The sequence below is a fragment of the Neptunicoccus cionae genome, assembly GCF_002860325.1.
GTDB classification, from domain to species: Bacteria; Pseudomonadota; Alphaproteobacteria; order Rhodobacterales; family Rhodobacteraceae; genus Amylibacter; species Amylibacter lutimaris.
In genome coordinates this window covers 57,217-155,196 of sequence record NZ_PKOJ01000009.1, presented here as the reverse complement: position 1 = coordinate 155,196, position 97,980 = coordinate 57,217, and the positions used below count along the sequence as shown (strand labels likewise).

Sequence of the window (97,980 nt, the reverse complement as noted above, 5' to 3'; positions counted from 1 at the left end):
CCAGATCGGCGGCGGAAATCCGGTAGATGACCAGAAAGTCGGGCCCGCAGCGTTCACGTACTGCGCGCACGATCTCGACCGGGAATCGATGGCGCTTCTCGGCGCTTCCGCCCCAGTCGTCTTCGCGCTTGTTGGTGTGGGTAACGGTGAATTCGTTAATCAGGTATCCCTCGGACCCCATGATTTCGACGCCATCGAATCCTGCGGCCTGCGCGTTGGCGGCTGCCGCGGCAAAATCCTCGATGGTTCGGAAAATATCGGCTTCGGTCATTTCACGCGGCACGAAACGGTTGATCGGTGCCCGGATTGGCGACGGGGCAACACATCCTTCGATCTTTGCATAGCGCCCGGCGTGAAGGAGTTGCGCGCAGATCAGGCTGCCTTCGGCCTGCACCGCCTCGCAGATCGGGCGCAGGCTGCGCGCCTCTTCCGGGTCGTCGATTCGTGGACCTTCGGGATCAAATATACCCTCGGCATTGGGGGAAAACCCGCCGGTGACCAGAATCGCCGCCTCCCCCCGCGCACGCTCGGCGTAAAACGCGATCTGTTTGGCTATGCCGTCAGGCTCGGTTTCCAACCGCGTGTGCATCGACCCCATGATGACACGGTTTCGCAATGTATGCTGGCCTGCGCGGATCGGCGAGAGCATGGTCCCGAAGCTCTCCGTTGGCTTATTTTCCATTGTGGGCATCCTCCTCAAAACTATGCTTGATCTGTATTCTAACAAATGTTAGATTTTTGGAAAGATAAATTTCGGTCATTGGGAGGAGCACCGATGCAATTCCAGCCAACAGACGATCAGAAGGCTTTTCGCGAAACCGCGAAGCGCTTCGCAACTGAAAAACTTGCGCCCACATATCAGGAGCGCGCAAGCGGCCATACCTTTGATCGTGCGCTGATCAAGGAGATGGGCGCACTCGGTCTGATCGGGGCCGATCTGCCGGAAGAATTCGGCGGACTGGGTGAAAGCTCTGTCGCGTCAGGGCTGATCGTCGAAGAGATCGCCTATGCTGATTTCAACGCAAGTTACGTGCAGCTTCTCGGCTCTCTCATGGGCGGAATGGTTGCCAAGCATGCCTCCCGCGACATCGCGTCGAAATGGGTGCCCAAGGTTGTTTCGGGTGATGCCGTCATTGGTCTGGGTCTGACAGAGCCGCGCGGCGGATCGGACGCGGCGAACCTGATTCTGAAGGCCGAGAAATCCGGAAACGGTTGGCGGCTGAACGGTGAAAAGACATCCATGAGTTTTGCCAGTCAGGCCGATGCGGCGGTCGTCTTTGCCCGCACCGGCGATCCTAACGGTGGCTCACGCGGGGTCAGCGCCTTTTTTGTCGATCTGAACCAGGACGGCATCAAGCGCACGCATTTTGACGACATCGGCACCAAGCCCGTCGGGCGTGGGTCGGTGTTCTTTGACGACGTCTTCGTGCCGGCCCAAAACATGATGGCCGAACAGGATCGCGCCTTCGGAACGATCATGGCCGGGTTTGATTATTCGCGCGCACTGATCGGGCTGGAGTGCCTGGGTGCCGCGCAAGCGTCGGTGGATGAAACCTGGGCCTATGTCCAGGAACGCGAAGCCTTTGGTGCGCCGATTGTGCAGTATCAGGGCGTCAGTTTCCCGCTGGCCGAAGCCGAAACTCAACTGACCATGATGCGCCAGCTTTGCTATTACACGCTGGACCTGCGCGACCGTGGTCTGCCGCATACGTCCGAGGCGGCCATGTGCAAATGGTACCTGCCCAAAACCGCCTGCGAGATCCTGCACCAGTGCCTGATCCTGCACGGACATTACGGCTATACCACCGACCTGCCTCACCACCAGCGCTATAACGATGTGCTTGGTCTGCAGATCGGTGACGGCACCGCGCAGATCCAGAAGCTGGTGATTGCCCGCGAGAAGGTCGGACGGATGGCGCTGCAATATGACAAGAAGGCGACGGGAGCTCAGAAATGAACGATCCCATCATCGTCACGACCGAGGGCAACACCGGCATTATCGAGCTGGCCCGCCCCGAGAAATTCAATTGCCTGTCACTTGACGTGCATGAGCGCATATCTGCCGCGCGTGCGGAATTCGAGGCGAACCCGGCTATCCGGGCGATCCTCATCCGGGCGCAGGGCAAGCACTTTTGCACCGGCGCCGATCTGGTGGAAGTGAAAGGTAAATTGAACGATCCCGCCGCGCTGAACCACTTCATCGCCTTTGGCATGAACACCCTGCGTGCGCTCGAAACCTCCTCCCTCCCTGTCGTCGTGGCGGTGCAGGGGTTGTGTCTGGCCGGCGGGATCGAACTGATGTTGGCTTGCGATGTGTGTTTCGCCGCCGAAACCGCTCAGTTCGGCGATCAGCATGCACAATTCGGACTGATTCCCGGTTGGGGCGGCTCGCAGCGGCTAACGCGGTTGATGGGGCAGCGCCGGGCGCTCGACCTGATGTTCTCAGCCCGCTGGCTTGAGGCGGGCGAGGCCAAAGAGGCCGGTCTGGTCAACTATATCGTGCCGGATGCGGATCTGCATCCGGCCGCGTTGGAATACTGCCAGAAAATCGCCACCCGCTCGCGTCCGGGTATCGCCGAGATGAAGCGGCTGGCGCGGGAAGGCGCGGACCTGGGCATCGACCAGCAAATGCGGCTGGAGCGTGACGCCGCCGTGCGCGCGCTGCCCAGTGATGACGTCGCCGAAGGGCTCGACGCGTTCGAGAACCGACGCCCCCCTGAATTCAAGGCTTGAGGACGAAACATGGAATTCACTTTGAACGACGAACAGCGCCAGATTTACGAATACGGCGGTCAGTTGGCGCAGAAATACGACAATGCTTATTGGCTGGACCACGCGCGCAGGCATGAATTCCCGCAGGAGATGTTCAAACAGATTGCTGATGACGGCTTTCTGGGCATCATGGTGCCCGAGGAATACGGCGGCGCCGGCCTTGGCATGACCGAAATGGCCCTGTTCATGGAAGGCACCGCCAATCACGGCATTCCGCTTCTGATGATGGTGGTCGGGCCGACCATGTCGCTGGCCCATATCGCCAGCCACGGGAGCGAATTCCACAAGAAGGAACTGCTGCCGGCCGCCTGCCGTGGTGATATCCAGTTCTGTTTCGCGATCACCGAACCGGGGGCCGGATCCAACACGATGAAGGCCACCACGCTGGCCAAGCGCCGGGGCAACCGGTTCAGCCTGTCGGGCGAAAAGACCTTTATCACCGGCGCCGAGGTATCGGACTATTGTCTGGTGGTAGCACGCACCAAGCCCCACACCGAAGTCAGCCGCAAGACCGACGGCTTCACGCTCTTTGCGGTGGACCTGAAGAAAAAGGGTGTCGACAAGCAGCGGGTGAAGATCTCGATCCCCCTGCCCGAAGAACAGTGGACCCTGTTCTTTGACGAGGTCGATCTGGGCCCCGAGGACGTTGTCGGCGAGGTTGACGAAGGGTTCTCGATCCTGTTCGACAGTCTCAACCCCGAACGCATCATCCTGGCCGCTTTGTGCTGCGGCATCGGCCGCTTCGCGCTGAACAAGGGGGTGGCCTATGCCTCCGAGCGCAATGTCTTCGATCAGCCCATCGGCGCGCATCAGGGCGTGCAGCACCCGATGGCCAAGGCGCACACAGCGGTCGAGATGGCCAGCCTGATGACCCGACGCGCGGCCTGGGAATTCGACAACAAGCTGCCCGCGGGGGCCTCGTCGAATATGGCCAAGTATGCCGCCGCCGAAGCTGGGATCGAAGCGGTGGACGCCGCGCTGCAGGCGCATGGCGGATCGGGTTTCACAGAGGATACGGGACTTTACGAGATGTATCCGCTGGTGCGCCTGTTGCGTACGGCACCCGTGAACCGCGAGCTGTGCCTCAGCTTCATCGGCGAAAAGGTCATGGGTCTGCCGCGGTCCTATTGATCGCCCGGTCCGGAACGGAGGACAATATGCAATTTGGAATGCGCTTCCGGCGGGAGGATGCCGCCGATAAGGTAAACGATCGTTTCTGGCACGAAATCGAGGGCACGCCGCTTGACGAAGTGCGCCGCATTCAGGAAGAGCGACTGCGTGCGCAGATGGCCTATCTCAAGACGAACTCGACCTTCTATCAGGAAAAGTTAGCCGAAGCGGGCGTGGAGTTCGACGATATTCGCACCATCGAAGACCTGCAAAAGCTGCCCTATACTTACAAGACCGAGATCCGCGAAAGCCTGGCCGCCGAGCCGCCGTTTGGCAAACACCGCGCCGCGCCGATGGCCGACATCATTCAGATGCAGGCCTCGTCGGGCACCACCGGCAGCCCCTCATATGTTGCCCTTACCGAATCCGACGCCGAAATGTGGCACGAGATGACAGCGCGCTGCTTCTTTGCCAATGGCGTGCGCCCCGGCGACATGGTGTTGCACGCGTTTTCGCTGGCCAAGGGCTTTGTCGGCGGCATCCCCGTGATGCAGGGATTGCAGTACATGGGCACAATCGATGTGCCGGTGGGGGCGGATGGCGGCGCGGAGCGGCTGCTGCGCGCTTGCGCCGACACGCGTCCGCGCTGCATCGTCGGCGCGCCGAACTTCGTGCTGCACCTGGCGGAAAAAGCGCCAGAGGTGCTGGGATGCAAGGCCAGTGAGCTGGGCGTGGAACAGGTGGTTGTCGGCGGAGAACCCGGCGGTGGCATCCCGGCAATTCGCGCCAAGATCGAAGCGGCCTGGGGTGCGAAATGCACCGAAATGCTGGGTGGCACCGATCTGGGTGTGACCTACTGGGCCGAATGCGACGCCCAGTCGGGGATGCACATGGTCAACATGGACTATATCATCACTGAATTGCTCGACCCCGAGAGCGGCGACATCATCCCTTGGAAAAAAGGCGCCGAGGGCGAGATGATCTATACCGCGATTGGCCGTCAGGCGAGCCCGGTGGTGCGTTTCCGGTCCGGCGACTATATCGAGGTGATCGACACCGAATGTTCCTGCGGGCGTACCGGACCCAAGATCCGCTGCACCGGCCGGACCGACGACATGCTGATCGTGCGCGGGGCCAATGTGTTCCCGTCGGCCATCAACAGCGTGATCACCGAGATGGTGCCGGACACTAACGGCGTCATGCGCATCGTGGCCGATTTCGAAGGTCATACCACGCAGGGCGCGCTGAAAGTGATCGTCGAACGCGGACCCGACCGCGATACCGCGGACGATGCTGCCCTCAAGAAGAAAATCGAACAGCGGCTGCGCGACGCGCTCGTCTTCAAGGCCGACGTCCATCTGGTGGCGGCTGACACTTTTGAAAAACCCGGCGCCGCCAAGGTTGCCTTTGTTCTGAGAGAATACCCCGAGCTGCCATGACAAAAATGAAATCCCTACTCGATACCGGGTCCGATGACTTCCGGCAAAACGATACACAGTATCGCGACAAAGTCGGCGAGCTGCGTGCCCTTCGCTTGCAACAACGTGTCGGTGGCCCTGAAAAGGCCCGCGAACGGCACGTGTCGAAAGGCAAGATCCTGCCGCGCGAACGCGTCGAACGGTTGATCGATCCGGGCACCCCCTTTCTGGAAGTCGGGGAGCTTGCCGGGCTGAACAAATATGATGGTGTACCGCCGGGGGCGGGCATCATCACTGGCATCGGCGTGATCGAGGGCCGTCAGTGCATGATCATCGCCAATGATGCCACCGTGAAGGGCGGCACCTATTTCGGCATGACCTGCCGCAAGCACGTGCGCGCCCAGAAGATCGCGTGGAAGAACCGCCTTCCGGTGATCACGCTGGTCGATTCCGGCGGCGCGTTTCTGCCGGATCAGGAGAACATTTTCCCCGACGAAGGCCAGTTCGGCTCAATCTTTCACCAGCAGATCGGCATGTCCGGTGACGGGGTGCCGCAGATCGCTGTCGTCATGGGGCCTTGCACTGCGGGTGGTGCCTATATTCCCGCGCTCTGCGATGAGGTGGTGATCGTGCGTGGCCAGGGCTTCATGTATCTTGGCGGGCCGGAACTGACCTTTGCTGCCACCGGCGAAAAGGTGGATGCCGAAGAACTGGGCGGCGGCAAGATGCACTCGTCCGTGTCGGGTGTGACCGACCATCTTGCCGAGGATGACGCCCACGCGCTGGCCGTCACCCGCGAGATCGTCAGCCATCTGGGCGAAAAACCCCTGCCCCGCAAGACGCCCAAGACGCCGCTCGCGCCCGCCTATCCGGTCGAGGAAATCTACGGCATCGTCAGCCGCGACCCCAAGGTGCCAACCGACAACCGCGAGATTGTCGCACGGCTGGTGGATGACAGCAATTTCCACGAGTTCAAGCCGCTTTATGGTGACACGATCATGACCGGCTGGGGCCGGATCCACGGCCACGAAGTGGGCATTCTCGCCAATACCGGCGTGCTGTTCGTCGAGGCCGCGTTGAAGGCGACGCATTTCATCAACCTCTGCGTCCAGCGCGATATTCCGCTGCTGTTTCTGGCGGATGTGAACGGCTTCATGGTTGGCCGCGAGGTCGAACAGATGGGCATCGCCAAGGCGGGTGCCAAGATGATCACGGCCATGTCTTCGGCCCGGGTGCCAAAGTTTACCATCATCACCGGCGGATCTTACGGGGCGGGATACCTGGCAATGCTGGGCCGCCCGTTCCAGCCGGACGCAATGTTCGCCTGGCCAACAGGACGGTCCGCAATCATGGGGCCGGAACAGGCCGCCAGCGTGCTGGCGCAAGTCCGCGGACAGATCAACGAACGCGAAGGCAAAAGCTGGACCCCCGAAGAGGAAGAAGCCTTCAAGGCGCCCATCCGCAAGGAATACGAGGATTTTCAAGGTGCTTACAATTTTGCCTCTAACCTCTGGATCGACAGCGTGATCGAGCCTTGTGAAACCCGCGATGTCATGGCGCTCATGCTGGATGTGACCTCACGCAGACCCAAGGCCGAAACCAATTTCGGCGTGTTCAGGATGTGAGGAGCGAGTCATGAAAATCAAAACGCTTCTAATCGCCAATCGCGGCGAAATTGCCTGCCGGATCGCGCGTACCGCGCGGGCCAGCGGCATCACTCCTGTCGGCGTACATTCGCAAGCCGACGCCAATGCCCTGCATGTCCGCGAGATCGGGCAATCAGTCTGCATCGGTGCCGGACCGGCGTCCGAGAGCTATCTGAAGATCGACGCGGTGATTGCCGCCGCGAAATCGGTCGGTGCGGATGCGATCCATCCCGGTTACGGCTTTCTGGCCGAGAACTCTGATTTTGCCCGTTCGGTCGAGGCCGCCGGCATGATCTTCATGGGGCCAACGCCGGACACGCTTGACCGTTTCGGCGACAAGGCCAGCGCCAAAGAGGCCGCCGTGGCGGCCAGCGTCCCGGTTATTTCGGGTGCCGAAGGCGCGTGGTCCGATCCGCAAGAGATTGCCGATGAAGTCCGCGCAATGGGCCTGCCCGTTCTGCTCAAGGCCGTCGGCGGCGGTGGCGGGCGCGGCCAGCGGCTTGTCACCGATGAGGCCACGCTTGTGGAAGACATCGAAGGCGCCCTTCGCGAGGCGAAATCCACTTTTGGCTCCGAAGGGCTTTTGCTGGAACGCTTCCTGCCTGAAGCGCGCCATGTCGAAGTGCAGATCGCGGGTGATGGCAAGGGGCACGTGGTGCACCTGTTCGAACGTGACTGCACGCTTCAGCGCCGTCACCAGAAGGTCATCGAAGAGGCTCCGGCTTGGGGCTTGCCCCGCGCGCTGCTGGACGAGATCGCGCATGACGCGGTGCGCCTGGGCGAAACGCTTGACTACCGCGGCCTAGGCACAGTGGAGTTTTTGGTCGCGGGCGAAGAGTACTTCTTTCTTGAGGTAAACCCCCGCATTCAGGTGGAACATCCCGTCACCGAAGCGATCACCGGGCTGGACCTTGTTGCGCTTCACCTGCGCATTGCCGAAGGCGCGGGCCTTGGCCTGATGCAGGATGACCTCAAGATCAACGGCCACGCGGTCGAGGCGCGGCTTTATGCCGAAGATCCGGCGATGCAGTTCGCCCCGTCGACCGGCACCTTGACCACGCTCAGCTTGCCGGAAGGTTTGCGCATTGACAGCGGTGTCGAAGAAGGCGACGCAGTGACGCCCTTCTATGATCCGATGATCGCCAAACTGATTGTGCATGCGCCGGACCGGGAAACCGCCTTGGCGCGGCTGGCGACAGCCTTGGATCACGTCGCAGTTGAGGGTGTGCAAACCAACCGCGCCTTTTTGAAAGCACTGGCGCGCAATCCCGAATTCGAACAGATGCAGGTTCATACACGCTGGATCGACGGCAGGCTTGACGCACTGACGTCCCCCCCCGCCCTTGCGCGCCCCGAGTTGTGGAAAGCCGCCGCTGCCGTTCTCTTCGTGGCGTCCGACCGGCGTGACCCATGCGCGGACCCTTGGACCAATCTTTCCACGTTCACTGGCTGGCGGCTTGGCCTGGGCGGTGACCCGCTTGAAGCGGGACAGCGCGTAACATTGACCGACACGACCGGTGCATCCGAAGAACTGCGCGTCGGCCCTGTCAAATCCGGGGACCGATACGCCGTGATCGCAGAAGACGGCACCAGGATCATCCTCGCCGTGCGTGAAATTTCGCCCGGTAGCTGGCGCGTCGCGGAAGGTGAGTCCATCTTTGTGCTCGCCGCGCGCCGCCACGCTGGCGTGATCGAAATGGACACGCCCGAAGGCCGCCTTGTTTTCCGTCCAGCAGCCCCGCTTGACTTTGCGGGCGGCGATGCGGCGGCGGATCGGGCTGTGGCCTCACCGCTGACCGGCATGATTGTCGAGGTCAAGGTTGCAGACGGGCAGACCGTGGCCGAAGGCGATGTGCTCGCGGTCATGGAATCCATGAAACTTGAAATCTCGATCCGCGCCACCGCAGCGGGGATCGCCAGCAACATTTCCGTCTCGAATGGGGACATGGTCGATCGCGGCCAGGTCATCGCCGAGATACTACCATCCGAGGAGTGATGAGATGAGCGACTTTCCCAAATTCGTCGAGTTTCGTGAAGAAGGCCCGCGTGAGGGGTTTCAGATCGAAAAGAAGATCTATCCGATCGAAGAGCGCATCGAACTGATCGACATGCTCAGCGAAACCGGCCTGAAACGCATTCAGGTCGGCAGCTTTGTCAGTCCGCAATACGTGCCTCAAATGGCCGATACCGGTGAACTGTTCAAGCGTATCAAACGCAAGCCGGGCGTGAATTACACGTCGCTCTGGCTGAACGACAAGGGGTTTCGCAAGGCCCTGACGGCGCATGAGGTCGATATCGACCCGCGTCTGCTGTTCTATCCATCCGAGGCATTTGCCCAATCGAACAACAATTGTTCGTCCGAGGAAATGCGCGAAAGACAACGCGACTGGGTCCGGCTTTATAAGGAAGAGGGATACACGGTCGACGCCGCCTATGTGATGACGGCCTTCGGCTGCAATTTCGAAGGACCCATCCCGCAAGAACGCATCCTCGACGATTTCCGCTTCATACTTCAGCTGTGCGAAGAAGAGGATATCCCGGTGCCGATCCTTGTGGTCGCCGACACCATGGGCTGGGGCAACCCCGAGGCGGTCAAACGTATGATCGGCGCACTGCGCGAACTGGCGCCCGAGGCGCGCATCGGCATGCACATCCACGACACGCGGGGGCTTGGGATCGCCAATCTCCATGCCGCCCTGTCGATGGGCGTGGACATGTTCGAAAGCTCGGTCGCCGGTCTTGGCGGCTGTCCTTTCGCGGGCCACGGCCACGCCCGCGCCGCAGGCAATGTCTGCACCGAGGATGCGGTGTTCCTGTGTCACGAGCTCGGCATCGAAACCGGCATCGATTTGGACAAGCTTATCGCAGCGGCGATCAAGGCGGAAGAGATCATCGGCGTGCCGCTCATGGGCCGGGTCATGCATACCGGCGGCCTGGACAAATATCGCAAGGCAAGCTGAGGGAGAATGAAGATGACAAAGGCACTTGATGGAAAGGTGGTTCTGGTCACCGGGGCCGGCGGTGGGATCGGGCGTGATATCGCCTTGATGGCAGCCTCGGAAGGCGCTGCCGTGGTGGTCAATGATCTGGGCGCGTCCCTGAAAGGCACCGGCCAGACCGAAACTGCGGCGCAGAAAGTCGTCGAAGAGATCAAGGCCGCAGGGGGCGACGCCATTGCCGATGGCGGCAACGTCACCGACCCCGACGCCGCCCGCGCGATGATCGAGGCCGGTGTCAAGAAATTCGGCCGCATCGACGCGGTGGTGAACAACGCCGGCATTCTGCGCGACGGGTTCTTCCACAAGATGACCTACGAGGATTTCGACGCGGTGGTGAAGGTCCATCTTTACGGCGCTTTCAACACCAGCCGCGCGGCGGCCGATTATTTCCGCGAACAGGAGAGCGGTGCTTTGGTGCACATGACCTCGACCTCGGGGCTGATCGGCAATCTGGCGCAGGCGAACTATTCAGCCGCAAAACTGGGCATCGCGGCCTTCTCGAAATCGGTGGCCCTCGACCTCAAGCGGTGGAACGTCCGTTCGAACTGCATCGCGCCCTTCGCCTGGAGCCGGATGATCTCGTCTATCAAGACAGACACCCCGGAACAGGTGGCGCGTGTCGAGAAGATCAAGGAAATGACACCGGCCAAGGTCGCGCCAATGGCCTGTTTTCTGATGAGCGACCGCGCGGCTGACGTGTCCGGTCAAATCTTTGCGGTTCGCAAAAACGAGATCTTCCTGTTCAATCAGCCCCGCCCCGTGCGGTCGGTCCATTCCGGTGATGGCTGGACCGCCGATGAAATCGCCGAGCGCGCCATTCCCGCGCTCAAATCACAGTTCACGCCGCTCGAAGTTTCGGCGGATGTCTTTTCATGGGATCCGGCCTAATGGGAAAACGCAAAGAAAAAATCAGCTCCGATATTGCCTGGAGCACCTCTGACAAGATCAGCGTGCGTGGCCTCGACCTGCCGAACGAGATCCTCGGGCACATGAACCTCGGCGATCTGGCGTTCCTGCAGTTGACGGGACGCAAAGCCACGCCCGAGGAAAGCCGGGTGTTCAACGCCATCGTCATTACTCTTGTCGAACATGGCATCACGCCTTCGGCTCTGGCGGCGCGGATGACTTACATGGGTGCGCCGGAATCGCTTCAGGCGGCCGTTGCGGCCGGGCTGTGTGGGCTTGGCACCGTCTTTGTCGGTTCGATGGAGGGTGCCTCGAAATTGCTTTACGAGGCGCTGCCGCAGGAAAAACTCGGCACCGGCGTCGATCTGGATGCGCTTGCCGTCGAAACAGTTGAAAAATTCCGCGCCCGCAAGGCCATCGTGCCGGGGCTTGGCCATCCGGTGCACAAGCCTGTCGATCCGCGCACGCCGCGCCTGTTCCAGATCGCCGCCGAAAACGGAAAATCCGGTGAATACATCGCGTTGATCCAGAAAATTCAGGCCGTCGCCGAAGAAAAATCGGGCAAGATGCTGCCGATCAACGCCACCGGGGCGATCGGTGCAATCTGCTGTGAATTCGGCTTCCCCTGGAAGATCGTGCGCGGCTTTGGCGTCATGGCGCGTGCCATCGGTCTGGTCGGTCATATCCTCGAAGAGAGCGAAAACCCGATTTCCTATGAGCTGTGGCAGCGCGCCGAACAGGAAATTCTTGAAACGTCGGGACCGGGAGCGAAGTAACCAATGCAGACGTCAGCCCCAGACACTCACACCGATCTGCGCGACGCCTTGCGCGCACTTTGCGCGCAGTTTCCGCCAGAATATCATCGCAAGTTCGGCGAAAACGAAACCTACCCCGAGGAATTCGTCGATGCGCTGACCCGCGAGGGCTGGCTCGCGGCGATGATCCCCGAGGAATACGGTGGCTCGGGACTGGGGTTGACGGAAGCCTCGATCATCATGGAAGAGGTGAACCGCTGCGGTGGCAACGCGGGTCATTGCCACGGGCAGATGTATAATATGGGCACGCTGCTGCGGCACGGTTCGGACGCGCAAAAGCAGAAATACCTGCCCAGTATTGCCAGCGGCGAGTTGCGCCTACAATCCATGGCCGTGACCGAACCGACAACCGGAACTGATACCACCAAACTGAAGACCACCGCGGTCAAGAAGGGTGACCGGTATGAGATCAATGGCCAGAAGGTCTGGATCAGCCGCATCCAGCATTCTGACCTGATGATCCTTCTGGCACGCACCACGCCTCTGAACGAGGTCAAGAAAAAGTCGCAGGGTCTGTCGATCTTTATGGTCGATCTGAAAGAGGCAATCGGCAACGGCATGGAGGTCCGCCCCATCGCCAATATGCCCGGCCACGAAACCAATGAATTGTTTTTCGACAACCTGGAAATCCCCGCTGAAAACCTGATCGGGACCGAAGGGCGCGGGTTTTACCATATTCTTGACGGGCTGAACGCCGAACGGACCCTGATTGCAGCGGAATGTATCGGTGATGGATACTGGTTCGTTGACAAGGCCCGCGCCTATGCCGGCGACCGCGTGGTTTTCGACCGTCCCATCGGCCAGAACCAGGGCGTGCAATTCCCTATCGCAAGGGCCTATGTGAACGTCGAGGCCGCCAATCTGATGCGCTTTGAGGCCTGCAGACGTTTCGATGCCGGGCTGGATTGCGGGGCGCAGGCGAACATGGCCAAGCTGTTGGCCGCTGATGCCAGCTGGGAAGCGGCCAATGCCTGTATCCAGACCCATGGCGGCTTCGGTTTCGCGCGGGAATACGATGTCGAGCGCAAGTTCCGCGAGGCCCGACTGTATCAGGTGGCCCCGATCTCGACCAACCTGATCCTGTCCTATGTCGGCGAGCATATCCTCGGCATGCCGCGATCCTTCTGAGGCCGCAACCATGAGTGAGATCGACCTAGACGCGCTGGCGCCCTGGCTGGGACGCACCGAAACCAGTGAAGATGTTCTGACGCAGGGACTGATCGAAAAATTCCGTGCCACGTTCGGCCCGCACCTTTGGGGCGGAGCGGGTGATGTTCCGCTGGGAATTCATTGGTGTATTGCCCTTGATACCGTGCCAGCTGCCGCCCTGTCAGAAGATGGCCATGCCGCAAGGGGTGGATTTCTGCCCCCGGTACCGCTGCCCGCCCGCATGTGGGCCGGCGGCGATGTTACACATATCGCGCCGCTGACGATCGGCGAAACCTTCACCAGACGCTCGTCGATCGGGGATATAACGGCCAAGCAGGGCCGCAGCGGAGCGTTGGTCTTTGTGACCATCGAACACGAGTATTTTAGCGGCAACCGGCTTTGTATCCGGGAACAGCAGTCGATTGTCTTTCGTAAGATCACCGCGCCCCGCCCGGTGAAGAGCGCACCCGGCGCGGGCGACCCCGCCTCGCTCAGATCGAGCCTGACTCCGGATCCTGTGCTGCTGTTTCGCTATTCGGCGCTGACGTTCAATGCCCATCGCATCCACTATGACCATGTCTACGCCACCGAAGCCGAAGCCTATTCCGGGCTTGTTGTGCATGGCCCATTGCAGGCGACGCTGCTTCTGAACCTGGCGGCGAATGCGTTGAAGACGTCGCCCCACCGGTTTTCTTTCCGCGGACTCGCACCGCTGACCCTGCCCTGCGAATTGCAATTGCACAATGAAGGGACCGGTGCCTCCGGGACAGTCTGGTGTCAGGATCAAAAAGGTCTTCGAAGCTTTTCCGCAGAGTACGCGGCTGTCTGATCGGTTTTCTTCGGTAGCGAATTCAGTTGTTGACTAAATTTTCTAACATCTGTTAGATTGTGCGGGGAAACTTGGTAAACAGCCCAGGCAAACCTCTGAACAAAGAGGTGGGAGGAGAAACGATGCGAGGAAAACTCGTTCTCAACGGACAACCCTACGGTAGGGCTGTGCGCGACTCCATGACGTGTCGGGAAAAGGCACGGGCTGCATCATGACTACGAATGGCGGGATCGTCTCATCGCCGCTTGCGGTGCGTGGTGCAACTTTGAAATTTGGCGGTGTGACGGCGCTCGACGATGTGAGCATCTCTGTAAACGACGATGAATTGCTTGCGATCATCGGCCCGAACGGTGCCGGAAAAACATCACTTCTGAACGTTACTGCGGGCTTCTACCGTCCGCAGAAAGGCCGTGTCGAATTGTCTGGTCAGGACGTGACCGGCCTGCGCGTTGACCAGATCGCCCGGCGCGGTTTGGCGCGGACGTTTCAGGGCACCCATCTTTTTGCCGGGCAGACCGTGGTGGAAAACATCATGATCGGACGTCACATGCTGATGAAATCGAATGTGATCCAGGCTTTTTTCCAATTCGGTCCCGTGATGCGCGAGGAATCGGAACATCGCGAAGCCGCCGAAGAGATCATCGACTTTCTGGAGATCGAGGCAATCCGCAACCGGCCCGTGGGCACGTTGGGGTACGGGCTGCGCAAACGTGTCGATTTGGGCCGTGCATTGGCGCAGGAACCGTCGATCCTGCTGATGGATGAACCGATGGCCGGCATGAACTCGGAAGAGAAAGAAGACCTCGCGCGCTTCATTCTCGATGTGCGCGAAGCGCGCAAGATTCCGGTGGTTCTGGTCGAGCACGACATGGGCGTGGTTATGGACCTTGCCGACCGGATTGTGGTGTTGGATTTCGGGCGGGTGATCGCCGAAGGCACCCCGGAAGATATCCAGAAGGACCCGGCTGTGATCAAGGCATATCTGGGGTAGCGGTATGGTCAAACAAAGAACAGCAATGGTCTATTCAGACCCGGCAGTGACACATAGCGAAACCCTGCCACAGGTGTTGCTCGCGCGTGCAACCTCCTCGCCGAACGACCTCGCCGAACGCCACAAGCGCCTTGGTATCTGGCGTGAATTCACCTGGGCCGATGTGCTTGACAGGTTTCGTGCCCTGGCGCTTGGGCTGGAGAACCTGGGCCTGTCAGCGGGCGATTCCGTCATGATGATCGGCGAAAACGAACCCGAACATTTCTGGGCTGAATACGCCGTACAGTCATTGGGCGGCAAAGTCCTGTCCGTCTATCCGGATCAGAACGCCGAAGAGATTCTGTATCTGGCCGAAGACTCGCAAACGCGGATTTTTCTGGCGCAGGATCAGGAGCAAGTCGATAAATGCATCGAGATCGCGGGCAAATACCCGGGTGCCCTGGCGATCGTTTACTGGGATGATTCCGGCCTCTGGGGCTATGATCATCCCCTGTTGCATTCCTTTGAAAGTGTGAGCGCGGCAGGACGTCAGATCCACGCCAAAGAGCCTGCCAGATTTGAAGAACACGTCAAACGCGGGCGGGCGGACGATACCGCCTTGCTGTCCTATACCTCCGGGACCACGGGAAAACCCAAGGGCGTTGTCATTAGCCATCGTTACCTGTTCGACAACTGCTCGCGGGTGATGGGGGCAATCGAAATCGCGCCAGGCACGGAATACCTGACCTACATTTCCCCCGCCTGGGTCACGGAACAGATTTTCGGCCTGTCGATCGGTTTGATCGCGCCCATGGTCGTCAATTTCCCCGAAGGCCCCGAAGACGTGCTGACCAACATTCGCGAACTGGCGGTTGACGCGCTGGTGTTCAGCCCGCGCCAGTGGGAGAACCTCGCTTCTATCGTCCAGGCCCGGATGCTGGGTGCGGGCAAGTTCCGCAATGCGATGTACAATTGGGGTATGAAAGTCGGCCGCAACGTTTATGTCGAGCGGCTGGAGGGGCGCAGCCCCAGCCTTGCCGCACGTCTGCAGCTTCCCTTTGCCGAGGCGCTGGTGCTGCATCACCTGCGCGACAATCTTGGCCTTGGTAGGGCCAAAAACGCAATGAGCGGCGGCGCCCTGATGGCACCTGACGTCTTTCGCATGTTCCACGCGATGGGGGTCAAGCTGCGCAACGTCTATGGCGCGACCGAAATCGGCCTTCTGACTGCGCATGTCGGCGAAAGCTATCAGCTGGAAACCAGCGGCAGCTGGATGCAAAGCAACACGAACTACGGCGACCCGCTGGACTACAGAGTCTCGGACGAAAGCGAGCTTCAGGTGCGGGGCGGATCGGGCTTCGGCGGCTATCACGGCAAGCCCGAAAAGACCGCAGAGGAGCTGACCGAAGACGGTTGGTACAAGACCGGTGACGCGGTGTCGATGACCGACGACGGCGAGCTTTTGTTCTTTGACCGTGTCAAGGACATGCGCCGCCTGGCAAACGGGCACAGCTATCCGCCGCAGTTCATCGAAACGCGGTTGCGCTATAGCCCCTTCATCAAGGATCTCATGACCCTGGGCGACGAAAGCCGTGACTTCGTCAGCGCGCTTATCAATATCGATATGGAAGTTCTGGGTCGTTGGGCGGAAGAGAACAAGATCAGCTTCTCGACATACACCGATCTGTCGCAGAAACCCGAAATTCTGGAGCTTATCAAAGGCGAAGTGGCGCGCATCAATGGCCTTCTACCCGAAGGCTCGCGCATCGCGCGGTTTGCGAATTTCCCTAAAGAGCTCGACCCGGATGAAGGCGAGTTGACCCGCAGCCGGAAACTCCGGCGGGCCTTTCTGGAGGAACGATATGCAAACCTTGTCGAAGCAATCTATGGCGGCGATGACAAGACCGATCTTGAAATCGCCGTGACCTATCAGGATGGCCGTCAAGGCGTTCTCAAGGCCACGGTTCGCGTATCAGATGTCGAAAACGCATCGAAGGCTGCCAAGCGGCAGTCCAAAACCTAAAGGAGGTCAGCGAAAATGGTTTATTTCATCAATGACATTATAACCGGGGCTTTGATCGGCCTACTATATTCGCTGGTGGCCATGGGCTTTGTCGTGATTTACCGCGCCAGCAAGGTATTCAACTTCGCGCAGGGCGAACTTGTGATCATCGGCGGGTTCATCGTCTGGTTCACAACGATGCAAGCGGGGCTTAGCCTTTGGTTGTCGATACCGATTTCGCTGGTTCTGGCTGGCTTGGTCGGCTACGCAATCGAACGGATTTTTCTGACAAAGCTGATCGGTGAATCGGTTTTTTCGATGGTCATGGTCACTGTCGGCCTGCTGATCCTGTTGCGCGGGCTGGTGCTACTTGTGTTCGGTCCCGCCGTGCGGCCCTTCCCGATCATTTTCCCGCTGAAACCGTTGTTCCTCGGTGATATGTTGATCCCGATGAACCTCCTTATGGGTGGGATCATCACCATTGTCGCCGCCGTCGGGCTGTCGTGGTTCTTCAACCGGACCCGGTCGGGCCTGCGGATGACCGCAGTGGCAGAAGATCACGTCGTGGCATCTTCGATGGGGATTTCAGTGAAGGGCTCGATTGCCTTTGCCTGGGTGCTTGGGGCAATCCTGTCCACGATCGGTGCAATGATCTTTCTCAGCGGCAAATCGCTGACCTTCCTGGCCTCGGATATCGGGTTCGCGGCCCTGCCGGTGGCGCTGTTTGCCGGGTTGGAATCCATCGGCGGGCTTATTCTGGCAGGAATAATCATCGGAATCGCCCAGAGCCTGACCACCAACTATCTTGACCCGCTGATTGGCGGCTCACTTGGCAGTGTCGTGCCATACATCATCATGCTTGCCATTCTGCTGATCCGGCCGACCGGCCTGTTCGGCTGGCGCACAATCGAGCGGGTGTAATCCATGGATCCCTCCGGTATTTTCCCGACAAGCTATCGCAGTGACAGACGTATTATCCGAACGCGCTGGCAGGTGCTTGCCCTCGTCTTGTTCATGGCTCTGCTGTTGTTAGCGCCTTATCTGGTAAGCGGGCGTATCATCGCTATCCTGAACATGATGATGATCAGCGCCGTCATTGCCGTAGGGCTTCAGATCTGCACCGGCTATGCGGGCCAGATTAACCTGGGTCAGGCGGCTTTCATGGGGGTCGGGGCCTATACGGCCTCGATACTTGCCTCGAAGACCGGCCTTACATTCTTATTGACGATTCCTCTGGCCGGCCTCTCGGCTGCGCTATTCGGCTTTCTCTTTGGTTTGACCGCGGCGCGGATCAAGGGGTTTTATCTGGCTCTGACCACGATTGCGGCACAGTTCCTGTTCCACTTTGCCGTATTAAACCTGCCGTCAACCTGGATGGGTGGATCAAACGGTATCACCGTGCCGCCCGCAGAACTTTTTGGGCTGCGCTTCGTTGGCGAAACTGCGCAGTTCTACATGAATTTTGCGGTCACCGCGATCATGGTCGCGGGCGCATTCGGGATCGTGCGGTCACGCTTTGGCCGTGCTTTCGTGGCGGTCAGGGATGATGACGTGGCCGCAGGTATCATGGGGATCAATGTCGCGGCCACCAAGGCGAATGCCTTCCTGATCGGCGCTTTCTATGCGGGTGTCGGCGGGGCGCTGTGGGCCTATCTGATCCGCTTCGTGGGGGTGGACCAGTTCACCCTGTTTCACTCGATCTTCTTTGTCGCGATGATCATCGTCGGCGGGATGGGATCAATCGTGGGAGCCCTGGTCGGTGTCTTCATTATCCGCATCATCCAGGAAATCATCGCGACGGTCGGCCCCAATATTGCCGACTCGGTATCATTCCTTGGCGGAGACATCGTGTTCGCCGGCATGAATGTCGTTCTTGGCGGCGTGATCGCATTGTTCATGATCCTCGAACCCAAGGGGCTGATGCACCGCTGGAACATAATGAAATCATCTTATCGTATCTGGCCGTTTCCCTACTGAAAAAATAGAGCGGCTCTTAACCTGGGAGGAAAAATATGACTTACCAAACGAAACAAGGCCTCCGCGGCCTACTGGCAGCGTGTGCCATAGCTGTTGCGGCAACTATGCCTTTGAAAGCGCAGGCGGAGGCAACCTATAATCTCGCCCTGCTGTCGGACTTTTCCGGCCCCTATGCTGACATCATGCCCATTCTGGCGGGCGGACGCGAGGCTGTGTTCATCTGGTGGAATGAAACCCGGGGCAAGGAACTTGGCGTTACGCTGAACTATAAGAACTACGAAACCCGCTATGACGCGGCACAGGTGGCGAGCCTCTGGCCCGGGATCAAATCGGAACTGGATCCGATTGCGGTCGTCGGCCTTGGCGGGCCTGACGTTGCCGCCCTTTCCGAACGCCTGCCGGAAGACAAGATTCCGATGTTCATGGCCACGGCCAGCTACGGTTTTGCCTGGAAACCGAATTCTTGGATTTTCAACCCGCGTCCGACCTATTCGCACGAAAGCGCCGGCTTTCTGAACTGGATGCGTGAACAGCGAGGTGGAGACGGTCCGCTTAAGGTTGCGATCCTGGCTTCCGAGGCCTCGCCTGCCTATGTCGATATGGCAAAGGGCCTCGAACTCTATGCCGAAGAGCACCCCGAGGAGATTGACCTCGTCGAGGTCATCTATACCGAAGTGCAACCGACCGATCTGACGGGGCAAATGCGCCGCGTCGTGCGGGCCGGGGCCGAGGCGCTGATCATCCAGACGAACACTTCTATCGTAGTTGCGGCGAAACGTGGACTGCAGGCCAACGGTTCGAACATCCCGATCATGATGAGTTCGCATAACGGGCTTCCGGCCTCGGGCGGCGCGCTTGGCGGGCTTGATCAACTGGAGGGCGATTTTGAAGCTTACGGCATGGCGATCGCGGCCGATGAGGGCACTCCCGCGCGGCAATTCTATGAAACACTGGTTGCCGATTATGGGCTCAAGGCGCCCTGGAACGTCGTGACCGCAATGGGCGTGTCTCAGGGCCTCTTTGTCGCGACCGTGATCGATCACGCGATTGCGGCGAACGGTGCCGAGGGCCTGACCGGAGAGATGGTACGCGAGGCGCTCTTTGCCAAAACGATCACGACCGAAGAAACCCACGGCTTTCTTCCATCCCTCACGTTCACTCCCGAAGCGCCTTTCCCTTTGGAAGGTCTCAAGGTGAATGTGGGCACTGTCAAAGATGGCAAGATCACCATCGAAGCGATCGGCGTCGACGTTCCTGACGTTCATAAGTGGTGAATTAATCCGGGCGCCGCAGTCGCGGCGCCCGTCCTGATCCTTGGCCCCGGGCAATATGACCATGCTGGAACTCAATAATGTAGAAGTGACCTATTCCGACGTCATCCTGGCGCTCAAAGGCGTGTCCATGACAGTCAGTGAAGGTCAATGTATTGCTCTGCTCGGTGGCAATGGCGCGGGCAAAAGCACGACGCTCAAGGCCATCTCGGGAACGCTCAAATCCGAGGATGGAACCGTTTCGGCAGGGTCCATCGTTCTGGACGGAACCCCCGTTCAGAACATGGAAGCCTCGGAAGTCGTGAAGAATGGCCTGATCCACGTGATGGAAGGCCGGCGCGTGTTGCGCCATCTGACGTCAGAGCAGAACCTGATCGTCGGCGGACACATGGTGCCCAATTCCGCCGAGCTTAAAAACCGCCTGGACCATGTTTACACCTTGATGCCTCGGCTTGCCGACCTCCGAAATCGAACCTCTGGCTTCATGTCTGGTGGCGAACAGCAACTGCTGCTGATTGGTCGGGCCATGATGGCCAAGCCCAAGATCATCGCGATTGACGAGCCGTCCCTGGGTCTGGCCCCGATGATGATCCGGGATGTTTATGAAGTGCTCAAGCAACTCAAATCAGAAGGCACTACCTTTTTCCTGGTCGAACAGAACAGCGCTGCTGCACTGTCGATCGCCGACTACGCCTATGTGATGGAAAATGGCCGTATCGTGATGGATGGCCCGGCAGACAAGCTCGCTGACAACGAGGACATCAAGGAGTTTTATCTTGGTGTCACCGCGTCCGGCGAACGCAAAAGTTATCGTGCAATCAAACATTATCGCCGCCGCAAGAGGTGGCTGGGATAGGAAAGGAACGAAGATGAGTGAACTGCTATCCATCAAGGGTCGTACCGCAGTAGTAACCGGAGCGGGTCAGGGCGTGGGCCGACAAGTCGCGCTTTATCTGGCTGAACACGGGGCCGGTGCCGTCATCGTCAACGATTTTCACGCCGAACGGGCCGAAAGCGTTGCCGCGGAAGTGGAGGCAGCCGGTGCAAAGGCGATGCCGCTCGCGTTCGATGTGTCGGATTTCGACGCGGTCGGCGCGGCGTTTGCCGAGGCTCAGAACGCCTTCGGCGGCGTGGATATTCTGGTCAACAATGCAGGCAACGCCGGGCCGACATCGCGTCTTGACGATCTTGTCCCGTTTTGGGAGTCGGATCCCACCGAATGGCGCCGCTGGATGGCGACCAATTTCGATGGGGTTCTGAACTGCACCCGTCACGCCATGCCCTTGATGGTCAAAGGTGACTATGGGCGCATCGTGACCGTCATTTCCGACGCCGGTCGCGTCGGCGAGCCGCATCTGGCGGTTTATTCCGGTGCCAAGGCCGGTGCGGCAGGCTTCATGCGGGCCATCGCCAAGGCGGGTGGCCGGTTCGGGATCACCGCGAATTGCGTCGCCCTGGGGGGAACGAGAACGCCGGCTGTTGCCGACCTGATCCCGGATGCAGAGACCGAGAAGCGGGCATTGTCGCAATATGTGATCCGCCGTCTGGGCGAGCCGGAAGATCCCGCCGGAATGATCCTGTTTCTCTGCTCGGATGCCGCCAGCTGGATCACCGGACAGACCTATCCGGTGAATGGCGGGTATTCTTTTGCCTGCTAGAGCCGAAAGCGGACGGAAGCCGCCTCTAGCTGGCGCTGTCCGAAAGAACGCTGTCATTGTCTGCGCCAAGCTCTGGTGGCAGGTCAGGGGCTGCGGTCTCGAAACCATCGAACTTCAGAGGCTGGACAAGGAACGTCTCGGTCCTGCCGCTGTCATGCGCGATCGTGCGCAGCAACTGTCGCGCACGCACATGGGGGTCGTCCAGCGTTTCGACCAAGGAATTGACCGGACCCCAAGGCACCCCCGCCTTGTCCAGAAGATCGCCCCATTCGGCGCGCGTCTTGCCGACCAGAACCGCCGCGATCTCTTCGCGGAGCGCGTCCTTGCGGGCGACACGGTCGCGGCCTGTCAACGGCGCAAGATCCGCTCTGTCGATCACATCGCAGAACGGTTGCCAGAACCAGTCCTCATGCGCGATGGACAAGGTCATGAGCTTGCCGTCCTTGCAGGTGAACACGCCGTAGCCCGGCTCGGCGATGAACTCGCCCAGCGGTGTGCCGTTGGCCGCCGGAACAAGGAATGCCGTCAACATCGAAACCACAGCGTCCGACATGGACACGTCCACGAAACGCCCCTGTCCCCTCCGCTGGCACGATACGACCGCCGACAGGATTGCGATCGCCGCGAACAACGCCGCGCCCACATCCGCGAGGGGGATCGCCGGAACAGGGCCCGGTTGCCCTGCATCGGCCTGATCGGCCAGCAGGCCGCCAACGCCTTCGTAGCTCAGGTCGTGGCCGGCACGGTCACGATAGGGGCCGTCCTGCCCGTAGCCCGAAATCGACACGTAGACCAGCCGCGGGTTGACGCCACGCATGTCCTCGAACCCGGCGCCCAAGGCCGCGAGCTTTCCAGGGCGGAACCCTTCGACGATAACATCCGAAACCTTGGCCAGTTCGCGAAACCGTGCCAGCCCCTCGGCCGATTTCAGATCCAACGCGACGCTGCGCTTGCCCCGGTTCAGAGCCCGGAACAACGGCGGAAACTGCCGGGCCGGATCACCGATGCCCGGACGTTCGATCATGATCACCTCGGCCCCCATGTCGGACAACAGCATTGTCGCGTAGGGGCCGGGAAATTGTTCAGCAAGGCTGAGAATCCTCAGGCCGGCCAGGGGTGCATTACTCATATCAGTCTCCAGCTCTTGTTTTGTCCGCGTGCGGGTCCGACCCAGTGCAGCGCAGATCGCCGGGAAAGACAAGGCAAAAAACCAAACTTCCATTATTTTTCAGGATCTTAGCATGAATGAAGCAAAGCAGACGCTATTTGTTGAGCGGGTGGCAAAAACTGAATGGATTACCTTCCAGCGCACCGAACAGCTCAACGCGATGTCAACGCAGATGTTGCGAGAGATCGCGGCCGCGCTGGAATCGGCGCTGGCCGACGATGCGGTTCGCACAATTGTCCTGACCGGTTCTGGCCGGGCATTCTGCGCCGGTGCCGATCTGAAAGAAGTTGCTGGCACCAAACATGCACCGGGCGAGCCGGATCTGATTGATCTTGTCGATCACACGTTTGGACTGATGCGACATGGGCCCAAACCCGTGATCGCCGCCGTGAACGGGCTGGCCATGGCGGGCGGTCTGGAAATGGTGATGGCCTGCGACCTGGTCTTTGCCGCCGAAAGCGCGCAACTGGGCGACGCACATTCCAATTTCGGGGTCTTTCCCGGAGCAGGCGGTGCGGCGATCCTGCCGCGCAGGATTGGACTGAACCGCGCGAAATACCTGCTGTTCTCGGGCGAGAACGTTTCGGCGCGGGACATGATGGACTGGGGGCTGGTCAACAAGGTCGTCACGGACGAAAACCTGCGCAACGCGGTGCAGACCTTTACCGACAGGCTGGCAGACAAAAGCCCGGCGGTCTTGCGCCGTATGAAGGCGGTTGCTAACCGGTCGCTGGATGTGGACGAAACCGCCGCCCTGTCCGAAGAGATGCTGAACCTGCGCGCGCACATGCGGTCCTGGGACATGCACGAGGGCCTGTCGGCGTTCAATGAAAAGCGAAAACCGCAGTTTCGCGGATACTAGATCAGGAGGACAAACGATGCAGGACATTTACGTCGTTGGCGTCGGGATGACGCAGTTCGGAAAATTCCGGGACAAAACCATCAAGGCCATAACCGGCGAGGCCGTCGCCGCCGCCCTTTCAGACGCCGGAGTGACGGCTGATCGCATCGACGGCGCGTTCTTCTCGAACGCGGTGCAGGGCCACATGGAAGGCCAGCACATGATACGGGGCGAGATCGCGCTACGCGAGATGGGCATTCAGGGCATTCCGGTGGTGAATGTCGAAAACGCCTGTGCCAGCGCCTCGACCGGGTTCAAACTGGCGGTGGATTTTCTCAAGGCGGGCAATGGCGATTGCTGCCTCGCCATAGGCGCCGAAAAGATGTATTCCGACGACCGCGCGTTGATGTTTTCGGCCTTCGACAGCGGCTGGGACGTCAGCAACGGCGACGAGGTCGCGCAACGGCTGGCCGATCTGGGTACCGGAGTCGAGGAACCCGAAGGATCGAAATCGCCCAAGCCCTACAGCGTGTTCATGGATGTCTACGCAGGCTTCGCGCGGTTGCACATGAAGACCTTTGGCACCACGCAGGAACAGTTCGCCGCCGTCGCCGCCAAGAACCATGCACATTCCGCGCATAATCCGCTGGCGCAGTATCGCGATGCCATGAGTGTCGATCAGGTTCTGGCCGCGCCGCCCATCACCTATCCGCTGACCCTGCCGATGTGCGCCCCGATCTCGGACGGTGCCGCGGCGGCCGTGCTGTGCACGGGCGAAGGGCTCAAGCGGCTGGGGCTCGATCCCGCCCGCGCGATCAAGGTCAAAGCCGCGATCCTGCGCTCGGGCACCGACCGTCCGCCGGAAGATTACAAGAACCACCTGACCCGGCTGGCCGCGCTTCAGGCCTATGAACAGGCCGGGCTCGGCCCCGAGGATATGTCAGTTGCCGAAGTGCATGACGCCACGGCCGTCGGTGAAGTGATCCAGATCGAGAACCTCGGGTTTGTCGAATTCGGTGAGGGCGGCCCGGCCAGCCTGCGCGGCGACACAAAGATCGGCGGACGCATTCCGGTGAACCCTTCGGGCGGATTGGAATCCAAGGGCCACCCGGTCGGGGCCACCGGTATCGGGCAGGTCTTTGAACTGGTCACGCAGCTGCGCGGCGAAGCCGGCGCGCGTCAGGTCGAAGGGGCACAGAACGCCATTGCCGAAAACGGTGGGGGCTTGCACGGGGTAGAAGAAGCTGCCGCCTGCGTCACCATTCTCGGCCGCTGAAACAAGGAAAAAACTATGGAAAACGTGATCGCCGCCGCTCAGGCAATCTATACAAACGAGCAACGCATGTTGCTGGAGCACTTCCGCAAGATGGCCGAGGCAGAGTTCGCTCCGCTGGCCGAGAAATACGAAGACCTCGGACACCCGCCCGATGCGAAAACGCTGAAGTCCCTGTTCGCCAAGGTCGAGGAATTCGGGCTGATCAGCGGCCTGATACCCGAGGAAGACGGCGGTGCCGGAATCGACCGCATGACCTATGGCATCCTTTACGAGGAACTGGCCCGGATATGGGCCGATCTGGCAATTGCGGTCCTGATCCAGGGTCATGCCGTGTTCGCCGTCAACCTTTTGGGAAATGCGGCGCAGAAAGAGGCCTATCTGAAGCCGCTCCTGCGCAGTGAACGGATCTGTGCCACGTGTATTTCCGAACCAGAGGTCGGCTCGAACGTGCGCGAGGTCAAGACCCGTGCAGACCGCGAGGGCGACAAGATTTTCGTCACCGGCCAGAAGCTCTGGATTTCCAATGGGGCCCAGTCGGATTTCGCCATCGTTGTCTGCAATCTGGACGACGGTATTTCCATGGTCATCGTCGACCGTGACACCGGCGGATACGAAAGCCGCGAATTGCGCAAGATGGGGCTTGTCGGTGCTTCGACCTGCGAATTGTTTTTCGACCGGGCGGAAACCACCGCCGAGCATGTTCTGGGTAATGCGGGCGGAGGCCTGTTCCAGACTTTGAAGCTGTTTGAAAGCGCTCGCGTGTTTGTCGGCCTGACGAGCATTGGCATTGCCCAGGCAGCACTGGAATGTGCCGTCAAATATGCGCAGGATCGCGAACAGCATGGCAAGCCGATCGGCGCGCACCAGTTGATCCAGGGCTACCTGGCCGACATGGCCACGCACCTGGATGCAGCGCGCCTGTTGTGTCAGCGCGGGCTGCAACTTTTGGACCTGGGCGTGCGCTGCGACACCCAGACCTCGATGGCGAAATGGTATGCGACAGAGATGGCGGTAGAGATCGCCGGAAAAGCGGTGCAAATCCACGGCGGCAACGGCATCACCAAAGAGTTTCCAGTCGAACGGCACTTTCGCAATGCCAAGGTTATGCCGATCCCGGACGGGACCACCGAGATTCAGAAGCTGGTCATCGGCCGGAACTTGACCGGGTTGAACGCGTTCTGACTCTTGGGAGCGGCCAGGATGTCCTGGCCGCTCCCAAGTCTGTTGGAACGCTTTCCGGTTTCAGCCGATCTCAGCCGTCTTTTTGGTTGACGATCAGTTCTGCATTCTCGGGTAGTTCCGCAACAATGCTCACCTCGTCGGCGCGAATTCGTGCATGCAGTTTGAAGGTTTCGATGGCGGCTGTTTCCGCAGCAGAAGCGTCGGCACCGTCTTCCAGCACAAGCGAGAGGCGGATCATGTCGCGATCGTTCTCGCGCGTTACCACGGCCTGCGCGGCCGTTGCGCCGGGCGTACCGATGACAACTTCTTCGATCACGCGCGGATAAACGAATATCTCGCGCACTTTGACCGCTGCGCCGACCCGGCCCTGCAGTGCGGAAATCCGGCTGACGGTGCCATCCGCGTTGCTTTCCAGCGCAAAGGCGCTGTCGCCGGTACCGAACCGGATCATCGGCCAAGTTGCATCGCGCGCGGTCACAACAACCTCGCCCGGTTCCCCGTGAGCGACCTGTTCTCCACTGTCCGGATCGCAGATTTGCACCACGCGGTCGGGATGAACTCCATAGCCTTCGCCGCCATCCTCATAGGCGACAAGGCCCAGATCCGCAGTGGCATAGGCAGCCCAGGTGGAGACGCCATAGTCGGCCTCAATCCGGCGGCGCTTGGCCATCCAATCGCCCATCTCTCCGCCGAGGAAGGCCGTCTTTACCTTCCATGCGTCGCGGCCATAGGTTTCGATCACTTTGTCCGCCAGCGTCAGGAAAAACGCGGTCGAGGCGCAGATCGAGGTCACGCCGGTTTCGACGATGATCTGTGCCTGAAGCTCGGTATTGCCAACGCCTCCGGGGATAACCGTGGCGCCGGCGGACTGTGCCGCTTCGTCGAACAGCAAGCCTGCCGGCACGAGGTGGTACATCCAGGTGTTCAGGATGATATCCCCGGGCCCCACGCCGGCCGCCTTGAACAGCAGGTCCAGACCGTGGCCGCCACCGCCCGATAGGGCCGGTTCGAAAATCGGGCCGGGGGATACGTAGATCCGCCCGATATCCTTGAGATCCGATGCGAGGAACCCGCCGAAGGGTGGATTGTCACGCTGGATCTTCAGAAGCTCCTCCTTCTTCATCACTGGAAGACGCGAGAGGTCCGCCACCGATGTGACGGCTGCCGGATCAAATCCGGCAGCCGTAAATCGCGATTTCAGGCCAGGAGCCTTTTCGGCCGCAGCGGCATAGGCTTGCGCTATATCTTGGTAGATATCTTCAGACATTTCCATGCCTCCTCGTCCAATCAGGCGTTAAAGCGGGCAGTCCTTGCGGAAGTTCGGCGCGCGCTTCTCCCGATGTGACAGAACGCCTTCCCTGACGTCTTCACCCATGAAACCGAGCATCTCCAGCGCGGTCGACGCATCGAAGATCGGGCCAGCCTGGCGCAGCCAGTTGTTCAGCGAATACTTGGTCCAGCGGATTGCGCTTTGCGAGCCGTTGGCCAGCTCGACGGCCGTGTCCAAAGCGATTTGTTGCAACTCGTCATCTTCGACGCACATTGAGACAAGGCCGATGCGCTCGGCCTCTTCGCCCGAAACCGGCTTACAAGTCATCAGATAGTATTTCGCCTTGGCCATCGAAGTCAGCAGCGGCCAGATGATCGCCGCGACATCGCCAGCGGCAACACCCAGGCGCGGGTGACCATCGACAATCTTGGCCTTCTTCCCGGCAATCGAGATGTCGGCGAGGATGGCAACCACAAGACCGGCACCGGCCGCAGGTCCGTTGATCGCGGAAATGATGGGTTTGTTGCAGTTGATGATGTTGTAGACAAGGTCCTTGGCCTCTTTCCAAGTCTTCATGATCTCGTGCGAGTCGCCGATCATTTTTTCAATCAAGCTAAAATCACCGCCGGCGGAAAACGCCTTTCCCGCGCCGGTTACAATGACCGCGTTGATGTCGGGATCACGGTCGATATCGATCCACATGTCCGTCATCTGGGTATGGGTTTCCGCGTCCACGGAATTAAAGGACTCAGGGCGGTCAAAAGTGATGCGCAGGACGCGATCCGCCGGGTAGTCAAATTTCAGTTTGTCGTACTTTGCATAGCGCTCCGACATAGTTCTTTTCCTCCGTAGGGTGTGGGTATGAGTATGGGTTCAGCCAGGCAGTCCGAGGACGGCCTTGGACAGAATGTTTCGTTGGATTTCGTTCGACCCACCGTAGATCGTGGTCGGCCTGGCCTTATAAAAGCTCGCAAGGACATCGACACTTACGTTGCCGACCTGAAGTGGCCCGATGGTACCGCCGTCGGGGCCGGCAGCTTCGATCATAAGCTCGGTAATGCGCTGAAAGCACTCAGTCACCCAGATTTTGAGCATCGAGACATCCGCGCCGAGCGTTTCACCTCGCTTGAGCTGATCGGCAAAACGGGCGTATAGCGCGGCGTGATCTTCAACATCGAGTGCGGCTTGGGCAAAGCGGTCGCGGAACACCGGATCATCGAAAGCGCCACGGCCCCGGGCAAAGCTTTCCAGTTGCCCCAGTGCGTTCTGGGCCAGGCTTGGTGAGCCGATGAAGATGCGCTCGAAACTCAGAAGCGCCTTGGCCATCGTCCAGCCCTTGTTCAACTCGCCCACGAGGTTTTCACTGGGCGTACGGGCATTGTCGAAGAAGACCTCGCAAAACTCGGTCTCGCCCGACAGGGTAGTGATCGTGCGCACCTCGACTCCGGGTTGATCCATCGGAGCGAGCAGGAAACTGATGCCCTGTTGTTTCTTGGGCGCATCCGGATCAGTGCGCACCAGCATGAAGATGTGCGTGGCATCATGCGCCATCGTGGTCCAGATCTTCTGTCCGTTGATGACAAATTCGCCGCCATCAATCTCTGCGCGTGTGCGCAGGTTGGCCAGATCGGATCCGGCGCCGGGTTCCGAATAGCCCTGACACCAGATGTCTTCACAACTCAGGATACGCGGCAGCCAATAGTCTTTCTGTTCCTGGGTGCCAAACTTAATAATCAGTGGGCCGACCATCTGCACGCCCATGTCGCGGCCACGATTGACGCCCCAGCGTTGCTGCTCCTCGTAGAAAATCAGAAGCTTGGCGGCGTTCAGCCCCATGCCGCCGTATTCCGCAGGCCAGGCCGGCGCGACCCAGCCCTTGGCGTGCAGCTTGCGGTGCCAATGTTCGATCTCGGCGAACTTGGGACGATGCGGCAGGTGGCGCAGTTCCTCGGGATATTCCGCCTCGAAGAACTGGCGCACTTCTTTGCGGAAGTCCGCATCGCTCGTTGCGTTCCAGTCGGTCATTGTGCTGCCCCCTCTGCTTCGCGTGCATCGAACCAAATCCGTCTGTGATAGGCGTCGTCGCCCAACCAGGCCGACAGCACCAGCGCCCGGTTCAGGTAGAGCCCGATATCGAACTCATCGGTGTAACCGACCGCCCCGTGCAACTGGACCGCGTCGCGGGTAATCCTTTTGGCGGTCGTAACCGCACGCGCCTTGGCACGGCTGGCAAGCTGTGCCCGAACCTTCTGATCGGTTTCACGGTCCATCAGCGCCAGAACTTCGCGGACGCCCGCCTGTGCAACCTCGCACATCACGTTAAGGTCGACGGCTCGATGCTGGATGACCTGGAATGACCCGATCGGCTTGTCGAACTGCTCGCGCGTCTTGATGTAGTCGAGCGTAATCTCGAAGGCGCACTCGCTCAGGCCGACAAGCTCTGCCGCGGCTAGCGCCGTTGCATCGGCGACAGCCTCGGCAAGCGCAGCCTGAACCGCGTCGCCGCTGGCCAGTTCCGCGGCCGGTATTCCTGAAAACGAAAGCTCGCCCAGGGAACTGCCGTCGGCCTGCGCCCGCCTGGTCGTAACAAGCCCGTCCGCGTCTGCCTCCGCCAGAACCAGAACCGGACCATCATCTCCTTTGGCCACAACAAGGAAGCCGTGCGATCCGGTCGCGCCGACCACCCAAGCCTTGCTGCCGGTCAGCCGTCCGTCTGCGTATCGGCAGGTCGCATTGGCGGGCGCTCCGCCCGGGCCACGTTCCTGCCAGGCAACCGCCAGTGAAATTTCGCCGCCGATGAGCTGCGCCATCTTCGGATGTTCCGGGCAAAGGCGGCGCAGAAGGCCGAGGCTCAGACCGATCGTCAGCACGACCGGTTCCGGTGCAATCACGCGACCGGCCTCTTCTGCGATGACGCCCCCGGCGGCCAAGCCCATGCCAAGACCCCCCTGATCTTCGGGCACCGCCACGCCGAATACGCCGGCCTCGGCCAATTCCCGGACCATTTTCGGGTCGAAACCGCCGTCGGCATCACGTAGTTTTCTGGCTCTTCCACTTCCGCCCGCGCGCTCGAACAGGGTGCGCGCGCTCTCTCGCAACAGGCGAAGGTCTTCTTGTTCGCTGGAAACTGTATCAGTCTGTGTCATTTTGTTTTCGCTGAATCATCACAGGGGTGTCGGTCGAAAAAACGATCTCGCCTTTGGGGTTTTTGGCGCTGAGCGTATAGTGCAAAATACCTCTGTCGGGCTTGCTTTTGGACGGCGTGACCGAATTGACCGTCATATCAACATCAAGGGGTTCGTTCGGGCGCACTGGCCGCAGCCAGCGCAATTTGTCAAAGCCCATGCCACCGATATTGGCAACATCGACCATCATCTCGGTCATGACAGGCTTGAACACCTCCAGCATCGTCTGAAAGCCCGAGGCGATCAGGCTGCCATGTATGGTGGCCGCATAGTCTTCGTCGGTGTGCAGCCGCTGCGGATCCCATTCCTTGGCAAATGCCTTTATTGAGGCTGCGCTCATCGGGGCGCTGCGAAAGTGATAGACTTGGCCCGGCGCGAAATCCTCCAAATACCTCAAGAAGCATCCTCCTTTGCGAAACCGGAATCGTATCCGCTTGCATCCCTGGAAATCCGTACGCGGTTGAATTCTTCCAGCTTCGGATAGGTTTCCTTGAACGCCACCAGGAATTCGTCCATGGGCGCGTCGAAATAGAGCCCTCGATCGTTCACATATTCCATGTGCCGGTGGTCCTGTTCATCGAACTCGTGGAACAGCGCATCGTGATACCCGTCGAAGACCAGAGGCTTGACCCCGAATCTTTCACACAGCTCCATGTTGAATGCAGGTGTTACCTTGTAGGGCTCACCATCCAGCCACAGTTGAACGTAGCCGTGATAGATGAATAGGTCAGTCCCCATCAACTCCTGCAGCTTAGGGGTGTTCAGGTGGTTGCGCACATCGGCAAACCCAAGTGCGGCGGGGATACCCACAGCACGCAAACAGGCCGCAAGCAGGATCGCCTTGGGAACGCAAAATGCCGCTTCTGCCCCTGCGATCCGGCTGGCACGGTAAGAATCTTCATCCAGCGCAAAACAATATGGGTCGTAACGAATGTCGTCGCGAACCGCTTCAAACAGACGGATCGCCTTGTCCCGCTTGGTTGCATCCAGCGAAAGATCGCGCAAAGCCGCTGTCGCAAACCCCTGCACTTCGAGGCTGTCGCTTTCGACATAGTGCGACGGCATGACAAAGCGCTCGGCTTCTGCAGGCAGGTGGTCATCGGACTCGGCCATTAGATCTCTCCATTTTTCTAACAATTGTTAGAATAGTGATTCACCACCAGCACGTCAACGGGATTTAATCTGTGTCCGGCGCGTCCAGCCCGTAACGCGCATTGTCTTCTCCCAAGGCGGCCGCAACTCCGACCGAGTTGGCCGGAGACCGGAACTCCGGCGCAATTGGTAGCGGCAATGCGGGCGCATTCTGGCCGGATATGCTCAGGGTTCGCCCAAAAACGTCACGCGCTTTGAAATGCGGGTCACGCGACGCCTCGGCGTGCGTTTTTACGACCGAACAGCAACAATCTGCCGCCGCCAGCAAAGGCTCCCAATGGGTCGAGGGCTGTTTCCCCAGACGACGCGCAACTTCCGCAGCACAGGAATCAGGCTCGGACCAGTCATCGCGAAGCGCCGACGGCAAACCGATGACATCGCAGAACGACTGCCAGAACTTTTCTTCCAACGCGCCAACGGCGATCTGACGCCCGTCCGCAGCCGTATAAAGCCGATACCGGGCCAGGCCGCCCGTCAGGCGGCGGCTGCCGCTTTCGATGTTTTGCCCGGCGATCACAACTTCGGCATGGGCCCAATAGGCAAAGGCGAACGCCCCCTCGGACATGGCGATATCCAGATGCGTCCCCTGCCCGCTTGCCTGCCGCGCGATCAGGGCCAGCAGGATATTCATCACCGCCGGATAGGTTCCGCCTCCGATATCGGCGACCAGCCCGAACGGCATTGTCGGTTGGTCATCGGGTCCGCGACTCAGCGATAGGATACCCGCATCGCCGATGTAGTTAAGGTCGTGGCCAGCGGCGCTGGCCTTTGGTCCGGTCTGGCCATAGCCGGTGATCGAACAATAGATCAGACCGGGATTGATCTCGCGCACAGCCTCATATCCCAGCCCGAGCCGGTCCATCACGCCGGGACGGAACTGCTCTACCAGAACAGCGGCCTTTTCAAGTAAAGGCCGCAGAGCATCTACCGCGCCCTTTGACTTGAGGTCGATGGCCACCGACCGCTTGCCTTGGTTCAACACAGCAAAGCCGATGCTCTCCCCGTCGATCATGGGTTCCGTGTGGCGTGCGTCCTCACCGACCCCGGGCCGTTCGAACTTGATAACCTCTGCCCCGGCCTCGGCAAGCATGAGCGTCGCCATCGGACCGGGAAGAAGGGTGCTGAAATCCAACACCAGAATATCCTTGAGCGGTTGAGTCATCTTCTGCTCCTCACGCGAAGCGCGCGGCGCCATTGTTCAGAACAACGACGTCGCGTGCCGGGACCGACGCGCGAAACCGGGCCTCGCCGTCCTCTTCCCAAATTTCGAACCGCACGGTTTCGCCGGGATAGACCGGTGCCGAGAACCGAACATCCAGACCGACAAGCCGGGCGGCGTCGTAATCCAGCACCGACTTGAGGATCGCTCGGGCGGCCAGACCATAGGTCGCCAGACCGTGCAGGATCGGGCGGTCGAACCCGACAGAACGGGCGACCTCCGGGTCAGCGTGAAGCGGATTGAAATCGCCGCTGAGGCGATAAATGAGCGCTTGGCGCGGCAGGGTTTCGATTTCACAGACGTGATCGGGCGCGCGGTCAGGCAGCGCTGCCGGTGCCGGGCCCGCCTTATTTTCACCGTCAAAGCCGCCATCGCCGCGACAGAAGGCCGACATCGCCACGCGCGCCAGCTTTTCACCGCTGTCCGCGTCGATGATATCGCGGCTTTGGTAGATGACGGCTCCCTTGCCCTCGCCCTTGTCGGAGATGAAGTCGATCTTGCTGCGGCCGACAATCCGGCCATGGGTCGGCAGCGGCTTGTAGATATCCAGCCACTGTTCACCATGTAACACTTGCTGCCAGTTCACACCGGTCTTGGGATCGCGCAGCCAGAAGCCGGGGTACCCCATAGTGACCGCCATCGATGGAACCGTCTTCAGCCCGTCCTCATAGACGTAGGCCAGTTCCTTTTTGTCGGTCGGATCCTCGCCGAACCCTAGGCCGAGCGCATACAGGATGGTATCCCGCTCGGTCAGCGTCTGTTCGATTTCCTCAAAGTCCCAGTTCGACAGTGCCTCGAAATCCAATGGCATTATCTTTCCTCCCTTAATTGCCGTCAGAGCGTGTTTTGCGATCCAAGTATTGCCGTGACCTGACTGGACAGCACACCGCCGTTGCCATGCGCCAGCGCCAGGTCGATATCCTTCAACTGAATGCCCGGCGCGTCGCCACGGATCTGACGCGCAGCCTCGATCACGGTGAAGATTCCGTACATCCCGGGGTGCACGCAGGACAGGCCCCCGCCATTCGTGTTAACAGGCAAGATGCCGCCAGGCGCGATGCGCCCGCCTTCGACGAAGGCCCCGCCCTCGCCCTTGGCGCAGAACCCCAGATCTTCAAGAAACAGGATGGTATTGATGGTGAAGGCATCATAAAGCTCGACCGCCTGGATGTCCGCAGCGGTCACTCCGGCCGCAGCAAAGGCGCGCGCGCCCGAGTCGCGGGCAGCGGTCACGGTGAAATCTTTCATCTGCGAAATCTGCCGGTGCGAGCTTTCCGCAGCACTGCCCAGCACATAGACAGGCGCCTTTGGGAAATCCCGGGCGCGGTCCGCGCGGACCATTACGATCGCGCCGCCGCCGTCGGTGACAAGACAACAATCGCGCACGGTCAACGGATCGCCCACCATGCGCGCGCCCAACACGTCCTCGCGGGTCAGCGGGCCGCGCTCGAACGCTTCGGGATTGTGGTGCGCCCAGGCCCGCGCGGCAACGGCCACGTCGGCCAGTTGTTCGCGGGTGGTGCCGTATTCATGCATGTGCCGCGCCGCGGCCATCGCATATGCCGAGATCGGATAGCGCGGATTGTACGGCGCCTCATAGGCCGGCGGGCGCGAGGCGGTCACCAGTCTGCCCGACGCGGTGCGCTGGTTGGAGCCATAAACAATCAGGGCGACATCACACAGGCCGGCATCAAGCGCCATGGTCGCTGACGTCAGATAATTCACGAAGGATGATCCACCCGACATCGTGCCATCAATGAAACGCGGCTGAATGCCCAGATACTCAGCCGCCATAAGCGCCGGCATGCTGTCTTCCATCATGGTGCAGAACAGCCCATCGACGTCGAACAGATTCAGCCCGGCATCGCCAAGCGCTGCAAGTGCGGACTGCGCCATGACATCATATGCCGTCAGACCATGGGCCTCTCCAAAACCGGCATGACCGGTTCCCACGATGGCGGATTTTCCCCGAAGTTCAGCGGTCATATCTTATCCCTCCGATGGCTTGAAAAGCACGGCCGGAGCGCCCTCGGCCTCGCTCACGAAAGCGGTTACAGCCATGTCGATGGCGACCTCACCTGGAGCAATGCCCTCGACCCGGCTCATCATCCGAACGCCCTCGTCCAGCTCGACAACGCACACATTGTAGTCACCTCCCCGTTCGGGCTTTCGGCGCACGACGGTTGTGGTGTGGACCCGTCCCTTGCCGGTGGCCTGCTTCCATGAAATCGCGGCGCCATGACAATGGGGACACAGGACGCGCGGGAAAAAATGATAGGCCTCGCAGTCTTCGCACTTTGGCAGCAGGATCTCTCCCTTTGTCAGTGCGCCCTGGAAAATCTGGTCTGGTCCTTTGGCGTCCGGCACCGGCGTTCTCCTTCAAGTAATCAATTCTCTGGTTAAGCGTATTGATAATAAATCTAACAAATGTTAGATTTAGTCAACCTCTTTGGAACATTTTCGGGAAACTCATGTCAGGTTCAGATTTAGCCCCCCTTTCTGGCAAACTCATAGTTGCGCTGGAACAGGCAGTCGCCGCGCCTTTTTGCTCCTCGCGACTGGCCGATGCCGGCGCGCGCGTGATCAAGATCGAACGCAAGGGCACAGGCGATTTCGCCCGCGCCTACGATACCGCCGCCAATGGTGAAAGCGCCTATTTCACATGGCTGAACCGAGGGAAAGAATCGGTCGCCCTGGATATTAAAGCCGGCGAGGACCGGGAAATCCTGCTCAGGATGCTGGAAAACGCGGATGTGTTTATTCAAAACCTGCTGCCGGGCGCGCTGGTCAAGCTTGGGCTCGATTCCGCCACGCTGCGAGAGAGGTTCCCGCGTCTCGTGACCTGCGACATCACCGGATACGGTGAGGACGGTCCGATGCGCAATGCCAAGGCCTATGATCTTCTGGTGCAATGCGAAAGCGGTCTGGCATCGGTGACCGGCACGGCGGACGGACCGGGGCGGGTTGGCGTTTCCGTCTGCGATATTGCCACCGGTATGACAGCCCATGCCGGAATTTGCGAAGCACTTGTCGGGCGTGATCGCACCGGCAAGGGCAGCGGTGTTTCGGTGGCAATGTTTGACGTGATGGCCGACTGGATGTCGGTTCCGCTGCTATATCACGATTACCTTGGCAAGCCGACACCCCGTGTCGGACTGAACCACACGGTCATCTGCCCGTACGGGGCCTATGCGTGCAAGGACGGTCAGCTTGTCGTCATTACCGTGCAGCACAGCGGCGAATGGCAACGGTTCTGTGAACACATACTGGGCGACGCGCCTCTGGCAACCGACCCCCGGTTTCACGACAACACGGCGCGAATTGAAAACAAGCCCGCGCTCGAAGCGCTCATCAAGGCCGTGTTCTCCTCTCATGACCGCGCCGAGATGCTGAAGCGGCTTGACGCTGCGGGCATTGCCTCCGGGGCCGTGAACGACGTGGCGACCCTGTCCGATCACCCTCAGCTTGACCGGTCCGTGATTGGCACACCCTCCGGCGAGATCAAGGTCCCGACACCCCCGATCCGGCGCAGCGTCGGCGAAACGACACTGGGCCCCTGCCCGGCCTTCGATGCGGAAGGCAAAGCCCTTCGCGCCGAGTTCTACCCTCGTTCAAAAAAAGGTTGGGCAACTAAATGACCGCTGAGAAAAAACCCGCGATCCTTCAAGGCGTGAAGATCGTGGATCTGACTTCGGTCGTTTTCGGACCTTTGGCGACGCAAATGCTGGGCGATCTGGGGGCCGATGTGATCAAGGTGGAAGGCCCAGAGGGCGATCTTCTTCGCCAGGTCCAGCCATCACGCAACAAACTGATGGGCGCCGCTTTTCTGGGTACCAACCGTAACAAGCGCAGTGTCGTACTCGATCTGAAGACGCAGACCGGTCGGGATCGATTGCGCAAGCTGCTTATCGATGCCGACGTGATGATTTCAAGCATACGGCCTGCGGCGCTAGCCAGATTGTCTCTCGATCCCGAAACCCTACGCCAGGAAAATCCGAACCTGATCACGGTATCTGCCACTGGATTCGGGCAGGACGGACCCTATGCCGCCCGACCCGCGTTCGACGATGCCGTCCAGTCGGTTTCCGGGTTAGCTAGCCTGGCAACATTGCGCGATCCCGAAGCGCCGCCCGCATATGCCCCTACGATTCTAGCCGACAAGCTTGGCGGCGTGACGGCCGCCTATGCCGTGATGGGAGCCCTGTTCCACCGCGAGCGTACGGGAGAAGCCCAGCATGTCGAGGTGCCGATGTTTGAGACGCTGGCCGCCTTCCTGCTGGCCGAACATCTGGATGGTGCCACCTTCGAAGAGACCCCGCAGGATTTCGGCTATGCCCGGATGCTGGTTCCGCATAGGCGTCCGGTTAAGACGGCAGATGGATATATCACAATTCTGCCCTACACCAACGTACAATGGGCGCGGTTCTTCAAGGCGGTCGGGCGCGATGACATGATCGACCACGTCTGGGTCACTGACATGGACACCCGTAGCCGCAACATCGGCGCTGTATACGATATGGTGGCGCAGATTGCCCTAACTCGGACAACAGATGACTGGCTTGCCCTGATGGAGAATGCCGACATACCCGCCATGCCGGTGCGCAACCTGTCGGATTTGCCGAACGATCCCCATCTTGCCGCGACCGGGTTCTTTCAACAGATTGATCACCCAACCGAAGGTGCGATCTGGACGACACGCCCGCCGATACGATTCTCGGCAACGCCGGCGCGGCATGATCACCGCCCTGCCCCTCGACTGGGGGAGCACAGCGAAGATATCCTCGGGCCGGGAGAAGAATAACCCCCCCCGGCACCGAACGGATCAAACATCCATCGAACGTGCGATCAGTTCCTTCATGATCTCGTTGGTGCCGCCATAGATCATCTGGACCCGGCTGTCGGCATAAAGGCGCGCGATCGGGTATTCCATCATGAAACCATAACCGCCGTGCAGTTGCAGGCATTCATGCATGACCTCGTTTTGCGTCTGGCTGCCCCACCATTTCGCCATCGAGGCCGTGGCCGCATCAAGTTCGCCCTTTTCGAGGCGCACGAGCCCGTCATTGACGAAGGTGCGCAGCAATTCGGCCTTGGTCTTGCATTCCGCCAATTTGAAGCGTGTGTTCTGGAAATCCATGATGCGGTTACCAAATGCCTTGCGGTCCTGTACATATTTCACAGTTTCATCGATGGCAAAGTCAATGAAGCCTAGCGCGGTAACGCCAATCATCAGCCGTTCCCAAGGGAGCTGCTTCATCAACTGGTAGAAACCTTGCCCTTCTTCCGGGCCAAGCAGGTTCGCCGTAGGCACGCGCACATCCTCGAAGAACAACTCAGCCGTATCCGATCCCTTCATGCCCAACTTCTTCAGGTTCCGTCCCCTACGAAAGCCTTCGGCGTCCTCGGTTTCCAGAACGATCAGCGAAACGCCCTTGGCGCCAGCGTTACGGTCGGTCTTTGCCACGACGACAACCAGATCGGCTGTATGTCCGTTGGTGATGAAGATCTTCGAGCCGTTGATCTTGTAATGGTTGCCATCCTTTTCCGCATGGGTCTGGACGTTCTGGAGGTCAGAGCCCGTTCCTGGCTCGGTCATCGCGATCGCCGCGACACTGTCGCCGCTGACCAGCTTCGGCAACCACTTTTTCTTCTGTTCTTCGCTGCCATAGGCGTTGATATAATGGATTACGATGGACTGGATGCCATAGCCCCAACCCGTGTCACCGGTGCGCCCTTGCTCGTAAACGGTAATCGCATCGAACCCGATGCCGCCACCGAACCCGCTATATTCTTCGGCAATCGAGCCACCCATGACACCCTGTTGACCGACTGTTTTCCAGAAGTCGCGGTCAACAATGCCCTGCTCCGCCCATTTTTCGATGTTTGGAGCCATTTCGGCATCAAAAAGCTTGCGTGTGCTATCCGCGAACATCTTGTGTTCATCTGCGGCCCAGGCCGAACTATTCGTAATCAGAGACATTTTGGAATCCATTCCTAAGGTTGGTATTGCCAAAAATCTAACATCTGTTATTTTTTCGGCAATGGCCCAGTCTCAAGGCAAACGCCGCGTTATTTTGCTCGAGACGGCTTTCCTGAACTGGCGCGGTATCACCTTCCTACTCCCAGGCAAGTTCCACCAAGGCACCGAACGCGCAGGTCAGGGTAACGGGCTGACACTGGGCAGTACACGGCCTGCGTGACGCAAAAAATGAAGAACCGGAGTGAAAATGAAAGATATCGTAGTATTGGATGGTGTGCGAACAGCCATCGGAACCTTTGGCGGCTCTCTTTCGGGCACGTCTCCGATCGAACTGGGTAGCATAGTGGCGAAAGAGGCGCTTGCGCGTTCAGGTGTCGAAGGCAAGCAGGTTGGAAACGTTGTTTTTGGCCATGTTATTAACACAGAGCCGCGCGACATGTATCTTAGCCGCGCGGCGTCTATTGCCGCTGGCGTGCCAGAAAAGGCGCCCGCAATGAACGTCAATCGGCTCTGCGGTTCTGGGCTACAGGCTATTGTGTCAGCGGCGCAGTCGCTGATGCTGGGTGATGCAACAATGGCTCTTGCCGGTGGCAGCGAAAGCATGAGCCGCTCGCCCTATATCGTGCCAGCCATTCGCTGGGGGCAGAAAATGGGTGACATGGGTGCAACTGACATGATGCTCGGCGCGTTGAACTGTCCGTTTGGCACCGGGCATATGGGCGTAACAGCGGAAAACGTCGCCGCCGAATACGACATCACGCGCGAAGCTCAGGATGCGTTTGCCCTTCAAAGCCAGGAGCGCGCTCTGAACGCGCTCAAAGAGGGGTATTTCAAATCCCAGATCGTTCCCGTCGAGGTCAAGGTCAAACGCAACACTGCTTCTTTTGACACCGATGAACACCCCAAGGCGAGCACAGTTGAAATGCTCGGCAAACTGCGTCCGGCCTTCCAGAAGGATGGCACCGTGACGGCGGGGAATGCTTCGGGTCTCAATGATGGGGCCGCCGCAGTTGTGTTGGCCACGGCAGATGCTGCATCAGATGCAGGGTTGAAACCGCGCGCACGCCTGCTTGGATATCATGTTGCAGGAGTACGCCCGGACATCATGGGAATCGGGCCAATTCCGGCTGTCGAAGGACTTTTGAAACGTACAGGCCTGACAATTTCTGATTTCGACGTCATCGAGTCAAACGAAGCCTTCGCGGCTCAGGCTTTGGCCGTGAGTAAAACTCTTGGTCTGGATGGCAACAAGGTGAACCCCAACGGCGGCGCAATTGCTCTTGGACATCCTATCGGGGCGTCGGGGGCCATAATCTTTGTCAAGGCGCTCTACGAGCTGGAGCGTACCGGCGCAAAACGCGCGCTGATTACCATGTGTATCGGTGGTGGGCAGGGGATTGCCCTAGCCATAGAAGCCATGTGAATTAGAGTCTATGGACATCTCAAAAAAGCGGTTCCCTTTCAATTAGGAACAAGATGAGTATACAAAAGAAGGCCCGCCGGATGGCGGGCCTTCTCGCATTTGATGTGACGCGATTTACAGCGCGTCAGTCAGGGCCGGGACGGCCTCGAACAGGTCGGCGACCAGGCCGAAGTCAGCAACCTGGAAGATCGGTGCTTCTTCGTCCTTGTTGATCGCGACGATGATCTTCGAGTCCTTCATGCCAGCCAGGTGTTGGATGGCGCCCGAGATGCCAACGGCGACATACAGTTCGGGGGCAACAACCTTGCCGGTCTGACCCACCTGCCAGTCGTTGGGAGCATAGCCCGAGTCGACAGCAGCGCGCGAGGCCCCAACGGCGGCGCCCAATTTGTCGGCCAGCTTCTCGATCAGGGCAAAGTCCTCTTCGGAGCCAACGCCACGACCACCGGACACAACCACGCCAGCCGAGGTCAGCTCGGGGCGGTCGCTTGCGGCAACCTTGTCTTCGACCCAGGACGACAGGCCTGGATCGGCAGCGGCCGACACGGTTTCGACGGCGGCCGAGCCACCTTCGCCAGCGGCATCAAAGGTCGAGGTGCGGAAGGTGATGACCTTGGTCGTATCCAAAGATTTGACGGTTTGCACGGCGTTGCCGGCATAGATAGGGCGTTCGAACGTGTCTGCATCGACAACGCCAGAGGCGTCCGAAATCACCATCACGTCCAGCAGCGCGGCGACGCGCGGCATGACGTTTTTCGCGTCGGTCGTGGCGGGTGCCACGATGTGCGAATAGTCACCGGCCAGCGACACGATCAGCGCGGCGGTGGGTTCCGCCATGCGGTGACCCAGCGACGCATCTTCAGCGACCAACACCTTGGCGACACCGTCGATCTTGGCGGCGGCTTCGCCAGCTGCGGCGGCGGAAGCACCCGCGGCCAGAACGGTCACGTCGCCCATTGCCCGGGCGGCGGTGACGGCTTTGGCGGTGGCGTCCAGCGCCAGTTCACCATTGTTGACTTCGGCGAGTAGAAGAACAGCCATTACACAGCCCCCGCTTCTTTTAGTTTCGAAACCAGCTCGTCAACCGAGCCGACGATGATGCCGGCGGCACGTGTTGCCGGCTCGGTCGTTTTGACCACTTCAAGACGCGGCGAAGTGTCGACGCCGTAATCGGCGGCGGTTTTTTCGTCCAGCGGCTTCTTCTTGGCCTTCATGATGTTGGGCAGCGAAGCGTAACGCGGCTCGTTCAAGCGCAGGTCCACTGTGACGACTGCAGGCAAGTTGACCTTGATAGTCTGCAAACCGCCGTCGACCTCGCGGGTCACCACGGCCTTGTCGCCGTCGATGTCCAGTTCCGAGGCGAAGGTGCCTTGCGACCAGCCCAACAGCGCCGACAGCATCTGGCCGGTGGCGTTCATGTCGTTGTCGATGGCCTGCTTGCCGGCTAGGACCAGACCGGGGTCCTCTTCCTCGATGACTTTCGCCAGGATCTTGGCGACGGCCAGCGGCTCGATGTCGGTGTGGACGTCATCGGCGGCGTTAACCAGAATGGCACGGTCGGCGCCCATGGCCAAAGCGGTGCGCAGGGTCTCTTGCGCTTGCTTCACACCGATGCTGACAACGACGATTTCGTCTGCCTTGCCGGCTTCTTTCAGGCGGATGGCCTCTTCGACGGCGATCTCGTCAAAGGGGTTCACCGACATTTTCACGTTGGCAAGATCGACACCGCTTCCGTCCGCTTTGACGCGCACTTTCACGTTGTAGTCGATCACGCGTTTGACAGGCACAAGCACCTTCATCTACGGTCTCCTTGGGTTGTTAGATATGGTTTCTACCGACCTATCGGTCGTTGAATTCGGGTTTTCTTTTCTCGGAGAACGCTTTCATGGCCTCTGGAAAATCATGCGCACACAGCAAAACGCTTTGGGCATCGCGCTCGATGTCCAGCGCCTCCAGATAGCTGCACTCTGCTGCGGCGCGCATCAGGCGCTTGGCGGTCTGAATGCCGAACATCGGGTGTGGGGCGATCTCGTGGGCAATTTCCAGAGCGCGTTGCTCGACCTGGTCGGCGGGTACGCATTCTTCGACAACGCGCAGTTCCCTGGCGGTGCGCCCGTCTATTTCACGACCTGTGAGAACAAGCATCCGCGCCACGCCCGCACCGGCACGCTGCTGAAGCAGCCAGCTCGAGCCGGTGTCGGGACAGCCGCCGACGCGCGCAAAAACTTCGCACAACCGGGCATCTTCGGCGGCTACGACGATATCCGCAGACAGCGCCAGGCTGAGACCCGCACCAAATGCCACCCCGCATACAGCAGAAATCAGAGGCTTGCGAAACAGATAGGCCGCGCGTCCGCCATCGTGAACCCGGTCGACCATTTCCGATGTCGCCCTTGCGCCTTTCGCGATTTCAGCCTGAAATCCAACGAGATCGCCGCCGCTGCTGAAATGATCGCCACCGGTCATGACAACGGCACGGATCGTATCGTCCCGTTCGGCTTCGCGCAGGAGTGTCACTAATTCCTCGACGAATGCAATGCTGTAAGGGTTGCGTTTAGTTGGCTGAAGAAAACGCAATATTCCGACATGGCCATCCCTGTCCAGACGAATAAGTTCAGTCATTCCAGTCTCCATCAGGTTCCAGTCCAGACCGGTGCGCGTTTTTCAGCAAAAGCCTTGGGGCCTTCAATCGCGTCGTTGCTGGCGTACACGACCTCGTGCAGGCGCTTACCTTCTTTCAGACCACCCGCGCAGCCCAGGTCCATGGTTGCGCGAACGCCGCCTTTGGCGGCGATCACCGAAAGCGGGGCCCCGCTGGCTATGCGTTTGGCAAGGTCAAATGCCCGTGCGCGAACGGCATCGGGGGTGTCCTCGATATAGTTGGTGAACCCGTATTCGTGCAGACGCTCGATCGGCATCAAATCGCCGGTCAGAACGATTTCCATAAGGATGGGCTGCGGCAGCATGGACAGCGCCGGCGACGCCCAAGGCGATCCACGACCGATCTTTACCTCGGTAATGCCAACCTTGGTCCCCTTGAGACCGACCCGCAGATCGCAATTCAGCGTCAGCATCATGCCGCCCGCCATCAGCGACCCCGTCATCGCCGCGATGATCGGCTTCTTGCAGGCGCGCATGGTCTCGTGAAATGGATCGCGCATCTTTGACAGGATATCGACGCCTTCGTCGCGCGCGATTTGCGTGGCTTCCTTGAGGTCCAGCCCGGCGCTGAAAACACCGCAATCGGCCGTGGTCAGTATGGCCACACGAACGCTGTCGTCCGCCTCGATCTTTTCCCAGGCATCCGTCAGCCCGTTCGTCGCGGCCACGGAAAGCGCGTTCTTGCGTTCGGGCCGATTGATACAGACGGTCGCAATGCCGTCTTCGATTTTTACATCAATTGGGCTCATGATACCTGCTCCGTTTTAACTGGTGACATTCTAGTGCGAAGCTTCCCCGCGACATGTTTGCCGCGGGGAAGTTCCTGCTTATTCGACAGAGAACGACTTGGAACTGTGCTTGATGACTTCCCACACAACGTCGAGATAGTCGGCGCTCCAGTCGGTCAGCGGAACCCAGGTTTCGCCATTCCACTGTTCGACCCGGGTCTTGCCGCCGCCGCCGTGGTCTTCACCGGTTACGGTCACCGGGGCCATGACGCCGTCGCCATCGAAGTTCTCGATCGATTCATAGGCAGCCTTCATGCTTTCTGGCGTGAGCGGCCAACCGTTTTCGGCAATCGCGATACGTGCGGCTTCAAAACCGGCCGAGTAAATCGCCATGCCCGTGTTGTAGTACACGTCGCGAACAAGGCTCTCGGGACCGCTGCCCTTGCCATTGGCATAGTAGGTGTCCAGCATCGTCTTGACGATCGGAACTTCCTGGCCACCGGCCACGTTGGTCCCGCGCAGGATGCCCTTCGCCTCTTCCTCGCCGATGTTGGCGATATCGACTTCGTTCAACCAGTTAACCGACAGATAGCGGTCGATCGGGAAGCGGTTGCGGCGCATTTCCTTGGAGGCGACCACGTGTCCGCCCGCCAGAAGCCAGCTGATCACGTAATCTGGCTTATCACGGCGGATATTGCTCCATGCGCCGGCTTGATCCGACCCGGGGAGCGGCACAGGATAAAGCTCCAGCTCAAACCCTTCCTTTTCAGAAAGTGTTTTCAGGATCTCGATCGGTTCCTGACCGAAGGGATAGTCCAGATAGATGAACCCGATCTTTGCTTTGCTCAGATCACCGCCCATCTGGCCTTTGATGAAGGCGACATCGTTGGCGGCCTGCTGCCAATAAGTCGGACCAACCGGGAACACCCAGTCGAACACTTCACCGTCAACCGCGTCGCCGCGGCCAACGAAGGACTGCATCAGAACGTTTCCGTCCTTCATGGCCCGCGGCAGGACCGCGTTCGTGACGGGCGTGGAAAGAAAGTTGAAAAGGAAAACACCGTCACGCTTGAGCTGCTCATAGCATTCCACGCCACGTTGCGGTTCGTTGCCATGGTCGCGAATGATGATTTCAACCGGATGGCCTTCGATTCCACCGTTTTCGTTGGTGTACATCGCCAGGTCCTGGGCTGCCTGGGCCACCTGCGGTGAAATGAACGTGTACGATTTACTAAGGTCGAAGCAAAGTCCGAAGGGGATCGGCTCCTTGTCCTGTGCCGCAGCCACCGTCGCGCTTGTTGCCAATGCGGCAGTAAGGGCCACCGCCTTGATGTGCTGTTTGATTTTCATATTCTCTCTCCCGTTGGTTGATTTTAGGGCGGCTAAACTGTTTTGTGAGCGCCGCCGCCCTGTACAGCGCCACCCTTCCTACTATCAGCCTGTCACTGCTCGTATTTTGCGGAACTTTCCTTAACCACATCCCACACGACATCGCCGTATTCAGAAATCCATTCGGTTTGCGGCACCCAAGCCTCCCCGTCCCACATTTCGATGCGCGTCTGGCCACCGCCGCCATGGTCTTCGGCCGTTACCGTAATGGGGGCCATCAACCCGTTGGCGTCATAACCCTTCAACGACTCGAGTCCGGCCTTGTAGGATGTCGGAGTGATTGGCAGCCCTTCGAGTTCGACCGCGTTGCGCGCGGCTTCGAACATGATCGAATACATGGCCAGCCCCGTATTATAGAAAACGTCCTGCGTCTTCTCAATCGGGCCCGAGCCCTGTCCGTTGTCATAAAGCTCGGTCATGATCTCCTTGAACAGGGCGACATCCTGACCGCCCACGACATTGGTACCGCGCTTGATGCCTTTGGCCGCATCAGTGCCGATATTGGCAACATCGACCTCATTCAGCCAGTTGACCGAAATATATTTTTCCATCGGGATGCGATTGCGCTGCATCTCTTTCGATGCGACCACATGGGCACCGCCCAGCATCCAGACGATCACGTGATCGGGCTTGTCGCGGCGCACCTTGGACCATACTCCGGCCTGGTCGCTGCCGGGCAGCGGAACGGGGTAAAGCTCAAGTTCGAAACCCTCTTTCTCGGACAGGGTCTCGAGAATCTCGATTGGCTCCTGCCCGAAGGGGTAATCGAAGTAAACAAACCCCACCTTCACGTCCGACAGATCGCCGTCATGCAATTGCTTGATATAGGCAACGTCATTGGCGGCCTGCCCCCAATAGGTAGGCCCGATCGGATAGACCCAGTCGAAAACCGTGCCATCCACGGCATCGCCGCGGCCGACAAGTGACTGCATCAGGATACGTCCATCTTCCATGGCCCGCGGAAGGATAGCCAGAGACACCGGGGTGGACAGTGTATCGAAGACGAACACACCCTCGCGGCTAAGCTTGGAGTAGCACTCGATCCCGCGCTGCGGTTCGTTCCCGTGATCGCGCACGATAACCTCGACCGGTTCTCCTCCGATGCCGCCCTTCATATTGACCAGTTTGGCGAGATCCTGTGCCGCCTGGGCAACCTGCGGCGTGGCAAAGGTATAGGCTTTGCTGAGGTCGTAGCAGACGCCAATCTTGAATGGCTCAGCCAGCGCCTGGGTGCCGAACATCGCTCCGCCAACCATTGAAAACACGGCCAACGCTTTGGTAAGTCCCTTCATTTGATCCTCCCTGAACAATTTCTGAATAGTACCTCAGCTCAGCCAACGTTTGCGTCGGCTGTAGTGCTTGACGTTGTGAAAATCGGTTTCTTCTCCGCCACCCAGATAAAATTCCTGAATGTCGGAGTTGGATTTGAGCGCCTCGGCCGTGCCGTGCATGACAACGCGGCCGTTCTCAATCAGATACCCTTGCGAAACAATCTCCAGAGCGGCCAGCGCGTTCTGCTCCACCAGCAGGACGGATACGCCCTCCTCCTGATTGATCTTTTGCAGGATGCCGAAGATTTCCTCGACCAGGAACGGGGCAAGGCCGAGACTTGGTTCGTCGAGCATCAACAGTTTCGGCTGCGTCACCAGCGCCCTGCCGATGGCCAGCATCTGTTGCTCGCCACCAGACAAATAGCCTGCTTGCGAATTGCGGCGTTCGGCAAGTCGTGGGAAATAGTCGTAAATCTTTTCTTTTTCCGCATTCAGCGCCGATCGGGACATTCCGCGCGGCGCAGCAGCGGTCAGGTTCTCGTCGGGGGTCAGGTGTTCAAAGACCCGCCGCCCTTCGATGACGTGACAGATACCCATCCCGACGCGGTTTTGCGCGAGCACTTCGGTTATGTCTGTTCCCTGGAAGGTTATTTCACCTCGGCTGATGCGTCCGCGCTCTGCCTTCAGAAGACCGCTGATCGCTTTCAACGAGGTGCTTTTGCCCGCGCCGTTCGAGCCCAAGAGCGCGATCATCTCGCCTTTTGGCACCTTGACCGAAACACCTTTGATCGCCAGCATTACATTGTCGTACAGCACCTCGACACTGTTCATGGACAGAATGTGCTCGGCTTCAACTTTTTCTTGCATTGGCATTTCCCTTATTTCTTGAACTGATCGAAGGGCCAGACCATCAGATAGTCTCTGATGTTGCCGTAGAGTTTTCCCAAACCGAGCGGTTCGATCAGAAGGATAATGACGATCAGTGCGCCATAGACCGCATTCGGGATGTGAGCGAGCGTTTCAACATTGATCTGCATACCAAGCCCCTCGCTCACCGTGACGACGAGACCGTTCACCAAACCGGGGACAAGAAGGATCAGAGCAACACCGAAATAGGATCCGATTACGCTGCCGAGGCCGCCAACGATCACCATCGCAAGAACCTGGATAGATACGGTGACCGAAAACTGCTCCGGCGCGGCAAGAAAGAAGAAGGTGGCGACAAGCAAAGCACCACTGACGCCCGCGATGAAAGACGAAGTCGCGAAGGCTAGGATCTTGTAATAGAAACTGTTCACACCCAGGATCGCGGCAGCAAAGTCTTTTTCGCGTACCGCGACCAAGGCACGACCAAGCCCAGTGCGTTTGAGATTCAGCATGAAGATCGTCACCAACACACACCATCCGAAGGCGACATAGTAAAAACCGGTATCAGAGGTAATATCCTGCCCAAGAAACGCCAAAGTTGGTGACTGGAGCGATGCGTGCGAGCCCCCTGAAATCGCCGGCGAGTGGGTCAGAACCCAGTCCATCACGAATTGCATCGCAAGAGTCGTGAGTGCGAGATAGAGACCCTTGACCCGCAATGCGGCAAAGGCGAACAGGCTGCCGATCACAGATGACGTCAACCCGCCAATGATCAGGGCGAATTCCCATGGCACGCCGAAACGCGCCGCGTGGATCGCCGAATACGCCCCGACGGCCATGACCGCAGCATAGCCCAAGTGAAGTTGGCCAGCCCAACCTGTCACCAGGTTAAGTCCAAGGGCGGCGGCCGTCCAGATCAGCCACGGAAGCATGTAACTGTTCAGGTAGAGCGACGGTATGATGAATGGCGCGGCAAGTCCAATCAGGAAGATGAATACAGCCAGGTTCCGGTCAGCAGGTACCTTGAAGATACGACTGTCGGATACATAGTTGGCGTGATGGACACCGGAAAGTCTATAAAACATCCCTTAGACCCTTTCAATGTCGTGACGACCGAACAGTCCATGCGGACGGATCATGACCGTAAGAATGAGCACGGCGGCGACGATAAGCTCACGGCTTCCGCCTCCGACAAGCGGATCCAGAAAATCGGCACCAACGTTTTCGACGACGCCCAGAATTATGCCCGCGATCACTGCGCCGAGGATACTGTCGAGGCCACCAAGAACGGCCACCGTCAGGCCCTTCAGAAGCAACAGCGACAGCGCCTGATCTACACCCTGAACCTCGCCCCAGATGACGCCTGCGGCGACGGCAACAACTGATGCCAGTGCCCAGGACAACCCTACGCCGCGCTCAACCGAAATGCCGACCGACCACGAAGCCATGTAATCATCCGCGATCGCCCGCAACTTGATCCCGGTCCGGGTTCGGAAGAACAGCATGAAGGCGACAAAGAGTGCGAGCGCAACACCGGCACCGACAAGATGGATGCGGCTGATGAAGATGTCGCCCAAGAACAGCGGTTCATAGCTGACCCCCAAGTCAACCGAACGGGATGTCCCCCCCCAGATTGCAAGTGTTGTTCCCCGCAGGAAGATGTCCAAGCCAAGTGTCAGCATCAAGATCATGACGACCGGGCGGCCCGCGAGACGGCGCAGGGCAACACGTTCGATGCCAAATCCCAGGCCGAACATGATCACCGCAGCAAGAGGAATGGCCAGCCACAGCGGCAGACCCGCGTCATGCGAAAGGGCAAGAACCACATAGGCCCCGACCATTGTCAGCCCACCCTGCGCCAGATTGGGCACCGAAGATGCTTTGTAAATCAGCACGAGGCCGATAGCGAAGAGCGAATACAAGAGACCCGTCAAGGCTCCATTGATCGCAAGCTCAGATAGAAAGACCCAATCCATTTATACCTCCCTGATGGGAAGGCTTCTTTCGACCTTCCCTACTTCCCCTGTCTCGTAAGTCACCTGCGCGCTTACGTGGACATCTTTTGAACCGTCGTAGAGCGCCGCGATCACGTCGACATAGCGTTCCTGTACGACCTTGCGTCGCAGTTTTCGGGTCCGCGTGATCTCACCATCGTCCGGGTCGAATTCCTTCGGCAGGCTGACAAAGCGTTTAAGACGCAACGGCTCTGTGACGGCCTTATTTACCCGTTCGAATGCCCCGTGCAGCAGCGCCGCGACCTCGTCGCGTTGCGACAAATCGGAATAGGACACATAAGGCACCCCGTTCACTTCGGCCCAGTGTCCCACTGCCTCGAAATCCACGCAGACCATGGCAGTCAATTCATCCAGGCCGGCACCGATAACAGCCGCATCCTTGATATACGGGCTGAATTTCAGCCGGTTCTCAATGTAGTTTGGCACATAGCGCTCACCTCCGGCTGTATGCATGACCTCGGAGACACGGCCCAGAACAACCAGGTGTCCGTCATCCTCCAGATACCCGGCATCGCCGGTATGCAGCCACCCGCCCTCAAGCGCTTCAGCAGTCGCTTCGGGTTTGTTGAAGTACCCTTCAAACACGCTGTCCGAACGCACCAGGATCTCTCCGTCTTCGGCGATTTTCACCTCGACGCCAGGTGCGGGTTTGCCAACGGTATGGAGGCGCACCTCGCCCGGAGCCTGAATCGCATTGATCGCGCTATTTTCGGTCTGGCCGTAGAGTTGGCGCAATTTGATTCCCAGGGCTCGGTAGAAAACAAAAGTGTCTTCGCCGATCGCTTCCCCGCCGGTGAACGCGTTCTTGAGACGGCTCATCCCGAACTGGTCCTTGATCGGGCCGAAAACAATCGCCTCGCCCAGAAATCGGCCCAAAGGCTCCAGTGCACCGCCGCTTTTGCCATTCAGCTTGCGTGTCTCGGCGGCAATCGCCCGGTCCATGAAAAAATGGTACAGCCATTTTTTGACCGGGGTCGAGTTTTCGATACCCACCTGGATTGTCGTTAGCATCTGGTCCCAGCTTCTCGGCGCCGCCAGATAGAATGTCGGAGCGATTTCGCGCATGTCGCGCACGACGGTTTCCTGACGCTCAGGCACGTTCACGGTGAACCGACAGAGCAGCGCCGCCGCGACGGTAATGGCGAAGTCGCCCACCCAAGCCATCGGAAGATAGGCGAGGATTTCCTCGTTTTCGTCGAATGCACCCGCTGCCTGCCCGTTCCTGGCCGCAGCAATAACGTTCTTTTGACTCAGAACGATACCTTTCGGCTTGCCCGTGGTCCCTGAAGAATGCATGAAGATGGCCGGATCGCCGGGCTTTGCCCGACCAAAGAGATCTTCGCGCAAGCCCGGGGTTTCATTAAGATCGTGCTGACCGACTTCGATCAGGTGATCCCAGGACATCAGCCCTTCAACCTCATAGAATCCGAGGCCTCGCGCTTCATCATAAATGATGTGGTCGATACCCTCGGCGCCCGCGTCCTTCAGTTCCAGGATCTTGTCTACCTGCTCCTGATCTTCGGCGATGGCCGCGACGATTTCGACTTCGCCAAGAAAGTGCCGAAGTTCTTCGATTGTCGCGCCCGGATAGGCAGGCATTGTATAGGCGCCCAGCAACGAAACAGCCAGCATGCCGCCGTACAACCGTGCACGGTTATCGCCCAGAATAAGTACTGCCTTGCCCGGCTTTACGCCGATTTTTTCAAGTCCGGCCGCGCAGGCAAGCACCTCTTCGGCGTATTCCGCCCAAGTGGTTTCTTTCCAGATCCCGCGTTCCTTTTCGCGAAGCGCGATATCCTTTCCGTGGCGCGACGCGTTTTGCGCCAGCAGTGCACCAATCGTATCGCCGCCCGAAGACTGTTTTTGCGTCAAATCAGTCATGCGACCCTCCGATATATGCCTCGATGACCCGCGGGTCTTTTACAACGTCCTTCGGGATGCCGCTGGCGATCATTTCGCCATAATTAAGCGCCAGCATCCGATCACAGATGCCGGTGATGACATCCATATGATGCTCGATCAGCAGAACGCTGACGCCGCGTTCGGCACGGGCATCCAGAATGAAGCGGGACATATACCCCTTCTCTTCCTGATTCATGCCTGCCATCGGCTCATCGAGTATCAACATTTGCGGCTCGGCCACCAATGCCCGCGCAAGTTCGACCCGTTTTTTCAGCCCGATCGGAAGACCATCGACCAACTCATGTCGGATGCTTTCAAGCTGTAGAAACTCGATCACCTCCTCGACGATCTTACGGTTCTCGATCTCTTCATGCCGCGCCGCCCACCAATAAAGCGCCGTGCGTAAGACGCCCGGTTTCATGTGGATGTGCCGCCCGAGCAGGATGTTGTCCAGAACGCTCATCCCGTTGAAAAGGGCAAGATTCTGGAACGTCCGCGCAACCCCGAGCTTGGCAACCTTATGAGGCGCTGTGCCCGTGATGTCTTTTCCCGCCAGCCGGACAGTGCCTACGTTTGGCGGATAAAACCCGGTAATTGCGTTCGTTAGCGTTGTCTTGCCGCTACCATTCGGTCCGACAAGCCCAAAGATTTCACCTTGCCGAATGACGAGATCAACTCCGGTGACAGCAACGATGCCGCCAAACCGTCGTTCGACCCCGTTGCACTTCAGAAGCGCCCCGCCATCGGTACCAACTGCTATTTTATTCTTCGTTGTCATCTGGATCTTATTGTCCCCATTAAGGTTCATGGCTTTCATCAGGAAATCAGGAAATGGTCCGGTCGACCCGTTGGCCATGGGTCCCCCCACAATTGCTGCCCACCGTCGATGTTCAGAACTTCACCGGTAACAAACTTTCCTGAGTTGGCCGCCATATAGACAACACCTTCAGCGACATCCCATTCGTCCCCGGCGTGCCGCATCGGATTGGAATCCTGGAAAGTTGCGGCACCCTCTGGAGGGTAGTTCCCGAAACCGTTGCTTTCGCAGCAACCCGGTGCCACGCAGTTCACGCGGATATCATGCGGCGCCCACTCCACCGCCACCGATTTGGACAGGTAAATCACCCCCGCCCGAGCTGCACAGGTATGAGCGATGCCAGGCATCCCGCGCCAGATATCCGCCACGATATTTACGATGGAACCCGGTTGCTTGTTCTCAACCCAGTGGCGCGTCGTGGATTGCATCATCCACCAGGTTCCGTTGAGGTTGGTGTCAATGACGGCGGTCCAGCCTTTCGGGGAAAAATCCAGCGCAGCCTGTGGAAACTGCCCCCCCGCATTGTTCACCAGAACGTCTATGGAGCCGAATTCCTGATTCGTCTTAGCGACAAAATCCTCGACCTGTTCAGGGTCACGGATGGTCATGGGCACGGCGAAAACTCTGCCCCCAAAACTCTCGAGGTACTCTTTGGCGGAGGCCAGCTTTTCCTCGTTGCGTCCATTGATCGCCAGATTGGCGCCCAGCCTGGCGAACAGAGCCGCAATCGCCAGCCCCAAACCTCCGCCTGCGCCGGTTACAACGACGGTTTTGCCCGCGAACAAATCATGTGCGTAAACGGTTGTGCGTTTTGACAGGTCTTCTCGCGAAGACCCGAACTGCGTCTCACTCATGACGCCTCCTCCCTTTTCCCCTATTGCGGGGCTTTGTCTGATAATCTAACGGACGTTAGAAAAATAATCAAGTAGGGAATACGCGCTATCCCAATCCGTGTCTCGCGGTCAGTAAGACTTTGGAAGTCCTAGCGCTTTTTCAGCAATGAATGATAACAACATCTGCGGCGTCACAGGTACAATGCGGAACAAGAGCGCTTCTCTGACCAGACGCTCCACGTGATATTCCTTTGCGTAACCGAATCCGCCAAAGGTGATCTGTGCGGCCTCGGTCGCCTCAACCGCGGCGTCGGCGGCCAATAGCTTGGCTGCGTTCGCCTCGATGCCGCAGGGCTCCCCCGCATCGTAAAGGGCGGCGGCGTGCATCACCATGAGATTGGCCGATTCCACCCGCGCCCAAGCCTGAGCGAGCGGATGCTGAACGCCCTGATTCTGACCGATAGGCCGGTCGAAAACCACTCGTTCATTGGCATATTGCGCCGCGCGGGTCAGAGCGTTGCGTGCGATGCCGATGCATTCGCCCGCCACAAGGATGCGTTCTGGATTCAGCCCATGCAGAATTTGCCGAAACCCCTTGCCCTCTTCTCCGATCAGGTCTTCGGCAGGTATCGGCAACCCGTCGATGAAGACCTCGTTCGAATCGACAGCCTTGCGCCCCATCTTTTCGATCTCTCGCACATCAACGAAATTACGGTTGAGATCGGTATAGAACAGGCTCAGCCCTTCGGTCGGGTTAGTCACATCCTCAAGCCGCGTTGTTCTGGCCAGAAGCAGCATCTTGTGGGCAACCTGCGCGGTCGAAATCCAGACCTTCTGACCATGCACGACATACCTGTCTCCCTGTCGCACCGCCATGGTCTTCAGCTTTGTGGTATCCAGCCCCGTCGTCGGTTCGGTGACGCCGAAACAAGCCTTTTCATCACCTGCGATCAGGGGGCTCAGCATGCGCGCGCGCTGTTCATCGGTCCCGAACTTCACCACCGGGTTGAGCCCGAAAATGTTCATGTGGATGGCCGAGGCCCCGCTCGCGCCAGCCCCTGACTCAGCAATCGCCTGCATCATGATCGTAGCTTCAGTGATCCCCAGGCCGGCGCCGCCGACCGCTTCAGGCATGGCGATGCCAAGCCAGCCGCCATCGGCCATTGCCCTGTGCAAATCATGGGGAAAACCACCGTTGCGATCCCGGTCCAGCCAGTAGTCATCGTCGAATTGTGCACAAATCCGCAGAATCTGGTCGCGGATTTCCTGTTGGTCGGTGGTCATTCTAAATGTCATGGCGTCCCCTTGCCTTCCAGTCTCACGAGTCCTGCCTCACAAAGGGCAGAGATTTGCTCATCGTCAAAACCAAGATCGCTTAGAATACTTCGGCTGTCTGCGCCGGGCGGTCGTCCCAGCCAGCGAAGTTCACCGGGCGTCGCGCTTAGATGCGGGATCGGACCGATGACCTGGGTCTGCTCGCCCTCGACCGATACGATGTCCCCGCGATGGCGTATCTGCTCATTGGTCGTGATCTCCTCGACGCTCAACACCCGAGAGGCAACCGCATCATGTCGTGCGAATACAGCCGCAACTTCTTCAGCGGTGTGCTGCGTGACGAAATCATTGATCGCGTCAAAGACCACCGCCATGTGCTGCGACATCTCGCCGAGTGTCTCGAACCGCGGGTCATCGGCCAAAGAGTCCCCTCCGACCGCGCGCAACAGGCGTTGCGCAGTTTCCGCGCTACCTGCCGAGACGGTCAGCCAAACCCCATCGGACGTGCGGAACATGCCCCCCGGCGCAAAGTCCATCGGCTGGCGCAGCCCGTTGCGCCGCGGTGAATGGTTCGCACCTGTCATTGCGGGAACAGGATAGTCCATCAATCGAAGCAGCGCTTCGAACACCGCAAGATCGACAACCTGACCCCGTACTATCCCCTTTTCGCGGGCAAACAGCGCAATCATGATTCCCAATGCGCCCATCAGGCCTGTCGTGCTGTCGGCCGCCGGAAATCCGGGGTGCATCGGCGGCCCGTCAGGGAAACCGGTCAGATGTGCTAAACCACTCATGGCTTCTGCCGCACGACCAAACGCAGGTACGTCCCGCATCGGACCTTCCTGTCCGTAACCCGAAACGCGCAGAACAATCAGATCTGGGTTCCACTCATGAAGGGTTTCCGGCCCGATACCAGCACGTTCAAGCACGCCCGGCCGGAAATTTTCGATAAGAACATCGGCACCTTCAACCAATTTGCGCAGGATGTCCCGGCCTTCGCCGGACTTCCAGTCTAGGCTCAGAATCTTCTTGTTGCGGCCCAGCGTCTTCCACCAAACGCCCGCTCCATCCTCTGCCTTGGGCCCGAGGTCGCGCATCATATCCGTTCGGTTGGGTGCCTCGATCTTGATGACATCTGCACCGAAATCCGAGAGCAAGGCTGCCGAAAAAGGTCCGGCAATTACGTGGCCAAGTTCGATGATTTTCAGGTGATCAAGGGGTCCAGGCATTCGTTCTCGCCGCCAGTAATCTAACATTTGTTAGAATAGTAGCCTCGTGGACGGCAAACCTCAAGACTTGAGATTGCGAAATGGGGGTCTGATGCCGCAGAGTGCAAAATAGTACGCTACAGCGCTTCGATCTAAGATTGAATAATTTGGTCTCTTTCTGCTCCCTTCGGTTGAGTGCGAGAAACGATAAGCCATGTATCAATCTAAAGTCGAAACGCTTCAGTTATCCAACGAGCGCTATTGAATTGCGCCGTTTGGACCATGGACTCTACTTCGAAACTCCGCACGAGCCGCCCTGGGATCGTCGGACTCCCGGAGCTTCGCGACGATTCTCTCCGGTTTTGTTTTTTCTGGGCCATCCCGCTATCCTCAAATTGGCTCGAAAACCTATTTTTGGGGAGGATCGTTGCGTCAGGCGGTCGCCGCTAGGCCGTCCGACTGTGTGTCCCGTTTCGGTGGCCGTATCCGGAACAGAAGCGCATAGAGCACCGGAACCGCGACGAGCGTCAGGACCGAAGCAAAGGCGAGGCCGCCCATGATCGTCACCGCCATCGAGGCAAAAAACGCATCGGGCAGAAGCGGAATCATGCCAAAGATCGTCGTGCCGGCGGCGAGCACCACAGGGCGAAGACGGCTGACTGAGCCGTCGATCACCGCCTTGTAATCGGGCACACCCTGTGCACGTAGAAAGTCGATCTCTTCGATGAGAACGATTGCGTTCTTCATCAACATTCCCGAAAGCGACAGGAAGCCGAGCAGGGCCGTAAATGTGAAGGGCAGACCGGTGAACAGCAACCCCAGGACCATGCCCGTCACGGACATTGGCACCACGAGCCACAGGATCAGCGGTTGGCGGACTTTGTTGAACATCAAAATCGAAATCGTCAACATGACCAGGAAGCCTAGGGGAAGCTGCTTGCCAAGCGACTCCTGAGCCATCTGCGCACTTTCGAATTCGCCACCCCATTCCATTGCATAACCGTCGGGAAGCGGGATGGATTCGATCTCGGTGCGGACGCTTCGGAAGGCCTCATCCGCGGTGAGATCGCTGCGGGCACCGCCGAGAGCGGTGATCGTCCGCTCCCGGTCGCGCCGGTGAATGAGTGCCTCGACAAGACGGGGGTCGAACCTTTCGACAAGGTTGGCCATGGGTACATAGGACCCTGCCCCATCGGACCACACCGATAGGTCACGAAGGCGGTCAACTCCGTCGCGTTCGCTCTCGGGAAGCCGGAGATGGATCGGAATCAACACGTCGTCCTCGCGTAGGTCGCCAACGCGCAGTCCGGACGTTCCATAGCGGATGGTATCCGCGATCGCTCCACGCGTTGCGCCAGCCAGCCGCATTCGTGCCTCATCGACGATGGGTTCGACGAGGATCTCACGCTGCCGCCAATTGGTGCGCGGATTGGTGATGGTTCCTGCCTCCTCGTAAATCCTCATCGCATCATCCGCGAGCTGGCGCAGGATGACCGGATCGGGTCCCGAAAAACGAACTGCAACATCGGCACCGGAGGGCGGTCCGAACACGATCTCTTCGACACGGATCAGAGCGTGGGGGAATCCGGCGGGCAAGTCCTGGTTAAGTCTGCTCGCGATCGTCGCGGCGTCCGCAACCCGGACGATGAGTTGGCCATAGCTGGCATCCGCCTGCTCGGGGTTGTATGTCAGCATGAATCGGCTTGCCCCGCGCCCGACGAGGGCCGTTACCCCGGTTACGGCATCCTCATCCATGAGAATCCGCTCGAGCCGCTGCATCTCTTCGTCGGTCGTGTTGATATCGGTTCCCTGCGGCATCTGGAACTCAACGTAGAAAATCGGCGTGTTCGAGGCGGGGAAGAAGGCCTGCTTGACCTGTCCGAAAGCCATAACGGACCAAACGGTGATGCCAATGATCGTCAGAACAACCGGAATGCGGACGCGCAGCGACATCCACAAAATCCCGCGATATGTCGCGTAGAACACGCCCTTGTAGGGATTATCCGAAATGTTTTTGGGGGTCTTGAGCAGCAGCTTGCCGAGATACGGCGTCACCGTGACTGCCAGGACCCAGCTTGTTAGCAGCGAGATGGCGATCACCGCGAAAAGCGAAAACAGAAACTCGCCCGTGGCGTCAGGCGACAGCCCGATACCGGAAAACGCCATGATCCCGATAACGGTCGCCCCCAGCAAGGGGATTGACGTGGCGCTTTCGGTCTCGGCAGCAGCGTCTTCTGCGCTTTTTCCTCGCGCCATGCCGATCACCATCCCTTCTGTGATGACGATGGCGTTGTCGACCAGCATCCCCATCGCGATGATCAGGGCGCCCAGGCTGATCCGCTCCATCTGTATCCCGAACACTGACATGAAGAACAGTGTAGAGAAAACGGTGAGCCCGAGGGTCGCGCCCACCACGAGGCCTGCGCGCCAACCCATGGTCAGCATCAGCGCACCGACCACGATCGCGACCGACTGTCCGAGGCTGACGAGAAAGCTTGAAACGGATTCGTCCACCACGACATGCTGCTCGTAGATCGGAATCATCTCGACACCTTCAGGAAGCCCCAACTTGAGCCGTTGAAGCCGTGCTGAAACCGCCTGACCGACTTCGACCACGTTTTGGTCCGTCAACGCGGAAACGCCAAAGGTAAATGCCGCCGTGCCGTTCTGCCGGATGATCTGGCTAGGCTGTTCGGCCGCCTCGCGGGTCACGCTGGCGATGTCGCTGACAGCGATCTGGCCGACATTTCCGGCCGTGCCCAGCCGCAGCTCCTCTATCCCTTCGGGGCTAATATAGCCCGGCGGAACCGATAGGCCGATCCGGGCAGGGCCCTCGGTGATCTCGCCGTTGGTGAACACCTGGTTTTCGTCTGCGAGAATGCCCAGGATCTGGGTCGGCGGAAGGCCCAGCATCTCGAGGCGTGCAGACGGGATCGAGATGGTAATTACCTCTTCGGAGAGGCCCTGAACCTCGACCTTGGCGACGCCATCGACAGTGACCAGTCCGAGCCGGAGCGTCGTGGCCAAATCCCTCTGCTCCGATGGGCTCAGACCTTCGGTCGTTACCGCATAGAACATGCCATAGACGTCGCCGAAATCGTCATTGATGATGGGCGGTAGCGCCCCTGCGGGAAGGTCCCCCTCCACGTCGCTGATGCGGCGGCGCATTTCGTCCCAAACCTGCGGGATCTCGTCCGGGCCATAGGTCATCTCGATCTCGACGGTGATCTGCGCCATGCCCGGCATCGACTTCGATTCCACCCGGTCGAGCTGCTTCATTTGCTGCAGCGCATTTTCGACGACGTCGGCGACCTCCTCTTCAACCTCCAGAGCCGTGGCGCCGGGATACGGTACGAAGATGAGCGCCGTTTTGAGCGTGAAGCTCGGGTCTTCAAGGCGACCGACCGTGTTCAGCCCCCAATAGCCGCCGAGGAGACAAAAGATGATGGTGAGCCAGACCGCCACAGGACGCTCGATGCTCGCTCGTGAGATGCTGAGTGCCATGGTTCTATTCTTGTCCTGTCAAAAAGAACGGGATCAGAGCCCCGAAACTGTCACGGTCTGATTGTCCCTGAGCCGCCACCAGCCACCGGAAACAACCAATTCGTTGCCCTTCAGGCCATCCAGAACGACAATTTCGTTGTCGATCGGAAGACCCAGACGGACCGCCCTGCGCGTGACCTGGCCGGACGTTTCTTCGTAGATCCAGATGGACGGTTCGGTTCGGCTCGTCGTATCCACCGCCGAAACCGGAACGATCACTGATTGCGGGGGATCTGCTTCTGCGGCGATGGCGATGCGCACATCCGCAGTCATCCCGGGCAGAAGACGCGAGTCGATATCACCCGTGATCGCAAGTTCCACGTCGTAGGTCTGCGCCGTCCGGTCGGCATCGGTCGCAAACGAGCGAAGCACCAGAGGCGCGGTGTAACCCGGAACAGCCGGAAAAGTTGCAACGATCTCGAAGGCATCGGGTGCCGACCGGGCAATGGCCGCAAGTTCCTCTGGCAGGGAGATCACCAGCCGCATCTCGCTGACATCCTGTAGACGCGCGACAGGCGCGGCCGACGTGACGTTGACGTATTCTTCAACGAAGGTGCGCGCCACAATCGCGTCGAATGGCGCGACGATTTTCGTTTGGGACAGGCGCCGCTCTGCCTCGCGGAGCGCGACTTCTGCCTGGACGAACTGCGCGCGGGCCGTGTCGAGGCGCGCGCAAGTTCGGAATTCGCCAGGTCGTAGGACGCCTGAGCCCGGTCGACGGCGAGTTCGAAATCGATTTGGTCGAGCTCCGCGATCACCTCGCCCTCGCGAATCGTGTCGCCGGGCTCAACCTAAAGGCGAATGATCTGCCCGGGTATCTGAAACGCAAGGCCCACCGTTCGAGCAGGTTCGACGCGGCCTGCAACGGTGCGAGACTGACTTACGACGCGATTGAGCGCACGGGTCACTTCGACCGTGACTGGTCGCTCCACGTTCGCTGCAGGCCTTGTATCGACTTCTGCCTCCAGGGTGTCCGTCGCGGTCTGGGTCAGCACATCGGTCAGGAACGGCGAAACAAACGGGACGGCAACGGCCGACCCGGCCGCTACCGCAATAACAAAAACGATCCGCTTCAAACTTCGTGTCTCTCTATTCGAGTTCATTAATCATGGCCCTCAATTGCTCGATGACGCGTCCCCTGAGATCCGCGCCACCGTCGGGAAGGCCCAGAAGTTTCTGGAACCGAAGTCCCTGGATCGCTAGGACGACAACCATAGCACCCGGAGTGTCTTGTGTGTCGGACAGGATACGCTCAAGGTCGCCGGTCAGTTCAGCCCGTAGCGGATCGAGCAGCCGCGGATCTGACGCGGCAGCCGCGAGAATCGCCATCGAGAGGTCGTCATCGACGGCTCTGGCTTGCACGATTGCTTCCAGGTGCCCACGCAGGGTGCGGGATCTGCGATCTTCCGGGACTGATGCCAGGCGTTCGCGATGTTCTGCGAGCATCTCATCAAGCAGCCCGGCAAGAAGCGCTCTCTTGGTCGGAAAATTGTATAAGACCCCGCCTTTACTGAGATCGGCCTCACGCGCGACGGCGTCGATCGTAATCTTTCCCGCGCCCTCTCTGTGCGCAATTGCCCGCGCAGCGCCGAGGATCCTCGGTGACGCATTCTTTGCCTGCATTTTGGATTGTATGGTCATTATTCACCGTCCATTCGGCAATTTTATTGAGAGATTTGGAGCACTGCCCCGTTGTCGGAAAGCAAGGTCAGTTCAGAGCTCTACTCTATGCCCGCCCCCCATAGAGTCGCAGGAATGCAGTGACTGCATCGGCCGCATGCTTGTCCCGCTCGACTCTCTTTTGCACGGCCAGCAGGCGTGGCATCAACAGTCCAGAAACGCAAAGATGTATGAAGTGATCCGCAACTCGCAGAGGATTGTCGATCTCAAGCGCGCCTTCCCGGGAAAGGCGTTCCAGAACTTTACTGATGAGTTCGCGTGCCCGTTTCGGTCCGGCACGAAAATACACCTCCCCGACCTCGGGAAGCATCTCGGTGGCACCGATACACGTCCGCAGAAGGCGGATGTAGGTTTCGTCCAGAACGAGATCGATCATGCGCAGGGCAAGTTTTTCCAACTGGGCGCGCGGCTCGGGACCTGCGGACAAGGGTCGGAGGATCTCTTCCGCAAGCCGACCGCATTCGGATTCCACGACGCTCAGAAACAGCTGCTCCTTGGTTGGGTAATAAGAATACATTGTTGCCTTCGACACTTTCCCTTCGGCGGCAATGGCATCGACGGTGGCGCCTTCATAACCGCACCGGAAGAAGACCTCGCGCGCGCCGAACAAAACCTCGGCCATTTTTCTCTCGCGCATCTCGCTCTTCCTGTCCTGTGCAGCATTGCGGGATTTCAAACTTGACTGTACCGTCTAGTCGGTACAGTAAATTGATTTTTTATGTGGCGGCAAGCCGCAAACCTGGGCGGATCGTTCGGAGTGAGTGCCGCCTGTCAGGCATACCCAACGCGGCTTTCAATTCGTCATGAGCTTCGGGCCGTGCTCCGTTCGCGGTGCTTTCTGGCGCGGGATTATTCCGCGAACAGGACGGACGTCATCATTCCGCCGAGCGTGCCGTCCCGTCGAAAGCACCCTCCGCCTCCCAGCGGCGTGCAATGGATCCAAGGGTGTCCAGCACACCGCGCAGCTCCGCGCCGCGTTCAGTCAGCCCGTATGTGACAGCGGGCGGGATGGTCATGGCCTGCTCGCGCCAGACCACGCCGGCATGTTCCAGCATTCTCAGCCTCTCAGTCAGGACCCGGGTGGAAATTCCAGGCACCAGCCGTTTGGTCGCGCCGAAACGCTGTGGACCCTGTTCGGACAGAACCCAAAGGATATAAATCGTCCAAGGTCCCGTGATAACACGCAGCAGCGCCTCCATCGGGCAGGAAGCTGGTTGGACGCTTTTCATTGTGGATAGCCCTCGCAGCCCACGAAAGTAAGTTACTTTTAAGTGCCTACTTTAACTGATGAAGCAAGGCACCTAATGATACTATATGGAAAACGGCAGCCTAACAACCCGCCGAAAACCGGGAGAGCGGCAGTGAGTGACAACGTGGCAAAATATGTCTACTGGATCGCGACCGGCCTTGTGGCGCTGGTCTATCTGGGTGCGGCGGCCTTCTACATCTCATCCCACGACATGGTCGCGGGCATGTATCGCGAGGTGTTGGGCTATCCCACATACATCATCTGGCCACTCGCAATTTTGAAGATCGTCGGTGCGGTTGTGATTCTCTGGCGCCCTTCGGCGGTGCTGGCAGATTGGGCCTATGCGGCAATGTTCTGGCATCTGGTGCTCGCCTTCGGGGCGCATGTGGGCGCAGGCGATCCGGGTTGGCCGCCGGCGCTGGCGACCTGGGTATTCCTGATCATCTCGTGGCTGACCGCCAATCGCGTGCGTGCGGTCAAGTCGGCCTATGCGCCGGCAGTTCCGGCAGCGCCAAACTGATCTGATGTGGAGTTGCCACGGCGCCGCCCATAGCCTCGGACTTTGGGGTACAAAAGGACGACAACATGACTGAAAAGCAGCCGACAGTGTTTGTTCCCCATGGGGGTGGCCCCTGTTTCTTCATGGACTGGAACCCGCCTGACGTCTGGGATCGGCACCGCAGATTCCTTGAGGACTTGCCTGCGAGCCTGCCGGCAAAGCCCAAGGCGCTCCTCGTGATCTCGGGCCATTGGGAAGAGCGGGTCTTTACCTTGCAGACCAACCCCGCCCCGCCTCTGCTGTTCGACTATCAGGGATTTCCGCAGCATACCTATCAGCTGACCTGGCCCGCGCCGGGCGAGCCCGCGCTGGCGACCCGCGTACGCGCACTTTTGGAAGACGCGGGATTCCAAACCGGGGCCGATGCTGCGCGTGGCTTCGATCACGGGGTATTCGTTCCACTAAAGGTGGCTTTTCCTGAGGCCGACATCCCCACCGTCCAATTGAGCCTGCGCGACGATCTCGACCCCGAGGCGCATCTTGCCGTCGGTCGCGCGTTGGCGCCCTTGCGCGACGAAGGGGTGCTGATCATCGGATCCGGCAATACCTATCACAACATGGGCAAGATGATGCGGGCGATGAGGGGCGGACCGGACGGCACGGTGAACGGCGGAGACTTTGACCGATGGCTCACGAGTGCGGTGACCCATGAAGACCCCGCAGTGCGCCATGCCATGCTGGCCGAGTGGGATCAGGCGCCCGGCGCACGCGACGCCAATCCGCGCGAGGAACATCTGATCCCGTTGCACGTCGTGGCCGGGGCTGCGCTTGCGGATCGAGGGGAAAAAACCCTCGAGGACCACGTGTTGGGCGCGGTCGAAAGCGCGTTTAGATTTGGATAGGACCAACCATGAGCTTCGAACTTCCCCCGCGGCAGGGCCCGCGCCCCGACACCACCGATTGCGCCCCGCATGAGCAGGTGTCGCAGAACTCCTCGGCAGAGATCCACGCATTTTTCAAGGAGAAGGCCTTCGCCCTGCCCTTCGTCGAGCGCTGCCGGTCGGGCATCTCGGTGCCTGGCGCCGAAGCACTGGTCTTGCCGGTGGCGCATGCCTGCGGCCCGCGTGAAGCCTTCATGATCGGACGCGAATTTGCCCATGTGCATCCCTCCTATGACGGTTCGTCGCACATGATGCTGCCGCTGGCGGCGGTCGAGGAACTCATCGCCAAAGGCTGGGGCGAACCGCACCCGATGGCGTCGGCCGGACACATCCCGGCCAATGCGGTCATGGCGTTTGCGCCGCGCGATGGGTCAGAGGTCGACGTCATGATCAAAATCCTGACCACGAGTTGGGACTTCGCCCGCGGCAAGCTGGCCAACCCAGCGCAGGTTCACATCCACGGCTGACTCTCTCTCAAAGAACAGGAATACGCCCATGGCAAGCTTTCAGAACGGACCATTTATTGTCACAGGCGCCTCCGGCCAGCTTGGACGCCAGGTAATCGATCAACTGATCGAGGCGGGCGCCGGTCCGATCATCGCGGTCACGCGCAACGCCGACAAACTCGCCGAGTTTAGGAACAAGGGGGTGGATGTTCGCCAAGGCGATTTCATCGCGCCCGAAACACTGGGTCCGGCCATCGCGGGCGGCAAGCGGATCCTGATCATCTCCCCCGACGATCTGGAGCCGGGCAAACGGCTCGCGGCTCATTCCAATGCGATCGCCGCCGCACGCGAGGCGGGTATTGACCACATCGTCTATACCTCGCTTGCCAGCCCGGTACCCGAAAGCCCCATCACTTTCAGCAAGGATCATCAGGACACCGAGAAGCTGATCGAGCAAAGCGGCGCCAGCTACACGATCCTTCGCAACAACCTTTACACGGATCTGTTGCTTATGAGCGGACCGCAGGCGATCGACATGGGGCAGCTCTTTGCCGCGGCAGGGGACGGACGGGCGAGTTACGTCACACGCGCCGACTGCGCCCGCGCCGCCGCTGCCGCGCTGATGAATGCGACCGACCGCGAGGTCCTGGACATCACCGGGCCCGAATCCACCGGCCAGGCCGATATCGCGGCGCTATTGTCGGACATCGCGGGCACGGACATCCCCTACGTTCCGATGCCGGCCGAAGACATGGTTCAGGAGATGATCGCAAATGGCCTGCCCGAGTTCATGGCGCGTGTTTTCGCCTCTTTCGACCAGGCAACCGCCGAAGGCTACTTTGATGTGGCCAGCGACGATCTCAAGACGCTCACCGGCAAGTCTGGACAGTCGGTTGCCGATTTCCTGACCGAAAACCGGGCGGTGCTTCTTCGGGCGCCGCAGTAACTATAGAGGCGGACAAAATCATGAAACTCTACAACGCGAATTTCTCGCCCAATGCGCTGCGTGTGCGGGCGGTGGCACACGAACTGGGCGTGGACCTCGAAATCGTCCAGGTCGACATCCGGGCCGGGGGCAACCGCGCGGCGGAATTTCTCGCTCGCAATCCCAATGCAAAGGTGCCCGTCCTGGAGGACGGGAATTTCGTGCTTTGGGAATCCCGGGCAATTTGTGCCTATCTGGCGGGGCTTCGGCCCGAGGCGGGCCTCTATCCTGAGGGCCGCAAGGCGCGGTCCCTCGTCGATCAATGGACCTGGTGGCAAGCGATCCACCTTGGCCCGGCGATGCAGAAATTGTCCTTTGAGCTGTTTCTCAAAGAGAAATTCGGCATGGGCGATCCCGATCCGACTGTGGTCGAAGCGGAACGAAAAGCCACAGATCAGTTCCTTGCCGTTCTGGAAACCGGACTCGACGGCAAGGACTGGATCGCAGGCGCACTCAGCCTTGCCGACTTCTATCTTGCGACCACCTTCATGTATCGCGATCAAGCGGGGATTTTACTGGACCAGTACCCAGGAGTTGCGAGTTGGATCGACCGGCTAGAAGCGCGTGACAGCTGGCAAGAGGCTGTGGCACCCCTAAGGGCGCTTTTCCGCTGACGTCGTGATCCAGGGGGTAACATACCCCTGACGAGTGCCGAGGTTGACGATACGGTCGGCCGTTGTCATCGCTTTGATCTGATCGTGGGTCAGAAAGTCAACTGACCTAGCCTCCCGATCAGGTCATCCAGTTCGCGGATCATCCGCTCACCTGACAGTGAGCGATCCACCACAGTGGCCGCCAAGGCTTCGCGCGTGCAGTCATCCACGATGCACAACACACGGAACCTTTGGCCATTAGCAAAGGCATCGGACACGAAGTCCAACGACCAACGCTGATTGGCGCGATCCGGCACTAGGATGGGCCTGCGCGTACCCAGTGCGCGTTTGCGTGATCACCTGCGGCGCACGGCCAGCCCTTCCTCGCGATAGAGACGGAAAAGCTTCTAATGGTTCACTTCAAAACCCTCTCTGGCCAAAAGGATGCCCTAACTACGATATCCGAACCGGCGACGTTTATTCGCCAGTTCCCGCAGCCATTGGCGCAGGGCGTGGTCGCTCCGATCCTGATTCCGATATGACTGGGAGTTCCATAAGTCCTTGATCCAGGCCTGTGGGTCACAAAATCTGTTGTCGCTTCATGCAGTTCTTTACGAAAAATATCTGCGGTACCAGATGTTGGTTCTTACATACCGTGGGCAAGAAGCCGTGGAAGAACATCGAAAAAGGCCTAGTCCACATGCTTGCGGCCTTCTGACGTTCTGCGAACTTGGCTGGCATGACCCCGGGTCCGACGCGGATAGCGGACTTAACTCTTGCTGCGGGTCTTAGGCGCGCCGCTTTCGCCCGAGAAGTATTCGTCCCAGGTGCGCCCGAGTCATGCGCACTCTTGGCCAAGAGCCAACTTAACATATGCTTGCTTATACGTTTTTGAGCCGTCACCCCGGCAGATACTAAGCTGCAATCCGCCACATCCGGAACCGCCCCTGCCCTGTAACCTCGCGGATCAAGCCTTTCTTTTCCATCCACGCGAGGTTTCGTTGCACCGCCGCGCGACTGGCACCGATCTGAGTCTCAGCCATCGGCGCGGACACCAGAGGCCATTCCGCGAAGAGAGTTAGCAAAGCAGGAGGCGTCTTGCCTGATAGTTTCGCCATTTCGCCCTCTGCCTGAACCGTCCAAGTCTCAACCAAATCCAAATGCCGCATCGCCGTTAGTATCGCGCTGTTCATCCCGTCCAACCAGCGGGCCAAGCGTTCAGGTGGCACGCCCGAGGCCCGCAGCCCCCCTGCCCCGCCCATGGCCAGCGGAGCAAAGATGGCTCCATTGCCGTCGCTGGCCGCGATCCTGCCAGCAGTTACAGCGGCCTCAATACGGTCTCCATATTGGCCGAGGCCAGCCAGACTCCAGAGGTGAAACCCCATGCAAGCGCTCGTGATCGGGTGGAGGTCAACCGCTGCTGTCATCACGTCCAGCCAGCTCCCTGCACGCTCGTCAAAGCGCTCGGCATTGTTCTCGAACTTCTCAGGATCACGCCGATTCAGGAAGGACGCCAAATCTACCATTGGCTCCGGACCACTTGTCAGGCGTCGCACGGCCCATCCGGCCCGGGCCAGTGCTTCCGAGTCATCCTGCACTCCAGACAAACGCATGGATATCCAAAGCGCCAGCCGATCGGGGCTCACACGATCGCCTGCGAACCAGCTGAGATCCGCCGCCTCTATTAGAGCCAGTCTGTGCCGCCAGCCCTCCGGGCCGCGCAGCAACCGGTCATCCAGAGCACCCAGGCGTCCAGCCACCTTTGCCAGCCGCGCAGTATGAGCACCCTCTGCCTTTGCCCAATCTTCGATGACCACGGTATCAGGCGGTTCCGCCCGCGGCCCGGGAGGCAGATCATCCGGTTCTTCTTCGAGCGGCCCGGGCAGAAACCAGAGGTCTTCTTCGTGAGCCTCTTCATCCCCCTCGGTAATGATGAGAGGGTCATCGAAATCATCACTAAAAGTAGATGCTTGCGGCTTCATGTGTGCAAAATACCAACTTTATGCACATTACCCAAGCGATTTTGTGGCCATTGCCCATGCTCTTTACATAGTATTCGCGGGCGACTGCCGGAGGAACCTCTCTGATCGCGTTCAGGATAAGGAAACCAAGGGGTTCTGCACCAGCACGACGAGAGAGCACTCTCTTGCATTCGTTTACAAACGGTCGTTTAGTAACGGTATATGAAATTGCAAACGGCCGATTTTCATGCCCCTGATAGGCTACGCCCGCGTATCGACAGAGGATCAGACCCCCCTGCCCCAGTCTGAGGCCCTGCAAACTGCGGGCTGTGCCGAGATCTTTGAAGAGCACGCCTCAGGCGGCAATCGTGCCCGGCCGGTGCTTGCCCGCTTGCTGGAGCGCATTAGCAAGGGCGACACGCTGGTTGTCGTACGGATCGACCGGCTCGCACGGTCTCTGTCGCACCTTCTCGAGGTGATCGAACGGTTGGAGGCCAAGGGGGCGTTCTTTCGTTCCATTCAGGACCCGATCGACACCGGATCCCCGCAAGGCAAGTTCACGCTGCAGGTTCTGGGCGCCGCGGCCGAGTTCGAGCGGTCGCTGATCCGGGAACGTACCAAAGCAGGGCTGGCGAGCGCCCGTACCAAGGGCCGGGTCGGCGGGAACCCTGGACTGCGGGCCAAAGACCCTGCTGCTCTTCGCAAAGTACGGCTGGCGCGACAAGACGGCTACATGGAGCGTCTGAACGAGACGGCACAAGATTGGGTGCCCCATGTGCGCCGGTTGCGACCCGACTTGGCCTGGGAAGACGTGGTGCGCATCATCAACGGCCCCTTGCCCGAGGCGCGTCGCTGGACCCAAAGCCGTCTCTTGCGCGCTGTGAAGGCCTATGTCGGCGACGGCTTCCTGCCGGCCGAGGTGCTAGCCCGCGCCGGGCGCCGCGAAACCGACGACCGTCTGCCCGCCATCGTCGCCGGCATCAAGGGCGCGCACCCCGACATCACGCTTCAGGCGATCTGCACCCGGCTGGAAGCGATGCGCGAACGCACGCCTCGTGGCCGAACAAGATGGCAGCCGTCTTCGGTGAAAATGCTGTTGGAGCGGGCGGAACGACTTGGCCTCATGCCGTACGAATCGAGCCAAAATCAGATGTAGCTTCTGACCCGAATCCAAAAAATTTCACCGGGAGAAAACTCCGCAGGAGGCAGAAAGTGCCATTAGTTGCTTGGGGTTAGCTGCTAATGTGCCAACTCAACAGAGTAGCGGCTCGATTTGGTTAGATCTGCATTTAATATATCTATATCAATGACTTGCTGAGTTTTTTACACGACAACACCTATAGGTGTTGTGGATAACTTTCACACTACATTTAGATTCTTCTTGCCGGACTCACTGGATCGTGGCATTCCCATTCTGACGGCAAAACGCGTCAGACACGCTGTACACCGTCAGAATGACTAAGAGCCTCAACAGAGGCCGAGAGTGGGCGGCAGGACATGGATGATCGTAACATTGGATACACGCAAGGCATAGGCTCTTCCGATATCGGAGCATTTGCCGACAATCTGGCTGAGTCTTTGGATCGCCAGATGAAGATCGCTTTCGAACCCGAAGAACGAAAGTCCCTACGTCGCTTCAGTTCCACCGAAGTCGCCGGCCTCCTGCGCGTAAGCACATCTAACCTGCGCAACCGGCACAAGGACGGCAGCTTCCCGGAAGTGCATACAGACAACCGCGGACACCGGTTCTACACAGCCCAAGAGATTGATGAGTTGCGCGATGTTCTTGGACGCACTGGAAAGAACGCAGAAAGCTACCGCCCAGGTCGACGTGATGGCGATCGTCTCCAGGTGATATCCGTCGTCAACTTCAAAGGCGGCTCATCAAAGACTACTGCAACGATTCATCTTGCGCAAAGGTATGCCTTGCGCGGTTACCGCGTGCTGGTCCTAGACCTCGATCCGCAAGCAAGTTTGACCACGTTTTTCGGCTTTCGGCCCGAGCTTGAGTTCGCCGATGGCGGCACAATCTATGATGCTTTGAGATATGAGGACCAAGTTCCTCTCTCGAACGTCATCCAAAAGACCTACTTCCATAAGCTCGACATGGTGCCCGCCGGTTTGATGCTCTCGGAGTACGAAACCGAGACCGCAAACGCTCTCGCCCGTCGCGTACAGCCCATCTTTGCAGAGCGCCTCGCCTTGGCGCTTGAAGAGGTTGAGGCAAACTACGACATCGTCCTGATCGACTGCCCGCCTCAGCTTGGGTTTCTAACCCTGACTGCGCTGGCAGCCTCGACGGGGCTTTTGGTTACCGTGGTACCTGGCATGCTTGACATCGCATCCATGAGCCAATTCCTGAAGCTTGCTTCAGAAACGGTCAAGGCCGTGGAGGAAGCCATCGGTCGGCGTGTCACATGGGATTTTGTCAAGTTCCTGATTACCAGATATGAACCGTCGGACGGTCCGCAGACCCAAATGGCAGGCTACCTGAGATCAATTCTGGCAGGTCAGGTCATGACAGAGCCAATGCTGAAGTCTACGGCGATCTCCGACGCGGGGATGACCCAGCAGACCGTCTACGAAGTCGATCCAAGCCAATTCATCAGAAAGACAATTGATCGCGCCCTGACCAGCGTGAATGGCGTTGGCGATGAGCTAGAGCAGACGATCCAAATGGCATGGGGGCGTCGCTGATGGCCCGAAACATCTTCAACCAGCCTCCAAGGAATGAGACGGAGAGCGGAGCCCCCTCCCCTACCCCGCCAAAAGCGGCAAAGCTGCCGGGATCTGTTGGAGGATTGCGCGACTCTTTGCGCGAGATCACAGCAAACTCGATTCGCGATATCGAACCCGATCAGATTGACATGGATGGGCTGCGCGATCGGTTGGTGCTGGAAGATTCCAGTATCGATGAGTTGGCCGAGAGCATTCGCAAGCATGGCCAACAAGTGCCCATCATGGTCCGTCCATCAGCCCAACCGGACAGATACCGCATCATCTACGGCCGCCGCAGGCTTGCGGCGATCCGTAAGGTCGGTGGAACGGTCAAGGCAATTGTTCGAACCTTGGACGATGACGCATCTCTGATCGCTCAAGGCCAGGAGAACAACCTCAGGCTTGATCCGTCTTTTATAGAAAAGTCTCTTTTTATCAAAGAGATGCAAGAATCCGGGTACAAACCCGGTGTCATTCAAGATGCTCTAGGTCTGACCCGGCAAGGCGTATCCAACCACAGGGTCGTCATAGAACAACTGCCAGACGGTCTTGTTCAACTCATCGGGCCAGCACATGGGATCGGACGACGGCAGTGGGGTGATCTAGCTGCCTTGTCGGTGAAGGTAGATTTGGTGGACATCGCCAAAGAGGCGCTCGCCGCCCTGCCCGACGACACTCCTAGTTCCGAAAAGTTCCAAGCGGTCTATTCGGCTTGCTCGAGCAAAGCACGTAGCGACAAGAAGCCGCCCAATCGTGGGCTGACTTCGGTCATCAATGATGAGAACGGCAGTTCATTGGGCACGCTGACAATCGATGAGAAGGCGATCGCGCTCAAGGTCACCAAGAAGGACAATCCAGAATTCGGCCAATGGCTCGAAGAGCACGCGGAAGCTACGCTTTTGCAACTCTTCGTACAGTGGCGGAATGAGAGAGGCTCTGGGTCCTAACCCAGGCCACACAGAGCAACACGAGCAGAGGAGAAAAGCGAAGACCCGAAAGAAAAGAGCCCCCCAAAGTTTCCCTTGGAGAGCCCTCATCATCTGATTAGCATCTTTGATGTAGCAACCTCCAGCATACCGGTCAAGAGTCACCGATTCGGTGGACTGATATTTTTTGCCTTTTTCCACGAAAATTCGAGGAAAGAGACGGGGAAGTTGTGGGCCGAACGGTCGTCGTGAACAAGCCATGGCATTTACAAAACTCTCGATCGAAGCCGCAGGTGCTGATGCAACCCGCGGCTCATTTCCCCCATCTGAAACCGACGTCTGGACCATCTTCAGAGCCCTGAGAGATGCACGCAGCGTGTTTGGTCTACGTCCTGGCCACATACAGACACTTCAAGCAATGCTCAGTTTTCTGAAACCTGGCCATGGCGAAACGGTTTTTGCGTCTAACAATTCACTTTGCCAGCGCGTTGGCGGAATCGACGAACGGACACTCCGGAGGCACATCAACCGCTTCGTTGAACTCGGATTCATCAAGCGCAATGACAGCTCGAACCGAAAGCGCTACCGCGTTCGCTCATCCGGCGGGGAGTGCATCAGCTATGGATTGTCTCTCACCCCCCTGCTCCAACGTGCGAGCGAGCTTATAGCCATCGCGCAAGAGATGGAGAATAACCGGCGAGATCGGATATTTGTCCGCAAACAGATCCTTACAAAGCTCGCCCATTTGGAAGAGCACGATCCTAGCAACGCATTCATCAACCACGCACGGAAAGCTCTACGCAGGAAGCTGAGCCTCCCCGAATACCACGCTCTGCTCGCCAATACAGATGCAGAATGCCAGAGTTTGTCTACCCCGGATGACCCGCCTGAAACTATGGAATTGCCCGCCAATGACGGACAAACTGTCCGGCATCAATTTAAGTCTGAAGAAGAAAAAAAAGATTTAGATAGCAACATAGGCCTTGAGGCCCTGAAACCAGACTTGCTGACCTCAGTCTGCGATCAGGCGACATCGTTCTCCACAGAGAGACTTAGAAACTGGTTGGACATTGAAAACCATGCTCGAACACTTGCACCCATGATGGGCATTCACCCAGAGACTTTCGAGAAAGCCAAGAATGCTGTAGGAGCTCAGAAAGCCTCATGCGCGATCTTCATCATGCTACAGCTTGGAAAACGCATCAGGGATTTTGGAGCGTATTTTCACAGTATCACCCTGGGTCAAAGACAAAACCAATTTGATCCATTAGCTTTGATCAAGCGACTGTCCGAAAACAATGAGCGAACTGTCTAATGTCCACCGCGGTGGACTTCGAACGAGAAGCGGCGCTTGTGGCAACCAAAACTGTCCAAACGCACCTAAGGGCGCGTGGTGGTTCTTCGGTTTATCTCAGACCAGCAGATGTCCACCGCGGTGGACAAGTGACACACGAGCAAGCCTTGATAAACATCTGGCCGCCCATGGAAGAAATCGACGTCCAGGCATTACGCCCTAAATGCCTAAAGTTATTGTGGGAGGTCACCCTCTCCAAAGAGGTTTGGAAAGAGCCGCTCTCGATAATCCAACGGAAACGCCAACCGAACCGGCGTCTTCGGCGAGGCAGACGTCAGGTATCCAGCGGCGGTCAGTTTACTCAGCGTGTTGCGAGCAGTACGCTCGGACGTCTTGAGGACAATCTGCGCATCGCCTCGTTCCAGTGCCCCATGCCGAAGAACCGCCGAGATTAGTTCCGGCGCTCGCTTATCATCGATGGTATCTGCAACAAGACGACGATACCGTTGGTCCAACCCGCCGAGATCGAACAATCTTGCTGAGAAGGTGATCTGGTCGAGCGTCACCTTTAGGAACCATTCACTAAACGTCTTCAGTGCCGCTTCTGACAGGTTCCCCCGTCCGTCGCGGTCTCCGCGGCGTGGACTGTCGGCCAGATCCATCATCCGTTTGTACTCGCCCCGATCGGTTAGCCCGCGGGCCAGCCCACGTGATACGGACCAGAGCCCTTGGCCACCAATGCCCGCTGTGAGGGCCATGGCATGAGACATCAGTCTGCTGACACGACCGTTACCATCCGGGAAAGGGTGGATGTAGTTGAGCCGGTGATGCGCAGAGGCGATCGCGATGATCCGTCCGCTCGAAGACCGCGCCGCAATCTGAAATCGTTTGTCGAAATGGTCCATGAATGCCGCGACGCGCGACGATGAAGGAGGTAGGTGGCGCCCGACCGCAATTTCCCGATCATCATCCTGGCGCATGCGTCCCGGAACGATGGGCTCTTGTGTGCCGTCGGGATGTTCGATGACCCGAAACTCATCCGGCATCTCGTCGTAGAAGCTCTTATGGACCCAAGTCAGGAATTCGACGGATGTGGGGCGGGGCAGGGTGCCCTTGCGATGCATCTCGTCGATGGCCCGTTGAACGATGACGTGCGCCCGGGCCTCAAGGGCGAGGGGACGGGTTTCTTCCTCAAGCTCGGCACCAGCCAGCGCCCTTTCGATGTCGCGGGGGCGCGTGTTGTGTCCTTCGATCAGGTTGGAGTAGTAGCAGTTCATCACACGGACGAGATCGGCAAGTTCGGCTGCGCTGTCATGATGCAACCCTTGTCCCAGCCCGGTGGCTTCCCTCTGGATGTCGACCGAAAGGTCTGCCAGTTCTGTGGGAATATGCTCCTCGAAGAAGCAGGGTTCGATCCTGGCGGGTGTTTCCAGCATTTTTGCCGATCTTCCATGTTTGCAAAGTATCTGAAAAATAAACACATTTCGTACTTTCAAGCAAGGTTTTGCCGATATGCGTTGCCGATCTTGCCTGCCGATCTGAAATTGCTGCATGAAATCAATGGCTTCGGCAGATGGGCCGGGTTTCAGTTCTGTTGTGTGCAGAAAGGGCCTGGGAAAAGAGAAAGTGTTCTTCGGGTTTTGTGACTGCCGGATGAGGGCCTTTGGGGTCCCTCGGATGGGTCCGGGCCGGGTTCCGGTCTGCCGTTCCTGACGAAGGGCATTCCCATGCAAACAGGTGTCTTGCGCGTGTTGCGCGCGACCGCTGCCTCGTGGTGGCGACACAAGGAACTACGCCGAACCGGCCAGACGGCGCTGGCACAGCGGCTCGAACGCCAGACCGTCCTGCGTGATCTCGGCTATCTGAAGCAGGCGGCGTCATTGCCAAACGCGCATGTGATCTGCGGGGAGGGTGGGACGTTCCTCCATCTCGGTTGGACCACCGTTTCAACCTTCGCGCCGATCGAGCGCTTTCCCCTGGCCACTCTTGCGGTCGCACGAGGGACCCCGTTCATCGATATCCGACACATCAGTGCCGTCATCGCCTTCGCGAACTTGCCGTGCGTGGCGCGGGACGGATCGGCCGACCCTGACCCTTGCGGTCCTGGCAGGTCCGTCTCGCTGACCACCTACATCGACATGGTCGAAGGGCTCGGCGCGAGGATCCTCAACGATCCGCGGCCCCGTCAGTCAGCCTGATCACCATTCCCTCTCATTAAAACTCGAAAGGAGGCCAGCCATGGCCCGATCCCGCACGCCCAAATTCGATGCCTCCGAGGTCATCACGAACGAAATCATCCGTATCATTGAGCGCGGCGTCCTGCCCTGGCGAAAGCCCTGGACCGCAGGCGGCAGCTCTCGCCCACTGCGCGTGGGGGGTGAGCCCTACCAGGGGGTCAACAACTTCCTGCTGACGATGCGCACCGTGATGGCGGGCTATAGCTCGCCCTTCTGGATGACGCTGCCTCAGGCCAATTCCTTGGACGCAAAGGTCCGCAAGGGCGAGAAGTCCTCTGTCGTCGTTTATTACGGCCAAAGCCGGAAAGACGCGGGCGGCGCGGACGACCGCAGGGATGGCGATGATCGCTCCGAGGATGCCCGCGTCTTCCGCTTCCAGAAATCCTACCGAGTGTTCAATGCCTGCCAGATCGATGGCCTGCCCGACAGTTTCTACCCCGACCCGGAGCCCGCGCCCGAGCATCCGCCGTCCGAGCCCATCCCGCACATGCAGGCGTTTTTCGATGCCATCGACATCACGACCGTCTTCACGGGGACGGAAGCCTACTATCTGCCGCCCGTGGACAAGGTCTACATGCCATCCATCACGCGGTTCCAGGACCCGCGTAATTTCTACGGGGTCTGGGCGCATGAGCTGGCCCATGCCACGAAGGCCCCCCATCGACTGAACCGTGATTTCGGGTTCTCGAAGTTTGGCAACACGTCCTATGCGCGCGAGGAGATCGTCGCGGAATTGACCTCGGTGTTCCTGGGTCAGACGCTCGGCTTCACGGCGCATACGCTCGAGATGAATGCCGCCTACCTCCACAACTGGTTGCGCGTTCTTCGGTCGGACAAGGGTGCGATCTTCAAGCACGCCGCAGATGCGCAGCGCGCCTGCGACTATCTGATCGCCAGATCGGAGACGGGCAGGGCAGGGCGCAGCGCCGAGGCGGCATAACAGACCTATTGCGGCGAAGCGGAAAATGGAAGGTGTGAAAACGGAATGACGAATGTGGTGATGACCACGGATGGCGGCAATGCGCAGGGAGCGGAGTTTGCAAAGTGTGAGCTGTTTCCGACAGCGGCCATTCGTGTAGAATGCGGCGAAAGCCAAGTGCGAGCCCTTTGTGCCTACGTCCGTTATTCCACCAGTCACGAAGTCACGTCAGAGCAGATTGCGTATGAAATATTATGAGACCTTGGAAGATTGCGGCATGAACAACTACGCAGATATCGGATTGGCTATCGATCTAGCCGCAGATGCCGGAAACCTTCCGAAACTCAATGAGTTGGTGTGCACGATTGACGCATTGCTCGGCCAGGAGGGGCAGAACAAAGCCGTTTTGTTCTATTTTCGAGCCAATGCCTATTCGGCTCTTCGAACGACTGATCCCGAGTTCCAAGAGCGCCAGTTCGATTGGGAGCAACCGGAACTGACCAAGGAAATCATTTCTCTTCGAGAAGCAATCCGCTCTTCGGAGTTCGCGGACTTGGATATCGTTCGGCGTTGTCAGGTACTGACAAATTTGGGCAATGCTCTCGATGCCGTAGGCCGACCGATTGATGCACTCGCCGCTTGGGACGAAGCGCTCCAGATTGAACCGAAATTTGCAATGGCCCTGGCGAACCGTGCCAGCGGGCTATCTGGTTACAGTGCAGCATTCTACGATCCAGGGCATCAATGCGTTTTCTTGGCCGAGGCCGCGAAAGGATTTGAATTTGCCCTTGCAACCGATGCCATATGGGACAGTGAATATCCCGACTCCGTGCGAGAACAGCTTGAAGCGAAGTATCAGCATGTCCGTGCATACTTGGCGGTGAACTGTGATCTGGCTGGCTTTGATCCCGACAAGTATGAACTCGGTGACACGTCTGACGCGCGAGCTTTCAACTGTTGGCGCTTGCAGCATCGCTTGTTCCTGAACCCGCTAAATGACATCGGGGCGCACAGCATCGCCGCACAAGATGTGTTTCATCTGCCCAATCACACTTATGGCTTAGACGAGCCCGTGATTTTTCCAAGATACTTTGACCTTCTGAAACAGGAGTATGTCGCTGCATGCACCTTGCTGTTCGAAGGGCTGGAGGGAGAACGGGTTTACGCGGCTGACCAAACCTTGTTGGGGTTCGAGCACGCTGACTATGCCATCAACACGGTGCAAACCGAGAAGCAAAAGGCCGCGTTTCGCATGGCGTATTCGCTGCTCGATAAATGTGCTGTGTTCATCAACGACTACTTCAAGCTCGGCCATGATCCCCACAGTCTGAGCACTTCGTTCAGAAACGTCTGGTATTGCGGACGAGGAGCCAAGCGAGTTCTTCACCCAAACCTACCAATCAAGAATTGGCATTTGCGCGGTCTCTGTTCGCTGTCATTGGACTTGTACGAAAATGACTTCCGAGAGACTGCGTCACCTTTGGCACATCAGGCTTGCGACGTCCGCAATGCGGCAGAACACCGGTTTGTGTCCGTACATGAGATGTTGTTGCACACCGATGACATTGGAGCCTGTTTGGCACTGAGCGCCTCTGACCTGGAAAGCCAAGCTCTGCGCATGTTGCGTTTGGCTCGATCAGCGATCATCGGCTTGTCGCTGGTGGTTCAGCATCAAGAGAAACACTTGAAAGAAAAAGCGTCAGACTTGGTGATGCCGATCTTCGCCATTCCGAAGGACCCTCGTTGACCCGTGGCATCGCAGTCATCGGCCTTTGCTTTTGCCGAAAGCGACAGCACACTGTTTTTGTGGTGGTCATGGCGGGTTCCCCTTCTCCTTAGCCACTTTTGCCTACCTGGTCGTTCCGCACCATGTCCGCTCAGGGCTGACAGCGGCCATGCTTCCGAAAGCCCCAATAGCCGCATATCCCGCACACCTGACTTTTGGATTTATTCGGGCCGGGTAGGTTTGTCTGGGTTCCTCCGCCAAGCGGAAAAGAAAAAGCGGGCTTTGGGAAGGGTGTTTCAACTTCTCAAAGGAGATCCCCATGCCCATGACCGTTCAACTCCAGCCAGACCGTCCGGATCCGAGTGTGATCGCTGTGCAGAACGACGCGTTTCGCAAACTTGCATGCGTTGGGGTGCCGCCCGCGCAACCCATCCAGGGCCGCATGCATGTCACCCGCTCGCTTATGGAGGCCGGCGATGGCTTCATGGCCGAGGCGGTCAAGGCAACCGGTGAGTTTGCCACGTTCGAGCCTGAGAATGATCCCGAGGGCTGGCACGATTTCGGGGCGGTCGAGATCCGGGGAGAGACCGTGTTCTGGAAGATCGATCTCTATGAAGCAGACTCGGACTTCCGCTATGGCGCCGAGGCCCCGGACAATCCCGCCACCACCATGCGCGTGCTGACCATCATGCTGGCGCGCGACTGGTAGGGCAGGGGACACCCTCTCCTGACACCACAGGCGATGAAGGCCCTCTGACCCCTCAAAGGGAAAGTGGGCCTTTTGTCGTGGTGATCCCTGAAGCCGGGGATTGGCCACGCCCGCGCGCACGCGGGCCACACCTCACCCTCCTGGAAGGATATCCCATGACCACAAGCTTTGCTCCCCTTACCGTCGCTATCGGCGATCTCGTCCCGCATCCAGCCAATGTGCGCAGCAACGCGCCGGAAACCTACGACCCCGAGAACATTGCCCATCTGAAGGCCAGCATCGCCGTACTGGGCCTGCTCCAGCCGCTCCTGGTCCAGAAGCTCGACGGCAAATATGCTGTCCTTGCCGGTGGCCGACGCCATGCAGCCCTGAAGGAGCTGATCGCCGACAAGGCCACCAAGGGGTTCACTGCGAAAACCAAGGTCGACTGTCGCCTTGTCCCAGACGACTGCGACGTCACCACGGCGTTGTCTCTTGCCGAGAACATCACCCAAGCGCCGATGAATGCCATCGACGAGTTCGAGGCCTTCGCCCGGATGATGGAGATCGACGGCCAGACGCCCGAGACGATCGCCAAGATATTCGGCACGACAGTCGCCGCCGTCAAAGGCCGATTGCGTTACGGCCTGATCCACCCCGACATCCGCGCCGCGGCCCGGGCCAAGACGATCACGCTTGATACGATGAAAGCCTTCGCCGAGCACCCGAGCCAGGAGGTGCAGCGCGAGGTTTTCGAGGCGCTCATCAAAGACGGCGGCTATGTGCAGGCCTACACCGTCCGCCAAGCACTGAAATCCCGCGGTGTGCAGGTCAGCGATGATATCGGCGCTTTCGTGCGCGCGGACTACGAGGCCCGCGGCGGCGCCGTCGCAGCCGATCTGCTGGATGAGCATTCCGTGCTTGAGGATGCGGCTCTGGTCGAAACCATCCTGCTCGAGAAGCTCGGTGCCGCTGCCGAAGAGGCCCGTATGAGGCTGGGCTTTGCCTGGGCCGATGCGATGGTCCGCTATGACTACGCGACCCTGGCCGACTACGGACGCGTCTATCCCGGCCCGATCCAGCCCGACGAGGCCGCCCAAAAGCGCATCGATGAGATCACCGCCGAACTCGAGAAATTGCAGTTCGAAATGGAAGATGAGGGGCTCGAGGACGGTGCCTACAATGCCCTTTACGACCGCGTCGACGCCTTGGAAGAGGAAGCCCGCGATCTGCAGGAGGCCTACAGCGCCGAGGACCTCGCGCGGTCTGGGGTGATCGCGTCGTGGCAGGGTGGGCAGGTGACCCTTCATGTTGGCCTCGTCCGCCCGGAGGACACCGTCAAAGAGGAGGGCGCGCGCGGCTCCTCGGCTAACCCGACCGGGGAGGAGGCCCCGGATGCCGGCGAAATCACTTATCCAGCCTCACTGGCAGAGGACCTCAAGACCGAGCGAGCTATGGCCCTTGGCGCCGCGATGGCGCTGCATCCGGAGGCCACGCTCGATCTGACGCTCTTCAAGCTGGTGAGCGACGTTCTGGCCAGCGGCATGAGTGTCACGCAGGCGATCAAGATCGATGCCCGCAAGGAATACCGCAACCACGCCAAGATGGACGAGATCGACGAGACCTCGCTCGAGCAGGTGGCGGCGGCGCATGATGCGCTTGATCTGTCCTGGCTCGATGACAGCCGCGCGCCCGCCGATCAGTTTGCGGCGTTTCGCGCCCTGAAGGCCGGCGAGAAGGCCAAGCTCGTCGCCTATGCCACCGCCAGCACCACGCGGTCCTGCTTCGCGCGGGACCGCCAGCGCGACAGCCTGATGCATGCGTTCGAGATCGAGATCATGCCCGACATCCGCGCCCACTGGACGCCGAATGCGGCGCTCTTCAACCGCTTCAAGAAGGCTTGGCTCCTGAAGATCCTCGGCGAGGATCTGGGTCTCGCCCAGGAGGCGGTGACGCTGGCCTCGTCGAGCAAGAAGGAGATCGTCGCCTTTTGTGACAAGCTCTTCGCCGAGCCCTTCGCCACCCTCACCGACGCGCAGCGCGCTGCCGTGGCCGCCTGGTGCCCGCCGATGATGCAGACCAACGGTGTCACCTTTGATGAGGCGGAGCCCATCGCGGAATCTCCGGAGCCTGACAGCGAGGTCGCGCAAGCGGCCTGAGCCTTTACGCGACCCGCGCGTGGGCCATGCCACCCGCGCGGGTCGACCCTCCCACACCCAACGAAAAGACATCCCTATGGCTATTCTCAAGTTCTCTGCATCCGCTGTCGCGGCGCAAATCGCACATGCGCGCGCCTGCAAAACCTTCCTGCCCAACTGGAACGGGCCCGTGGACAGGCCCGCCCTGATCCTGATCGTCGGCAACGGTGTGCATCTGCGCTCAAACGGCATCGATGGCACGACCACCCGAATCGTCACCACCGAACAGGCCGATCCCTCCTTCGCCTTCGCCGACGGCATGAACCCGTTTCGGGACACCGACTGGATGGCGCAGCGCCGCATGGCGTTTCGCGATCTGACCGGCCAGTTCTACACCGACATCCTGGATGACGTACAGGTTCTCATCGACCGGGGGCGGGGGGCCATCCGGCTGGCCACCGATGGCCACAGCATCCGCGTCTTCGTGCGCCGGGCCTCGGACTATCTCATCGGCAGGACCTACGAGGTGCCCTCGGGCCTCGGCGGCACCTTCCGGGTCATCCTTAAGGATGCCTGCGACACCTTTGCGATCGTGCAGAACTGCGGCAATTCGGCGTTTTGGGAATTCGATGATGATGAAGCAGCACCAATGTCCCGAGAGCGCGCAGCGCGGCAGGGTATTGGTGCTTCGACATATTCCCATAAACGCTGCGAGGATTTCGACGCCATGCAGCCCTACCGCGTGCCGCTCGATGCGCTGATGGAAATCGATGACCGGAGGGCGGCGTGATGGGTTGGCTCTTTTACACCGACGGCCGCGTCCAGACCTACGCGGATGAGAAAGCGGAAATCGCCCGGCTCTGCACTTTCGAGGGCGACACGCGCAAAACTGAACTGGTCAAGGCCTGCAAGGTGGGTTCGACTTGGTACGCGGCGGCAAAGGTCACAAATATCGACAGCACCCCTGTCGAAGACACGACCTATGTCACCGATGCGGATGGCTCCATCACTTTCGCCGCCGTATTCCTTACCCGATATGATGACGGCTGCTGGGGCTACAAGGACATGGAGGAAAGCGCGGGACCGGTCGAATCCCGCGCGCCACTGAGCCTATTGGCCCTGCTGTCCGAGCTGAAAGACCCAGACAGCTATGCTCATGCCTGGCGCCAGCGCTGCCAGGACTGGGCTGCGATCCCGGACTACGAGGAAGGCGACAAGATCAAGCTCGCAGCACCTGTGACGCTCACCGATGGCAGTACCTGCCAGATTGTCACCGCGACCCACTACAGGCGCGGGCGGCAAAAGCGCCGCTGCTACCGCATCGAGGAAACCGGCGGGCTCGTGCGCCTGTCGAAAGCCTCGCTCGCGGGCTCGGAGCTACTCAGCTCCGCGAAAGGTGCTGCCAGCCCGGTGCTGGCGGAGTATCTCGCGGGGCGACATTAGGTCCTGCGCCGGACGGTTCATCGGCCTGCCCGGCGACAGCAGATCCTGCAGCTTATCTTGACATGGCAATGCAAATGCATTACCTATCGCAGGCAGCAAAGACCCCCATTCTTTCAGGAGACTGCCATGACAGCGCTCGCACAAGATGTCTCGAAACTCACGGATCGGTATCAGACGACCGTGCCGGCGGGTGTGCGCAAACAGCTCAAGCTGGGCAAGGGCGACCAGATTCGTTACTGCACCGAGCCGAGTGGCAGGGTCTATATCGAGCCCGTGCGCAGCGATGAGGAAGATCCCGTGCTCGGAGCCTTTCTCGATTTTGTCGAGGCCGATATCAAGGCGCATCCGGACCGCATTCGGGCGTTCGATGGGGCTTTGCATGACCGTCTTGCAGCACTGGTCGGAGACGTTGACGTCGATCTCGATGCGCCGCTATCGCTCGAGGATGAATGAGCGGCGATAGCGTGCCCGCCCAAGCGCCCCTTGTCGTAAACGGATGGTCGATTTATGCGCATCCGCTCTTTCTGGATCAGCTCGAAGGGCTGACCCTGGAGGTCGAGGCGCGTAAGGCACGCGATCCCAAGACCTGGCGCAAGAAAAACCCGACGAAACGGCTGGCCGCCATCTTCAAGCTGGTCACCGAGGCCATACCTGCAGATCCGGGTGCCGCCGCCTTCCGGCAAGGCGGCACACTCGGCGATCACCGCAAGCACTGGTTCCGGGCGAAATTCTTCCAGCAGTATCGGCTGTTCTATCGGTTCAACAGCGATGCGAAGGTCATCGTGGTGGCGTGGGTGAACGACGACAAGACCCTGCGCGCCTACGGCAGCAAGACGGATGCCTATGCGACGTTCAAAGGGATGTTGGAAGATGGCAATCCACCTGACAATTTCGACGCGCTCTTGAAAGAAGCAGCGGCGGCGGACAAGCGGTTCGAGACGTCCCTTGAAGCAGCGCCCGATCGGTAAGTGGGGTCGAATGCCCGAAGGGGCGGAATCCCACGCTAGGGCTGCCAGTAAGGGGGTCGTTCTGCGTTTCAATCTCCCGTCACCATTGGGCCGAGTGAAATAGGCGACATTGGTTTATAACATGGCTGGTAGATGAAATTCTCAGAAGTCCCTCCTTATTCGTACACCTGCCGTTCGCTGCATCGTGTACGAACTGGTAAGATGCGGACAATGTTACCTTTCGCTGCGGCTGCACCAACGGCTGGTTTTAAAGTCGGTCGTTGACATTATAAGTCATGGATCATAAATGACGTTTATGACAGATCATTCCTCGACCAAAGAAACGATTATTGATATTCTGCACGTGGCCAATTGGCTTCAGGGCCGGATTGCGGAAATCCTTGCGCCTCATAACGTGAGCCTGCAGCAGGTCAAAGTTTTGGCGATTATCGCCAGTCAAAAAGACCAATTCGCGACCGTCGGCACAATCCGCGAGCAAATGCAGGACCCGATGTCCAACGTGTCCCGCTTGCTGAACAAATTGGTTGAAAAAGGCCTGGTCAGCAAAGAACACGGCACCGATGATCAACGTATTGTCCGTATTCACCTGTTACCCGCTGGGTACGACGTGATGACAAAAAGCCGTCAAGCCATTGATAATGGTCTTGATGCACTCTGCCACCTTAGCGCCGATGAGCTTGGGTCTCTCTCCGCGCTGCTATCCAAAATCAAAATGTAGCAGCAATTATTTATGCATATATCGTCCATGACATATAGTGTCATGACACCAAAGGAAAACTAATGAAGCAAGACACCTCAACGAAAAAGACAGCCGTCCTAACCGCCTCATACTCGGGGCTGGGTTTTGAACTTTCACGCCTGCTTCTTGCGGATGACTATCGGCTTATCTGCGTCGATAGGAATACAACCAAAAGCACCAACGCTCGTCAGGTTTTGTTGTCCGAGTATCCAAGTGTCGAGATCGTATCTGTGACGGCGGACATGGCGTCTTCGGCCTCGATCACGCAGGCGGCACAACGCATCTTGGAGCAGGTGGCCAACATTGATGTGTTGTTTCATGTGGCCGGCGCCGCCACCGCGAAGCCAGAGTTTTCCTCGGCCGGGAACGAGATGCACTTTCAGGTAAACACTCTGGGACCTATCGCATTGACCCATGCGCTGCGTCCGGCCCTTTCTTCTGGGGATAGCAACGCTGTGGTTGTTGTCGTCGGCTCAAGCGCCATGAAAATGGCGAGAACCCTGAACGTCGAGACATTGATCAATCCACCAAAGTTCAAAAAGATGAGCGGCCCCTATGCGCAGTCCAAGCTCGCCATCACAACCGCTCTTGCTGCATTGAGCGACGATTACAAGGCGGAGGGCATTTTGCTTCGTGTGGTTGATCCCGGTCCCAGCCGCACAGCCATGTCAAAAAGTGACGCCATGCCATGGATAGTTCGTCGCATTCGACGTTGGTTCCCATTGCCAATCGTTGGCGCCCGCAAGATATTTTCAGCGGGTGTTTCGGAGAAATTTGGCTCGGAAACAGGCATTTATATAGAACGGGACAAAATCGTTAAGCTGCCTGCCCCAGCGACCAATCAAACGACTCAGAAATTATTGATGAGGTTAATTGCGGAATGCGAACAATCCAGCGCTGAAAAAGCGCCATGAAAGTAGTCATTCTGGGCGCAGGTGTTGCTGGTTTGTGTAGTGGGATTGCTCTTATTCAACGTGGGTTCAATGTGGAAATCTTTGAGCGAAGGGCTTCACCAGCAACAATCGGTGCAGGCGTTGTTCTGTGGCCAAACGCAACGCTTGTTTTGAAACAACTAGGGCTATTGCCAAGGATCAAGAAACTGTCTGGCGCACCAAACCAGATGCGTAGAGTCTCTTCGTCTGGGCAAGCGCTCGGAAACCTCGACATCGAAATGATCAACGAACAAATCGGGGGCGGCAGTTTGTCCATATCACGCAGCGCCCTGATTGACGTCATGTATCACGCCTTCCTTGAGGTCGGTGGCCGCGTTCATTTCAGCCAGGAAGTTGCTGAATTGACATCTAAGAGCGATGTGACGAAGGCAAGTATCCGGTTTCGATCAGGGCTTGTCCTCACACCAGAGATCATTATTGGGGCTGAGGGGCGAATGAACTCTCCGTCTCGGCAATATGTTCTGGGGCACAATACCCCCGTTTTTCAAAAGTTCATAAACTGGGTTGGCATAATTGAGACTGAGCAAAGTGACATAGACAACAAGGTCATTTTCGATTTTTGGGGAGTAGGCGCACGGTTTGGGATTGTTCCCTTGTCGCCCCAGAGCGCCTATTGGGCAGCAGGCGTTACTGCCAGTAAGGTAGGAGAAAATAAGCCAGAATACTATAAGGACGAGATGTTGGCCGTGTTCAACGCGTGGCCAACTCAGGTCACAGATCTGATACGGGACACGCCAACACATAAGATCAACAAGATCTATGTTCATGATCACGACCCCGTCGAAACTTGGCACCGAAATAACCTGATACTCATTGGTGATGCGGCGCACGCTCCGCTTCCGACCTCCGGACAGGGGGCATGCCAAGCCATCGAAGACGCTTGGCACATTGCGCGAGCACTGGAGCAGAGCGGCAGAGACACACTGAAAGCGTTCCAAAATTTCACGGACACTCGACATGCAAGAACCGCAGGGATCACAATGGCAGGCCGTCAATTCGCACAGACTGTATTTAGTGACGACCCTGAGTTTTGCCGTGCGCGTGATGAAGCAAGCAAGTCTGCTGACTTTGGTATCCTTGCCAAAGCGATGGCAGTCGGGTGGGCAAACCCGTTCGGAAATCTACTGGCTAAGGAGGCTTAAACTTTACATCGCTAGCAGACATTCGTGGGTCGCGCAGCATCGGTCAGTTTGGGCTCTGAGTCAGATTTCGCCGCGCTTTCAATGAACGGCGGCTTTGAGCTTCACGTAGGATTCTGCCCCCTCCGGAATTCGAATCCTAAGTGGCCCGACTTGATTTGACCACAATGGCATTGCCGTTTACGTCACCACGCTGGGTGATGTAGCAACGACCCATAGTAAAGTGGAAGAAATCGCAATGGACCCAACGGATAAGGAAGGGCCGGATTTCGGCACCGATGAACAAGGCGCGCCTCACCTGACGGGGCACCGTTTCCCAATTGCTGTGCGCGTTGCAGACATGCCCGATGACCTCGGCAGGCTTCTCGGCCCGGGTCTCGAGGAGCACTTCCGTGGTCGCTAAAGCGAATTCGTATGACGCCTGGTTTTGCGCGCAGGTGCAGGCCGCGCTGGAGGATGCACGCTCGGGAACATCTCAGGTTCAGGTGATGCAGGCCGCACAGGCATTGATTGATGCGAAGCGGCAGGTCGAACCCAAGTCCTGACCAAGCCTTGGGGGGCAGCGCGGTCTGACCCCCGTCACCCTGAAAAGCGAAAGCGGGCTTTTTGTCCTTTGGAACTCAGACCCTGATCCAAAGGAAACCCCCATGTCTAAGCCCAAACCGGCAAACCCGGCTCTCTCAATCCCCCACCCTGACCTCGTCTCCGTCCTCGCGAAGATCTGCGCGGAGGTCGACCTCCAACCCCTGCGCAGCTCAGCGCTCGCGCGCATCATGCGCGAGACGTTCCATGGCAGCGATGCCGGCGGTGCCTGGGACTGGCGCATGGCCTATGACCTGATGCAGGCCGCGGCTGTTCAGGTGCTGCTGCGTGGGGACGGCGCGGCAGGTGACATCGCCGCTGCAAGGCTGCTTGCCTCACGGCTGCTGACGGAAACCCGCCGCTCCGAGCAGCAGATCCGGCTGCAGCAATTTTCCACGCCGCTGCCATTCGCGACCATGGCGGTGCGGGCCGCAGCGATCCGCAAGGGCGAGACCGTGCTGGAGCCCTCGGCTGGCACCGGTGCCCTGGCTGCTTTCGCCGCCCGGGCCGGTGCCACGCTTCTGCTCAACGAGATCGACCCCTTTCGCCAGCGCCTCCTGCGCGCGGTTTTCGGCGGCGAGGTGACGGGCCATGACGGTGAGCATATCGATGATCTGCTGCAGACGCCGGTTCTACCCGACGTCGTGGTGATGAATCCGCCCTTCGCCTCCTCGGTCGATCGGTCGCGGGACAAGCACATCGCCGCCAAACATCTCATCGCGGCTGCAAAGCGTCTCGCGCCCGGTGGGCGGCTGGTGGCGATCATGCCGCCGGGATTCACGCCCGAACGCGATGCCGCGCATTGGTCACGCGCCTGCGGTCTCCTGACGCCGCGCTTGGCGTTGACGATGTCGGGGCAGGTCTACCGCAAGCTCGGCACCTCTGTCGAAACCCAGCTGATGGTCTTTGACAAGGTGCAGGAGGACGGCGAAATGATCCGCGTCACTGTACGGGATCTGGATGAAGCCTTGGCATATGTCGATGCCGTGGCCGCAACCAGGACCGAGATGCGCCCCGTACAACAGGCAGCGGCGATCCCTAACGGGCGGCCGACCGTTCCATCCTCTGTTCCGCGCAAGACCGCCGCTGCGCCTGTCGCCGCCTCAAAACCCCGGGCCAATGCCGTTGTCCCGCTAGTTTTCACGAGCCTTGATATCCCGCGCGACAACACGCCGATCTCGGACATCTATGCGCGCTATCGTCCGCAGCGGATCGAGATCGCGGGTGCCCAGGAACATCCCACCCCGCTCGTCGAAAGCATCGCCATGGCCTCGGTTGCACCGCCCATGCCCTCAAACACGGGCAGTGATGACTTGCGCCTGCCCACACGGTTGATCGAGGAGGGAGATCTCTCCGAGGCGCAGCTCGAGACCATCATCATGGCACACGATGCCCATGGGCGCGACCTGCCGGGGCGGTTTACGATCGATGACGACCAGACCAAGCTGACGCGCACCGATGATGACCCGGATGCACGTGCCTATCGCCTTGGCTATTTCCTCGGCGACGGCACCGGTTGCGGCAAGGGCCGCGAATGCGCGGGGCTCATTCTCGTGAACTGGCTTTCCGGGCGCAGGAAGGCGATCTGGGTCTCCAAATCCGCCACGCTCATCGAGGATGCCATCCGCGACTGGACCGATCTCGGCGGCTCGCCAGCCGACATCCAGCCGCTCTCCAAATGGAAACCGGACCAGCCCGTCCCTATGGGTGACGGTATCCTCTTCGTCACCTACGCCACGCTGCGGTCCGCGGGCAAATGCGGCACCACGCGACTGAGCCAGATCCTCGACTGGATGGGCGCAGACTTTGAAGGCGTCCTCGCTTTTGATGAGGCCCATGCCATGCAGAACGCGGCAGGGTCCGAGCAGGGCAGGGGGGTCAAACCCTCCCAGCAGGGCCTTGCTGGCCTCCGGCTGCAACTGGCAGCACCCCGCGCTCGCGTCTTCTACATCTCGGCCACGGGTGCGACGAGCGTCCACAACCTCGCCTATGCCGCGCGGCTGGGGCTCTGGGGGCAGGGCCCCGAATACCCCTTCCCAAGCCGCGAGAGCTTCGTTTCTGCGATGGAGGCAGGCGGCGTCGCTGCCATGGAGGTGGTCGCGCGCGATCTCAAGACGCTCGGGCTCTACACGGCGCGTGCCCTCAGTTTTGATGGGGTGGAGTATGACGTGCTCGAACACGCGCTGACCCCGGCCCAGATCGAGATCTACGACGCATACGCGGGTGCTTTTCGGATGATCCACCACAATCTTGAAGCGGCGCTGACTGCGACCGGCGTCAACGACGCCTCGGGGGAAACTAATGCGTCGGCCGCACGCGCCTCGGCCAAGTCCCGCTTCGAGAGCACGAAGCAGCGCTTCTTCAACCATCTCCTGATGGGCATGAAAGCCCCGACCATCATCCGTGCGATCAAGGACGACCTGGCGGCAGGCAATGCTTGCGTCATCCAGGTTGTCTCGACAGGCGAGAGCCTGCTGAAGCGTCGGCTTGAGGCGATGGACCCGGAGGATGAACTCGTCGAGGGTGCCTTGACGCCGCGCGACTATGTTCTGGGCTACCTCGAACAGGCCTTCCCGATCCATGCGCAAAAGCTGGTCGAGATCGACGGCAACATGGTGGCGGAACCCTTGCGCGACGAGACCGGCGCGCTGGTCGTCTCGCGCGAGGCGCTCGCCCTGCGCGATGCGGCAATGATGGAACTGATGACACTGGCGCCGATCCCCTCGGCGCTCGATCAGATCCTCTGGGCCTTCGGCGATGAAGCCGTAGCCGAAGTCACCGGGCGCTCCATCCGCCCTTTGAAGGCCGAGGATGGTCATCTCTTCATCGAGAAGCGCGCCGCCAGCAGCAATTCCTCCGAGACCCAAGCCTTCATGGAAGGCGAGAAGAACATCCTGATCTTCTCCGATGCGGGTGGCACGGGCCGGTCCTATCACGCGGCGCAAACGGCGAAGAACCAGAAACGGCGGCGGCACTACCTGCTGGAGCCCGGCTGGCGCGCCGATGCGGCCATCCAGGGGCTGGGCCGTACGCATCGCTCGGCCCAGGTAAGCGCGCCCTTCTTCCGGGTCTGCACCTCAGATGTGCATGGCGAAAAGCGTTTCACCTCGACTATAGCCAAGCGCCTCGACCAGCTAGGGGCCTTGACCAAGGGTCAGCGCGAGACCGGCTCGCAAGGCATGTTCCGCGAGGAGGACAATCTCGAAAGCCCGATCGCACGGGCGGCTCTGCGTGGGTATTTCGCCGATCTTGCCGCCGGGCGCGCTGAGGCGATGAGCCACGAGAGCTTCACCGACTGGACGGCCCTGCGGCTGATCGACAAGGATGGGGTGCTCCTTGAGGAGCTTCCCCCGATCCAGCGGTTTCTCAACCGGGTGCTTGCCCTGCCCATCCACATGCAGAACGCACTCTTTGCCGAGTTCATGCGCCGGATTGCTGATCAGACGGAACGTGCGCGCGCGGCGGGCACGCTCGATCTCGGCGTGGAAACCCTGCGCGGCGAAAAGATCGAACAGGTCTCCACAGAGGATCTCTGGACCTGCCCGAAATCCGGCGCCGTGACGCGGATCATCGGGCTGGAGGTGACCGACCCGGTCCACGTCCTTGGGGCCGAAGAGGCCATGTCGCGCAATCCCGACAAGCTGCCGATGGTCAACCGAGCGTCTGGCCGCGCGGCGCTCATCTCGGCGCGGCCCATGCAGATGTATGACGAGGATATCGTCACGCTCATGCGCAAGGCGGTGCGGCCCAATGGCTCCAGCTACCTCGAAGAGACGCGCTTCGAGTCCTCGGCCTGGGAAGACATCGGAAGGCCCGAGTTTGCAGGACTTTGGGATGCCGAGGCCGCATCCCTGCCCAAGACCACCACGACCAAGCTCTACCTGTTGACAGGACTGCTGTTGCCGATCTGGAAGGACATCCCGACCACCAATGAACGCATCTACAGGGTCACGCCGGACGGGGCGACAGCGATGATCGGGCGCACGCTGAGCGAAGAAGGGGCGGCCGCGCTGCGCGCCCGCTTCCTCGTCTCAAACCCGCAAACACCGCAGGAGATGTTGACCGCTGCGCTCGGCACCACGGCGCCGGTCGATCTGGGCCAGGGTCTCACCCTGACCCGTCGCCGGGTCGCAGGCGAGATGCGTCTCGAGCTGGGCGGTGCGGATCGGGGCATGATTGAAGGTCTCAAGGCCATGGGGTGTTTCACGGAGATCATCGCCTTCCAGTTGCGGGTGTTCCTGCCGCATGGGGATGGGATCGACACATTGGGCATCCTCTCCCGGATTGTTGGAACCGGACCAGACGCCACGCGGGACGTAACTTCAGTGGCAGCAGAATAGGCGAGGGGACGATCATGACACTCGAAGAGATCAAAGCCGCCATCGATGCCGGTCGGACCGTGCATTGGGCCAACACCGGCTACCGCGTGCACAAGGACAGCCTCGGCCAATACCTGATTACGTTTGAGCCGAACGGCAGCACCTTCGGGCTGACCGACCGGAGCGGGCAGCGGTTGAACGGGGAGGAAGCAGAGTTCTTTATCGCTGGACCGGAGGGTGGCGACGAGAAGAGCCAGGACAGCCAACTGAGAGCAGACGGGCAGGGGAGGGGCGTCGTACCCGGCGGGGAGGTGGCACAATCTCTCAGGCGACAGCGCTGAACTGAAGGTTGGGAAGAAAGGAAAGCGAGCTTTCTGGTTTGTGATCCCAGGAGGGGTCGAAAAAGCAATCCCGGATGCGCTGGCAAGGACGTCAGGCACCGGCCAATCCAAAAGGAAACATCCCATGTTCGCAGGAACCCTCACCCGCAATGTCGAGACCGCAGCCGCTCAGTACACCGGCATGATCCACTCGACGCGCTTTGACATCGCCATCCAGTTGGAGGCGCGGGCCAAGATGTCCGAACGCAGCCCGGATTTTGACGTGACGGCAGTCAACAAATCAGGCCGCAAGGTGCGCATCGGCACGGCCTGGAACGAGACCGGCAACACCAGCGGCAACCCCTACATCTCGATGCAGATCGATGTCGGCTTGGGCCCCTTCCGGGTCAACGCGGTGCAGACGAAAGAGGCGCGCGCGGCCCAAAGCGGCGAATTCGAGATCATCCCTCTGGTCTCGAACGGCCTGATGAAATCCGGCTCGATCTCGGGGGAGCTCACCGCCATGGACGCCGACAACGCCTTCACCGGCTACATCGCCAACATGATGTTCGATCTGGAGTTCATGCTGATCGAGAACAGCTACAAATCCGAGGAAACCCACCCCGATTACCGTATCGAGGTCAGCTCGCCCCGGGGCACACCGATCCGCGTCGGCTCGGCCTGGATGGCGAAAAGCAGCCGCACGGGCAATGACTACCTGTCGCTGCTGATCAACACGCCCGATGGCGACCTGCGCGTGAACGCCGTGCAGAACGAAGAGCAGCGCGGCGGGCAGGCCTTCTCCATCATCCCGTTCATCGACAGCGGTGAGCAGCCGCAGGACGCAGGCGCGGGGCTGTCGCTGGTCGCGTGATCAACGCGTAAGAATAGACGATCTGAACCGAAAGGGGAGCCGTGAGATCACGGTTCCCCTTTTGCTGTGTTTGTTTCAATAGAGCGATCGAACTGCCATTTCATGTGGAGGCCCGATGTAGATGCGATGCCGAGATAGGGAGCGCTGCGCGGGGTCTCCAATACAGTCAGACTTGTACAACCGCTTGAGCGGCAATCAAGGCGTCAACAGCAACTTGAACCTCGGCATAGAGCTCGGTCTCCGACTCTTCCGCATCGATTTCCACGATCAATGCATAGCGCACAGAAGGCAAACCTTCAGCGAGAAGCTTTTTCGATTTCCACCATCCAGTGACTGGGTGAACGGCCAACAAGTTCCGCCTTGCTAGATCTGACGCCTTGCATGTCAGTTGATCGATATGCAGCGATCCGACATGACGCCGATTGCTACCGTAGTCCCAAAGATCATCTTCGTAGCTAGCGGGACCATCAGGCTGTTCGGCCGCCTTGCTGATCCGAGCCAGGAACTGGGCTTCGCTCTCGCCAGCGCGATTGAGTTGGAAACGTAGATTGTGGGACGCGTAGCGATATCGAACGCCGCGCGAGGCCTCGGACGGGTTCGGAGCGATAAAGCTGCTGAGTGCCACCCGTAAGGTCACATCGGCATTGCCGAGCGCGCGCAAAGCCTCAACGGGCCAGGGAAGGGCGAACAGCTTCATCTCGTTGTGGACATCACCGCCGGTCTTTTCAGAAATCCCGTAAGGCGTAATCGTATCTTCCACGATGAGGGTCAGCGCGTTCGACGCACTGCGGCGGGCACGGGCCATGTCCGGCACACCATATCCATAGCGCTGAAAAAGTGGCGTGTAATGACCCTTGTTTGGCTGGGCTGGCAGATGTGCACGCATCTGCTGCGTCCACCGCGCTGAAGACACATAGAGACCACGGACTGTCTCGGGCCAAAGCGTCGGATAGTCAGACCAGAGTTCCGTTACATCCTTCGCTGCAAGCGCTGTCGCAGCGCTAGTGTCGAAGGTGAATGTGAAGGATCGGACCGGATAACTGTGGTGCGTCGAAAGGAGTGATAACCATCCGTGCCGCATTGGCGGAGGCATGGCACTTAGCGCCCAGTTTCCACCCTCAAGGACGACATCCGGCTTGTTCGGCCAGTGGGACGACCACGATGCAGTTCTCGAAGCTGGCGACAAGTCGCCGAATGGTGCAAGCGCTTGGGCCAGCTCTCCGTCTGGCAGTACGGTTTTCTCTGTAAAAGCTCCGACAGACAAAACATTCCACGCCTGGGCCGGCGATTCGATTTCGTTGTCCTCGTGATCGCATCGGTCGAGGTAGTTTCCGGCACCAAAGGTGAAGTTGTCGGTATTCCCTGCCGAAACAAGTACCAAGCGCTGTTGTTTGATGTCACCTGATACACCGGCGGCAAGCTGATCGACTTCCGTTGACCAGGAGGTGGGAGCTCCGTCGTGCGGCGTATCCTCACCTGTCGTCGTCGTCATGGCAAATGTACGGCGTCGGTGGCCAACCTGTTCTACTGTATTGATAGCCTGCTTGGTCACCGCGCCAAGGAGATGATGCGGGTTCATCCCTGCATCAGGCAGCAGCTTCACGGATTCCAAACGGTTCACGACCTTAACTGGGTTCGCCTGGTGCAGTTTCAGCGTCAGATCGCCAAAGAGCGCAAGTCCTCCCATCTCTGTGCCATGGCCCTTCACATCCTCCAGTCCCCAGGCCGGGTTGGCGGCATGTCGGTCATCCACGCTGAGCGCTGGCTGAATGAGAGGATGCGCGCGACTGACACCGGTATCCAAAAGCGTAACGTAGCCAGGATCGGGATTGTCAGTGTAGGTCGTACGGCCCGCGAGCTCGTCGACCCACTGCGCCTGTTCGGCCACCGGCAAGCCGTCGAAGAAATCCGCTGTGATGGTCGGAGCGGCAAGTGCGCGTACGCCACCCAGTCGCCGGACGGCTTGGGCAAGCTGATTGCGATCGGCCTGGACGACCACCACTGTATCTTCGGGAAACTCCAGCCGATCCGCGCCCACAGTCACACCATAGTTTGGCGCTGCTGCAACGAAGGCCTCGGTCATTTGGGGCTCGAGCCAAGCCTCCCAGACGGTCGCAACATCCGCCGCGGGAAACTTGCCTGGAGGGCTGCGCCATAGGGCACGCAATCCCGCTTCCGTGATGGCAGCAACGCTTTGCACCAGGTCCGCGTTCTTCGGACGGCCCGGGACAATTTCACCATCTTTCTCGCGATCAGGCGTGTCTTCAGTCCGAAACTGCTCGACCTTCATACGTAGCTTTTCGATACCCTTGGCAGTCGCAAACACCGTCGCGCGCTCTTGGGCGCCACCAGGAACTGGAGTATCTTCGATGCGAAGAAGCATCAGGCCGCTGGCGTCCAAGCTGTCCTTTTTCAGGCGCTCGTCGATGCGGGAGGCGACTTCCAGATAGACGCCGGGAAGTTCGGCTGCTGGAATATCCGGCAGCGCGTCGATTGCCTGAAGCAATGCTTGGGCGTGCGCAGCGCGATTGGGGACATCACTTGGTCTTTTGGACCCGCCCCCGCCCTTTGCCTGGAATGGGCGCGGCTGTCCTAGATTGCGAAGGTGAAAGTGTGGAAGCTCTCGTGCCATTGTCGTTGGTCCCTAAATCTTGGAGCGACCGTCGGCGTTCGAGGGCGTCAAGTAAATCCTGTGTCGCAATCTTGTCAGTATCATTCAAAACCGCACGTCTCGCGGCATCTTCCGCCGCCGCTACAATATCGGCTGTTGAGAGGCCAGTGGCGACATCCGTCACCCGCTTCCATCCTATTCGATTGAACGAGAAACCGATCAGACGGCGTTCGAGCGCTTGCCTAATGGCCGGGCCATCGGGCATGACATAAGGCAACACAAGATCGAAGCGGCGCAGCACCGCGCGGTCAAGAATTCCCGGCAGGTTTGTGGTGGCAATGACGATCGAAGGCCCGGTATCCTCATCTAAGAACTGCAAGAATGAGTTCAGAACCCGCCGGGCTTCGCCGACGTCGTTCTCACCGCCCCGGGCGGCAGCCAAAGCGTCGATTTCGTCGAATAGATAAATACCGCGCGTCGTCTTAATGGCATCGAAGATCATCTTCAGCTTCTGCGCTGTTTCACCCATGAACTTGGTGATCAGCCCGTGGAGCATGACCGAAAATAAGGGGTACTGCAGCTCCCCGGCCAGTGCCGACGCACTCAGTGTCTTGCCGGTACCGGGAGGACCTGAGAGGAGAACACGCCTCCGTGGCTTCAGGCCTTTTGCCTCGAGCTTTTCGCGCATGCGCGTCTCGAAAACGAGATGCGACAGTTCACTTCCAATCCTATCCGGTAAGATTACATCGATGGTTCGCTCCGTCGGATAAGACGCGGCAAGAAACTCTGCAAGATCGCCGCGAGGCATTGCGATAGGGGTGACTGCAGGGGTTCGCTTTGCTGGCGGTTTTTGCCCCGCTTCAGCCCACTGCCGCAACTGTTCAGCCAGCCGAGTGTGTCCCTTCTGTTCTTCGGCCGCCGAGAGTTGCATCGCCAGATCGTAAAAACGATCAGCGTCCCCTTCTGCGTGGCTCTTAACGAGACCGATGAGTTGTTGGGCGGAAGCCAAGGTCGGACTGCTCTTTCTGAATGATCATTTTCAGCGTTGATAGGATCTTGTCTACATCCGAACCCTTTAATAGACCAGACAATTTGCACGGTTTGCATGCGGAGTGTGTCGGTTTTGTGCACTCGACCATCGACCTGAGTCCCAGCCTTGCGGCCTCCCCAGCTCGGCTTCGCGTGTCGCAGGGGAGAACGGCCCTTCGGTCCGTCGCGCATTCGGCCTTGCGGCCTCACCGCGGCGTCGCACCCAGGCCCCCGGTTTGCCCGCCTCGCGAGCACGTCCCTCCCCGGCCGCTCCGCCGGATTGCGCTCTGGTCTGTTTTGCGGGGCAAAACGATTCCCCCGCTCCATCCGTCTCCCGCGTCCGGTCGGGCCGTTTGCCTGCTCGGGTCGGGTAAACCTACCGTCAAAACACACACATGAGTGCGGAAGCATATCCTCCGGATGGCCCCCAAATCAGCCCGCGTCAAGGATCGCAAAACTTTTTGGCGAGGGCGGCGCCAGTGGTGCGGGGCGGTCCCGTGCGTGAGGGTGCGCGTGTCTCGGGTGTCGCGCTCGGAAAACTTTTGCGCCCGGCAAGCCGGCGGCTGCGCCGTCCCTGACCCGGGCAGATTCGGAAACCAGGCATTCGGCCATGCCCCCACACTCACGTGGTGGCCTAGGAACCGAACACTGGAGACCAGACATGGCTTACGACACCGCAAACACCTACGAGACGATCGAACTTTTCGGACTGACCGAGAAGGACGCGCAGCTGCCGATCCCGGAAGATCACATCCTGACCGACCGCATCATCCGCGAAAGCTTCGAGGCTTTGCTCGGGCAGCTGCGCGGGACCGGGCTTGAAGCCGAAATCGAACCGCTGGCCCATGGGCTCGCGACGATCCTGCAGCGCCGCAAGGTGGCACTCGGCAAGGAGGTCGACCGCACCGCCGACAAGATCGGCGCGCTGGCAAAATCCCACGACGGATCGGAGATCGCTGAGACCGCGCTCGAAGAGGCGCAGGCGCGCTTTGTGCAGCTGCGCGAGATTGTCGGCGCCATCGAGGTGATGAGCGAGGCTGCGGCGGAATGCTACGAGATCGAAACGGGCCACGCCTTCATCCCGGCAGCCGGGTCGCGCGCAAGCGTCCGGGCGCAGGAGACCGGGGCGATCTTCGAGGCACGGCAGCTCCTGGAGCAGCACGACCGTGAAACCGCCGAGAAGTCGAAAGTCGAGGGGGTGCCCCTGATCGTCTCGGGCGCCACCGACTGGACCGATGTCGATGTGATCTTCAACACGCTCGACAAGGTTCGCGAACGGATCAAACAGAACCGCAATCAGGAGATCTTCCTCTGCCACAAGGGTGGCAAGCACGGGGCGGAGATGATTGCGGCTCGGTGGGCCCGGGCACGCGGGATAGCACAGGCGCGCTTCGATCCGCGCTGGTCCGCGCATGGGCGGGCAGCGCCGTTCAAGTGCAACGATGAAATGCTGGACGACAAGTTCGCGGCGACGGGGGTTGTACTCTTCGGCGGCAACGGGGTCGCGCTGAACCTCGGGCAGAAGGCGGAAGCGAAAGGTCTGACGGTCATGCGGGTTGCGGACCCGGCGAAGAAGGCGTCGCAGGATTGAAGAGAGGGGGTCGCGCTTGGCGCGGCCCTTTCGTTATGTCTCATGGTGCGTGCGATCGGTCACGCGTGATCGGCAGTCTGCGGCGTCCAGTACCGTTATCCCTCTACCCGGTCCGTCAGAGTGCGGTCCATCCGCATCGGTATGGGCTCGGGATGGTGCGCACCTCACGCACATCCTTAGCAGCACAAGACGCGAGAGATCGAGACGTCGCAAATGAGGCTGAAGACTTGCGCGTCCCTCGGGTGGTGTTTCGGAACATCGCGCGTACGCGGGCGGGCTCCGAAACACCCCGGCCAGGATCGGCAGGACGCGAACGCGGATGGTGGTGTCGGCGTGATGGCAAGGGCCATCCGGGTCTCTCCTTTTTGCTCATAGATGTGGATCGCACGGGGGCGGCCCAATCGTGCCCTCCGCTTCGCTTCGGCAAGCACAAATACGGCTTCCACGGCTGGCCGCGGACCCTCCGCATTTGCGCTTGCGACCGAGCCTCTTGCCCCCGTGCCGGGCGATCCCCATCGCAACAAGGAGTAACCCAAATGACCAACCACTACGTCGCCACCGTCCCCGTCAAGTTCACCGACACCGATGGCCAGGAGCGCACCCGTTTTCAGCGCGTGGGTGCGATGTTCCGCAACACCCGCAACGGGGACGGCTCGGAGTTCTTCAGCCTCAAGCTCGACTTTCCCGTCGCGGTCTCGGAGCTGGTGATGTTTCCACCGAGCGCGAAAGATCCCCAGGACTAAATCCTCTCACGAGAATGGGCCGCCCCAGCACGATCTTGGGGCGGCCCGATCCCTGTTCCAGGGATGCCGGTCTCTGCGCGTTCAACGGACGCACTCCGCCCGGAATGATCAGGCCGCGACAGACCGGCCAGTCAGCCTCAAGGGGGCCATCCACAAAAACCTATCGGCCAGGGCCTCCCGGTTTTTGCGGCAGAGATTTGGGACCAAATCTGGCCCTCCTTGACCCTGCCTGTCCGCCCTGTCGGTGGGGTTTGCACCCGCCCGCGTTTCCGTCCGAACACATGCGTGTTCGGCCAGAGCCTCGGGCGGGGCTGGCGGACGGGACCCCTAGGACAGATGGGTCGCCCGGTGGTGAGGGCGGCAGAGCCGCGTCCCTGCGGGCCGCGGGGGAAGCGGACCCAAGGCTTCCTGAGCCTGAATGCGACTTAAGTATATAATTGACAGCTTGGTATATTTTCGTAAGGTAGGGGCGGCCTTGGTGGAAGGTAGCAGGAAATAGGGGGTCTTTCTTCGCATGTCTCGCTCAAAACGCCTCATCGATACGGAGCGCATGGAGATCGTTCGCGAAGCTGCGGAAGGCGTTTCCACTTCAGTGCTGGCGGAACGGTTTGGCGTGTCGGTGCGGGCGATCCAGTACACGCTCAAAGTCGATGCCGAGCGCCAGACGGATGCCGCGATCCCAGTCTCAGCAGTCAGTGTGAAGGTCACGGCTGCGGAGCTTGCGGCGCTCGACGAGGTGCTGGCCGAGGCCGGGGTCGAGAGCCGTGCCGAGGGACTCAGGCGGCTCATTCAGGCGGCAGGCGGGGTGTTCGTTCCGGACGCGCAGATGGCAGCAGAGATGGCGCGCTACCGCGCCTCTCTGCACGAGGTCGGTAATGGGGTCGCGCAGATCGCCAAGCAGATGACGCAGGCCAACCGGCAGGGGCAGGGGGCTGGCCCGGA

Annotated in this window: 89 protein-coding genes and 3 pseudogenes (1 of these 92 only partly in view); 53 read left to right on the top strand and 39 right to left on the bottom strand. The window is 59.4% G+C overall.

Annotated features, from left to right (window positions below; genetic code table 11):
- Window positions 1–682: pseudogene (fadH, locus tag C0U40_RS18435) on the bottom strand (NADPH-dependent 2,4-dienoyl-CoA reductase); the annotation flags it as partial.
- A 93-nt stretch (window positions 683–775) separates the two neighbouring features.
- On the opposite strand from fadH, the gene C0U40_RS18430 reads away from it, so the two are divergent.
- The 18 genes from C0U40_RS18430 to C0U40_RS18345 all read left to right on the top strand — a co-directional run bounded on the left by C0U40_RS18430 (window position 776) and on the right by C0U40_RS18345 (window position 21,522).
- A complete protein-coding gene (locus tag C0U40_RS18430; protein ID WP_101657257.1) occupies window positions 776–1,957 on the top strand; it encodes an acyl-CoA dehydrogenase family protein in 1,182 nt (393 codons plus the stop codon).
- Window positions 1,954–2,733: an enoyl-CoA hydratase/isomerase family protein gene (locus C0U40_RS18425; protein WP_101657256.1), complete on the top strand. Its 780-nt coding sequence runs from the start codon at window positions 1,954–1,956 to the stop codon at window positions 2,731–2,733. Before C0U40_RS18430 ends, C0U40_RS18425 begins: the two co-directional genes overlap by 4 nt.
- Window positions 2,734–2,742: 9 nt before the next feature.
- Window positions 2,743–3,903, top strand: a complete 1,161-nt coding sequence (locus C0U40_RS18420; RefSeq protein ID WP_101657255.1) for an acyl-CoA dehydrogenase family protein — start codon at window positions 2,743–2,745, stop codon at window positions 3,901–3,903.
- A gap of 26 nt (window positions 3,904–3,929) precedes the next feature.
- A complete protein-coding gene (locus C0U40_RS18415) occupies window positions 3,930–5,321 on the top strand; it encodes a phenylacetate--CoA ligase family protein (RefSeq protein ID WP_101657254.1) in 1,392 nt (463 codons plus the stop codon).
- Window positions 5,318–6,925, top strand: a complete 1,608-nt coding sequence (locus tag C0U40_RS18410) for an acyl-CoA carboxylase subunit beta (RefSeq protein ID WP_101657253.1) — start codon at window positions 5,318–5,320, stop codon at window positions 6,923–6,925. Before C0U40_RS18415 ends, C0U40_RS18410 begins: the two co-directional genes overlap by 4 nt.
- Window positions 6,926–6,935: 10 nt before the next feature.
- Window positions 6,936–8,942 carry an acetyl/propionyl/methylcrotonyl-CoA carboxylase subunit alpha gene (locus C0U40_RS18405; RefSeq protein WP_101657252.1) on the top strand — a complete coding sequence of 669 codons (2,007 nt, stop codon included), beginning with the start codon at window positions 6,936–6,938 and terminating at the stop codon, window positions 8,940–8,942.
- Between the two features lie 4 nt (window positions 8,943–8,946).
- Window positions 8,947–9,906 carry a hydroxymethylglutaryl-CoA lyase gene (locus C0U40_RS18400; RefSeq protein ID WP_101657251.1) on the top strand — a complete coding sequence of 320 codons (960 nt, stop codon included), beginning with the start codon at window positions 8,947–8,949 and terminating at the stop codon, window positions 9,904–9,906.
- A 12-nt stretch (window positions 9,907–9,918) separates the two neighbouring features.
- The gene (locus C0U40_RS18395; protein ID WP_101657269.1) at window positions 9,919–10,833 is read left to right on the top strand and encodes an SDR family NAD(P)-dependent oxidoreductase; all 915 of its coding nucleotides are present in this window, start codon (window positions 9,919–9,921) and stop codon (window positions 10,831–10,833) included.
- Window positions 10,833–11,627 (top strand): citryl-CoA lyase, encoded by a 795-nt coding sequence (locus tag C0U40_RS18390; protein ID WP_101657250.1) that lies wholly within the window; start codon window positions 10,833–10,835, stop codon window positions 11,625–11,627. The genes C0U40_RS18395 and C0U40_RS18390 overlap by 1 nt, the downstream gene beginning before the upstream one ends.
- A 3-nt stretch (window positions 11,628–11,630) precedes the next feature.
- Complete coding sequence (locus C0U40_RS18385) at window positions 11,631–12,794, top strand: acyl-CoA dehydrogenase family protein (protein ID WP_101657249.1); 1,164 nt, start codon at window positions 11,631–11,633, stop codon at window positions 12,792–12,794.
- A gap of 10 nt (window positions 12,795–12,804) precedes the next feature.
- Window positions 12,805–13,644 carry an FAS1-like dehydratase domain-containing protein gene (locus C0U40_RS18380; protein ID WP_101657248.1) on the top strand — a complete coding sequence of 280 codons (840 nt, stop codon included), beginning with the start codon at window positions 12,805–12,807 and terminating at the stop codon, window positions 13,642–13,644.
- A 211-nt stretch (window positions 13,645–13,855) separates the two neighbouring features.
- Window positions 13,856–14,635 carry an ABC transporter ATP-binding protein gene (locus tag C0U40_RS18375; protein WP_101657247.1) on the top strand — a complete coding sequence of 260 codons (780 nt, stop codon included), beginning with the start codon at window positions 13,856–13,858 and terminating at the stop codon, window positions 14,633–14,635.
- Window positions 14,636–14,660: 25 nt separating this feature from the next.
- Window positions 14,661–16,637 carry an AMP-binding protein gene (locus C0U40_RS18370; protein ID WP_101657246.1) on the top strand — a complete coding sequence of 659 codons (1,977 nt, stop codon included), beginning with the start codon at window positions 14,661–14,663 and terminating at the stop codon, window positions 16,635–16,637.
- Window positions 16,638–16,652: 15 nt separating this feature from the next.
- Window positions 16,653–17,537 (top strand): branched-chain amino acid ABC transporter permease, encoded by an 885-nt coding sequence (locus C0U40_RS18365; protein WP_101657245.1) that lies wholly within the window; start codon window positions 16,653–16,655, stop codon window positions 17,535–17,537.
- A gap of 3 nt (window positions 17,538–17,540) precedes the next feature.
- On the top strand, window positions 17,541–18,593 hold the full coding sequence (locus C0U40_RS18360; RefSeq protein WP_027238747.1) for a branched-chain amino acid ABC transporter permease: 1,053 nt from the start codon (window positions 17,541–17,543) through the stop codon (window positions 18,591–18,593).
- A 35-nt stretch (window positions 18,594–18,628) separates the two neighbouring features.
- A complete protein-coding gene (locus C0U40_RS18355; RefSeq protein WP_101657244.1) occupies window positions 18,629–19,867 on the top strand; it encodes an ABC transporter substrate-binding protein in 1,239 nt (412 codons plus the stop codon).
- A 61-nt stretch (window positions 19,868–19,928) separates the two neighbouring features.
- Window positions 19,929–20,720 (top strand): ABC transporter ATP-binding protein, encoded by a 792-nt coding sequence (locus C0U40_RS18350; RefSeq protein WP_027238745.1) that lies wholly within the window; start codon window positions 19,929–19,931, stop codon window positions 20,718–20,720.
- Window positions 20,721–20,733: 13 nt separating this feature from the next.
- The gene (locus tag C0U40_RS18345) at window positions 20,734–21,522 is read left to right on the top strand and encodes an SDR family NAD(P)-dependent oxidoreductase (protein WP_027238744.1); all 789 of its coding nucleotides are present in this window, start codon (window positions 20,734–20,736) and stop codon (window positions 21,520–21,522) included.
- Between the two features lie 25 nt (window positions 21,523–21,547).
- On the opposite strand, the gene C0U40_RS18340 is transcribed toward C0U40_RS18345, so the two are convergent.
- Window positions 21,548–22,651: a CaiB/BaiF CoA transferase family protein gene (locus tag C0U40_RS18340; protein WP_286135109.1), complete on the bottom strand. Its 1,104-nt coding sequence runs from the start codon at window positions 22,649–22,651 to the stop codon at window positions 21,548–21,550.
- Window positions 22,652–22,763: 112 nt separating this feature from the next.
- Between C0U40_RS18340 and C0U40_RS18335 the strand changes: the two genes are divergently transcribed.
- The 3 genes from C0U40_RS18335 to C0U40_RS18325 are packed head-to-tail and all read left to right on the top strand — an operon-like array spanning window position 22,764 to window position 25,989.
- Window positions 22,764–23,552 carry an enoyl-CoA hydratase/isomerase family protein gene (locus C0U40_RS18335; protein ID WP_036784110.1) on the top strand — a complete coding sequence of 263 codons (789 nt, stop codon included), beginning with the start codon at window positions 22,764–22,766 and terminating at the stop codon, window positions 23,550–23,552.
- A gap of 16 nt (window positions 23,553–23,568) precedes the next feature.
- Window positions 23,569–24,807 carry a thiolase family protein gene (locus tag C0U40_RS18330; protein ID WP_101657243.1) on the top strand — a complete coding sequence of 413 codons (1,239 nt, stop codon included), beginning with the start codon at window positions 23,569–23,571 and terminating at the stop codon, window positions 24,805–24,807.
- A gap of 15 nt (window positions 24,808–24,822) precedes the next feature.
- Complete coding sequence (locus C0U40_RS18325; protein WP_101657242.1) at window positions 24,823–25,989, top strand: acyl-CoA dehydrogenase family protein; 1,167 nt, start codon at window positions 24,823–24,825, stop codon at window positions 25,987–25,989.
- A gap of 70 nt (window positions 25,990–26,059) precedes the next feature.
- Here the strand turns inward: C0U40_RS18325 and C0U40_RS18320 are convergent, their stop codons facing one another.
- The 10 genes from C0U40_RS18320 to C0U40_RS18275 form a co-directional block, all read right to left on the bottom strand.
- Window positions 26,060–27,256, bottom strand: coding sequence for a phenylacetate--CoA ligase family protein (locus C0U40_RS18320; RefSeq protein ID WP_286135106.1), 1,197 nt, complete (start codon window positions 27,254–27,256; stop codon window positions 26,060–26,062).
- A gap of 27 nt (window positions 27,257–27,283) precedes the next feature.
- On the bottom strand, window positions 27,284–28,093 hold the full coding sequence (locus C0U40_RS18315; protein WP_027238738.1) for an enoyl-CoA hydratase/isomerase family protein: 810 nt from the start codon (window positions 28,091–28,093) through the stop codon (window positions 27,284–27,286).
- Between the two features lie 39 nt (window positions 28,094–28,132).
- Window positions 28,133–29,284, bottom strand: a complete 1,152-nt coding sequence (locus C0U40_RS18310; RefSeq protein WP_101657240.1) for an acyl-CoA dehydrogenase family protein — start codon at window positions 29,282–29,284, stop codon at window positions 28,133–28,135.
- Window positions 29,281–30,405, bottom strand: coding sequence for an acyl-CoA dehydrogenase family protein (locus C0U40_RS18305; protein ID WP_027238736.1), 1,125 nt, complete (start codon window positions 30,403–30,405; stop codon window positions 29,281–29,283). Before C0U40_RS18305 ends, C0U40_RS18310 begins: the two co-directional genes overlap by 4 nt.
- Complete coding sequence (locus tag C0U40_RS18300; RefSeq protein ID WP_101657239.1) at window positions 30,392–30,841, bottom strand: MaoC family dehydratase; 450 nt, start codon at window positions 30,839–30,841, stop codon at window positions 30,392–30,394. The genes C0U40_RS18305 and C0U40_RS18300 overlap by 14 nt, the downstream gene beginning before the upstream one ends.
- Window positions 30,838–31,557, bottom strand: a complete 720-nt coding sequence (locus C0U40_RS18295) for a transglutaminase-like domain-containing protein (RefSeq protein ID WP_027238734.1) — start codon at window positions 31,555–31,557, stop codon at window positions 30,838–30,840. Before C0U40_RS18295 ends, C0U40_RS18300 begins: the two co-directional genes overlap by 4 nt.
- A 64-nt stretch (window positions 31,558–31,621) precedes the next feature.
- Window positions 31,622–32,758 carry a CaiB/BaiF CoA transferase family protein gene (locus tag C0U40_RS18290; protein ID WP_101657238.1) on the bottom strand — a complete coding sequence of 379 codons (1,137 nt, stop codon included), beginning with the start codon at window positions 32,756–32,758 and terminating at the stop codon, window positions 31,622–31,624.
- A gap of 10 nt (window positions 32,759–32,768) precedes the next feature.
- Complete coding sequence (locus C0U40_RS18285) at window positions 32,769–33,626, bottom strand: MaoC/PaaZ C-terminal domain-containing protein (RefSeq protein WP_180957747.1); 858 nt, start codon at window positions 33,624–33,626, stop codon at window positions 32,769–32,771.
- A 23-nt stretch (window positions 33,627–33,649) separates the two neighbouring features.
- A complete protein-coding gene (locus tag C0U40_RS18280) occupies window positions 33,650–34,801 on the bottom strand; it encodes a thiolase (protein WP_101657237.1) in 1,152 nt (383 codons plus the stop codon).
- A gap of 3 nt (window positions 34,802–34,804) precedes the next feature.
- Entirely contained in the window at window positions 34,805–35,182 is a 378-nt protein-coding gene (locus tag C0U40_RS18275; protein WP_027238730.1) for a Zn-ribbon domain-containing OB-fold protein, read from the bottom strand.
- A gap of 104 nt (window positions 35,183–35,286) precedes the next feature.
- On the opposite strand from C0U40_RS18275, the gene C0U40_RS18270 reads away from it, so the two are divergent.
- Window positions 35,287–36,453 (top strand): CaiB/BaiF CoA transferase family protein, encoded by a 1,167-nt coding sequence (locus C0U40_RS18270; RefSeq protein WP_027238729.1) that lies wholly within the window; start codon window positions 35,287–35,289, stop codon window positions 36,451–36,453.
- Window positions 36,450–37,616 carry a CaiB/BaiF CoA transferase family protein gene (locus C0U40_RS18265; protein ID WP_101657236.1) on the top strand — a complete coding sequence of 389 codons (1,167 nt, stop codon included), beginning with the start codon at window positions 36,450–36,452 and terminating at the stop codon, window positions 37,614–37,616. The genes C0U40_RS18270 and C0U40_RS18265 overlap by 4 nt, the downstream gene beginning before the upstream one ends.
- Window positions 37,617–37,637: 21 nt before the next feature.
- Here the strand turns inward: C0U40_RS18265 and C0U40_RS18260 are convergent, their stop codons facing one another.
- Window positions 37,638–38,795: an acyl-CoA dehydrogenase family protein gene (locus tag C0U40_RS18260; RefSeq protein ID WP_101657235.1), complete on the bottom strand. Its 1,158-nt coding sequence runs from the start codon at window positions 38,793–38,795 to the stop codon at window positions 37,638–37,640.
- Window positions 38,796–39,042: 247 nt separating this feature from the next.
- Between C0U40_RS18260 and C0U40_RS18250 the strand changes: the two genes are divergently transcribed.
- Window positions 39,043–40,218: an acetyl-CoA C-acyltransferase family protein gene (locus C0U40_RS18250; RefSeq protein WP_101657233.1), complete on the top strand. Its 1,176-nt coding sequence runs from the start codon at window positions 39,043–39,045 to the stop codon at window positions 40,216–40,218.
- Between the two features lie 114 nt (window positions 40,219–40,332).
- Here the strand turns inward: C0U40_RS18250 and C0U40_RS18245 are convergent, their stop codons facing one another.
- The 20 genes and pseudogenes from C0U40_RS18245 to C0U40_RS18155 all read right to left on the bottom strand — a co-directional run bounded on the left by C0U40_RS18245 (window position 40,333) and on the right by C0U40_RS18155 (window position 61,636).
- Window positions 40,333–41,259 carry an electron transfer flavoprotein subunit alpha/FixB family protein gene (locus tag C0U40_RS18245; RefSeq protein ID WP_101657232.1) on the bottom strand — a complete coding sequence of 309 codons (927 nt, stop codon included), beginning with the start codon at window positions 41,257–41,259 and terminating at the stop codon, window positions 40,333–40,335.
- Window positions 41,259–42,017 carry an electron transfer flavoprotein subunit beta/FixA family protein gene (locus tag C0U40_RS18240; RefSeq protein ID WP_101657231.1) on the bottom strand — a complete coding sequence of 253 codons (759 nt, stop codon included), beginning with the start codon at window positions 42,015–42,017 and terminating at the stop codon, window positions 41,259–41,261. Before C0U40_RS18240 ends, C0U40_RS18245 begins: the two co-directional genes overlap by 1 nt.
- A 40-nt stretch (window positions 42,018–42,057) precedes the next feature.
- Complete coding sequence (locus C0U40_RS18235) at window positions 42,058–42,840, bottom strand: enoyl-CoA hydratase/isomerase family protein (RefSeq protein WP_101657266.1); 783 nt, start codon at window positions 42,838–42,840, stop codon at window positions 42,058–42,060.
- An 11-nt stretch (window positions 42,841–42,851) separates the two neighbouring features.
- Window positions 42,852–43,628 carry an enoyl-CoA hydratase/isomerase family protein gene (locus tag C0U40_RS18230; RefSeq protein ID WP_101657230.1) on the bottom strand — a complete coding sequence of 259 codons (777 nt, stop codon included), beginning with the start codon at window positions 43,626–43,628 and terminating at the stop codon, window positions 42,852–42,854.
- Between the two features lie 78 nt (window positions 43,629–43,706).
- Window positions 43,707–44,957: an ABC transporter substrate-binding protein gene (locus tag C0U40_RS18225; protein WP_101657229.1), complete on the bottom strand. Its 1,251-nt coding sequence runs from the start codon at window positions 44,955–44,957 to the stop codon at window positions 43,707–43,709.
- A 92-nt stretch (window positions 44,958–45,049) separates the two neighbouring features.
- Window positions 45,050–46,288, bottom strand: coding sequence for an ABC transporter substrate-binding protein (locus C0U40_RS18220; RefSeq protein ID WP_353616052.1), 1,239 nt, complete (start codon window positions 46,286–46,288; stop codon window positions 45,050–45,052).
- A 33-nt stretch (window positions 46,289–46,321) separates the two neighbouring features.
- Window positions 46,322–47,134, bottom strand: a complete 813-nt coding sequence (locus C0U40_RS18215) for an ABC transporter ATP-binding protein (RefSeq protein ID WP_101657228.1) — start codon at window positions 47,132–47,134, stop codon at window positions 46,322–46,324.
- Between the two features lie 11 nt (window positions 47,135–47,145).
- Complete coding sequence (locus C0U40_RS18210; protein ID WP_027238718.1) at window positions 47,146–48,219, bottom strand: branched-chain amino acid ABC transporter permease; 1,074 nt, start codon at window positions 48,217–48,219, stop codon at window positions 47,146–47,148.
- A gap of 3 nt (window positions 48,220–48,222) precedes the next feature.
- Window positions 48,223–49,110, bottom strand: a complete 888-nt coding sequence (locus C0U40_RS18205; RefSeq protein WP_101657227.1) for a branched-chain amino acid ABC transporter permease — start codon at window positions 49,108–49,110, stop codon at window positions 48,223–48,225.
- Window positions 49,111–51,030, bottom strand: coding sequence for an AMP-dependent synthetase/ligase (locus tag C0U40_RS18200; protein WP_101657226.1), 1,920 nt, complete (start codon window positions 51,028–51,030; stop codon window positions 49,111–49,113).
- Window positions 51,023–51,829, bottom strand: a complete 807-nt coding sequence (locus tag C0U40_RS18195; protein ID WP_101657264.1) for an ABC transporter ATP-binding protein — start codon at window positions 51,827–51,829, stop codon at window positions 51,023–51,025. The genes C0U40_RS18200 and C0U40_RS18195 overlap by 8 nt, the downstream gene beginning before the upstream one ends.
- A 38-nt stretch (window positions 51,830–51,867) precedes the next feature.
- Window positions 51,868–52,722: an SDR family oxidoreductase gene (locus C0U40_RS18190; RefSeq protein WP_027238714.1), complete on the bottom strand. Its 855-nt coding sequence runs from the start codon at window positions 52,720–52,722 to the stop codon at window positions 51,868–51,870.
- A gap of 108 nt (window positions 52,723–52,830) precedes the next feature.
- Window positions 52,831–53,997, bottom strand: a complete 1,167-nt coding sequence (locus tag C0U40_RS18185) for an acyl-CoA dehydrogenase family protein (RefSeq protein ID WP_180957746.1) — start codon at window positions 53,995–53,997, stop codon at window positions 52,831–52,833.
- The gene (locus tag C0U40_RS18180; protein WP_101657225.1) at window positions 53,994–55,205 is read right to left on the bottom strand and encodes a CaiB/BaiF CoA transferase family protein; all 1,212 of its coding nucleotides are present in this window, start codon (window positions 55,203–55,205) and stop codon (window positions 53,994–53,996) included. The genes C0U40_RS18185 and C0U40_RS18180 overlap by 4 nt, the downstream gene beginning before the upstream one ends.
- 411 nt (window positions 55,206–55,616) lie before the next feature.
- Window positions 55,617–58,688, bottom strand: coding sequence for an efflux RND transporter permease subunit (locus C0U40_RS18175; protein WP_101657224.1), 3,072 nt, complete (start codon window positions 58,686–58,688; stop codon window positions 55,617–55,619).
- 33 nt (window positions 58,689–58,721) lie between these two features.
- A pseudogene (locus C0U40_RS20365) lies at window positions 58,722–59,339 on the bottom strand (efflux RND transporter periplasmic adaptor subunit); the annotation flags it as partial.
- A 179-nt stretch (window positions 59,340–59,518) separates the two neighbouring features.
- Window positions 59,519–59,803 (bottom strand): hypothetical protein, encoded by a 285-nt coding sequence (locus C0U40_RS20360; RefSeq protein WP_286135102.1) that lies wholly within the window; start codon window positions 59,801–59,803, stop codon window positions 59,519–59,521.
- Window positions 59,804–59,816: 13 nt separating this feature from the next.
- A complete protein-coding gene (locus C0U40_RS18165; protein WP_036784097.1) occupies window positions 59,817–60,368 on the bottom strand; it encodes a TetR/AcrR family transcriptional regulator in 552 nt (183 codons plus the stop codon).
- A gap of 85 nt (window positions 60,369–60,453) precedes the next feature.
- A complete protein-coding gene (locus tag C0U40_RS18160) occupies window positions 60,454–61,044 on the bottom strand; it encodes a TetR/AcrR family transcriptional regulator (protein WP_101657223.1) in 591 nt (196 codons plus the stop codon).
- Window positions 61,045–61,282: 238 nt separating this feature from the next.
- Window positions 61,283–61,636 carry a winged helix-turn-helix transcriptional regulator gene (locus C0U40_RS18155; RefSeq protein WP_224556225.1) on the bottom strand — a complete coding sequence of 118 codons (354 nt, stop codon included), beginning with the start codon at window positions 61,634–61,636 and terminating at the stop codon, window positions 61,283–61,285.
- Window positions 61,637–61,768: 132 nt separating this feature from the next.
- Between C0U40_RS18155 and C0U40_RS18150 the strand changes: the two genes are divergently transcribed.
- The 5 genes from C0U40_RS18150 to C0U40_RS18130 all read left to right on the top strand — a co-directional run bounded on the left by C0U40_RS18150 (window position 61,769) and on the right by C0U40_RS18130 (window position 65,141).
- On the top strand, window positions 61,769–62,176 hold the full coding sequence (locus C0U40_RS18150; RefSeq protein WP_180957745.1) for a DoxX family protein: 408 nt from the start codon (window positions 61,769–61,771) through the stop codon (window positions 62,174–62,176).
- Window positions 62,177–62,241: 65 nt separating this feature from the next.
- The gene (locus C0U40_RS18145; protein WP_101657221.1) at window positions 62,242–63,057 is read left to right on the top strand and encodes a DODA-type extradiol aromatic ring-opening family dioxygenase; all 816 of its coding nucleotides are present in this window, start codon (window positions 62,242–62,244) and stop codon (window positions 63,055–63,057) included.
- Window positions 63,058–63,065: 8 nt separating this feature from the next.
- Window positions 63,066–63,563, top strand: coding sequence for a luciferase family protein (locus tag C0U40_RS18140; protein WP_101657220.1), 498 nt, complete (start codon window positions 63,066–63,068; stop codon window positions 63,561–63,563).
- 28 nt (window positions 63,564–63,591) lie between these two features.
- Complete coding sequence (locus C0U40_RS18135; RefSeq protein WP_101657219.1) at window positions 63,592–64,488, top strand: NAD(P)H-binding protein; 897 nt, start codon at window positions 63,592–63,594, stop codon at window positions 64,486–64,488.
- Window positions 64,489–64,508: 20 nt separating this feature from the next.
- On the top strand, window positions 64,509–65,141 hold the full coding sequence (locus C0U40_RS18130; protein WP_101657218.1) for a glutathione S-transferase family protein: 633 nt from the start codon (window positions 64,509–64,511) through the stop codon (window positions 65,139–65,141).
- Window positions 65,142–65,242: 101 nt separating this feature from the next.
- Here C0U40_RS18130 and C0U40_RS18125 read toward each other — a convergent pair.
- Window positions 65,243–65,656: pseudogene (locus C0U40_RS18125) on the bottom strand (IS3 family transposase); the annotation flags it as partial.
- Window positions 65,657–65,681: 25 nt separating this feature from the next.
- On the opposite strand from C0U40_RS18125, the gene C0U40_RS20480 reads away from it, so the two are divergent.
- Entirely contained in the window at window positions 65,682–65,912 is a 231-nt protein-coding gene (locus tag C0U40_RS20480; protein ID WP_369824838.1) for a hypothetical protein, read from the top strand.
- A gap of 122 nt (window positions 65,913–66,034) precedes the next feature.
- Here C0U40_RS20480 and C0U40_RS18115 read toward each other — a convergent pair whose 3' ends face one another.
- Window positions 66,035–67,102 carry a helix-turn-helix domain-containing protein gene (locus tag C0U40_RS18115; RefSeq protein ID WP_101657217.1) on the bottom strand — a complete coding sequence of 356 codons (1,068 nt, stop codon included), beginning with the start codon at window positions 67,100–67,102 and terminating at the stop codon, window positions 66,035–66,037.
- 226 nt (window positions 67,103–67,328) lie between these two features.
- Here C0U40_RS18115 and C0U40_RS18110 point away from each other — a divergent pair, with 226 nt between their 5' ends.
- From C0U40_RS18110 to repC, 4 genes are all read left to right on the top strand, one after another.
- Window positions 67,329–68,237 carry a recombinase family protein gene (locus tag C0U40_RS18110; protein ID WP_101657216.1) on the top strand — a complete coding sequence of 303 codons (909 nt, stop codon included), beginning with the start codon at window positions 67,329–67,331 and terminating at the stop codon, window positions 68,235–68,237.
- A gap of 341 nt (window positions 68,238–68,578) precedes the next feature.
- Window positions 68,579–69,778 (top strand): plasmid partitioning protein RepA, encoded by a 1,200-nt coding sequence (repA, locus tag C0U40_RS18105; RefSeq protein WP_009807965.1) that lies wholly within the window; start codon window positions 68,579–68,581, stop codon window positions 69,776–69,778.
- Window positions 69,778–70,746 (top strand): plasmid partitioning protein RepB, encoded by a 969-nt coding sequence (gene repB / locus C0U40_RS18100; protein WP_024099295.1) that lies wholly within the window; start codon window positions 69,778–69,780, stop codon window positions 70,744–70,746. The genes repA and repB overlap by 1 nt, the downstream gene beginning before the upstream one ends.
- 238 nt (window positions 70,747–70,984) lie before the next feature.
- A complete protein-coding gene (repC, locus tag C0U40_RS18095) occupies window positions 70,985–72,040 on the top strand; it encodes a plasmid replication protein RepC (protein WP_101657215.1) in 1,056 nt (351 codons plus the stop codon).
- A 212-nt stretch (window positions 72,041–72,252) separates the two neighbouring features.
- On the opposite strand, the gene C0U40_RS18090 is transcribed toward repC, so the two are convergent.
- Window positions 72,253–73,455 carry a Fic family protein gene (locus C0U40_RS18090; protein ID WP_101657214.1) on the bottom strand — a complete coding sequence of 401 codons (1,203 nt, stop codon included), beginning with the start codon at window positions 73,453–73,455 and terminating at the stop codon, window positions 72,253–72,255.
- 291 nt (window positions 73,456–73,746) lie between these two features.
- Between C0U40_RS18090 and C0U40_RS18085 the strand changes: the two genes are divergently transcribed.
- The 12 genes from C0U40_RS18085 to C0U40_RS18030 all read left to right on the top strand — a co-directional run bounded on the left by C0U40_RS18085 (window position 73,747) and on the right by C0U40_RS18030 (window position 84,972).
- Entirely contained in the window at window positions 73,747–74,217 is a 471-nt protein-coding gene (locus tag C0U40_RS18085) for a hypothetical protein (RefSeq protein ID WP_101657213.1), read from the top strand.
- A 40-nt stretch (window positions 74,218–74,257) separates the two neighbouring features.
- A complete protein-coding gene (locus C0U40_RS18080; protein WP_101657212.1) occupies window positions 74,258–75,196 on the top strand; it encodes an ArdC family protein in 939 nt (312 codons plus the stop codon).
- A 223-nt stretch (window positions 75,197–75,419) separates the two neighbouring features.
- Window positions 75,420–76,922, top strand: a complete 1,503-nt coding sequence (locus C0U40_RS18075; protein WP_101657211.1) for an LA2681 family HEPN domain-containing protein — start codon at window positions 75,420–75,422, stop codon at window positions 76,920–76,922.
- A gap of 298 nt (window positions 76,923–77,220) precedes the next feature.
- Window positions 77,221–77,610: a DUF3768 domain-containing protein gene (locus C0U40_RS18070; RefSeq protein ID WP_101657210.1), complete on the top strand. Its 390-nt coding sequence runs from the start codon at window positions 77,221–77,223 to the stop codon at window positions 77,608–77,610.
- Between the two features lie 155 nt (window positions 77,611–77,765).
- Window positions 77,766–79,748 (top strand): ParB/RepB/Spo0J family partition protein, encoded by a 1,983-nt coding sequence (locus C0U40_RS18065; protein ID WP_101657209.1) that lies wholly within the window; start codon window positions 77,766–77,768, stop codon window positions 79,746–79,748.
- A gap of 76 nt (window positions 79,749–79,824) precedes the next feature.
- A complete protein-coding gene (locus tag C0U40_RS18060) occupies window positions 79,825–80,517 on the top strand; it encodes a regulator (protein WP_101657208.1) in 693 nt (230 codons plus the stop codon).
- A complete protein-coding gene (locus tag C0U40_RS18055; RefSeq protein WP_101657207.1) occupies window positions 80,517–81,170 on the top strand; it encodes a DUF6927 domain-containing protein in 654 nt (217 codons plus the stop codon). The genes C0U40_RS18060 and C0U40_RS18055 overlap by 1 nt, the downstream gene beginning before the upstream one ends.
- 126 nt (window positions 81,171–81,296) lie before the next feature.
- Window positions 81,297–81,623: a type II toxin-antitoxin system PrlF family antitoxin gene (locus tag C0U40_RS18050; RefSeq protein ID WP_005668772.1), complete on the top strand. Its 327-nt coding sequence runs from the start codon at window positions 81,297–81,299 to the stop codon at window positions 81,621–81,623.
- The gene (locus C0U40_RS18045) at window positions 81,620–82,138 is read left to right on the top strand and encodes a type II toxin-antitoxin system YhaV family toxin (RefSeq protein ID WP_101657206.1); all 519 of its coding nucleotides are present in this window, start codon (window positions 81,620–81,622) and stop codon (window positions 82,136–82,138) included. The genes C0U40_RS18050 and C0U40_RS18045 overlap by 4 nt, the downstream gene beginning before the upstream one ends.
- Window positions 82,139–82,424: 286 nt before the next feature.
- A complete protein-coding gene (locus C0U40_RS18040; protein ID WP_101657205.1) occupies window positions 82,425–82,856 on the top strand; it encodes a MarR family winged helix-turn-helix transcriptional regulator in 432 nt (143 codons plus the stop codon).
- A 62-nt stretch (window positions 82,857–82,918) separates the two neighbouring features.
- On the top strand, window positions 82,919–83,791 hold the full coding sequence (locus C0U40_RS18035) for an SDR family NAD(P)-dependent oxidoreductase (protein ID WP_101657204.1): 873 nt from the start codon (window positions 82,919–82,921) through the stop codon (window positions 83,789–83,791).
- Entirely contained in the window at window positions 83,788–84,972 is a 1,185-nt protein-coding gene (locus C0U40_RS18030) for an FAD-dependent oxidoreductase (protein WP_101657203.1), read from the top strand. The genes C0U40_RS18035 and C0U40_RS18030 overlap by 4 nt, the downstream gene beginning before the upstream one ends.
- Window positions 84,973–85,108: 136 nt before the next feature.
- On the opposite strand, the gene C0U40_RS20250 is transcribed toward C0U40_RS18030, so the two are convergent.
- Window positions 85,109–85,357, bottom strand: a complete 249-nt coding sequence (locus C0U40_RS20250) for a hypothetical protein (protein WP_180957744.1) — start codon at window positions 85,355–85,357, stop codon at window positions 85,109–85,111.
- A gap of 4 nt (window positions 85,358–85,361) precedes the next feature.
- Here C0U40_RS20250 and C0U40_RS18025 point away from each other — a divergent pair, with 4 nt between their 5' ends.
- The 4 genes from C0U40_RS18025 (at window position 85,362) to C0U40_RS18010 (ending at window position 91,064) form a co-directional block, all read left to right on the top strand.
- Window positions 85,362–85,514: a StaA gene (locus tag C0U40_RS18025; protein ID WP_101657202.1), complete on the top strand. Its 153-nt coding sequence runs from the start codon at window positions 85,362–85,364 to the stop codon at window positions 85,512–85,514.
- A gap of 102 nt (window positions 85,515–85,616) precedes the next feature.
- Window positions 85,617–89,891, top strand: a complete 4,275-nt coding sequence (locus C0U40_RS18020) for a strawberry notch family protein (protein WP_101657201.1) — start codon at window positions 85,617–85,619, stop codon at window positions 89,889–89,891.
- 14 nt (window positions 89,892–89,905) lie between these two features.
- Complete coding sequence (locus tag C0U40_RS18015) at window positions 89,906–90,211, top strand: hypothetical protein (protein WP_101657200.1); 306 nt, start codon at window positions 89,906–89,908, stop codon at window positions 90,209–90,211.
- Window positions 90,212–90,335: 124 nt separating this feature from the next.
- Entirely contained in the window at window positions 90,336–91,064 is a 729-nt protein-coding gene (locus C0U40_RS18010; RefSeq protein WP_101657199.1) for a DUF736 family protein, read from the top strand.
- A 166-nt stretch (window positions 91,065–91,230) separates the two neighbouring features.
- Here C0U40_RS18010 and C0U40_RS18005 read toward each other — a convergent pair whose 3' ends face one another.
- On the bottom strand, window positions 91,231–93,570 hold the full coding sequence (locus C0U40_RS18005) for a S8 family peptidase (RefSeq protein ID WP_286135094.1): 2,340 nt from the start codon (window positions 93,568–93,570) through the stop codon (window positions 91,231–91,233).
- A 31-nt stretch (window positions 93,571–93,601) separates the two neighbouring features.
- Complete coding sequence (locus tag C0U40_RS18000) at window positions 93,602–94,684, bottom strand: AAA family ATPase (protein ID WP_101657197.1); 1,083 nt, start codon at window positions 94,682–94,684, stop codon at window positions 93,602–93,604.
- Window positions 94,685–95,365: 681 nt separating this feature from the next.
- Between C0U40_RS18000 and C0U40_RS17995 the strand changes: the two genes are divergently transcribed.
- From C0U40_RS17995 to C0U40_RS17985, 3 genes are all read left to right on the top strand, one after another.
- On the top strand, window positions 95,366–96,295 hold the full coding sequence (locus tag C0U40_RS17995) for a DUF2493 domain-containing protein (protein WP_101657196.1): 930 nt from the start codon (window positions 95,366–95,368) through the stop codon (window positions 96,293–96,295).
- Window positions 96,296–96,831: 536 nt separating this feature from the next.
- Window positions 96,832–97,038, top strand: coding sequence for a hypothetical protein (locus C0U40_RS17990; protein WP_007120662.1), 207 nt, complete (start codon window positions 96,832–96,834; stop codon window positions 97,036–97,038).
- 514 nt (window positions 97,039–97,552) lie between these two features.
- Window positions 97,553–97,980, top strand: partial view of a helix-turn-helix domain-containing protein gene (locus tag C0U40_RS17985; RefSeq protein ID WP_101657195.1) — the 5' portion only. Its footprint extends 154 nt past the window's final position; 428 of the gene's 582 nt are visible here — the first part of the coding sequence; the start codon lies at window positions 97,553–97,555; its stop codon lies off the right edge, out of view.

What these genes read in the sequence shown, in the direction of transcription:
- C0U40_RS18430 (WP_101657257.1), top strand. Translation starts at nt 776, where the DNA reads ATGCAATTCCAGCCAACAGACGATCAGAAGGCTTTTCGCGAAACCGCG.
- C0U40_RS18075 (WP_101657211.1), top strand. Translation starts at nt 75,420, where the DNA reads ATGAAATATTATGAGACCTTGGAAGATTGCGGCATGAACAACTACGCA.
- C0U40_RS18420 (WP_101657255.1), top strand. Translation starts at nt 2,743, where the DNA reads ATGGAATTCACTTTGAACGACGAACAGCGCCAGATTTACGAATACGGC.
- C0U40_RS18280 (WP_101657237.1), bottom strand. Translation starts at nt 34,801, where the DNA reads ATGACCGCTGAACTTCGGGGAAAATCCGCCATCGTGGGAACCGGTCAT.
- C0U40_RS18215 (WP_101657228.1), bottom strand. Translation starts at nt 47,134, where the DNA reads ATGCAAGAAAAAGTTGAAGCCGAGCACATTCTGTCCATGAACAGTGTC.
- C0U40_RS18055 (WP_101657207.1), top strand. Translation starts at nt 80,517, where the DNA reads ATGGGTTGGCTCTTTTACACCGACGGCCGCGTCCAGACCTACGCGGAT.
- C0U40_RS18415 (WP_101657254.1), top strand. Translation starts at nt 3,930, where the DNA reads ATGCAATTTGGAATGCGCTTCCGGCGGGAGGATGCCGCCGATAAGGTA.
- C0U40_RS18385 (WP_101657249.1), top strand. Translation starts at nt 11,631, where the DNA reads ATGCAGACGTCAGCCCCAGACACTCACACCGATCTGCGCGACGCCTTG.
- C0U40_RS18265 (WP_101657236.1), top strand. Translation starts at nt 36,450, where the DNA reads ATGACCGCTGAGAAAAAACCCGCGATCCTTCAAGGCGTGAAGATCGTG.
- C0U40_RS18180 (WP_101657225.1), bottom strand. Translation starts at nt 55,205, where the DNA reads ATGCCTGGACCCCTTGATCACCTGAAAATCATCGAACTTGGCCACGTA.
- C0U40_RS18295 (WP_027238734.1), bottom strand. Translation starts at nt 31,557, where the DNA reads ATGGCCGAGTCCGATGACCACCTGCCTGCAGAAGCCGAGCGCTTTGTC.
- C0U40_RS18390 (WP_101657250.1), top strand. Translation starts at nt 10,833, where the DNA reads ATGGGAAAACGCAAAGAAAAAATCAGCTCCGATATTGCCTGGAGCACC.
- C0U40_RS18225 (WP_101657229.1), bottom strand. Translation starts at nt 44,957, where the DNA reads ATGAAAATCAAACAGCACATCAAGGCGGTGGCCCTTACTGCCGCATTG.
- C0U40_RS18030 (WP_101657203.1), top strand. Translation starts at nt 83,788, where the DNA reads ATGAAAGTAGTCATTCTGGGCGCAGGTGTTGCTGGTTTGTGTAGTGGG.
- C0U40_RS18090 (WP_101657214.1), bottom strand. Translation starts at nt 73,455, where the DNA reads ATGCTGGAAACACCCGCCAGGATCGAACCCTGCTTCTTCGAGGAGCAT.
- C0U40_RS18350 (WP_027238745.1), top strand. Translation starts at nt 19,929, where the DNA reads ATGCTGGAACTCAATAATGTAGAAGTGACCTATTCCGACGTCATCCTG.
- C0U40_RS18160 (WP_101657223.1), bottom strand. Translation starts at nt 61,044, where the DNA reads ATGCGCGAGAGAAAAATGGCCGAGGTTTTGTTCGGCGCGCGCGAGGTC.
- C0U40_RS18425 (WP_101657256.1), top strand. Translation starts at nt 1,954, where the DNA reads ATGAACGATCCCATCATCGTCACGACCGAGGGCAACACCGGCATTATC.
- C0U40_RS18340 (WP_286135109.1), bottom strand. Translation starts at nt 22,651, where the DNA reads ATGAGTAATGCACCCCTGGCCGGCCTGAGGATTCTCAGCCTTGCTGAA.
- C0U40_RS18235 (WP_101657266.1), bottom strand. Translation starts at nt 42,840, where the DNA reads ATGACTGAACTTATTCGTCTGGACAGGGATGGCCATGTCGGAATATTG.
- C0U40_RS18015 (WP_101657200.1), top strand. Translation starts at nt 89,906, where the DNA reads ATGACACTCGAAGAGATCAAAGCCGCCATCGATGCCGGTCGGACCGTG.
- C0U40_RS18290 (WP_101657238.1), bottom strand. Translation starts at nt 32,758, where the DNA reads ATGACTCAACCGCTCAAGGATATTCTGGTGTTGGATTTCAGCACCCTT.
- C0U40_RS18360 (WP_027238747.1), top strand. Translation starts at nt 17,541, where the DNA reads ATGGATCCCTCCGGTATTTTCCCGACAAGCTATCGCAGTGACAGACGT.
- C0U40_RS17995 (WP_101657196.1), top strand. Translation starts at nt 95,366, where the DNA reads ATGGCTTACGACACCGCAAACACCTACGAGACGATCGAACTTTTCGGA.
- C0U40_RS18080 (WP_101657212.1), top strand. Translation starts at nt 74,258, where the DNA reads ATGGCCCGATCCCGCACGCCCAAATTCGATGCCTCCGAGGTCATCACG.
- C0U40_RS18155 (WP_224556225.1), bottom strand. Translation starts at nt 61,636, where the DNA reads ATGAAAAGCGTCCAACCAGCTTCCTGCCCGATGGAGGCGCTGCTGCGT.
- C0U40_RS18195 (WP_101657264.1), bottom strand. Translation starts at nt 51,829, where the DNA reads ATGACAACGAAGAATAAAATAGCAGTTGGTACCGATGGCGGGGCGCTT.
- C0U40_RS18200 (WP_101657226.1), bottom strand. Translation starts at nt 51,030, where the DNA reads ATGACTGATTTGACGCAAAAACAGTCTTCGGGCGGCGATACGATTGGT.
- C0U40_RS18190 (WP_027238714.1), bottom strand. Translation starts at nt 52,722, where the DNA reads ATGAGTGAGACGCAGTTCGGGTCTTCGCGAGAAGACCTGTCAAAACGC.
- C0U40_RS18135 (WP_101657219.1), top strand. Translation starts at nt 63,592, where the DNA reads ATGGCAAGCTTTCAGAACGGACCATTTATTGTCACAGGCGCCTCCGGC.
- C0U40_RS18400 (WP_101657251.1), top strand. Translation starts at nt 8,947, where the DNA reads ATGAGCGACTTTCCCAAATTCGTCGAGTTTCGTGAAGAAGGCCCGCGT.
- C0U40_RS18310 (WP_101657240.1), bottom strand. Translation starts at nt 29,284, where the DNA reads ATGACCGACTGGAACGCAACGAGCGATGCGGACTTCCGCAAAGAAGTG.
- C0U40_RS18285 (WP_180957747.1), bottom strand. Translation starts at nt 33,626, where the DNA reads ATGCCATTGGATTTCGAGGCACTGTCGAACTGGGACTTTGAGGAAATC.
- C0U40_RS18305 (WP_027238736.1), bottom strand. Translation starts at nt 30,405, where the DNA reads ATGACACAGACTGATACAGTTTCCAGCGAACAAGAAGACCTTCGCCTG.
- C0U40_RS18270 (WP_027238729.1), top strand. Translation starts at nt 35,287, where the DNA reads ATGTCAGGTTCAGATTTAGCCCCCCTTTCTGGCAAACTCATAGTTGCG.
- C0U40_RS18050 (WP_005668772.1), top strand. Translation starts at nt 81,297, where the DNA reads ATGACAGCGCTCGCACAAGATGTCTCGAAACTCACGGATCGGTATCAG.
- C0U40_RS18205 (WP_101657227.1), bottom strand. Translation starts at nt 49,110, where the DNA reads ATGGATTGGGTCTTTCTATCTGAGCTTGCGATCAATGGAGCCTTGACG.
- C0U40_RS18010 (WP_101657199.1), top strand. Translation starts at nt 90,336, where the DNA reads ATGTTCGCAGGAACCCTCACCCGCAATGTCGAGACCGCAGCCGCTCAG.
- C0U40_RS18370 (WP_101657246.1), top strand. Translation starts at nt 14,661, where the DNA reads ATGGTCTATTCAGACCCGGCAGTGACACATAGCGAAACCCTGCCACAG.
- C0U40_RS18045 (WP_101657206.1), top strand. Translation starts at nt 81,620, where the DNA reads ATGAGCGGCGATAGCGTGCCCGCCCAAGCGCCCCTTGTCGTAAACGGA.
- C0U40_RS18230 (WP_101657230.1), bottom strand. Translation starts at nt 43,628, where the DNA reads ATGAGCCCAATTGATGTAAAAATCGAAGACGGCATTGCGACCGTCTGT.
- C0U40_RS18060 (WP_101657208.1), top strand. Translation starts at nt 79,825, where the DNA reads ATGGCTATTCTCAAGTTCTCTGCATCCGCTGTCGCGGCGCAAATCGCA.
- C0U40_RS18220 (WP_353616052.1), bottom strand. Translation starts at nt 46,288, where the DNA reads ATGAAGGGACTTACCAAAGCGTTGGCCGTGTTTTCAATGGTTGGCGGA.
- C0U40_RS18070 (WP_101657210.1), top strand. Translation starts at nt 77,221, where the DNA reads ATGCCCATGACCGTTCAACTCCAGCCAGACCGTCCGGATCCGAGTGTG.
- C0U40_RS18260 (WP_101657235.1), bottom strand. Translation starts at nt 38,795, where the DNA reads ATGTCTCTGATTACGAATAGTTCGGCCTGGGCCGCAGATGAACACAAG.
- C0U40_RS18065 (WP_101657209.1), top strand. Translation starts at nt 77,766, where the DNA reads ATGACCACAAGCTTTGCTCCCCTTACCGTCGCTATCGGCGATCTCGTC.
- C0U40_RS18185 (WP_180957746.1), bottom strand. Translation starts at nt 53,997, where the DNA reads ATGACATTTAGAATGACCACCGACCAACAGGAAATCCGCGACCAGATT.
- C0U40_RS18315 (WP_027238738.1), bottom strand. Translation starts at nt 28,093, where the DNA reads ATGTCGGAGCGCTATGCAAAGTACGACAAACTGAAATTTGACTACCCG.
- C0U40_RS18175 (WP_101657224.1), bottom strand. Translation starts at nt 58,688, where the DNA reads ATGGCACTCAGCATCTCACGAGCGAGCATCGAGCGTCCTGTGGCGGTC.
- C0U40_RS18115 (WP_101657217.1), bottom strand. Translation starts at nt 67,102, where the DNA reads ATGAAGCCGCAAGCATCTACTTTTAGTGATGATTTCGATGACCCTCTC.
- C0U40_RS18130 (WP_101657218.1), top strand. Translation starts at nt 64,509, where the DNA reads ATGAAACTCTACAACGCGAATTTCTCGCCCAATGCGCTGCGTGTGCGG.
- C0U40_RS18335 (WP_036784110.1), top strand. Translation starts at nt 22,764, where the DNA reads ATGAATGAAGCAAAGCAGACGCTATTTGTTGAGCGGGTGGCAAAAACT.
- C0U40_RS18355 (WP_101657244.1), top strand. Translation starts at nt 18,629, where the DNA reads ATGACTTACCAAACGAAACAAGGCCTCCGCGGCCTACTGGCAGCGTGT.
- C0U40_RS18040 (WP_101657205.1), top strand. Translation starts at nt 82,425, where the DNA reads ATGACGTTTATGACAGATCATTCCTCGACCAAAGAAACGATTATTGAT.
- repA (WP_009807965.1), top strand. Translation starts at nt 68,579, where the DNA reads ATGGATGATCGTAACATTGGATACACGCAAGGCATAGGCTCTTCCGAT.
- C0U40_RS18020 (WP_101657201.1), top strand. Translation starts at nt 85,617, where the DNA reads ATGTCTAAGCCCAAACCGGCAAACCCGGCTCTCTCAATCCCCCACCCT.
- C0U40_RS18145 (WP_101657221.1), top strand. Translation starts at nt 62,242, where the DNA reads ATGACTGAAAAGCAGCCGACAGTGTTTGTTCCCCATGGGGGTGGCCCC.
- repC (WP_101657215.1), top strand. Translation starts at nt 70,985, where the DNA reads ATGGCATTTACAAAACTCTCGATCGAAGCCGCAGGTGCTGATGCAACC.
- C0U40_RS18085 (WP_101657213.1), top strand. Translation starts at nt 73,747, where the DNA reads ATGCAAACAGGTGTCTTGCGCGTGTTGCGCGCGACCGCTGCCTCGTGG.
- C0U40_RS17990 (WP_007120662.1), top strand. Translation starts at nt 96,832, where the DNA reads ATGACCAACCACTACGTCGCCACCGTCCCCGTCAAGTTCACCGACACC.
- C0U40_RS18110 (WP_101657216.1), top strand. Translation starts at nt 67,329, where the DNA reads ATGCCCCTGATAGGCTACGCCCGCGTATCGACAGAGGATCAGACCCCC.
- C0U40_RS18330 (WP_101657243.1), top strand. Translation starts at nt 23,569, where the DNA reads ATGCAGGACATTTACGTCGTTGGCGTCGGGATGACGCAGTTCGGAAAA.
- C0U40_RS18325 (WP_101657242.1), top strand. Translation starts at nt 24,823, where the DNA reads ATGGAAAACGTGATCGCCGCCGCTCAGGCAATCTATACAAACGAGCAA.
- C0U40_RS18240 (WP_101657231.1), bottom strand. Translation starts at nt 42,017, where the DNA reads ATGAAGGTGCTTGTGCCTGTCAAACGCGTGATCGACTACAACGTGAAA.
- C0U40_RS18140 (WP_101657220.1), top strand. Translation starts at nt 63,066, where the DNA reads ATGAGCTTCGAACTTCCCCCGCGGCAGGGCCCGCGCCCCGACACCACC.
- C0U40_RS18345 (WP_027238744.1), top strand. Translation starts at nt 20,734, where the DNA reads ATGAGTGAACTGCTATCCATCAAGGGTCGTACCGCAGTAGTAACCGGA.
- repB (WP_024099295.1), top strand. Translation starts at nt 69,778, where the DNA reads ATGGCCCGAAACATCTTCAACCAGCCTCCAAGGAATGAGACGGAGAGC.
- C0U40_RS18210 (WP_027238718.1), bottom strand. Translation starts at nt 48,219, where the DNA reads ATGTTTTATAGACTTTCCGGTGTCCATCACGCCAACTATGTATCCGAC.
- C0U40_RS18245 (WP_101657232.1), bottom strand. Translation starts at nt 41,259, where the DNA reads ATGGCTGTTCTTCTACTCGCCGAAGTCAACAATGGTGAACTGGCGCTG.
- C0U40_RS18320 (WP_286135106.1), bottom strand. Translation starts at nt 27,256, where the DNA reads ATGTCTGAAGATATCTACCAAGATATAGCGCAAGCCTATGCCGCTGCG.
- C0U40_RS18380 (WP_101657248.1), top strand. Translation starts at nt 12,805, where the DNA reads ATGAGTGAGATCGACCTAGACGCGCTGGCGCCCTGGCTGGGACGCACC.
- C0U40_RS18395 (WP_101657269.1), top strand. Translation starts at nt 9,919, where the DNA reads ATGACAAAGGCACTTGATGGAAAGGTGGTTCTGGTCACCGGGGCCGGC.
- C0U40_RS18035 (WP_101657204.1), top strand. Translation starts at nt 82,919, where the DNA reads ATGAAGCAAGACACCTCAACGAAAAAGACAGCCGTCCTAACCGCCTCA.
- C0U40_RS18410 (WP_101657253.1), top strand. Translation starts at nt 5,318, where the DNA reads ATGACAAAAATGAAATCCCTACTCGATACCGGGTCCGATGACTTCCGG.
- C0U40_RS18250 (WP_101657233.1), top strand. Translation starts at nt 39,043, where the DNA reads ATGAAAGATATCGTAGTATTGGATGGTGTGCGAACAGCCATCGGAACC.
- C0U40_RS18405 (WP_101657252.1), top strand. Translation starts at nt 6,936, where the DNA reads ATGAAAATCAAAACGCTTCTAATCGCCAATCGCGGCGAAATTGCCTGC.
- C0U40_RS18365 (WP_101657245.1), top strand. Translation starts at nt 16,653, where the DNA reads ATGGTTTATTTCATCAATGACATTATAACCGGGGCTTTGATCGGCCTA.
- C0U40_RS18375 (WP_101657247.1), top strand. Translation starts at nt 13,856, where the DNA reads ATGACTACGAATGGCGGGATCGTCTCATCGCCGCTTGCGGTGCGTGGT.
- C0U40_RS18165 (WP_036784097.1), bottom strand. Translation starts at nt 60,368, where the DNA reads ATGACCATACAATCCAAAATGCAGGCAAAGAATGCGTCACCGAGGATC.